We start from the raw sequence: 114,236 nt of genomic DNA, 5'->3' as shown, positions 1-114,236 counted from the left end.
GGTGCGGATATTCGCCCAGCCACGGCGCAGACCCTCCAGCGCGATGCCGTCGGCGGGCGGATTGAACGAAGGGGCCAGATAGGTCTCCAGACAGTGGGAGAGCGCGTCCATCCCCGTCGCCGCCGTCAGCATGGGCGGCAGGCTGAGCGTCAGCGCCGGATCGACGATGGCCGCCTTCGGCACCAGATACGGGGAGAGGAGCCCGACCTTGCGGTGATCGTCCAGAATGATGATCGCGCCGCGCCCGACCTCGCTGCCGGTGCCGGCGGTGGTCGGGATGGCGATGGTCGGCCAGGTGCGGGCGGTGATCTTCTCCGCGCCACCCTCGATCGCGGCATAGGTCTTCAGCGGGCCGTCATGTGCCGCCATCACCGCCACCGCCTTGGCGAGGTCGAGCGCCGAGCCGCCGCCGATGGCGACGATCCCGTCCGCCTCGGCTTCCTTGAACAGCGCCGTCGCATCGCGCACGGCGGCTTCGTTCGGGTTGCCGGGAGTATCGTCGTAGACGCCGGCGGGCGCGGCGCCCAGGGCTTTCTCGACCAGATCGAGCATGCCAAGCGCACGCACGCCCTTGTCCGTCACCACGATGGGCCGTTTGATGCCCGCAAGGGCCACTTCATCCCTCAGCGTGTCGAGAAGCGCCGAATCCGAACTGGACCCGCGTGACGTAATTGATCAGACCCATGATTTCCCCCAGGGTATTTCAAAACGGCAGGCTCAAATCACGGAACGCTTACGCGATGCCTAAAATCGAGCGGTTGATGCGCAAATTATGGGCTATGAGAATTCTGTAAATCCGCTAAATGCTGATATTGGTATAACCAAAAGGAAACTCCATGCGCTCCCGCACGGCCCTTCCGCTGACGCGGCTGTCACTGCGCCAGATGCTGCTGCTGTCGGTTCTGGACGACAGCGGATCGCTGAAACGCGCCGCCGTCACCATCGGCATGAGCCAGCCGCGCGCGACGAAATCCTTGCAGGAAATCGAGGGGTTGATGGGCCACGCCCTGTTTCAGCGCACCAATCGCGGGCTCAATGCCACCCCGGCGGGCCTCTGCGCGATCCGCCATGCCAAGACGATCATGTCCCAGCTTGGTGCGCTGGACGAGGAACTGGGCCATCTGTCCGAGGGCGTGTTCGGGCGGCTGCGCGTCGGCACGATCATGGGCGCGGTGCCCTTCGTCAACGATGCGATCCAGCGCTTCCTGCAACGCTTTCCGCAGACCTCCTTCGAGATTCTGGAGGACACCAGCGCGGAACTGCTGCGACAGCTCGACAGGGGGCAGCTTGATCTGGTGATCGGGCGCAGCTCGGTCAGTTCCACGCCCGAAATCTACAATGTCACCGCTTTTCACGATGAACTTCTGGCCGTCGTAGCGAACCCGGCGCATCCGCTCGTCGGCCGCAAACGCGTCACCATCGCGGATTTCGGTGAATCGCGCTGGATCGTCTACACCGCCGGGATGCCGATGCGGCTGTCGCTCGAACAGGAATACCGTCAGGCGGGTCTCGCCTTCCCGCGCCGGCTGTTCGAGACGCGCTCGGCTTTCACCACCATGGCGCTGATCCAGGCGCATGCCGATGCGGTGGCGCTGCTGTCCAGCGACGTGGCGGCGTTCTTCGCGAATATCGGCCTCGCCCGCATCCTGCCGATGCGCCTGCGTTCGAAAAGCGAGGCTTACGAGGTCATCACCCGCCGCTCCGCCGAACCGACAGGCGAAGCGCGCCAGTTCATCGCGGAACTGGTCTCCGGCGAACTCTCCACCTGGCGCGGGCCGGTCGGGTTGCCCGCCGATACCGATCCGTAAACATTGGTCGCCGCGACCGCATGGAAATCGGCGAGCAGCTTTTCCGATGCCGTCGCGAGCAGGGACACGTCATTGCCGAGCGCGGCGAAGGCACCGAGTTCAGCGTAGCGCTTGCTCAGGGCACTGGCGGCTTTTCCATGCGACTGGATGCGGTCGATCGCCTTCTCGATTGTCGCCTGTTTCTCGGGGCAGCCGGACTCGGCGATATGGTCCATGTCTGCGGCCCGATCCGCCGGGCCGATGAAGATTCACGCCCTCCGTCGCGGCAATCTCGTCAAGCGCAGCGATGCCCCTGACGGTTTCCACCTGAAGCGGTAGGCCGATCTGTTCATTCGCCGTCTGGAAATGCCGCGGTGTGCGGTTGAACTGCGCGGCCCGGGCAAGGTGACGCAACCTGCCTATCTGGTCGCGCTGTTCGGGGCGGTGACGGGTTGCAGCATCATGATCCTTGTGAGGCCGCAACGCCGATCTCGATGACCCGCACCATACCCACGGCCTTCCTGCATGTGCTGGGATGTTCCTGTCGTCTTTCGTGAGCGGCAGCCTGATAACCCGTTTCGGGGTGCCGAAGGCGTGATGCGGCGCGCCACCGAAGTGCTGCTCAGCCGGACCGGCCCCGGCTTTGCCTCTTGTGCACGCACGTTGATCCTTTTCGGGGTTGAGTGGGCCTTCCTTTACATCGGCGCGACCAGCCTGCTGACCGCACCCCGGCCGAGAAATCCCGCGCACAGGCCACCGATGATCTGCCCTCGTCCTTTGGGGCAAGCGGATTGCTGTCGGCGTTTGGCTGGCTGATGCTTTGCGCGGCATTGGCGATCCTCTGGCTGGGATGGCGGCAGGCCAGAGCGTTCTCCCCGCCGCCAATCTGTTGATCAACTGGCATGTTTTCTTGCACAGGCATAGAAAGGGGCATTCTCCCCGATCACCCTGCACCATGCCCGTCACACTGTCTTCCCTTTCCGATCTGCGCACCCTTGGCTTCGACGAGGTGATCGACGTGCGAACGCCGTCGGAATATGCGCAGGATCATCTGCCTGGAGCGATCAACCTGCCGGTGCTGGATGATAGCGAACGCGCCCGTGTCGGCATGATCTATAAACAGGTCTCGCCCTTCGACGCGCGCAAGATCGGCGCGGCGCTGGTCGCGCGTAATGCCGCCCGTCATATCGAGCAATCACTGATGGACCGACCAGGCGGTTGGCACCCGCTGATCTATTGCTGGCGTGGTGGCCAGCGGTCGGGGTCTTTTGCCACAATCCTCGGCCAGATCGGCTGGCGGGTCGAAACCATTGCCGGGGGCTATAAGGCGTGGCGGCGGCTGGTGATCGAGGCACTGCACAATCGCCCCTTCCCCGCCCCGGTGGTGCTGCTGGATGGCAATACCGGCACCGCCAAGACAGAGCTTCTGAAGCTGTTGGCCGGGATGGGTGTGCAGGTGCTTGATCTTGAGGGGCTGGCCAATCATCGCGGCTCGCTGTTTGGAGCGACCGGCCCTCAGCCTGCGCAAACCGGGTTCGAGGGGCGGCTGGCCGATCTGATCGAAAGGCTTGATCCAGCCAGGCCGGTGGTGATCGAGGCCGAAAGCTCGATGATCGGGCGGCTGAAACTGCCCGGCCGGCTCTGGCGCGCAATGCAGGCCGCGCCTCGCATCGAAATACATGCCAGCCGGGACGAACGGGCGCGTTATCTGACCCGCGCCTATGCCGACATGATCGCTGATCCCGCACGTCTGGCGGCAACGGTAGACCGGCTCCGCCCCTATCAACCCGCGCGGCGCATCGAAGGCTGGCATGGCATGATTGCTGCCGGTTCCTTTGCCGAGCTAGCCGGCGAACTGATGGAATGGCATTACGATCCCGGCTATGCCCGCAGCCGCGCCCGGATCGGCGCGCAGATCACGGCGATGACTGCCGCATCACTGACGCCCGATGCCCTGCCGGATCTGGCGGCCCGCATCGCCCTTGATGTCGCCGCTTTGGGAAAGAACCCCGTCTGACCTCGCTGGGCCATGGTGGCTGTGGCTGCCCGGTGTGCTGGAAGACATCCTGCGCGGTGCCATGCCTGAACTGCGGGTCGGGGAGGCCTCAGATGATGCCGCCGTCCGGCTCTTGAACGACCGGCAGGCCGTGGTGGCGACCACCGATTTTTTCATGCCGGTGGCAGATGATCCACGCGATTTCGGGCGGATTGCCGCGACCAATGCGATTTCCGATGGCGCAAGAAGCTGCTGGAAAAGCACCCTGACCTGATGCCGATGCCCGCGCCGGAGATTCCGGCCCCGATGGCGGCCGTGGACATTGGCCGGATTGAACTGCTGATTGGCGATGCCACGATCCGGGTGGGTTCGAAGATCGGGGAAGCGGCGCTGCCCCCCCCCGCCGCATGTCGGTGACCCCGGCCGCCAGCCAGATCCGCGCCTTGCTCGGCACCGGGATCATGCCATCAGGCCCAGGACCAGACCCGGAGCCGCCGACGGCGCCGTTGGGCCCTCCACCACAACCCGCCGCCCGTCCGACAGCGTGATGTCGAGCCGCTGTGCAAGAATGGAAACGCCCGCCGGGCCGTGCGTCTCAGGTCCCGGCTCTGGCTCGGCGGTCGAGCCGACGATCTCGACCGGCAGAAAGAGTGTGCCATCTCCGGAAGCGTCGGGCGCATCAACTTCAGCCGGGGTGAAACGCGGATCACGCAGCCATGTAAAGATCAGTTCGAGTTCATCGCATAACGGCGCGCAACCTGCGCCACGGACACACCGGGCGCTCGTGTCTGCCGGCAGATCGAGCGTTTCTAGAACGGCTTCCTCCGCCCCTTCCTGTCCGCCATCAAGCGCTTCAAGATGTCCATAAGCGATCATGGGCATTATCGACAGAAAACACCCAGCGTCAGAGCATGTACAACGGATGGATACACTATAGAGAACAAGAATATTCTGGAATTGCGGCGAGCCGCGCACGATTGCTCATTTATGAAACAGAGCCCACTGCAATCATAAATTCACCATGTTTTTGCAGATGCTTCTCAGCGCAGACATATTTTACCATCGGGCGGAATGCATGTAGCCCATGCCCGTTCGTGGCGCAACTGAGCCATATCAGGATCCAAGGTGATCGTTGGGCAGTACTGGGTAGAAGTTCATCCAGTGATTAGATGAACAGATTTGAAATGGATTCTGATTGCTGTTTGGAGTTTCTGAAAAGTTCCTCGATGATATATTTGTTGATTGTGCGATGGGTCAGCAACTTTTTCTGGGTCATCTGAATGATTGGCGGATTTTCAGGCGAGCGGAGAGTGATCACATTCTTCGAATGCCTGCGGCAGGTTGGCAGTAAACCCTGTTGAGGTTTCGATGGCGCGAAGATTTATGGGAGTCTGAATTTATATATTGTCCTTCAAAGGGATGTAGGGTGTTTTTATCTTCGCTCATCGGGGTTATGTTTCTGCGTCTGCATTGTGGGCGGCGATAGAGCTCAGGAACGTCAGGACACCACTGGTTTTCCCGGCGCCGCCTTTCGGAGAATAGAAGGAAACGATCATTGGCTCCTCAGTGTTTTGCGCTTGTGAGGTCTGTTCCTCATTATCGCCTATTGTGCATCAGATCCATAGGAAATATATTTTCACGTAATTACCAGGCGTTTGATTTCTCGTGAAGCTTTTCGGAGCGTCGTCATTGACCGGTGCTATCTGGAACAAAATTTTTGAATAAATCTGGATTGTCGTTATGCTCTTCCGTAAAGTATGGCACTTCATGGCACAGTGCCACACTTTGCCACTTGATCCTGGGTGGTGAGCTTGCGCCGAGAGGCGGGGCGCTTCCGGGGGTAGGTGATCAGATGCCGTGTGCTCCGATGCTGGCGCCAGCCGCGAGCGATGGCCTAGAGGGTTCGCGATCTCGCCCTGATCGCCCTCTGCGTCATCACCCACATCGACGTGGAAGACCTACATTCACCCTCGGACGGCGGAGTAACGGCTCGGTCCCACCTGAAACATGTCGCCGGAGCCACGGAACGGGCCGCAGAGTACTCATCTTCGGTTTTTAGGGGGGTAGCGCGCAACAAAGGTGGCGCATGAGCGGCGTTCTCCGCGGCTCGTGCGGCATAGCGGTCGTGGGGGGTGCCCGGCGGAGGCGCCTTCCGGCTGACAGCTCGCCGTCCTGGCCGGGTTTGGAGGTGGCGTTTCGGGGTGTCGATCGTGCCGGGTCTGACCCTACCGAAAATCGGCGAAAAGCAAAGCGAAATCCGGGGGTGTCAAACGCCTTTGTGTCAAAACAGGGGGGCCAAACGCCTCTACATGTTGGGTTTGCCAAGGGGGTCCCAACCTAAGCGTTTTTTCGGGGGTTCAAACCTAACCAGAGGACAGGGTTTGGCCCCCTCGATTTTCACCATATGTTCTCTACATTGAAAGACGTAGCTTTCCACGGCTTTTTCGCTTGAATGAGGGCCGTGGAAATTCGTCTGCGGACGGTCTTCTGGCGCGGCACGATCAAGCGGTTGAAGGCGCAACTGGCCGAGGGCGAGGAGGCATGATGAAGAGTATTTTTTGAGGGGTGGGAGCGAGACGTCAGCCCCCGTTTCAATGTCGAAAACACATATTGAAACGGGGCAGGAGAGGCCGTTCCGGGGCGCAAATCCGTCTCCGTAGAGAACACACAACGACGATCTTCTATGTCTTCTTTCCACATTGACAAGGCCATTTCGTCGGCCAGATCGCGGGAAGAACGGGCCTTCTCCGTGGAAGATTTTTTTGGAAAAGAGACCGGCGGCATGGTCCCTTCAGACCTGCTGAATCCTGATAAGGAAGGTCTTGAAATCGTCACTTCGGCGGAATTGATGGAGGCAAAACCGGTAATGCATTGAGCGGGATCTGGATGCGTTCCGGCGCAAGGAATATCTCCTCAAGTTCGATAAACTCGTCGTGGAATTCATACGGAGTTGCGCCCTCCGGATGGGGCCTCTATCGGTATCAAGAGTCTATAACCATCTTGGTCGCGGGGATCGGCGCGCTGTGGATGGGGTGTGGTGGTGCTCTTTGGATGGCTGAAGCTCGGGATTGATGAAATACTCCGCTCTTTTCCTGTCGCCTTACAGCCCCATCTGAACGCGATCAAGATGGCCCTCACAAAACTCAAAGCCTTTATTCGAGGAGCTGTCGCGCGAAATTCCGAATATCTATGGTGAGCGGTCGGAGATGTCTGCGACCTCTTCACAGAGCACGGATGCTACAACTTCTTCCGAGGCGCAAATATGAAGCCAATTAAACGAAAAACACTATAAATCCGATCCGCCAGAAGCCGGGACTGAACATCTAGGTTTGCACAGGCCTCGGTTGCACGCGGGTTCTCGCCCGAGTCCAGTTCAATCCCTCGAAGAGCGCTTCGAATTGCGATCAAGTGAGGAAAATCGCGCATCGCAGACCTGAGGTCAAGAAAGACCTGCGCCTTCGATGCGTTTTCAAACCAGTACCCGCCCAGTTCCATCCAGACGATAATTTTTAAAAGATCTGCGCGCTTGGCCCGAAAAATAGCTCCGAAAAACGGATCGAGATCGAATTCCGCTTGCACGATGGCGGCCAAACCATCTGTTCTCTTGCGAAAGTTCACGCCGGATAGCGGGCAGAACGGCCAGCCAGCGTCGTGCATTCTCGGGGTGGTTGAAGCTCGGCCCCTTTCGGGGAAAGCGCAGCGCTGTCTCGACCCAGTGGTCCCGCAGGGGCGCTGGCTGATCGAGCAGCGCGCGAATGATCCCCCGGGCCAGATCCCGCTCCGCGGCACGCCGTGGTGGATCGAACCTGGACCGGCCTGCGGTATCGCGTGGCAGCATCCCGGTGATTGCGTCGATTTCCGCGCGGCTCACCCGGAATTCATCCGCAATGGCGCTGCGCGGGGCCCCCTGTCACCCCTTGAGGCAGAGACAGCGGGGCCGGTGGCGTGGCTGGCGGCCCTCTGGCTTCCCTGAGCTAATGAATGGCAAGGCGCCGCAAAACCGCAGAACGCAGGTTTTCCAAAGCGATCGGGCCGGTTTCGGGGGGCAATGTCGCCGCATTGAGGCCGAGGATACGGGCAGCCTCAGGCCGCGCGCGGATATCGCGATCCGCCCGGACATGCAGGCCGAGGGCAAGATCGCACAGATGCAGATAGGAAACGCATGTCGTCTCCGGATGGGCATGTCCGGCCAGTCGCGCGATCTGCGGCAAGGTCCGCCGGCTGTCGTTTCCGGTGACGATGCTGCGCAGCCGCTTCTGCCGGTTCGCGGGCCAGCCGGTGACGACCTCGATGACGTCCGCGCTGCCGGGCGGCGCAAGCGTCGTGAGCGCGAGATTGGAGAGCGCCGCATGGCGCAAGTCATGCGAGGTCAGCCCGGTGGTTTCGCCGAGCGCCGCAGCGAAGTCCCGGCGCTCGAAAGGCGGATCGAACAGGGTTTCGCCCGCGGCAAGGCCCGTGGCAAGGAAGGCGCCGTCCGGATCGTGCCTGCGAAACCCGCGTTGCGCGCGCACCGGCGCCAGTTCATGGCGCCGTGCCAGCAGGGCAAGGGGAACCTTGCGACGTCCGGCGTCGGTCTTGAGGCCCTTGAACCGCGCGTTCTTTGGCGTGGCCTGCACGCTTGGCGTCGGCCATGCCGGGCTGATCGCCAAGGTGGCAATCCCGACCGCGCTGCCCTCGATCTTCGTGGGGCTGTTCGTGGCGCTCGGCTCGGCCTTCTCGGCGCTGATGGTGGCCGAACTGGTGGGATGAAGGAAGGCGGCGCCTTCGACATCCGCGCAACTGCGGCGAGCTGACCGCCGGGGGCCTGCGGGGTTCGTGGAGCCGCGCGTTCGGAAGGAAGACCGAAAATCCCCTCCCGCATGGAGGAATTCGCGGGTTTCTTCTCTCGGCAGAAGAAATCGAACGACTTCGTTCCCTTGCTGTCGAGGGCGGCGACGGCTAAAAATCTATCAGATATGTGTATGAATGGAAGCCCGCCGTGACCGTCCTCTCGACCACCGCCCTGTTCCCGGCAACACCGGTCAATGATCCGCTGCGGAGCGAGCTGTTCCGCCTGGCCTGGCGGGGCTTTGGCGCATCGGTGGCGCTTCTGGCGACGGAGGAGGGAGGCGCGCGCCACGCGATGTTGGCCACCGCCGTCACGTCGGTCTCGATGGAGCCACCGCTTCTTCTGGTCTGCGTGACCCGCAGCGCGGGCGCGCATGACGCTTTCCTGCGGCGGGGCGCGTTCACGCTCGGCATTCTGGGCGCGAAATCAGCGCATATTGCCAGGACGAGCGACCACGCCCGGTTCGCGCAAGGGGACTGGCGCACCTTGGTTGCCGCCGATGGTGCGCTCCATGGTCTGCCGTGGCTGGCCGAGGCTCAGGCCACGTTGGTCTGTCGGCTGGAGGAGCGGCATGTCCACGGCACGCACAGCATTTTCGTGGCCCGGGTGGAGGACGCGACACCCGCCGATCTTTCGGACCCTCTGCTGTATTGCGAGGGCCGCTTTGGCCGGTTCGAAGCCTTCGACGCCTGACCTTTTCCGGAGTTCCCATGACGACCGATCCACAAGCCATCACCATCCCTGCCTTCTGGACGGCGCTCGGCGCCCGCGCCATCAGCGCGACCATCGTCACCACGTCTGGCGAGGGCGGCCCGCAGGGCTTCGTCGCGCTCTCGGCTACGCATTTCTCGGCCACGCCGCCGCTGGTTACCGTTTCGGTCAGCGCGACGACCTCTGCGCTCGCCGGTATCCGCGCCTCCGGAGTCTTCGCCGTCAACTTCCTCAGCCGGGAGGGCCGCGCGGTCTATGACCGTTTCGCCGCGAAGGACGCGCCCAAGGGCGCCGCCCGGTTCGAGGGGCTGGACTACGGCGCCCTTGCCACCGGCGCGCCGGTCTTTGCCGCCACCACCGGCGCACTGGACTGCCGGTTCGAGGAGGCGATCGAACGCGATGGCGCCACGCTGATCTTTGGCCGGATCGTCGATTTCATCCGCCATGAACAGGCCGAGCCGCTGATCCATTTCGCGGGCCGGCTGCAAGACTGACCCGATAGCCTTCCCTTTCATCCCGACAATCATGGAGAAGCCGATGTCCTCAACCCGTATCACCGCAGCAGAAGTGCCCGCCGACCTCACAGACGTCGATCTGCTGATCGACGTGCGTTCGGCCAAGGGCCGGGCGGAGAATGGCGAGCTTGCCTCCGCCGTGATCCTGCCCAAGGCGCAGGTAGAACCCATCTTCTCCGGCCCGCTGGCCCCGGTGTCGAAGGATGCGCGGATCGTCGTCTTCTGCGGTTCCGTCGCCGGTTCCGGCCCGGTGGTCGAGGTGCTGCAACGCCTGGGCTACCGCAACGCGGTGGATGTCGAGGGCGGCTACGCGGCGCTGAAGGAACGCGGCCTCGCCTGACGCCGCAGCCATACCCGGCGAGCGATCTGCACCGGGCAGTGCAACGCCTGCTCTCATTTCGCCTTTTTGCCGCAAGAGACGACAGCGTTCTTTTCCTTGCATGCTCCGATCGTGGTGATTGCCTGTTGCGTGGGTGCAAACCGACGACTGGAACATGGAGGCAGGCATGGCGGGCGCAGAACGCCCGGGATCAAGCTGTATCGTCACGACAGTCGCAGAGAGCGCGGTAACGCAGAGTAGACCGCGCGGCAGTCCGGTTTTCCCGCGGTATCGACAACAGTGGTTCCGGCTCTTGCCCCATGCGTGTCCTTCGGTCGGCCTTCCGGAACCGCAACGAACCTTCGCCGGGGTCAGCGAGACTGACCCCGGTCTTTCCCGGAACGGTGTGACTTCCATGGCCCAACGTGTCGAATACCTGTGGTATATTCCCAATCAGGTCCGGCCCGGCCACCGGGGCGAACCCGTGGCCAGCGATCACAACAGCCTCGCCATCCTGACCGAACAGGCCCGCGCGCTGGAGGAACACGGCTGGGCGGGCGCGCTGATCGGAACCGGCTGGGGTCGGCCCGACACCTTCACCCTGGCGACGGCGCTGGCCGCGCGGACGGAGCGGTTCGAGCCGCTGATCGCCATCCGGCCGGGTTACTGGCGCCCCGCGAACTTCGCCTCCGCCTCCGCGACGCTCGACCATCTCAGCGGCGGGCGGGTGCGGGTGAACATCGTCTCCGGCAAGGACGACCTCGCCGCCTATGGCGACAGCGAGGGCGATCAGGATGACCGCTATGCCCGCACGAAGCAATTCATGCAACTGGTCCGCCGGTTGTGGACGCAGGATGACGTCACCTTCCACGGTGCGCATTTCTCGGTTGAGCATTCCACTGTCCTGCCTCGGATCGCCACGCGGGAGGGGCGGGCGCATCCGCCGCTCTATTTCGGCGGAGCGCGTGGCGGCGGCGGAGGCCGATGTGCAGCTTTTCTGGGGCGAGCCGCTGGCCGATATCGCCGAGCGGATCGCCCGGTTGCAGCGCCTGTCGGCGGATCTGGACCGTGAACATGCGCCGCTGGAATTCGGCCTCAGGATCACCACGCTGGTGCGTGAAACCTCCGAAGAAGCCTGGCGCGATGCCGCGGCGCGGGTGGCCGAGATGGCGAAGACCGGTGGCGACGGATGGCATGATCACAAGCGGCAGACCGCCGTCGGTCAGCAGCGGCTCTATGATCTACAGGCGCGGGGCGATGTGCTGGACGACAACCTCTATACTGCGCCCGGCCGGGTGGGCGGTGGTGGCGCGGGTACGACCTGGCTGGTGGGGTCGGCGGAGGAAGTCGCGGCGTCGCTGCGGAAATACGCTGAGCTTGGCATCACCAGATTCGTGCTCTCCGACACACCCTATCTGCGGGAAATCCGCCGTCAGGGAGAGACGCTGCTGCCGCTGTTGTCCGGGCGGGGCAGGGTCGCCGAACCGACCGCCTGAAGCCCGTTCCATCTCCGCCGCGCCGCTTCGGTTCCGCCGGGGTGGCGTTTCGATTCGGCGAACCCTGCGCCTGATGTACTGCGCACGAGATGATCGTCCTCCCAAGGGGCCGGACGAGAGACGGATCGCTCTCATTATAATACATAAAGACCATGGATAATAATCGGTGGCTGGCTAATTTTGCCGCATCCGTCGGCTTGGATGCGATCCGGCCCCCCCCGTTCAAGACCCTTCAGGAGACTTCAATGCCACTCGACTATCGCCCCCTGGGCCGGACCGGCCTTTCCGTATCCTCCATCGCGCTTGGCACGATGACCTGGGGGGAGCAGAATACCGAAGCCGAAGGCCACGCGCAGTTGGACCGGGCGCTGGATTTCGGCATCAACCTTATCGACACGGCCGAGGGCTATTCGATCCCGCCCCGGCAGGAGACGCAGGGCTCGACCGAGCGGATCATCGGCAGTTGGCTCAGGGCGCGGGGCGGGCGGGACAGGATCGTGCTGGCCTCGAAGGTCGCCGGGCCGTCCGACCGGCTCTGGCTGCGGGCGGATGGCCAGCCGCCGCGGCTCGACGCGAAGAACATCAACGAGGCCATCGAGGGCTCGCTTCGACGGCTGGGGACGGATTATCTGGACCTCTATCAGTTGCACTGGCCCAACCGGCCGTTGTCGCTGTTCGGCGCGGCTGCCCATGCGCCGGTGAACGGCGGCGCGGATACGCCCGAAGTGCCGATCGAAGAGACGCTGGAAGCGCTGGATGGTCTGGTGAAATCGGGCAAGGTTCGCCATATCGGTCTGTCGAACGAAACCGCCTGGGGGCTGTCGCGCTTTCTGCACCTGTCCGAGACGCGGAACCTGCCCCGGGTCGCGAGCGTGCAGAACGCCTACAACCTGCTGAACCGCACCTATGAGGAAGCGCTGGCTGAATTCCACGCGCGCGAGGATGTCGGGCTGCTGGCTTATTCTCCGCTGGCGCAGGGCTTCCTGACCGGCAAATACCAGCGCGGCGCCCGGCCTGCGGGCACGCGGGTGGCGCTGTTCGACCGGGGCGCGCGCTATCAGAAGCCGGGGACCGAGGAGGCCATCGACGATTACCTCGCCGTCGCCCGGGATTTCGGGCTGGACCCGGCGCAGCTTGCCATCGCCTGGGTGAGGAGCCGCCCCTTCGTCACCGCGAACATCATCGGCGCGACCAGCCTCGACCAGCTTGAGGCCGATCTGGGCTCGGTCGATCTGGCCATCACGCCCGAGATCGAGGCGCGGATCGACGCCATCCACCAGATCCGGGGCAATCCCGCGCCCTGAGGCTCCCCTCGTCCGAAAGGAGGCCGCCATGGCCGGGACAGCCTTTCCCGGCGGCCATCACGAAGCCGCATGGCGCTATCCCGGCGGCTGGAGGACATCACCTAATTACACTGAGCTTGCGAAGAGGGCCGAGGCGGCGAAGCTCGACGCGATCTTCTTCGCCGATGGGCCGGTGCGGGCCGACAATACCGCCGTTCCGCCCGCATCAAGCTGGAGCCGCTGGCCGCCGTGGCGGCGTAACCGAACGGATCGACCTCATCGCCACCGCCTCGACGACCTATAACGAGCCCTACAACCTCACGCGGTTCTTTCCCCCGATCGACCATATCAGCCGGAGCCACGCGGGCTGGAACATCGTCACCACCTTGGCCGCCAGTGCAGCGGCGCATTTCGGGCTGGATCCCCACCGGTTCATGCCGAACGCTATGAACGCGCGCATGAATTCCTCGACGTGGTGACGAAGCTGTGGGACAGTTGGGAGGACGGCGCGCTGATCGCCGAAGCGGACAGCGGCATCTTTGCCGATGATACGCGCATCCATCCGGTGAACCATGCCGGTCGCCACTTTCGGGTGCAGGGCGCGCGCAACCATTCGCGCAGCCCGCAGGGGCGGTCGGTCTATGTGCAGGCGGGCTCGTCCGAGGACGGGCGGCATTTCGCGGCACTGCATGCCGCGATCTTCGCCGCGCATCAGATACAGGCCAGCGCGCAGGACTTCTATGCCGACATCAACGCGCGCCCGGGGCGTGGGAGCGATATCAAGGTTCTGCCCGGCATCAGCCCCTTTATCGCGGGGACGGAAGCTGAGGCAAAGCGGCTGGAGGAAGAGGTGGATGCAGTCGGCCTTTTCGCTTGCGCAGTTGCAGTGGATGATCGGGCGCGACCTTGACGCACCCTTTCCCGCGCGGCCTCATCGACCCGGCCGGGCCGCAGGGCGGGGCCAGCCGCTCCCCGAAAGCCTCTACAGCCGCCCCGCCGCTTTGCGTTCTGCCTGAGCCTGTCCCGTTCCCCCTTGCGGGGGCTGCTTCCAGAAGCCCCGCTATCGCCCTGCCGAAAGGATGACCACCCGCCCGCCGCCACCGATGCCGCCGCCTGGCGCGCGCTATGCGGAGGAGCCGCGGGGCGACCTGCCATGGAACCCGGTGCTGGCCTCGATCCTCGGCCATCGCTCGGTCAGGGCCTTCCTGCCCGATCCTGTGGGCGAGGAGGAGCTTGCCCAGGTGATCGCCGCCGCGTCCTCGGCGCCCAGTTCCGCGAACCTTCAGGCGTGGAGCGTCGTCGCGGTGATGGAGCCGGGGGCGAAGCCGCGCCTTGGCCAGACCGCCGTCCTGCATCGGGAGCGTTATGGGGTGGTGGAGGAACCCCGGGCCGTCGCGCCGTTTCCGTCTGGGGCAGGGGCTTGCCTCCGAGGGTTGGAGCGATCTGGTGACCGCGCGACACGCCACGGTCGCGGCGCTGAAGGGGCGCGGCAGGCTCTGGAACGGCTGGGCTTTCCTCAGAAGTAGGAGCACCCTCAGGAGGCGGCGCGGAAGGTGCTGGCGTTCAGGTAACGCTCGCCGCTGTCGGGCAGCAGGGCCACGATGGTCTTGCCCGCGAAGTCCGGTCGCCGCGCAAGTTCCGTCGCGGCGAAGAGGATGGCCCCGGCCGAGGTTCCGGCCAGAATCCCCTCCTCCCGCGCGAGCTGCCGGGCGGTGGCCGCCGCCTCAACCGGATCAAGCGGGACGATCTCATCCACGATGTCGCGGGCGAAGTTCGCGGGAAGCTGCTCGGGCAGGGCCTCGGTCACATGATGCACACCGTCGATTTCAGGCGGATGGGGGTTGTCCTCGCTGGGCAGGCTCGCGAAGGCGGGTTCGGCGATGGCGAGATGCACGGAAGGATTCCGCTCCTTCAGATAACGGCCAACGCCTGAGATCGTGCCGCCCGTGCCGACACCGGCCACGAAGGCATCCACCACGCCGCCTGTCGCCTCCCAGATTTCCGGGCCGGTGGTGCGGTAATGGACCTCGGGGTTGGCGGGATTGGCAAGCTGGTCGGTAAAGACGGCATCGGGGTTTTCCTCGCGGATGCGGGCGGTGATCTTTTCCAGCGCCTCGGGGTCGAGGAAGAACGCATTGTCCACCTTCACCACCTCGGCCCCGTAATGCTCCAGCAGGCGGAACTTGTCGGGGCTGATATTGTCGCTGGCGTAGATCTTGACCCGATAGCCCCGCGCAGCGCCGATGGCGGCCAGCGCGATGCCGGTGTTGCCGCTGGTCACATCGACCAGCGTGGCGCCGGGGGTGAGAAGGCCGCGTTCCTCGGCATCCTGCACCAGCGCCCAGGCAAGACGGTCCTTCACGCTGCCAGCGGGGTTCAGGTATTCGATCTTCACCAGGATGCGGGCACCGAGGCCGTGATTGCGCCGGTAGTTGTGCAGTTCGACCAAGGGCGTGTCGCCGATCAGGTCGGTCAGGCTGTTATGAATGCGGGCCATGGAATATCCTGTGAATTACTGTGCGGCGATGGCCGGTTGCAGGAGCGGCAGAATCTCGGGATGCGGCGCGGAGGGGGCCGCCGAGATCGGCTCGCCAAGATAACGCTCGCCGCTGTCGGCAAGGACGGTGACGATCAGCTTTCCGGCATTCTCGGGCCGCCGGGCGACCTGCGTTGCCGCCCAGATCGCCGATCCTGCGGAAAGGCCGACGTTCAGCCCCTCGGTCCGCAGCAGGTCGCGGGCCGCGGCGCGGGCGGGGGCGGTATCCACCTCCAGCGCCTCGTCCGCCACGGTCGTGTCATAGGTGCCGGGCAGCAGTTCGGCGGGGATGTCCGACACCCGGTGGACGCCCTCGATCTGGTCCACATAGGGGTTGTCCTCGGTCGGCAGGGATGTATGCGCGGGCTCGACGATGGTCACCCGCACGCCGGGATTGCGGGATTTCAGATAGGCCCCCGCGCCGGAGATCGTGCCCCCGGTGCCGACCGCGCCGACGAGGATATCCACCGCGCCATCGGTATCGTTCCAGATCTCGGGGCCCGTCGTCTCGAAATGGACGCGGGGGTTGGCCGGGTTGCCGATCTGGTTGGCGAAATAGCCGTCCGGGTTCGCCGCCTGAATGAAGGCGAGGATCCGGTCCCGCGCGCCTTGTTCGACGAAGACCTCGCTGGGGATCTGGACGACCTCCGCCCCGAAATGGCGCAGCAGCGCGATCTTGTCGTGGCTGATGCAGTCGCGCGTGTAGAACTTGGACCGATAGCTCCGCGCTGCGGCGACGGCGGCCAGACCGATGCCGGTATTGCCGCTGGTCAGGTCATAGACCAGCCCGCCGGGTTTCAGCAGGCCCTGCCGCTCGCCCTCGCGGATCAGGGCCAGCGCGGTGCGGTCCTTGATGCTGCCGGCGGGATTGCGCGATTCGAGTTTCACCACGATGCGGGCGGAAAAGCCGTGCAGGGCGCGATATCGGTGAATCTCCAGAAGCGGAGTATTTCCGATCAATTCCAGAACGCTGTCTTTCAGGAGTGCCACACGTGAAATCCATCTGCTTCCGAGAGAATTGCGCCGCCAGTGGACGCGCTCTCAACCAGAGGGGATTTTCGTGCCACGGGGCGGGATGTGTCCATTCTGAATCTCTTCTGGATCCAGAATTTATTTTCCCCTTTCCGTGGGTGACGCAGAGAAACCGTTTCCCGCTTATTTCATTGGTCCTGGGATCGGTTCTTTGCCTTCAGGTAAGTATATAATATAAATAGATTATTGCATATCCGAAGAATAAAGCCACTGATTTCACGCAGGAAAGAGTGCGATCGTTCTATCGTTTTCGTTGAAAATCAATGCGTTGTCATGTCTCGTCGTGTTGAAGGATTTTTTGGCCCATGCTATCCGTTTCGTCATGAACCGGATTTCCAATCTTCATTGTGGGAATCCGACAACCATCGTGAAGCATGTCGGGGCGTCGATCTACTGATTGCGGGCATGATGAATCCTATGTCAGGAGAGAAAAAGGCAATGCCGGGACTGAATGAATATCTGGTGCAGAAGCGTGCCGCGCTGCTGAAGCGGCGCGAGGGGATTGACGCGGGAGAAGTCGGCATCCACCCGATCAGGACGCAGGCCCGCGCCGAAAGCCGCAGCGGTATCCGCCGGATTCGCATCCGTGATTTCCAGATCATCTCCGACAGCCCCCCGAGCTTCGCCGGCTATGACCTCGGGCCGGGCTCGCCGGAAATTCTGCTCGGTTCGCTTTCGAGCTGTCTCGTCCATACCTGGCTGATCCATGCCGCCGATCAACAGCTTCCGCTTGAGGATCTGGAGGTGGAGGTGAACGGCCAGATGGATGCCCGTGCCGGCCGTCCGGGGTTCGAGGATGTGCCCGTCCATCCCCATGAAATTTCCTATCGGGTGAAGATCACCTCCCCCGCAGACCGGGCCGCCGTTGCGGCGGTGGAGCAGGCCGTGCTGCGGTTCTGTCCGGTGCTCAACCTGCTCTCCCGCGCCACCGAGGTCCGGGGGGAGGTCGTCCTGACCCATCCCGCCGCCTGACCGCAATCATTCGAGAGGATACCATGTCCGACACGTCCCCAAAGACCATCACCAGCCGCCGCCGCCTTCTGGCACTTTCCGCCACTGCGCTTGGTGCTGGCGTTCTGGGCGGCTTCCGTTTCGCCCCGGCCATCGCCCAGACCAGCGCGCTGGCCAAGCCGACTCCGATCAAGATCGCCTGGAGTCAGACCGCCGTTTGCCACTCGCCCCTGTCGGTCGCCTTCGAGCGTGGCTTCTTCGAGCAATACAACCTCCAGGTGGAGCCGATCAGCTTCAGCGGCTCCACTGACCAGTTCCTTCAGGCCATCGCCACCGGCCATGCCGACGGTGGCATCGGCATGGCGCTGCGCTGGCTGAGGCCGCTGGAGCAGGGCTTCGACGTCGGCCTTGCCGTGGGCACGCATGGCGGCTGCATGCGGCTCCTGACCAACGACGCCTCCGGTGTGAAGGCGCTGACCGACCTCAAGGGCAGGAAGGTGGCCGTGTCGGATCAGGCGAGCCCGATCCGCAACTTCTTCGCCATCCGTCTGGCGGAGGCCGGCATCAATCCCGACAGCGAGGTGGAATGGGTCCAGTATCCGGCCGACCTCTTCGGCGAGGCGCTGGCCAAGGGCGAAGTGGCCGCTATCGCTGGCGACGATCCGCATGCCTGGCTTCAGCGGGAGAAGGACGGCCTGCTCGAAATCGGCACCAATCTCGATGACGAATATCTCAACACCACCTGCTGCGTGCTGGGGCTCAGGGGCGAGTTGATCCGCGAACAGCCCGATGTCGCGGCCGCGATCACCCGCGCGGTGGTCGAGGCTCAGGCATGGACCGCCGCCAATCCCGATGAATCGGCCCGCATCTTCGCACCCCATATCCCGGCCGGTATCCCGGCGGAGACGGTTTCCGCGATTCTGCGCGAACATACCCACAACCACCATTCGACGGGGGCGGCGCTGCGCAGCGATGTCGAACTCTGGCTGGGCAAGTTGCAGGGGATCGGCGTGATCCGCCCCGGCACGAATCTTCAGGCGTTTGCGGCAAAGGTGGTGCCCGATGTCCTCATCTGACCATCTCGCCGCCGACACTGCGGACGGAGGCATCTCCGTTCGGCAGGTGGTCGAAAGCGATGCGCGCGGCTGGCTCTGGGCCAGCGCGGCGCTTCTGGGCTGGGCCGCGCTGGCGGCCGTCAGCTATGGCTTGCCCGACAAGGTGCAGGGCTTCGCCGAGCCACTCTTCGCCCGGCAGACCTCCATCGGCTTCGCCCTCTGGGCGCTGGCGCTGATCCTCGTGGCGGGCCTCTCGCTCTTTCGTCCGCGGGTGCGTCGGCGGTTCCTGCGGTTCGCGCCCTGGCTGACGGTGCTTGCGTTTGTCTTTATCGTCTGGGAGGTCGTGACGGCCAAGACCGGCTTCCTGCCGGTGCCCTTCTTCATGCCGCCGAATTCTCTGGTCGAGGTCTATGCGCTGGACCATGAACGGCTGCTGGACAGCCTGCTGAACTCCATGCGCCTGCTGGCCTGGGGCTTTTTCATCGGCGCGGCGACGGGATTCCTCACCGGCGTCTCCATCGGCTGGTCGCAGTCGCTGGGCTACTGGGTGCATCCGGTGCTGCGGTTCCTCGGTCCGGTGCCCTCCACGGCGCTGATGCCGATTTCCTTCTATTTCTTCCCCTCCAGCTTCTCGGCCGCCGTCTTCCTGATCGCACTGGCGACATGGTTCCCGGTCACGGTCCTGTCCTGGTCCGGTGTGGCTGGCGTGGACAAGGCCTATTACGACGTGGCCCGCACCCTGGGCGCAAGCCAGCGCGCGCTGATCCTGCGCGTCGCCGTGCCGGCCGCACTGCCGCATGTCTTCGTCGGGCTCTTCATGGGGCTTTCGGCCTCCTTCTCGGTGCTGGTCGCGGCGGAGATGATGGGCGTGAAATCCGGCCTCGGCTGGTATCTGCAATGGGCGCAGGGCTGGGCTGCCTATAACAACATGTATGGCGCGCTGATCGTGATGGCGCTGGTTTTCTCGGGTCTCATCACGCTGCTGTTTGCGGTGCGTGACAGGCTGCTGGCCTGGCAGAAGGGGGTCGTGAAATGGTAAACGTGGCAGCAAGGCAGCCCGTCGCCGGGGCGGCGCTGAACATCAACAGGGTGAGCCATGGCTTCGACCTCGAAAGCGGCCGCCTGAAGGTGCTGGAGGATGTGTCCCTCACCGTCGCACCAGGGGAGTTCGTGGCCTTCCTCGGCCCCTCGGGCTGCGGCAAGTCCACGCTGCTGCGGCTGGTCGCAGGGCTGGAGGTGCCGGACAGCGGCCGGATCAGCGCCGACGGCGCAGAGATCCGCAAGCCCGACCCTTCCCGCGTTGTCGTCTTTCAGGATCCGACGCTTTATCCGTGGCGCACGGTGCGGCAGAACGTGGAACTGGGTCTTCAACTCCGCAGGCTTCTGAAGTCGGAGCGGCACCGCGTCGATGCCGCGCTGAGGAAGGTGGGGCTTGAGGAATTCGCCGATGTCTTCCCGCATCAGCTTTCGGGTGGCATGGCGCAGCGGGCCTCGCTGGCGCGCGCGCTGGTGAACGACCCGGAGATCCTGATCCTCGATGAGCCTCTGGGCAAGCTCGACAGCCTGACCCGGATCGCCATGCAGACGGAGCTGATCGACCTCTGGCGGGAGCGGGGCTTCACCGCGCTCTTGGTCACGCATGATGTCGAGGAGGCGTTTTTCCTTGCACAGCGCGTCGTGGTCTTCTCCCCCCGTCCGGCGCGGGTGCTGCGTGAATATCGCAACGATTTACCCTATCCTCGCCGCAGGGGCGATCCCGCGCTGGCCGAATTCCGCCGCGCCGCGCTGGCGGATCTGGGGCTGGATGCTTCCTGGTAACTATGGAGAAGACGATGAAACTGCTCTCCCTCGCTCTTTCGGGCTTCCTACTGCTGGCTGCCGGCATGCCTGTGGCCGCTCATGGCCACCTCGACAGCGCCGAGCCGGCCGAGGGTGCGACTCTCGCCGTTGCGCCGGATGCGATCACGCTTGGCTTCACCGAGGCGCTGGAGCCTGCGCTGAGCACGATCACCGTGACCGATGCCGCCGGTGCGGTGATCCAGACCGGTGCGCCTGAGGTCGAGGACGGGCGCATCCTGCGCGTGACGCTGCCCGCCCTGCCGCCCGGTGTCTACAAGGTGGACTGGAAGGTGACCTCCGTCGATACCCACAGCACCAGCGGCAGCTACGGCTTCACCGTCAAGTGACCCCCGAAGACTGGATCACGGGTGGATTGCGCGGCCTTCACATGGCCGCGCTTTCGCTCTCTGCGGGGGGTCTGCTGGTGTCCCTTCTGGCGGGGCGGAGGGTTGGTCCCGGTGCGCGGTCGTTTCTCGCGGGGGGCGTGCTGACCGGGGTTCTCTGGCTGGTCTGGCAGGGGGGCGTGATGACGGGGCAGGGGTTCCCGCAGGCGCAGTGGCTCCTGCTGACCGGCACGGGCTTCGGCAGGGCGATGGCGGCGCGGATCGGGCTTCTCCTCCTCGCGCTGGCGCTCGGGCGGTGGGGGCTCCTGCCGCTTCTGGCCGCGATCGGGTTGCAACCATTGCTTGGCCATGGCGCGGCGGCGGAATGGCCTGTCGCGCTCTCCGGGGCTTCCCACGCGCTCGCTGGCGCGCTTTGGGTTGGGGCGTTGCCCTGGCTGTGGCTGCTGGTGCGAAGCCAACCCGAGGTGGCGCGGCGGTTCAGCCCGCTCGGCATCCTGCTGGTGCTGGTTCTTGGCGGCGGGATCGCGGGGCAATGGTCGCTCATCGGCGGGCTGCCGGGGCTGTTCGGCACGACCCACGGCCATCTGCTGCTGGCCAAGGCCGCACTGCTGACGGTCATGCTGGCCTGCGCCGGGCTGAACGGGCTTTGGTTCGCGCCTGATGGCCAGACCGGGGCGCTACGCCGCAGCATCGGGGTGGAGATGCTGGCCGGCGGGCTGGTGCTGTTCCTCGCCGCGCTGGCGGCGACGCAGGTGCCGGGGGCGCATGGCACGGTGGTCTGGCCTTTCGAGTGGCGGCCTGTGCCGGGGCTCTGGCAGGACGATTTCCTGCGCGGGCGGCTCCTGCGGATGGCGGTGCCGGTCGGCCTTGCCGGGGCGCTGATCCTCGTGGCGCTGTCGGTGCTGCGCTACTCTCGGATCCTCGCGTCGGTGCTGGTGCTGGTCGCCGCCGGGTTGCTCTGGCGGATGCCCGTCTATCCAGCCGCGCCCTTCCTGCGGCCCGCCGTCCCGACCACCTTCCAGATGGCCGACACCCGGCGCAATACGGTTTCGCTGATTGCGGGGCAGGGGGTGTTCGCCCGCGACTGCGCCGATTGCCACGGGCCGGAGGGCGGGGGCGCCGGGCCGCGCGCCACCGGCGATCCGGTCTGGCCACCCGACCTGACCGCGCCGTGGTTTCTGAACACGCCTGACGGCGAGTGGTTCTGGCACATCCGCCACGGCATGACCACGCCGGAGGGGCTGCCCTCCATGCCGGGAAACCCCGCGCTTTCGGATGCCGAGATCTGGCAGGTGGTCGATTTCCTGCGTGCCAATGCCAGCGCACGGAGCCTCGATGCCGCCGGGCGCTGGCTGATCCCGCCGATGGCGCCCGTGATCCGGTTGCGTTGCGAAGGCCGTGCGGCCATCGACCTCTCCCGCCCCGGCGGAAGGCCCGTCTACTGGGGGCCGCTGCCGCCCGGGGAGCATGCGCCGGACGGCACCATTCATCTCGACCCTGCTCTTTGCGGGACGCAGGACGAGGCAGGCGCGCGCGCCGCCATTGCCCTTCTGACCGCGGGTCGGGCAGACGGGCGCGCGGGGCTTCTGGTCGATCCCTCCGGCCATCTGCGCCGGATCTGGGACACTATGCCGGATAGCGGAGCCCTTGCCAGCGCCGTGACGGACGCTCTGGCCAATCCCGTCGCCACGATGCGAGCCCATCACTGAACGTCATTCCCTGAACAGAAAAGGCCGAAGATGACCGATATCACCACCCCCGGAAGCAACACCCGGCTTTGCCATGTCGGCCATGATCCGCTGGCCTGGCACGGCTTCGTCAATCCGCCGGTCGTGCGGGGTTCGACCGTGTTCTTCCCGGATGCGGAGACCCTGCGCACGGACAACCAGAAATACACCTACGGCACCCATGGCACCCCCACCACCGACGCGCTCTGCGAGGCGATCGACAGGCTGGAGGGCGCGGCGGGGACGGTTCTGGTGCCCTCCGGTCTGGCCGCCGTGACGCTGCCGCTCCTGACCTTCCTCTCGGCGGGCGATCACGTCCTCATCACCGATTCCGTCTACGGCCCGACCCGGCGCTTCGCCAATGACGTGCTGGTGCGGATGGGAATTGCGGTCGAATATTACGATCCCCGCATCGGCGGGGGGATCGCGGCGCTGTTCCGCGAGGAAACCCGCGTCGTCTTCATGGAGAGCCCCGGCTCGAACACGTTCGAGGTGCAGGACGTGCCCGCCATCGCCGCCGCGGCGAAGGCGCGCGGCATCGTCACCATGATCGACAACTGCTGGGCCACGCCGCTTTTCTTCCGCCCGCTGGATCACGGCGTGGACATCGTGATCCATGCGGCGACGAAGTATTTCGGCGGCCATTCCGACGTGCTGATGGGCACGATCTCCGCCAATGAGGCCACATGGAAGCGGCTCTATCGGGGGCATATGGTCTTCGGCCTCTGCGTGAGTTCCGATGACGCCTGGCTCGTCCTGCGCGGTCTGCGGACCATGGGGCGGCGGCTGGAGGTCCAGCAGGCCACCACGCTTGAAATCGCGCGCTGGCTGGCCGGGCGGGCGGAGGTGGCGCAGGTGTTTCACCCGGCGCTGGAGAGCGATCCGGGCCACGCGCTCTGGCGGCGGGACTTCAGCGGGTCGAGCAGCCTCTTCTCCTTCGCGCTGCGCCCGGGGTTCGATCCGGCCCGGTTCCTGAACGCGCTGCGGATCTTCGCCATGGGCTATTCCTACGGCGGATTCGAAAGCCTCGCCGTGCAGGTGAACCTCCGGGACCGGGTATTCCGACGACCGGAGTTCGACCAGCCGATCATCCGGCTCCAGATCGGGCTTGAGGATGTGGGCGACCTGATCGTCGATCTGGATCAGGCGCTCGCCGCCGCCGGTGACCTCTGAGCCAAGACCAGAAGCAGCCGGAGAGGCCATAACGGCCCTCATTCTCCGGCGGAAGGAGAAGGGGGAATATCCTCTCTCCTTCCGCCGAAGCAAGACCGGAACGCTCCCGTACCTGCCCGACCCCTTCCCGTCACGATGGGTATGGCTTTGATTTGCGGAAGAAAGGGGATGTGGTCGCGGCCTCGAAGGCGGAAGATCATGCCATCGTGGACATCCGCTCGGCTGATGAATTCACCGGCAAGATGATCGCGCCCGAAGGCTCCAAGGAAACCGCCGTGCGCGCGGGCCATGTCACCGGCGCCGTCAACGTGCCCTGGAGCAAGGCGGTGCAGGAGGACGGGCGCGTCAAATTCCCCGAGGAACTGAAGGCGCTCTATGCCGAAGCCGGTCATCACCTATTGCCGCATCGGCGAGCGGTCCAGCCATACCTGGTTCGCCCTGTCGAAGATCCTCGGCTATGATGTGCGCAACTATGACGGTTCCTGGACGGAATATGGCAATGCCGTCGGCGTGCCGGTGAGCAACCTCGCCGGGACGGTCTGGACAGGCCAGTAACCACGGCCCCATTCACCAGACCCGCGACCGGGTTTCCCCAGCCGGATCGCTTTGCGCATCCCGAAGGCCCGTCAGACCTCTCCCTAACCGCCCGCCCCGTGCCGGGCGATGGTTCACCGCCCTTGCCGGGCTGATCGTGCTGGCCCTGTTCGTGCCGGATCGCGAAGGGCTGGGCTGGTTGCTCCCGGTGTCGCTGGGGCTGGGGGGCGGCCTTCGGGCTGGTGTTGCAGCACTCCCGCTTCTGCATCTGGCGCGACTGGCTGGTGTGGCGCGATCCGCGCGGGCTGATCGCCATTCTGGTGGCGCTGGCCGTGGGCAGCATCGGCTATGCCCTGGTTTTCGGCGCCTGGCTGCCGAACCCGGCGAGCGGGCGTCTGCCGCCCGCTGCCCATGTCGGCCCGGTTTCCGCGATGCTGGCCGCCGGAGCTGGGCATGGCGATCAGCGTCTCCTGTGTTTCCGCCCATCTCTACCGGCTGGGGGAGGGAGCCTTCGGCTCGCTGGTGGTGCCGGGTGGCTTCGTGTTGGGCTTTCTGTCCTGGAACATACTCTATCTTCTGGACCTCTACCGCGCGGGGGTGATCTGGCTGCCGGGGAGCCTTGGCTATGGCGGCAGGCTGGCGGTTCTCGGCGCGCTGGCGCTTGTCCTGCTGCGGCATCCCTTCCTGTCCGAGGTCCCTGCGAGCCACTGGCGCACGGCTGTGCTTCATCGTCGCTGGCCACCGGTTCTGGCCGACTGGATCGCAGTCCTGGCCTATTTTCGGGTCGGCCCGCTCGGCGTCACGGCGGAGCGTGGTTCTCTCGCCAGCACGGCCGGCTGGCTGCCCGCCACGCTGCACGGATTCACCGGCTGCGCCACGGTGGTGAAAAAGGCGCGCCTCTCCCGCAACGGGGTCTTCGTTCTGGGCATGGTGCTGGCAGCGGCACCTTCCGCCACGTTGTCGGGCGACTGGTCGGCGCAATGGCGGTGCGGGCGGGATCTGCCGCGCCTGTGCGGCGGCGGCCGGGGGGTGGGTTTCGCTCGGTTGCACGGTGGGCGTGCTGCTTTCCGGCATCATGGCCGGGGCGGCGGCGGGCTGGGTTTTCGCGGGCTTCTGCCTGTTGGGCGCCTGGGCGGGGTGGTGGCTGCGCGTTGAGTCTGCTGCCGGGCCCGGAAAGGGGGGAGATGAAACCGGTCGGGCCGGGTGCGGAGCAGGGGACGGGATTGCCGTTGTCCGGGCGAATACGGAAACTCTCTCTATTCACAAGCTGTTAGCAATTGGATCCGCTCTCCCTGCTTCGAGGATCGCCGATGCTCTGCTCTCATGATGGCTTCACGCCGCTGCCGATCGGCGAAACCGCGCCCCGTAGAGGAAGCCGCTTTCTGGCGGCGGTCGTGCTTGCCGGGCTGGGGCTCGGCGTCCTTGCCGGCGCGGCGGGGGCGGAAACACTCCGCTGGTCGCGCAGCGCCGATGCGCTGACGCTGGACCCGCATGCGCAGAACGATGGCGTCAGCCATACGATCCTGCGCCAGATCTATGAAACGCTGGTCAGCCGCGATGCGTCGGGGACGCTGGAACCCCTGCTGGCGACGGAATGGTTCGTCAAGGAGGGCGATCCGAACATCTGGGTGTTCAAAATCCGGGAGGGCGTGAAATTCCACGACGGCGCCGATCTGACCGCCGAGGATGTGGTGTTTTCCCTGAACCGCGTGCGTTCGGAACTCTCCAAGCTGCGCCAGCTCCATGCTGATGTGGAGGGGGTGACGGCCGTGGACGACCATACGGTCGAGGTGCGTCTGCGCGGGCCGAACCTGATCTATCCGAACAACCTGACCGGCAGCTATATTCTCGACAAGGGCTGGGCCGAGGCGAATAACGTGGTCGAGGTGCAGGATTATGCCGCCGGCAAGGACAATCATGCCGTGCGCAACACCAACGGCACCGGCCCCTATGTGCTGAAGGGCCGCGAGGTGGGCGTGCGCACCACCCTGACGTTCAACCCCGCTTACTGGGCGGAAGAAAAGCCGCAGGTGACGGAGGTGCAGTTCCTGCCGATCTCCGACAATGCGACGCGGGTGGCGGCGCTGCTCTCCGGCGAGGTCGATTTCGTGCATGACGTGCCGGTGCAGGACATCCAGCGGTTGCAGAACGCACCCGGCGTGACGGTCCTCACCGGGCCGGAGAACCGCAACATCTTCCTCGGCTACCGGCTGGACGATGCGCCGCTGAAATCCTCGAACGTCACCGACCGCAATCCCTTCGCCGATCCGAAGGTGCGGGAGGCCGTGCATCTGGCGGTGGACCGCGATGCGATCGTGAAGGTCGTCCTGCGCGGCAATGGCACGCCGACCGGCGTTGCGGTGCCGCCCTTCGTCAACGGCTGGACGCAGGAGCTGAGCGCCTATGAGCCCCAGGACATCGCCCGGGCGAAGGACCTGCTGGCCGAAGCAGGCTATCCCGACGGGTTCACCGTCACGCTCGACACGCCGAACAACCGCTACCTGAACGATGAGGCGGTGAGCCAGGCCATCGTCGGCTTCCTCGGCCAGATCGGGATCAAGGCCACGCTGGCCTCCCGCCCCTATGCGCAGCATTCGCCGCTGATCGTCAATGCGCAGACGGACCTCTACCTTTTCGGCTGGGGCGTGCCAACCTTCGACAGCGCCTATAATTTCAACGACCTCTGGCATAGGCGCGAAGGGCGTTACGGCGCGTTCAACCCCTCGGGCTATGCGAACCCGGCGCTGGACGCGAAGATCGAGGGTCTGGGCACCGAGACCGATCCCGAGAAGCGCAACGCCGCCATCGCCGAAATCTGGGATGTGGTGAAGGGTGAGCGTCTGGTGCTGCCGCTGCACGACCAGTCTATCGCCTGGGCGCTGCGCGACGGGTTCGAGGCGGATATCCGCGCCGACAACTCGCCCCGGGCCTTCGATTTCCGCGTCTCGCGCTGACCCGCGCCCCGGTCCACGCAATCCGGATCCCCGATGTTCGACTTCATCCTGCGCCGTCTGCTGCAATCCGTGATCGTCATGCTGACGGTCTCGCTGGTGGCTTTCGTCATCTTCACCTATGTCGGCGACCCGCTGGAATCGCTGACCAGCGAGGAAACCCGGCTCGAAGAGCGCGAGGCGATGCGTGAGCGGCTCGGCCTCGATGAGCCCGCGCATGTCCAGTTCGCCCGTTACGTCGCCCGGGTCGCGCAGGGCGATTTCGGCATTTCCTACCGCTATCAGCAGCCGGTGACGCGGCTCATCCTGGAGCGGCTGCCCGCGACGCTGGAGCTTGCCTTCGCCTCGGCGCTGATCGCGCTGGCGGGGGGCGTGCTGCTCGGGGTCTGGGCTGCGCTGAAGCCGCGCTCCATCGGGGCGCATGTCGTTCTCGTGCTGTCGCTGGTGGGGGTGTCGCTGCCGACCTTCGTGATCGGCATCGGGCTGATCTACGTCTTCGCGGTCCGGCTTGGCTGGTTTCCCTCCTTCGGCCGGGGCGAGACGGTGCAGATCGGCGGCTGGAAGACCGGGCTCCTGACGGCCAGCGGCTGGCGTTCGCTGGTGCTGCCGGCCATCACGCTCTCCCTCTTTCAGCTCACGATGATCATGCGGCTGGTGCGGGCGGAGATGCTGGAGGTGCTGCGGCAGGATTTCATCTGCTTCGCCCGGGCGCGGGGGCTGAGCCAGCGCACGATCTGGTTCGGCCATGCGCTGAAGAACACGCTGGTGCCGGTCATCACCATCACCGGGCTGCAACTCGGCTCCGTCATCGCCTTCGCCATCGTGACGGAGAGCGTGTTCCAGTGGCCCGGGGTCGGTTCGCTCTTCATCCAGTCGGTGCAGGGCGTCGATATTCCGGTGATGGCGGCCTATCTGGTCTTCGTGGCCTTCGTCTTCGTCGCGATCAATCTGATCGTCGATCTGCTGTATTTCGCCGTCGATCCGCGTCTGCGCGCAGGGCGGCCGGGCCGGAGCCTCTGACATGTCCCATCCTTCTGTTGCGGGCAGCCCGCCCGGCACCCACCTGTGGCGCGCGCTCACCCGGTCGCCGGTGGCTTTGGCCGCCGCTTCCATGGCGGGCCTCGCGGTGCTGGCCGCGCTCATAGGGCCCCTGCTTTCGCCCTACGATCCGTTCAACCCGGCCACGCTGAACCTGCTCGACGGCTTCACCCCGCCTCTGGGCGAGGGGATGTCGGGCAACCGCTTCCTGCTCGGTTCGGATGCGCAGGGGCGCGACATGCTGACCACCATCCTGATCGGCAGCCGGCTTTCCCTTCTGGTGGCGCTGGCGGCGACGCTGTTCTCGCTGACGGTCGGGGTCTCGCTCGGGCTGGCGGCGGGCTATCTCGGCGGCTGGATCGACGCGGCGATCATGCGGCTGGCCGATATTCAGCTCACTTTCCCGGGCATTCTGATCGCGCTTCTGGTCTTCGGCGTGGCGCAGAGGCTGATCCCGACGCTGGACGATCCGATCCGCCGCCCGCCCGCACCGGAGGCCGCCGCGCTGGTCGAGGTGGAGGGGCTCAGGCGCAGCTTCGCCGCCGGGCCGCGCGGCCTGCTGCGCCGGAGGGAGGGGGAGCGGCGGCTGGCGGTGGACGACGTTTCCTTCACCATCCCGCGCGGCCAGACCTACGGTCTGGTGGGCGAATCCGGCTCCGGCAAATCCACCATCGCGCGGTTGATCGCCGGGCTGATGCCGACCGAGGCGGGCGAGGTGCGGATCGACGGTCAGCCTGTCGGTGCGCGCGGACGCCGGACCGGCCGGATCCAGATGATCTTTCAGGATCCGATGTCGAGCCTCAACCCCCGCCTGACCGTGCGCGACATCGTGGCCGAGCCGATCCGCACCCTTGGCCTTGCCGGAACCGCCGGTGAGGTGACGGAGCAGGTCGCGGAGCTGCTGCGCCGCGTCCGGCTGGAACCCGGGGCGATGCACCGCTACCCGCACCAGTTCTCCGGCGGCCAGCGGCAGCGCATCGCCATTGCCCGCGCGCTTTCCAGCCGCCCGGAGTTCATCATCTGCGACGAGCCGACATCGGCGCTCAACGTCTCCGTTCAGGCGCAGGTGCTGGAACTGATGGCCGGCTTGCAGCAGGATTTCGGCCTGACCTACCTGCTTATCAGCCACAACCTCGCCGTCGTGCGGCAGATGGCCGACCGGGTAGGGGTGCTGAGCCGGGGCCGTCTGGTAGAGGAGGGACCGACCCGCGCCGTCTTCGACGCTCCGCAGGCGGAATACACCCGGGCGCTGCTGGCGGCGGTGCCCCGGATTCCGCGTGGCGCGGGAGCCGCCGCGTGACGGCCGCGCTCTGGCAGAACCGCAATTACCGAATAGTGGTCTCGGCCACGGCCTTCGCTGGCTTTTCCAACGGCGTCTTCGCGATGGCGCTGCCCTGGCTGGCCACGCTGATGACGCGCGATCCGGTGGCCATCGGCCTCGTCGCGGCCTCGGTGAAACTGCCGTGGCTGCTGTTTTCCCTGCCCGCCGGAGTGATCACCGACAGGGTGGACCGGCGGCTTCTGGTCGCCCGGGCCGATCTGCTGCGGGCGGTGCTTTCGCTCGCCATCATGGCCATGGCGCTGAACTTCACCGGTGGCGGGGCGATCTGGCTCCTGTGCCTGATCGGCATGGTCTTCGGCGTGGCCGAGGTGCTGCGGGAGAATGCCGCACTGACGCTGGTGCCCTCCATCGTCCAGTCCCGCGATCTGGAGCGCGCCAATGGCACGATGTGGAGCGTCAGCCAGATCTCCGGCCAGTTCATCGGTCCCCCGGCGGCCGGGTTGCTGATCGGCTTGGGCGTGGCGGTGCCGTTCGGGTTGGATACGCTGACCTTCGCGCTGGCGGGGGTGCTGGCCTGGGCCATGGTGCTACCCCCGCGCGAGGCCCCGGCGCGGCAGCGTTTCCTCCCGGCGTTGCGGGAGGGGATCGGCTGGCTCTGGCGCGAGCCCGGCCTGTTCCGGCTGGCGGCGGCGGTCGGGGTCTACAATTTCTTCTTCATGGCGAATACCACGGTTCTGGTCCTCTATTCGCAAGAGGTTCTGGGGCTCTCCGCTGGCGGACATGGCCTGCTGCTCACCGCCGCGGCGACGGGCGGGGTGCTGGGGGCCTGGTATGGCGTCACGGTGCAGAGGTGGCTGGGCCTGCATCGCACGATGGTGCTGTCGCTCTGCGTCACCGCGCTGGTCTATGCGCTGATCGGCGCCACCGGGTCGATCTGGATCGCCGGCCCGGCCCTCGCCTTCGAGATGTTCTGCCGTCTGGTCTGGAGCGTGGTGACCGTCTCCTGGCGGCAACGGCAGACGCCGGATGTGCTGCTGGGGCGGATCAACAGCCTCTATCGCTTTCTGGCCTGGGGGCCGATGCCGCCGGGGGCGCTGTTCGGCGGCTGGCTGGTGGCGGTGAGCGGCGGCTGGATGGAGCGCGGGGCGGCTCTGCACATGCCCTGGCTGGTGGGCGCGGCGGCGATCACCGGGCTGGCGCTCTACTGCCAGCGGGCGCTGCGGCTGAGATGAGGCAAAGAACATGCCTGCGGAGCGGCACGAAGGATGGCCGGGGGCGCGTGCTAGGCCACGCTGCGGGGGTGGTGCCGGATCTGGCCGAACTGGTGTGCGCATGGCATCACCATTTCCGTGGTGGCGGTGCGGGAACGCCCCGACGGCGGGTGGGATCTGACTCTGCGGCTTGGCGCGTCCGAAACCGGGGCGGCGCTGCTGTTGGCCGCGCTGCGTTTGGCGGGCGTCATCGGCGCGGGCGGGCTTGGCCATCTGGCCTATCTCGAAGGCTTCAGCGCAACAACCGGCAGGTGACCTTTCTCATCCAGTTCACAGGGGACCGGCTGACCCGGTTCCTCGACAAACGCTGAAAACCGAAAGGGAGCATCATGCTGAAACGGGCGCTCCGCGCGGCGGGCCTGCTGGCACTGGCTGCCCCGGCCTTGGCCGATACCAAACTGCGCGTGGGGGCCAGCCCGGTGCCGCATGCGGAGATTCTGGAACAGGCGAACCGCTTCTGAAAGAGAGGGGGATCGACCTCGAAGTGGTGGTGTTTCAGGACTACATCCTGCCCAACACCACCTTGGCCGGTAAGGAAATCGACGCCAACTATTTCCAGCACGTTCCTTACCTGAACTCGGTGCTGGAACAGAACGCGGGCGATCCGGCCTATGACCTCGTGAATGCAGGCGACATCCATGTGGAACCCATCGGCATCTGTTCCAAACGCTGGAAATCGCTTTCGGACCTGCCGCAGGACGGCAAGGTGATCCTGCGCGATTCCGTAGCGGAGGAGGAGCGCATCCTCGCCATCTTCCAGCGTGAGGGCGTGGTGAAGCTGAAGGAAGGCGTGGATCCCGTTGCGGTGACGATCAACGCCAACTACGCGCTTGGGCGGGGCTCGATCCGGTGAAGGATCCGATCGCGGTCGAAAGTGCGGCGAATAACCCCTACGCCAATATCATCACCGTCCGTCGCGGCGACGAGGAGCGGCCGGAAATCAAGACGCTGGTCGAAGTGCTGCAATCGGATGCGATCCGCAGCTTCATCCTCGATACCTACAAGGGCGCGGTGATCCCGGTCGAGCGCTAACCGGACCTTGGCGCGAATGTGGGGCCGGGGCAGAGACGCTCCGGCCCTCGTTCGTGTGGCATCGCCCGCCGCGCTCCGGCCATGTCCGATATGTGGCGGAACGCCATCCGCGCGGATCGGTACCAAAATGGGCATTACCCGGCGAGCCCGCTCCGGCGGCTCGGGGGAGAAACTTCTCGTTCCGTCAGCCGCAAGAGAAGGCCATGCTCGCTTGCGCAGAAACTACAGAATGGCCGCGAAGGATAAACTCCGGCAGGTTCTTGGCAAATCGGGCAGGCGGTTCTGCCGGGCCAGCAAACAGGACGTTTTTCCATGTCTCTTCGCCACCTCCTCCTCACGGGCCTTCTCACCGCCGCGGGTCTGCCCGCCTCCGCCGACGCGCTGCGGATCGGCTGGCAGCAGATCGTCGAGCCCGCCCGTGTGGCACAGGCCGACGGGGCTTATGAGGCCGCCATCGGCGAGGTGGAGTGGAAGCTCTTTGGCGGCGGCGCGGATGTGATCGCGGCCATCGCGGCGGGGGCCATCGACATCGGCTATGTCGGCTCCTCCCCGCTGACCGCCGCTGCCTCTCAGGGCCTGCCGATCCAGACCATCTACGTCGTCGGCAATATCGCCGAGGCCGAGGCGCTGGCCGTCAAGGGCATCCAGACGCCGGAGGATCTGAAGGGCAAGAAGATCGCCACCCCCTTCGTTTCCACCGCGCATTATTCGCTGCTCACCGCGCTGAAACACTGGAACATCCCGGCGGGGCAGGTGCAGCTTCTGAACCTCCGCCCGCAGGAGATCGCCGCCGCCTGGGAACGGGGGGACATCGACGGCGCCTATATCTGGGATCCGGTGTTGAACCAGATCAGGACCAGCGGCGGCACGGTGCTGGCCGACAGCGCGGACGTGGCCGACTGGGGTGGTGCGACCTTCGACGCGTGGATCGTGCGCAAGGATTTCGCGGAGACGCACCCCGATCTGGTCACCGCCTTCGTGAAGGTCACCGGAGCGGCGACGGATGCCTATCTGGCCGATCCCGAAAGCTGGGGCGCAGATTCCCCGCAGGCGAAGCAGATAGCGGAGCTGACCGGCGCACCGGCGGCGGATGTGCCGGGACTGCTGAAAGGCTACCACTTCGCCGGGCTGAAGGATCAGACCACGCCCGCCTTCCTGGGCGGTGAGACGGCGCAGGCCATCGCCGCCACGGCGCGGTTTCTGGAAACGCAGGGCTCCGCCAAAGCGCTGGACGATTACGCGCCCTATGTGAACCCCGCCTTCGCCGCAGCAGCGCAGCAATAAGGGACCGGGATTCCCGCCAGGCAATGTCAGTGCTCAGCTTGTCCCATGTCACGCTCACCTATGAGCGGGCCGCGATGCCCGTTCTGGAAGATGTCTCGCTCGGCCTCGCGCGGGGGGAGTTCGTCTCCATCATCGGCCGGTCCGGGTCGGGGAAGACGTCACTGCTGAACCTCGCCGCCGGTTTCGTCATGCCCACCTCCGGCCGCGTCACCATCGACGGCCGCCCGGTAAAGGGGCCGGGGCCGGAGCGCGCGGTGGTCTTTCAGGACGACGCGCTCTACCCATGGCGGACGGTGGAGGAGAACGTGGCCCTGCCGCTGAAGCTGCGCGGAACGCCGCCAGCGGCGCGGCGGGAACAGGCGCGGCGGATGCTCCATGCCGTCGGGCTCGACGGGCACGGGGCGAAGCCTATCTGGGAGCTTTCCGGCGGCCAGCGGCAGCGGGTCGGCATCGCGCGGGCGCTGGCGGCGGAGCCGGAGTTCCTGCTGATGGACGAACCGCTCGGTGCGCTGGACGCGATGACGCGGGACCAGATGCACGAACTGCTGCTGACCCTCTGGCACAGCAGCCATGCCGGTGCGCTGCTCATCACCCACAGCGTGGAGGAGGCGCTTTTCCTCTCCACCTCCGTCATCGTGCTGGCCCCCGCGCCGGGGCGGATCGCGCATCGGGAACATTTCGACTTCGGGCGGCGGTTCCTGGCCGGCGAAGACCCGCGCCGGCTGAAATCGGACCCCGCCTTCATTGCGGCGCGGGAAAGGCTCGTCGCCGCAATCCATGAAAGGGAGCCGCAATGACGGATGTCCTGCCCGCTCCCTCCCGCCCTCGGCGCGAAGGGCGCGGCCTGCCATGGCCCGCGATCCTCGGCGCGGGCACCATCGGCGCGCTCCTTCTGCTCTGGACGGCGGCTTCGGCCTTCGGCTGGGTCTCCCCGGTCTTCCTGCCCTCGCCCGCGCGGGTCTGGGCCGCGCTGGTCCGGGCGGCGAATGACGGCTATGCCAATGCGCTCCTCTGGGAACATGTCGCGGCCAGCCTCTGGCGCGTGCTGGCGGCGCTTTTCCTCACCATCCTCATCGGCGTGCCGATCGGCCTCGTGATCGCGACCTCCCGCATCGGGCGCGGCATCCTCGATCCGGTGATCGAGTTCATCCGGCCGCTGCCGCCGCTGGCCTATCTGCCGCTCATCATCATCTGGTGCGGGATCGGGGAGCCGTCGAAGATCCTCGTGATCGGCATCGCCATGTTCGCGCCCATCGTGATTTCTACCGCCTCCGGCGTCCGTGCGGCCAGTGAAAGCCAGATCCGGGCCGCGCTCTCCTTCGGTGCCACGCGCTGGCAGATGGTGCGGGAGGTGCTGCTGCCTGCGGCACTCCCCTCCATCTTCACCGGCATCCGCATCGCGCTCGGCGCGGGCTGGACGACGCTGGTCGCGGCCGAGCTCGTCGCCGCCACGCGGGGCATCGGCTACATGATCCAGTCGGCGGCGCAGTTTCTGGTCACCGATATGGTGATCGCCGGGATTCTGGTGATCTCCGCGCTGGCCACCGTCTCCGAACTCATCCTCCGCCGGGCGGAGCGCCGCCTTCTGCCCTGGGTCGGAAAATCCTGAATGCCTTGAAAGAAAGACCGGTGACCAATCCCGGAATATTCCGCTTTCCGCCTACCCCCGGCACGAACAATTACGACTGCGCACCGACCATCCCCAACCTGTAGGAAATCGCCATCCTTGCGGACTGGCTGGGCTACGATGGGCTGCTGATCCCCACCGGCGCGCAATGCCCTGATCCGTGGGGCATCCGCCCATATGCGCTAACTTAAGGGGTAGACGTGCCGCATCTGTCCGTGTTTCGTCGGGCATATGAGCCGACACCTGCCCGCTTCACGCATCTGGAATTCACCGACGTCCACGGTGGCGAAAGCTTTTCACGCATCGCCTCTGCGCAGACGACATCCCATGCGTTCGGGGCATTGTCGCGGTGGAGGCTGCATAGCCTGCGATCCTCTCTGCGATATTGACGGCGACGAAAACCTCCGGGCGTTTCTCCACCGTCATGCGGCATATCTGCGATCCGCCGAGACGGCGCAAAAGTCAGGCAGCCGTCGCCAGAAACCCCACAAGCCCTCAGAGTCCGTTTGAAAACTCAGGGGTGTGTGCTCCTCCTGAGGATGGGCGCGCTCATGGTGAGCGTAGATCATGGTCTCGGAGACGTCGAGGCGGCGGTATCAGCTCATCCAGCCGAAGGTTCGCTCAGTCACCCAGCGGCGCGGCAGGATCTGGAAGCCGGGGGCGTCGCTACGGCGGACGATTTCCAGAACGAAATCAAGGAAGGACGCCTTGTCGAGCATCTGCCGCCGGTCATAGGCGCCGTCGGCGAACAGATGCTTTCCCCAGGGTCAGCGCTCGCGTAGCGCGGCGAGGATCGCCTGCGCCCCGGCGCTGTCGGGGGTGTCGGCCGTGCCCAACCCCACCATCAGCAGGCGGTCGTCGGTGTTGGCCGCGATGTGGCGCTTGGCTAGCCGACGGTATGCTTCGCGCCGTCGAAGCCGCGACTGCCATGGGCGGCGGGGGCCTTGACCGTCCGGCTGTCGAGCCTCGCTGCGGATGGCGCCGCGCGGCCCACCCGTGCGCGGTCGACCATTAGCTTGATGTCGTGGATCGTGCGGAAGAGCAGCAGCCGGACAAAGCGGCGGAACCACCAGTAGACCGTCTGCCAGGGCGGGAAGTGGACGGGCAGCATCCGACACTCACACCCGGATCGCACCATGTACCTGATTGCGTTGAGGATTTCCCGGAGGTCCACGACACGCCTACGGCGGCGCAACCTTCGCCCCCTCCGCATCCGTCCGGTCGCTCGGGCACCGCTTCGTCGTCTGCTCGATCCGGACCCTCTGCCCGTGGCTTTCTGCTGTCCACATGAAAAGCATGAAGCACGAACCGGCGCGGCTCTCGACAATTTTCAAACAGCCTCTGAGAGATGACCGCGCTCCCGGACATCCGCGAACAGGCCGCTGCCGCCGCGATTGGCCTCGTCGCCGGGGTGTGAGGTGACGTCCCCGGCGCCCTCCTCTGCTGAGATGCCCCGGAAGGCATCCGTCAGGGGCGGAAGGGCAGGAACTGAGCGAGGATCTTGCGCAGGGCAAGGGTGTTTCGCGACCGTCGGGACGCCGGGAAAGACCCCGGCCCCGGTTGGACGAAGACCGGATCGTGGACACCGGCGGGGATCATGGCAGGCTCCTGCGCCGTTCGGCGGCGGCCTCGGCCAGCATCTCGTCCCGAAGCGCGGGGCCTTGCGGCCAGGGGCCGAAGCCGCTGGCCGGGTTCACATGTCCGGCGTGGCCGAGGTCCACCAGCCGCGCGCCCCAGATGTGGGCGAGGTGGCGGGCGCGGTCGAAATCCATCCAGGGGTCGTCGCGGCTCGCCGCCACCGTCACCGGGATCGGCAGCGGCACCTCCGGCAGCGGCCCGAAGGCTGCCGTGCGCGGCGAACGGGAGGGCTCCGCCACGGCCACCAGCAGCGCGCCGGAGGCCCGGAGCTGTGGCCAGCGCGTGAGCACCCGCAGGATCAGCGCCGCGCCAAGGCTGTGCCCGACCAGAAACGCGCCGGGATGGGTCAGCAGCGCGCTGCCCAGTTCCACCTCCCAGCGGTCGGGGTGAGGGTTGCTCCAGTCCGCCTGTTCCACCACCAGCGCGGTGGGGTCGCGCTGCGCCCACCAGTGCTGCCAGTGCGGCGCGGGGGAGGCGTCGATGCCCGGCACGATCAGGGTGCGGGGCGCCGGTGCCCGAAGAGTCGCTGGGCGCTTCTGCTCTCGGCCATGGAACATGGGCTGTCTCCCGGTTCGTTACGCGTACAATATCCCCTGGTTCAGTGATCTTTTCCATTTTCCATTCACCGGACCGGACGGAAGGCTGTTCTCTCTCACGCCATGCGGACAGAGGGTTTCTTGCGGACCATTGTGGAACGGCTGTCGCGCAGAGAATTCCGTGTCGGTCCGGATGCGCCTTCGGCACGGGGAATGCGGGCGGTGTCGGAGGGCAATGCTCCCCGTCCTTCCGGAACCTCGGCTGGCGGTCACTCGCCCGGGCAGCACCGGGCCTCGGCCGCCGGCCCGGCGATCAGCCTTGCGGTGAGTTCGGCGGCCTGGGCGCGGATGTCCACGATGGCCAGCGCCTCCCAGCTCGCTACGCGGGCGGCCGGGCCGATGGCATGAAGCGGTGCGGGCGATGTGCCAACGCGGGGGATCACCCGGCCATCGGCGCCGACCTCCAGCCCGATGCGCAAAGGGTCGATCCGGCCGAGGCCCGAGCGCAGCAGATCGCGCAGCAGCGGCGGTGCATGTCGTTCCGGGTCGCGCAGCAGGCCCCTTCCGTCAGAGATCTGCGCGACCTTCAGCACCGCTTCCGTCCCGCCGCGCAGGGCGAGCCGCACCCGGAAGCCAGCGCCATCCCTCTCCACCGAGGCCACTCGGCCGGTGAGCAGCCGGACCTGACCGGAGGCCAGCGCCGCCTCAAGCCGCCGGGAAACGGGCTGGGGGATACGGTGACGGTGGACCTCCCAGAACCGGCGGGCGTGGCGCAGGAAACGGGCGCGTGTCCCCTCTGGCACGCTCTGCCACCAGAGCGCCAGATGCACGCGCGCGCCGTCCACGATGTCGCGCCAGTCGCCGCCGCGCGCTTCGTGCCAGCGCACCTGCGCCCGCAGCCAGCCGAGCGCATAGCCCGCCCCCGCGCCAAGCGGCAGGTCCGCCCGGTCCAGCGCGATGGGGCGGGAGGGGGCGTTGACCCGGGGCAGCAGCCCGCGGCGCGACAGGATGACGATCTCGCCGCGATGGTCGGCGTCAAGGAGCCGCATCACCCGGTCCACCATGGTCAGCCCGGTGCCGAGGATCAGCACCCGTGCCTGCGGGTCTTCGGGCAGTGGGGCGTGCCAGGGATCGCTGGCCGGGTGATTTGCGGCAAGCGGATCGTGCGGAGTATTTCCGGGGAGGCTGGCGAATGGGTCGTCCGGCATTGTGCCTGCCCCCGCCAGCAGATGCCCCGTGGCCAGCACCGCATCATCGGCGAGGATCATCCGGCCATCCGCCAGCCCGGCCACGATCCCGCCCCTTCTGGTGGCGAGGCTCACGCATTCCTGCCGCTCCCACCGCAGCCTTTCGTCATCCACCAGCAGGCTTTCGAGGTAATCGGCATAGAGATGGCGCGGCACGAAGCCCTGCGGATCCGAGGGCAGGCCGTGCCCGGTCAACCAGTCCAGAAAATGATCCGGCCGGTCGGCGAAGGCGCTCATCGCGCCGGAGCGGGTGTTGAGCAGATGCGCGTCATGCGGCGTATCATAGGCGATGCCCTGACCCAGCCGCCCCCGCGGTTCGACCAGCGTGACGCGCAGGCCCGCCGCCCCTTCGCGCAGCAGATGCGCGGCAAGGATCACCCCGCTGGCCCCGCCGCCAATGATGAGAATGTGGCGAACGGTCATCGCGTGACCCGCCACAGGGACTGCCCATTGCATGTTCCCGGCGAAGTCGGCAGTGGCCGGGGCATGGCATTCCGCGGCCCCCTCGCATCATGCGAAACCAGTGCGGCAGGCTGCCGGTTCAGCCCGCCGTCCTGAGCCGCGCTTCCACCGCCTCCGCGCCGCCCATGATGCGCAGATCGGCCAGCGACTTGCGGTCCAGCACGGAGACGATGGCCTCGCGCACCTCCAGCATGGTCAGACGGACGGCGCAGGTTTCCTCGTCCCGGCAGTCCTGACAGCGCACATAGGCCGTGCGCGAGGCACAGGGGATCGGCGCCAGCGGCCCCTCCAGCACGCGCAGCACATGACCCACCATCACCTCGCCCGGCGGGCGCGCCAGCATATAACCGCCGTGGCGACCCTTTTTCGTGGCGACGAAGCCCGCGTTGCGCAGATCGCCCAGAATCGTGTCGAGGAACTTCTTCGACATCCCCTCGGCCTCCGCGATCTCCCCCGACTGGGCCAGTTCCCCCTCCGCCTGCCCGGCAAGGTTGATGAGCGCCTTCAGCCCGTATTTTCCCTTCATCGTCAGCATGCGCCACCCCGGTTCGGCACCTGTTCATCCACTCGACATCTAGACGATTGCCCGGCGCGGGGCGAGAGAAAATCACGCGACCGTGCATCGGCGCAGGGAGGGGCGTAGCAGGCGCGAAGGCGGGAATGAGCACGGATGTGCAGGCGTGCGTGAAAGTAGGCATGGGCGCTCCGGCTGTGACGGCGGGGGTCACGGTGGCAGTCTACTGCCCGCCCTCGCCGGGCTGAATTCCATGCTTGCCGTGTGAACAGTGATCCTTTTCTCCGGAGGGGACGCGGAAAAGGGAGATCCCGCTGCGGGGCACGGATCGGTTCGTGGGGCCGCCTCAAGGCCGGTCTTCAGGACGACGGTTTCCGGCTCTGACCCCGCCGAGGCCCATGGCGGCAGCGGAGACGGGCCGCTCCAGTCGGCTTACCCGGACCGTTTCGGCACCAAGCCAGAGCGATGCGCAAGGTGTCCGGGTTTCATGACACTATACTTAACTGATTATAAAAGAAAAATTCTAACACCTCGCGATTCGGAACCGCCTTCCCGGGCTGAAGTCACCTGCTGTCAGAACAGACGGGAAGAAAAATCCCCCTCCCGATGGTGCGGCAAAGAGAGGCGTCATCCACGGGCTGAAGTGAAAACGAAAGGTGCCGGAAGTTTACTACATAAAATTGATAGACTAACCTTTGTTTATAGGGAAATCACCGTCGAGCACCGCCATGAGCTATCGCCTGAGCCTTCTGGACAAGAGCCCCACACACCCCGAGGCCGATGCGCTGGCCGCCACCGTCGCGCTGGCCGAGGCGGCCGACCGGCTGGGCTATCACCGCTACTGGCTGGCGGAGCATCACGGCTTCGACGCGCTTTCCAGCGCCGCGCCGGAGCTTCTGGTGGCCCACCTGCTGGCCCGCACGCGGGCCCTGCGCATCGGCACCGGCGGCATCCTGCTTCAGCATTACAGTCCCTACAAGGTGGCGGAGATCGCCGCGGTCCTGAGCCATCTCGGGCGGGGGCGGGTGGATATCGGCATCGGCAAGGCGCCGGGCGGGCTGCCGGGCAGCACCCGCGCGCTGCAATCCGAACGCGCCGCGCCGCGCGATTTTGAAACGAAGCTTGCCGAACTCGACGCCTGGCTGAAAGGCCGGGGCGAGGGGGCGGCGCTGCGCCCTGAACCGGCGGAAGGGCTGGAGCTCTTCCTGCTCGGCGCGAGCCCGGGCAGTGCCCGCACGGCCGCCGCGCTCGGCTGGGGTTTTGTCCATGCCGGGCATCACGACGGCGATGCGGAGGGGATCGGCCGCACGCTTGCCTCCGCAGGGCCCGCACTGCTCGCCGTCACCGCCTTTGCCGCGCCGACCCGGGCGGAGGCGGAGGAAGCGGTGGCCGATCTGCGCGTCTTCCGGCTGGAACTGCCGGACGGACAGGCGGTGAACCTCTCCTCCGCCGCTGCCGCCGAAGAATACGCCGCTCAGGCCGGGGCGCACGACTACACGATCCTTGAGCGCCGCCCCCGCATCGTCGCCGGTACGGCGGAGGACATCCATGAGGAACTGGCCGCGCTTCACCGGGACCATGGTCTGACGGAATTCGTCCTCGACATTCCGGTGGCCGATCCCGCGCGGCGGCTTCGCTCCATCGACCTCATCGCCCGCGCACGTCAGCGCCGGGCCGCCTGAAAGGAACCGATCATGTCCAACATCACCTTCGGGATCATGCTGAACGGCGCAGGCGGGCACATGAACGCCTGGAAACACCCCTCCGGCCCGGCGGATGCCAGCGTCAACCTCGACTTCCTGGCCCAGACCGCGCGCAAGGCGGAAGACGCCGGTGTGGCCTTCGCCTTCGTGGCCGACGGGCTCTATATCAACGAAAAGTCGATCCCGCATTTCCTCAACCGCTTCGAGCCGCTGACGCTGCTCTCTGCGCTCGCGCGGGAGACGCGCAAGATCGGCCTCGCGGGCACGGTTTCCACCTCCTATTCGGACCCGTTCACGGTGGCGCGGCAGTTCGCCTCGCTCGACCTCATTTCCGGCGGGCGCGCGGGCTGGAACGTGGTGACGACGCCGCTGGAGGGGACCGCGCTCAACTACTCCCGCCGGCATCCGGACCATGAGCTGCGCTATGAGATCGCCGATGAGTATCTGGAGGTGACGCAGGGGCTCTGGGATAGCTGGGACGAGGACGCCATCCTGCGCGACCGCGAGACGGGGCGCTTCTTCGACCCGGAGAAGCTGCATACGCTGAACCACAAGGGCCGCTTCTTCCAGGTGGCGGGGCCGCTCAACGTGCCGCGCTCGAAACAGGGGCAGCCGGTGATCTTTCAGGCGGGGTCTTCCGATGCCGGGATCGGGCTGGCGGGCAAATATGCCGATGCCGTCTTCACCCATTCCCCGAACCTTGAGGAGACGCGCGCCTTCACCACGCGGGTGAAGGATGCGGCCCAGGCGCATGGCCGCGCGCGGGATGACGTAAAGGTCTTCCCCGGCATCTCCCCCATCGTCGGGCGCACGCGGGAAGAGGCGGAGGCGAAATACCGCGCCATCCGCGACCTCATCACCATCGAGGAGGCGCTGGCCTATCTCGGTCGCTACTTCGACCATCACGACTTCACGCAATACGATCTCGACGCGCCCTTCCCGGACCTGGGCGAGATCGGGCGGAACTCCTTCCGCTCCACCACCGACCGGATCAAACGCGTAGCGAAGGACGAGGGCCAGACGCTGCGCGAAGCTGCGCTGGCTGCCGCCACGCCGCGCCCGAACTTCATCGGCACTGGCCCTGAGGTGGCGGAAGAGATCGTCCGCTGGATCGACGCGGGGGCGGCGGACGGGTTCATCCTCGGCTTCTCCGTCATTGCCGAGGGGCTGGAGGATTTCATCACGCTGGTCATCCCGGAGCTGGAGGCGCGCGGCCGCTATTCCCGCGAACTGACGGGCGAGACCCTGCGCGACCACCTCAACCTGCCGTTCCGGGAAAGCCGTTACCGCGCCGGTCTCGTCCCGCGCGCCGAAGCCAGCTGAGGATAATGTCATGACCATTGCCGACGCCATCGCGGTTCCCCAGGGCACCGCGCAGGACAGGATTGCCGAGACCATCGGCGAATTCATCGCGCTCCGGCAGGAGTTGCACCACCATCCCGAACTGGCCTTTCGGGAACAGCGCACAGCCACCCGGATCGCCGCCCTGCTGGAAGGTTGGGGCTACAATATCACCCGTCTGGCGGGCACCGGCGTGATCGGCACGCTTCGCAACGGCCCGGGGCGGGCCCTCGCCATCCGCGCCGATATCGACGCATTGCCGATTCACGAAGCGACGGGCCTGCCCTTCGCCTCCAACGTGCCGGGGGTCATGCACGCCTGCGGCCATGACGGGCATACGGCGATCCTTCTTGCTGCCGCGCGCTATCTGGCCGAAACGCGGCGGTTTCACGGCTCGCTGCATGTCATCTTTCAGCCTGCGGAGGAGGTGGGGCAGGGGGCCCGCCGACTGATCTCCGAGGGGCTCTTCGACCTTTTCCCGGTCGATGCGATATTCGGGCTGCACAACTGGCCGGGGGTGGAGGCGGGACGCTTCGGTTTCATCTCCGGTCCGGCGATGGCCGCCATCGACCGGGTGGATTTCCGCGTCCGGGGTAAGGGCGGCCATGGTGCCGCCCCGCATGAGGCGGTGGATCCGGTGGTGGCCGCCGCGCAGGCGATCACCGCGCTGCAATCGGTGGTCTCGCGCAATGTGAATCCGCTGGAGGCGGCGGTGGTCACGGTGGGCTCGATCCACGGCGGCACCGCCTCCAACGTCATTCCCGACAGCGTGGATATGCAACTCACGCTGCGCTCGTTTTCCTCCCCCACGCGGGAGGTGCTCGCGCGCCGGGTGCCCGCGCTTCTTTCCGGCATCGTCGAGGCTCTGGGAGCCGAAGCAGTGGTCGATTTCCGTCCGGGCTTCCCGCCGGTGGTGAACCATGCCGCCGAGGTGTCCTTCGCGCGAGACGTCGCCCGCGCCGCGCTTGGCGAGGATGCGGTGCTGCCCGCCCTTGCCCCCCGCACGGCCAGCGAGGATTTTGCCTGGTATCTGGCCGAACGACCGGGCGCCTTCCTCTTTCTGGGCAACGGCGAGGGCGCGCCGCTCCATTCCCCCGAATACCGTTTCAACGACGCGATCATCCTGCCCGGCGCCACCCTGTGGGCCGAACTGGCCGAGCGTTTTCTGACCCATCCCGGAGCCAACCAATGACACATGCCGCGACTCTCGCCGCCGATCCGGGGCAGGGCGATTTCACCCTGCGCTCCTCGCCGCTTGCGCCCGAGGCGCAGCCGCTGATCGAGGATCTGATCCGAGAATACGATGCCCGCTACGGCACGACCTTCGATCCCGCCGGTGCGCGGGCCGAGGTCTTCCGCTACCCGCCCGAGGCTTTCGCGCCGCCCTCCGGGGATTTCCTGCTGATCCGGCGGGCGGGTGAGACGATCGCCGGCGGCGCCTTCATGCGCTACGACGACGACACGGCGGAGCTGAAACGCATCTGGACGCGGGGCGATCTGCGCAAACAGGGTCTGGCCCGGCGCATCGTCGTCGCGCTGGAGGAAAGCGCCGCCGCTCTGGGCTATACCCGGCTCTATCTCACCACCGGCTATCTCCAGCCGGAGGCGGAAGGGCTTTATGTCTCGCTGGGCTACCGGCGGCTTTTCGATCCGGCCATCGACCGCGCGCTTTACCGCACGCTGCCCTTCGAGAAGCATATCGGCGCGAAGGCCGGTCAGCCCGGCACCACGCCCCTGAAGGAACCCGCCGCCACACCCGAGGAAGCCACCGAGCGGGTCCGCGCAGCCAAGGCCGAACACGCGGCCAAGATCGCCGCATTCGTCAGAAACGAGGCGGCGGAATGACCCTGCGCCTGAGCCGTTTCCGCCTCTCGGCCTCCGCCCGCCGGGTGCCTGCTGCATCCACGGCGCCGGTCGCGTCCCTGCATCGCGTGGCCGTTGCTTCGCCGACCCTGGTCCGGGAGGTGCGGCCATGACATCCACCGATTTCCCCTCCACCGCCCCGCCCCGCCCGCAGAGCCGCTTCCACGGCCTGCGCATCGTTCCGGCGAAGAACCACGGCCGCACCTTCGGCACCATCGCCGGGGCCATCGTGCTGGTCGCGGTGCTGAACTCCGTGCTGGGCAATCCCCGCTGGGGCTGGCCGGTCTTCGCTGAATGGTTCTTCTCGGAGCCGGTGCTGGTGGGCCTCGGGCGGACGCTGCTGCTGACGCTTCTCGGCTCGATCTTCGGCTTCGCGCTCGGTACCGTGCTGGCGCTGGCGCGGGTGTCTTCCTCGCCTTTGCTGGTGGCGGTGGCCTGGGGGTTCATCTGGCTCTTCCGCTCGATCCCGCTGATCGTGCTGCTGCTTTTGCTGAACAACCTCGGCTATCTCTATGAAACCGTGTCGCTCGGCGTGCCCTTCACCTCCATCACCTTCTGGAGCCACCCGACCACGCAGTTCCTGACCCCCTTCGCCGCCGCGGTGATCGGGCTCACGCTGAACCTCGGCGCCTTCTCGGCCGAGGCGATCCGGGGCGGCATCCTCTCGGTGGATCAGGGCCAGCACGAGGCGGCGGCCGCGCTTGGTCTCCCGACGGGGTTGCAGGCGCGCCGCATCGTGCTGCCGCAGGCGATGCGGGCCTTCCTGCCCACGGCCTTCAACGAGGTGATCGGCCTCGCCAAGGGCACCTCCATGGTCTATGTCCTTGCGATCCCGGAGCTTTTCTACACGGTCCAGATCATCTACCGCCGCAACCTCGAAGTTATCCCGCTCCTGATGGTGGCGACGGTCTGGTATCTGGTCATCCTTTCCGCCCTTTCCGTCGTCCAGTATTTCGTGGAGCGGCACTTCGCCCGGGGAGCGCTTCGGAATCCGCCTCCGAACCTTTACCGGCTGGCGCTGGAACGGGTGGGGCTGCTCAGCCCGGTCAGCCATGAGCCGGTGCGGGCTCAGGCGCCGGTGCTACCCGTCCACGGAAGCTGGGCCGAGGCGCTGCCGAAAGGGGGTGAGGTCTCGGTCGAGCAGGTCTCCAAGAGCTATGGCGCGAACAAGGTGCTGGACGGCGTGACGCTGACCTTCCCCTCCGGCTCCGTCACCGCGATCCTCGGGCAGTCGGGTTCCGGCAAATCGACGCTCCTGCGCTCCGTCAACCATCTGGAGCGGGTGGACGAGGGCTTCATCGCCATCGACGGCGAGCTGATCGGCTACCGGCGCGAGGGCGACACGCTCTACGAACTGAAGGAGAAGGACATCCTCACCCGCCGCGCCGATGTCGGCATGGTGTTCCAGAGCTTCAACCTCTTCCCGCATCTGACCGTTCTGGAAAACATCACTGCGGCGCCGGTGGCGGTGCGCGGCCTGCCGAAGCGGGAGGCCGAGCGTCTGGCGCGCGACCTTCTGGCCCGCGTCGGGCTGGGGGACAAGGCGGACGCCTATCCCCGCCAGCTTTCGGGCGGGCAGCAGCAGCGCGTGGCCATCGCCCGCACGCTGGCGCTGAAGCCGAAGGTGCTGCTCTTCGACGAACCCACCTCTGCGCTCGACCCCGAACTGGTGGGCGAGGTGCTGGCGGTGATCCGGGAACTCGCCCGCTCCGGCGTCACGCTCATCATCGTCACGCATGAGATGGGCTTCGCGCGCGAGGTGGCGGATACGGTCGTCTTCATGGACCGGGGCCGGGTGATCGAGGCTGGCCCGCCCGCGCAGATCTTCGCCAACCCGCGCCATCCTCGTACGGCGGAGTTCCTGGGCCGCGCGCTCTGAACCCCGTCCCGGCCCCGCCCGCAGAAGCGGGGCCTTTTCCGCCCCTCCCTCCTCCCCGTTGCGGGAGGGGCGGCCCCTTTACCCCCGACTTCCCGAAAGGACCGGACCCATGACCTGCAATCCCTTCCGTGGCGCCTTGCTAGCCGCCGCCCTTCTCCTCGGGCCTGCCGCCTTTGCCGCCGAACCCGGGGTGGACCTTTCACCCGAACAGCCGGGCCGCATCCGGGCCGAGAAGGTGCAGGCCGCCATCGACCTGCTGCCCGCGGATACCAAATGGGTGAACCCGGGCAAGTTCACCGTCGCCTCGGTGCCGAACCGGCTGCCCTTCGCCGTCTATGCCACGGACACGAAGACACCCGTCGGCGGCGAGCCCGACATCGCGCAACTGGTGGCCGACAGCCTCGGGCTGGAGCTGGAGCTCGTCCCCGTCGCCTGGGCGGACTGGCCGCTTGGCGTCACCTCCGGCAAATACGACGCGGCGATCCACAACATCACCGTGACGGAGGAACGCAAGGAGAAGTTCGACTTCGCCACCTACCGCACCGACCTCATTGGCTGGTATGTCGCGAAGGACAGCCCGATCCAGAAGATCGAAAAGGCGGAGGACATCGCCGGGCTGAAGGTCTCCGTCGTGGCGGGGACCAACCAGGAACAGATCCTGCTGCGCTGGATCGAGGAAAACAAGGCCAAGGGCCTGGCCGATACCGAAATCCTCTATTTCGATGACGAGGCGGTGGAGGATCTGGCGCTGGCCTCCGGGCGGCTGGATGCCTATCTTGGCCCCAACGCCACCTCCGCCTTCAAGGCCGCGCGCGAGGGCAAGCGGCGCAATGTCGGCACGCTGTCCGGCGGTTGGCCGGAAACGGCGGAGATCGCGGTGACGCTGAAGAAGGGCTCCGGCCTTGCTCCGGCCATCGCTGCCGCGCTGAACGCCCAGATCGCTAATGGCAATTACGGCAAGGCGCTGGACCGCTGGAACCTCTCCGCCGAGGCGATCACCGAAAGCCGGGTGAACCCGCCGGGCCTGCCGAAGTAACGCCCTCTCCGCCGGAGGCTCCCCGGCCTCCGGCTCCTTTCCCGGAGCCCTGCCATGACTTTCCCGCTTCCCGCCCGCCGTCTCGTGCTCTCCCTTCTGACGGGCCTCGCCCTGATCGCTGCCGCCAACTCGGTGCTGGCCGTCGATGTGTTCGACCTCGCCCCGGACAGGCCGGACCTCATCCGCACGGCGAGGAACCCGGCCGCCATCGCGAAGATCCCGGCGGGCTACGCCTTCGCCAATCCCGGCTTCTTCACCATCGCCAATACCGCGAGCGGCGGGCCGCCGCTCTCCACCTATGCCAATGACGCGAAGACTGTCGTCGGCGCGGATCCGGACATCGCCCGGCTGATCGCCGACGCGCTCGGGCTGGAACTGAAGACGGTTGTCGTGGCATGGGCGGACTGGCCGCTTGGGCTCACCTCGGGCAAATACGATGCCGTCATCTCCAATGTCGGCGTGACGGAGGAGCGCAAGGAGAAGTTCGATTTCTCCACCTACCGGCAGGGACTGCACGGGTTCTTCACGCTGAAGGACCGGGGCATCGAGAGGATCGCGGAGCCAAAGGATATCGCCGGGCTGCGCATCATCGTCGGCGCCGGCACCAATCAGGAGCGCATCCTGCTGGACTGGGACAGGCTGAACCGCGAGGCCGGGCTGGCGCCGGTGGAACTCCAGTATTTCGACGATGAGGCGACGCGGCTCATTGCCCTGCGGTCGGGGCGGGCGGATGTGATCGTCCAGCCGCATGCCCAGCTCGTCTATATCGCCGCGCGGGATGGCGACATTCGCCGCGTGGGCACGCTCTCCGCCGGCTGGCCGGAACGCTCGGATGTCGCGGTGACCACGCGCAGGGGCTCGGGCCTCGCCGAGGCCGTGACGGAGGCGCTGAATGGCGCCATCGCGGATGGCAGCTATGCCCGCGTGCTGGAACGCTGGCAACTGACGGAGGAAGCGCTGCCGGAAAGCCAAACCAACCCGCCGGGCCTGCCGAAATACTGACGCTGGGGGCCGCCGCGCATGGAATCCATCCTCGGCACCTCCCGAAGGAACAGACCGATGACCGACGTTATAGGGGAAACCTCCTCAGATTCTCCCGAGGGCCGTCTTCGAGGGGCTGGCCGTGGAATACGACCGCAGCTACCGCTCTGACCACCGGGTTCCGTCAGCCGGAGGCGGTCGCGCTCTATCGCCGCCACGCTGTTCGACCCTTCCGTCGATCCGGCGTTCTACCGCTCGCTCCCCTTCGAGAAGGCCCTTGCCGAAGGGTTGCCGCCGTGACCGCAATCAAGGCCGTGCAGTCCGAGCGGATCTTTGCCCGCCACCCGCAACAGAAGGAAACCGCATGACCGCGCCTTTCCGTGGCATCCGCCACCTCGCCTTCCTGATCCCCGGTTCCTTCGCGCCCGACGCCCCCGCCGCGGGGCTTGAGGAAACGCTGCGCGTTTTCACCTATGCCGAGGAACTGGGCTATGACAGCGCATGGGTCCGGCAGCGGCATCTGGAAAGCGGGGTCTCCTCGGCTGCGGTCTTCCTCGCCGCCGCCTCGCAGCGCACCTCCCGCATCGGGTTGGGTAGCGCGGTGATCCAGCTTGACTATGAAAACCCGTTCCGGCTGGCCGAGGATCTGGCGCTGGCCGATACGCTGTCCGGCGGGCGGCTGAACGTGGGCGTCAGCACCGGCACCGCACCCTTCGCCGAGGTTCTGGGCGAGATGTTCGTGCCGCCCCCGCCCGGCGGGCGCTATGTTCAGGCGGAGCGGCTGCGGCGGGCGCTTTCCGGCCTGCCGCTGGTGCCGGAGGCGATCGCTGGCAATGCGGCGGGCAAACAGGTGCCGCGCGTCCAGCCGCATTCGCCGGGGCTTCTCGGGCGGCTCTGGTATGGCGCGGGCTCTGGTTCCTCGGCCGAATGGGCGGCGCAGGCGGGGTTCAACCTGCTGACCGGCAATATCCTCTCCGGCGAGACGACGGGTGATTTCCTGACCGCGCAGCTTCGCCTCGTGCGGCTCTTCCGCGCCGGATGGCGGGGGGAGGCGCCGGCGCGCGTGGCGGTCGGCCGGGTGATCCTGCCCACGGATGGCGCCAGCGCGGAAACGGCGGCGCGTTACCGCGCCTTCGCGGCCTCGCGCGATGAACGCACCCGGGCCCCCGCCGCGACCCCGCGCCGCACGCTCTACCTGCCAGACCTGGTGGGCCCGGTGGAGGAGATCGCACAGCGCCTGCGCGCGGATCCCGTGCTGGCGGAGGCCGAGGAGCTTCGTCTGGAACTGCCCTATGAATTCGGAGGCGACGACTACCGCCAGATTCTGCGTGATGGCCTGCGGCTGCGCGCATTGCTGGCGGCGCCCGCTCTGGCGGAGGCGTGACGCACGAGCTATCGCATCGGAATTCTGGACAAGCCCCCCGCGACAACGGCGAACCCGCCAAGCGCGTGCTGGCGCGGATGCGGGAACTAACGTGGGCTACAGCCGCTTCTGGGTGGCGGAGCCCCGTGCAATGGCAGGCCAGCCGGTCCGAGGCCTGCGTTCGTCTCGGCGCGGAGCTGGCCGAGGTGGTCTATACATCGCAGCAGGCGGTGGGTTTCGTCACCCGTTTGCGGGCGCTGGCGCGCGGCGGACCGCCATGCTTGCGCGCGTTCCACTCGCCTTCTGCCCCGGCCCCTGCGCCCCCCGATATCCGGGGCTTGCACGCCAGCACTCGCCCCGGCCACGAGATTTCTGCGTGGGTCGTGGCTCACGCGATAGCTTCGACACGAGTTGCCGGTACCCACCTTCGCGACGATTCGCGCTGACATCCGGTTTCACCATCGAAGGTGTTCTGCCGAAGGGGCTGTGCAGAGGTAGATTTTCCATGCCTCAGGGGCGCGACAGTTGCGCTGTTGTCTTTTCCGCGGTGCCCTCCGGAAGGGCTGGACCGTCATCGGACACGGATTCAGGATGGCGCTGTCACCCGGTTCCGGGCGGTCGGAACGGCCCCCGCAGCAGATCAGGAGGGATCGGCCATGAACGCATATACTGACAACTTTGGCACGAAGAAATGTGGTGGACTGGCTGCGGACATTATCGGACAGGTGACGCCTGCCGAGGCGTGGGATCTGGCCTCGCGCGGGGTTGCGGCACTGCTTGATGTCCGCACCATCGAAGAGCGCGCCTTTGTCGGGCGCGTGCCCGGATCCCTGCATGTTGCCTGGGCGACCGGCACCGCGATGAACCGTAATCCGCATTTCGTCCGGCAGGTGGCGGCGCTGCTGGCGAAGGACACGCAGATCCTGTTGTTGTGCCGCAGCGGCAAGCGGTCCGCACATGCGGCAGAGGCGCTGCGCAAGGCAGGGTTCACCCGCGTCTTCAATGTCCTCGAAGGCTTCGAGGGGGAAAAGGACGCCACGGGCCAGCGCGGCAAGGCCGATGGCTGGCGGTTCCACGGCCTGCCCTGGGAACAGGATTGAGCCTCCGGAATGGCCCGGGCCTGGCGGTGCAAACGAGATCATATCGAATGAATTCTGAAACCTACCCCCACGCCGTCCCGGCCCCTGCGCTCGATGCCGGGAGGCTGGACGCCATCGTGCAGGAACTGGCTTCGCTGCGCCGTCAGTGGCGCGACAGGCACCACCGCATTCAGGAACCCGGTGCGCGCGAATTGCCCGCACCCGAGCGGGTCGGCCAGATCGTCGAGGCGCTGCGCGGTGCCCTGTTCCCGATGCGTCTTGGCCCCGCCGACCTGCGGCAGGAGAACGAGAACCGTTATATCGCGCTGACGCTTGATTCCGCGCTGAGCGAGCTGGTCTCGCAGGTGCGGCTGGAACTGGCCTGGGCCGTCCGTCATGCGCCTGCGGACGCACCGCCGCCTGCGATGGCCGAAGACCTCGTTGCCCAATTCGCGGCCGGGTTGCCGGAAATCCGGCGGCTGCTCGATACCGATGTGACGGCGGCCTTTCGGGCCGATCCGGCCGCGCGCAGCGTGGACGAGGTGCTGCTGTGCTATCCCGGCATCCATGCGCTGATCAATCACCGCATCGCGCACCGGCTGCACCGGCTCGGCCTGCCGCTGATCGCGCGGCTTGTGTCCGAACATGCGCATGGGACCACCGGCATCGACATCCATCCGGGCGCGACGATCGGCGAGGAATTCTTCATCGACCACGGCACCGGCGTCGTGATCGGGGCGACGGCGATCATCGGTGACAGGGTGCAGTTGTTTCAGGCCGTCACGCTGGGGGCCAAGAGCTTTCCTGTCGATCAGGAGGGGCAGGCGCTCAAGGGTCTGCCCCGGCATCCGATCATCGAGGATGACGTGGTGATCTACTCCGGCGCGACCGTTCTGGGCCGCGTGACCATCGGGCGCGGCTCGGTCCTCGGCGGCAGTGTCTGGGTGACCGAAGACGTGCCGCCCCATTCCCTCGTTTCACAGGCGCGCGTGCGCTCTGCGGATCAACCGGCGGAGCGAAGGACCGCCTGAGCCGCCGCGTCCCGCGGCCTTCCCCAATCCACCCCCAAACTGTCGGAACACGATACATGACAGACATGACTCCCCAGGCCGCGCTCGGCGATACCGCCGCCCGGCAGCTTGCCAATGCGACCAAGACGGCGCCCATCCTGCCGACGATCAGCCCGCGCTGGCTGGTCCACCTGCTGCAATGGGTGCCGGTAGAGGCCGGTATCTACCGGCTCAACACGGTCAGCAATGCCGATCAGGTGCAGGTCGCCTGCACGGCGCGCGAAGACGAATCCGCGCTGCCGCAGACCTTCGTCGATTATGACGAAACGCCGCGGGAATACTTCCTGAATGGCGTTTCGACCATCGTCGATGTCCACACGCGGATTTCCGATCTTTATTCCAGCCCCTTCGATCAGGTGAAGGAACAACTGCGTCTGGCGATCGAGACGATCAAGGAAACCCAGGAAGGCCAGTTGATTAACAATCCCGATTACGGGTTGCTCGCCAATGTCCATCCCGATCAGGTGCTGTTCCCGCTGACCGGGGCACCGACGCCCGACGATCTCGATCTGCTGATCGCGAAGGTGTGGAAAGAGCCCGCCTTCTTCCTGACCCATCCGGATGCCATCGCGGCCTTCGGTCGCGAGGCGACGCGCCGCGGCGTACCGCCGCCGACGGTATCGCTGTTCGGCTCGCAGTTCCTCACCTGGCGCGGGCTGCCGCTGATCCCTTCGGACAAGGTGCCGGTGGTGGATGGCAAGACCAAGATCCTGCTTTTGCGCGTGGGCGACAAGCGGCAGGGCGTCGTCGGCCTGTATCAGCCCGGCCTTGCGGGAGAACAGAGCCCCGGCCTGTCGGTGCGCTTCATGGGGATCAACCGGGCGGCCATCGCCTCTTATCTGATCAGCCTCTATTGCAGCCTGGTGGTGCAGTCGCCCGATGCGCTGGCGGTCCTGGACGAAGTGGAGATCGGAAAGTTCCATGACTATGCCGACACCTACAAGTAACCCGGTCCCGGCTCTGCCGGATGCCGTTCCGCCCGCCGGGTTTCCGGATGTCGGCACGCTGACGCAACTGGCGTCGCAGTTCTTTGCAGCCCTGCCGGGAACGGCCGGGCAACCGGGCGGTGGTTTCCCGGCAAATCCGGTGCCGCGCGATCCTACGCCCGCGGGCTTCTCCCCCGGTCCGCTGGCCAACGGACCGGCGTTGCCCGGCAGTCTTGCGCCCGGGGCCAATATCGTGCCGACCACGCCGCAGGATCTGGCGGCGGGCCTCGCCTCGGGTCCGGCGCTGGTGCCGAAATCGGCTGCGGTGAACGGTGTGCCGGATCACGCGACCATCGTGCCGCCCGCAATCAACGGGCGCTTCGGCGGCCACGCGCTTGGCGTGCCGCAGGTCAGCCCGCGCGCGCATCCGGCGACCACGGCCCCGTTCTACTTCCTCGACGATGCGGCGGATCACACGCCGCGCACGTCCGCCGATACCGTCCCGAAAGAGGATCTGCTCAGTGCGCAGAGTTTCGGCCTGCCGGGGGCGGCCGATCTGAAGGCGCTGCTGTCCCCTGCGGCTGCGCCCTCTGCGGGGGCCCCCGAAGGCGCCTATTATTTCGCGGCCCCGAAGCAGACCGAGGCGCCACACCGCAACACCGGGCATCCCGCCTTCGACGTTCATGCCGTGCGCCGCGATTTCCCGATCCTTCAGGAACGGGTGAATGGCCGCCCGCTCGTCTGGTTCGACAATGCCGCGACCACCCACAAACCGCGTCAGGTGATCGAGCGGCTCTCTTATTTCTACGAACACGAGAACTCGAACATCCACCGCGCGGCGCACGAACTTGCCGCCCGCGCGACGGATGCCTATGAAAAGGCGCGCGAAACTGTGCGTCGTTTTATTGGTGCGCCGTCGGCGGACGAAGTGATTTTCGTGCGTGGCACGACTGAAGGCATCAACCTGATCGCCAGCACATGGGGGGCAAAGAATATCGGCGAGGGGGACGAGATCATCGTCTCGCATCTGGAACATCACGCCAATATCGTGCCCTGGCAGCAACTCGCCCTGAAGACCGGCGCGAAGATCAAGGTGATCCCCGTCGATGACGATGGTCAGGTCATCTTGTCGGAATACCAGCGTCTGCTGGGGCCGAGGGTAAAGCTGGTCTCGGTCACGCAGGTGTCGAACGCACTTGGCACTGTGGTTCCGGTGAAGGAGATCGTCGCGCTTGCCCATCGCAATGGTTCGCTTGCGCTGGTGGATGGCGCGCAGTCGGTCAGCCACATGCGGGTGAACGTTCAGGATCTTGGCGCGGATTTCCTTGTATTTTCCGGCCACAAGATTTTTGGCCCGACCGGGATCGGCGCCGTCTGGGGGCGCAGGGAACTGCTTGAGGACATGCCCCCTTGGCAGGGTGGCGGCAACATGATCGCCGATGTCACCTTCGAGCGTACCCTGTTTCAGCCGCCGCCAAATAAATTCGAGGCGGGCACAGGTAATATCGCCGATGCCGTGGGGCTTGGCGCTGCGCTGGAATATGTCGAACATTGGGGCATCGAGAATATCGGCCGCTATGAACACGGGCTTCTCGACTATGCGACCACGCATCTGCGCCCGATCAAGGGCGTCCGCATCGTCGGCACCGCCCGGGAAAAGGCAAGTGTGCTATCTTTCGTACTCGATGGATATTCGACCGACGAAGTGGGACGCGCGCTGAATGCCGAGGGCATCGCGGTGCGCACCGGGCACCATTGTGCCCAGCCGATCCTGCGACGTATGGGAGTGGAGACGACGGTGCGCCCCTCGCTCGCCTTCTATAACACCTGCGAAGAGGTGGACCGTTTCATTGCGGTGATCCGTCGCCTGGCGCGCAGATGACCGTCGTCGCCTGACGCAGCGCCATGGCGGAGGGTTTCCGCCTGAGCGCGCTCTGGTCCGGGGCGCCGACAGGATCGTGCACGCCACCCCCGGCGGCATGGGCGGTGGCCCCGTGCACCCTCGCAAGCGGTCGGCCTGAAGGTTGCGGATACCCCGTTTCCTGCAAAGAGACCTTCCGCGCTTCACATCCAGTCATCCAGCGCGGCGGTTCTTTCCATAACCGGCCAGATATCCGGATGCCGAGGGGGTGTGATTTCGCGCAACCATGTGATACTTTGTCGCTATTCACCTGATGAAAACCGGAAATGGAGTCGGCTAGAATATAGGCTAGCATGATGCTTCGCGTTGAAGGCGAGACGATCGGGCTATTCGAGCCATTGATGATTTCGGAAGGCTCCCCGGATCGGGCATCTCTAAATGACCTAGTGTTCCGAGTTTGACATATACTATCGGTTTCCCCTGATATCATTGAGGGCGTCTCGCCTCGCCGCTGCCGCGCCCCGGGCAGCAGCACCGCCCGGGCGAGCAACAGTCCCCGGCCCCAGAGCCGCCAGCCATCAGCCCGAGCAGCGCGATGACCAACAATCGCCAGGCCGGTCGGCAGTTGCGGGCGATGGGGTTCTTCCGGCTGTCGGTCGGGTTCGGGGATCCGGCGGGCCTGACCGAGGATCTGGCAGCCGTCGTGACGCGTAAACCGACCGGACGCCATGGGGCAGGGCGATGGCTATCTGATGCGGGATCACTCCGTCGCTTGCCCGGTCCGCTCCCGCCAGCCGATGATCAGATCGCCGATCCCGGTCGACAGGATGATCGCCAGGCCCGCGATCACGGTCGTGCCGATGACAACGGGAAAGTCCCCGGTGAGCGCGGCGGAGAGCGCCAGTCGCCCCAACCCGTCAATGCCGAAAATGGTTTCCGTCACGATCGCGCCGCCCAGCAGTGTCCCGATCTCCAGCGCGCCGAGCGTCATCACGGGGTTGAGCGCTGCACTCAGGGCATGGTCGAACCAGATCCGGCGCTCGCGCAGACCCTTGGCGCGGGCGGTGCGAATATAGTCCTGCGTCGCGACGTCCAGAACCGCGCCGCGCACCACGCGCTGAAACATGCCAACCTCGGCAAGCGCCAGCGCGAACCATGGCAGAGCGAGGTGACGGGCCCATTCAAGGGGGTTTTCGCGCAGAGGAACATAGCCCGACGATGGAAAGATCGGCCAGCCGGCCTCGGTCAGCTGGTAGAAGAACACATAGGATAACAGGATGCCGGACAGCAGCACGGGCACCGACATGGTAATACAGGCGAGCGCGCCGCTCAGGCGATCCTGCCAGCGCCCTTGATGCCGCGCGGCCCAGACTCCGCAAAGGATCGAAAGCGCCAGCCAGATCACCGCAGCCCCGGCAACAAGCGACAGCGTTGCGGGAATCCGCTCGATGATCAGGTCGGTCACGGGGGCCTGCCTGCGGAAGGAATAGCCAAGCCCCGGCGGCCAGTTGAACAGCCCCATCGGCGCCCCCTGCACAGCCGGCCCGCGATAGAGGTAGTACCACAGCTGAAGATACCATGGATCGTCGAGCCGCAATGCCCGGGTGATCGCGTCGATACTCTCCTGCGTCGCATTGAGTGGGGCCAGCATCGCTGCCGGGTTCCGATAGGCCAGACGGGTCAGCGCAAAGCACGCTATCAGCAGGATGAGCAGCGCGGTGACTCCCTGCGCAACGATCCGCAAAAGCCGGGAAAGCATCGTCATCTCCGTTCCGCCGGGTCGAGCAGGCTGCGCAGCCCCGCCGCGAGCAGGTTGGCACCGAGGACGGCCAGAAACAGCGCGAGCCCCGGCCCGATCAGCAGCCAGGGCTGGGTCTGGTAAAGGCCGGACCGCTGCGCCTCGGCGATCATGTTGCCCAGACTGGGCACGGGCGCGGCGATGCCGACGCCAAGAAACGACAGGGTTGCCTCCGCGACGATATTGGCGGGTAGCTGAACGGCCCAGAATACCACCAGCTTTGGCGCGAGGATCGGCAGGATCTCGCGTTGCAGGATTTCCCGCGGCGTTGCGCCGGATACCTGCGCCGCCTCGACGAGCGGCCCATCACGCAGCACTCGTACGATCCCGCGCACCAGCCGCGCGAACCAGATCCATGCAAATAATGCGATCACGACGATGACGAGGGCTTCGGGGCGCAGGGTCGGAGTGCCATCGGCGCCGCGGTTCAGGGTGGCGAGAGCCAGTGCCGTCAGGATGAAGGGGAATGCCAGAACCACATCCATGAAGCGGCCGAGCAGCCGATCCGTCCAGCCCCGCGACCAGCCCGCGCAAATCCCGATGAAGGTTCCGAGCAACAGCGCCAGCGTCGTCGCCGGAATGCCGATCAAGAGCGAAGCCCGCGTGCCATAGAGCACCCGCACCAGCACATCGCGGCCGAACCCGTCCGTGCCAAGCCAGAATTCCCTGCCCGGGCCGACAGGTAGCCCCATCACGTCAAGGCCGGTGGTGCGGAACTGTTGTATTGGATTGTGCCCGATCATCGCCGCCACAAGAGGAGCCGCCAGTCCGGCAAGCAGGACGCCCCCGCCCAAGACAGCACCCCAGAACAGGGCCGGATTGCGGCGGGCGCGGCCGAGGAATGCTCGGCGAAGGGCAAGATCAGGCATGCAGAACCTCCACCTGCGCCCGCAACTGCTGCCCCGGGATCGCATCCAAAAGCGCGCGGGTATATTCATGCGCAGGGGTCGCAAAAACGCGCGCAACCGGCCCCTGTTCCACCAGTCGGCCTTTGCACAGAACCGCCACGCGGTCGCAATACCGCGCGACAGCCCCAAGGTCATGCGTGATCAGCAGGAGCGACAATCCGGTGTCACGCCGCAACCGCGCCAGAAGGTCCAGAACCTCCACCTGCGTCGTGATGTCGAGCGCGGAAACCGGCTCGTCAGCGACGATCAGCTTTGGACCCGGGGCGATGGCGCGCGCGATAGCAACACGTTGCCGCTGTCCGCCGGACAGTTGCCCGGGCAGGCGATGGGCCATCTCCGGCGGCAGGCTGACGGCTTCGAGAAGCTCCGCGACGCGCAGGGGCGAGCCGAACCGGCGCAGCGGTTCCTCCAGAATTGCACCGATCCGGCGATGCGGGTTGAGGCTGGCGTAGGGGTCTTGAAACACGACCTGAATGTTGCGCCGTTGCTGGCGCCCGAACGGAACGCTTAGCGGCGTACCGTCGAACCGCAGCACGCCTCCATCGGCCTGGTCGAGCCCGGCGACGATCCGGCCGAGAGTCGTCTTGCCAGAGCCGCTCTCGCCGACCAGAGCAACGATCTCGCCGGTGCCGACCTGAAGATGAACGCCCTCCAGCACCGTTTGCGCGCCGAAACGGCGCTGAATGTTTTCCGCCCGCAGCAGTGCGGGGCGGGATGGCGCGGCCACAGCCCCCGGCGCGGCATGGGCCAGACTGGCCGCACCGAGCAATCGACGCGAATAGGGATGCGCAGGATTCCGCATAAGGGCACCCGTCGCCCCCTGTTCGACGATCCGGCCCGCCTGCATCACCGCGATCCGATCGGCGATGTCAGACACCACGGCCAGATCGTGACTGACGAACAGAACGGACAATCCGCGCCGCCGCTGTAGATCCCGCAGCAATGCGAGGATCTGCGCCTGAACGGTTACGTCGAGCGCCGTCGTCGGCTCGTCGGCAATCAGCAGCACCGGCTCTAACGCGAGCGCCATCGCAATCATCACCCGTTGCCGCATTCCGCCGGAAAACTGCCGGGGAAGGTCGTGCATCCGCCGTTCGGGATCGCGGATGCCGACATCCCGCAGCAAGGCTGTTACGCGGTCCCGGAGCGTGCGACGCGACAGGCGCCGCTGATGCGCGCAAATGGCCTCGGCGATCTGGGTGAAAATCGTCTTGTAGGGGTGCAGATTGCTTTGCGGGTCTTGAAAGACATAGCCGATCCGCGCCCCACGGATCGCCCGGAGATCTTCGGCAGGGCGCTCCAACAGGTTGCGCCCTTCGAAAACCACCTCCCCCGTCACCCGGGCGCCGCGTGGCGCGATTCCGGTCGCGGCAAGCAGGGACAGGCTTTTTCCTGATCCGGATTCCCCGACGAGCGCGAGGGTTTCCCCTTGTCCAAGGTCGAAAGAGATCCGATCAACGAGCACCTGTCCGCTGATTTCGACGGACAGGTTGCGAATGTCGAGCACTGTCGTCATCGGGCTTTAAGGGCAAGATTGGTGATATCCGCCTGCACCGCAAGGGATGACCAGGTCCAGTTCGTCACACGATCGGAGGTCAGGGCGATCTTGCGTTTCTCAATCAGGGGAATCCACGCCAGATCGGTCGATACGAGTTGATCCGCCTTGGTCCAGATCGGGCCGGGATGATCGGATGCGAAAGCTTCTGCCGCCAACCTGTTCAGTTCGGAATTGGAATAGCAGATTGAGAACATGTTCCCGGTGCCGCAAGGCGAGGCGTCCGAATTCAGCCAACCGCCCAGCAGCATCCGCGTGCTCGGCCCCTGCCAGTCCGGTGCAAACTGGCTGCCGAGCGAAATGTCCCAGCGGCTCGTCGGATCCTGAATATAGGCATACCATTGCGTCGGCGGGATCGGGATCAGATTGAGCGTGATCCCCGCCCTGGCCACATCCTCCTTCACCGTCAGGGCAATTGCCTCGAATTGCGCCGTGCTGCGATAGGGCGCGTCGAAAGCTATGCCGTTCGGATATCCGGCCTCCGCCAACAGGGCCTTGGCCTTTTCCGGATTGCCCTGGAAATCCGGCGTCGGGTAGGGGTCGAACGCCTCATACCCCAGGATGGTCGAGGTGATAATCTGTGTCAGCGGCGTGGCCGCGATCGGTCCACCCTGAGTCTGCACGATATTGGCACGATTGACCGCATAGGTCAGTGCCTGCCGGACGCGGATGTCGCGCAAGGCTGTCGCCCCGGGCGAAGTGGCCTCCGGTCGGGCGTTGAAGGTGATGAAATTTGCGGCGCCGGAGTTTGAAGCGTGAAGGTTCGGATCCTTCGCCTTGAGATATTTCGCGATGGTGGCGCGCGGCGGCACCTCCAGATACAGCGAGAGATCTGCTTCGCCGGTCGCGATCTTTTGCACAATGGTGTCTTCGTTATTGGCGGTAAAATCGACGGTGATACTGTCGGCATAAGCACCGCGCACGGGATCCAGTGCCGGGTCGAAATGTGGGGAGCGTTTCAGCACCAACTCCTGCCCCTGTGCGTATTTTTCCACATAATAGGGCCCGCTCGATGGGAAATTCTTGCGAAACTCCAATGAATCCGGGAAGTATTTACTGCTGACCTCTTCGGGCAATGGAGTCACGAAATTCATCGACAGGATACTGAGGAAGTCATAATTCTTCGTGTCAGACGTCAAGACAAGTGTATAATCATCCGGAGCGGAAACTCCAACGATATTGTTGGCGTCGATAAAATCCTTGACGCTTTTCAGGTCTCCGGGAGATACCTTGGAAAAGGCTTCGCAATATTCCCTGAATCCGGAAAATGCCAGATTGAAATAGTTGATTGCGGCGACCTGTTTGTTGGGGTCGCAAAATCGCTTGATCGCATAAACGAAATCCCCTGCCTTGATTTCGCGATCCGTCGGCCCGGAATATTTCACACCCTTTCGCAGGTGAAATGTGTAGGTCTTTCCGTCAGGCGAAACATCCCACGAGGTCGCCAGATCCGGAACCAGGGCAGTATCGTCCTTGATTTCGGAGGGCGCGCCTTTGTAGGTGACCAGTTGCCTGGTAACGGCACGCAATATCTCCCATGAATCCGTGCTGTAGCCCGAGATCGGATCAAACGCATCCAGATCCGCATTCAGCGAGGCGATCCGCAGATCGCCGCCGCGAGGGATCGTCTCGGCCATAACAGGCATGACAGAAACGGTCGTGACCGATGCGATTGCAGTAAGATATGCGGAAAAGGCCAAGATTCAGCTCCAACTCTCAAAAGTCATCCTTCATGATAAGGAGAAGGCAGGATATTGCAATTGGATGAACCTTTCCATTTTGACCACTCAGATGGAATATCCTGATGGTCAAATGAACGGCTTTAGAAGGAGATTCCGGCGTGGGGTTTTGCTCCGACAGTAAACATTTTTTCGAGCCTTCGGCCGATATCCTCTGTGTGAACACGGATTCTGCCGACCTGTCGAAAATCGGAAACAGACACCGCGCCGAATGCGAGGGAAGCGAAATATGCTATGGAAATCTCGGCTTCTGGCGCTGCTGTGGTTTTCTCTGATCTTCTGCCGATCCGCCAGATCCCGTCGTTTTCTGGAAATATCGAATCTCGAATGGCCAAAGTGGCCTCTTGCTCGAACGGTAGCGCATCCAGAAGCCGGCGCAGATCCAGAATGCGGAGCCAGCTCTCATCCCGCCATTCGGAAATGGAAACAGCGCGCGGATTGTCCAGCAACAGGCCGAGCGGGTCGTCGACGGGACGAGACGGAAATACCGAACGATGCAGGATATCCTGGCTGAACAGGTGGCCGATCAACGCCCGCCATGCCTCGGCATCATGTGCAACCAGATCGTCGATGATGACACTGCGGTTCGAGGCCGTGAACCAGTTGGCGACGGGCTCGACATGGAAACGCAGCAGGCCGCGTTCCTCTCCGGGCGCCCCGAACACCACGGCGTGATGGGGCGTTGTCGCGTGGCGCAGCCGGAATTCCTGTACCGCCCACCATCCGTCCCAGCGTTGCAGCTGCGCCGGACGCGACGCCGGAGCCCGCGTGACAATCGCGCGAAACAGCGCAAAATCGTCCGGGGATACCCGGCGGGCTATTGCTGATGGCAGAAGCAGACGCGCAGCCTTCAGATCCAGTTCCTGCCTGACGGACCATGATCCGACCCCATACCCATATCGGCCGTAGATCCGTGCATCCGAGGCGCGCAGACCGGCAACGACATAGCCATCCCGGAGTGCGGCGCGCAGTTGATGAACGATCATCCGCCGCGCGATGCCGCGACGGGTCGCCTCGGGCGCGACGCCGACATGCGTCACACCCAGATGCCGGACCCAGTTGCCCCCCGGAACGGCGATTTCCGAGCCATACCCGTTCACGGCTGCAATGAGATTGTCGCCATCATAGGCGCCGTAACCAACCCCCTCGGCCAGAAATCGCGTTGCGAAACCCGGCTCAAGGGCGTCGAAATCCGGCAGGCCGAGCATCGCCGAACGAAAGAGAGAAAAACCCTCCGCCTTCTGCTCGGCCGTCCGCAAAGGCCGGATGTCCAGATCGGAAACCATGATCATTTTCTGGCTTTGGGCGGCTCGGTATAGACGCGGGGCTTCGGCCAGGTCTGGCTCAGCCGGGCCTGGCCGATCTCGCGCGCCCGATAGGAAACCGGGTCATGTACGGTATGCGTCCGGGCGTTACGCCAGAAGTGGTCAAGACCCCATTTGTTCGCCGTCGAGCGGCCACCGGTGACCTCGAAGATTTTCCCCGTCACCTCAAGGACAACATCATTCGCCACCACTTTCGCCTGATCCACCAGCACGGCAAGGCGCCCCCAGTCCTCCGCGCTCAGATCGGCCCCCGCAAACAGGGCGCGCTGAAATGTTTCGGTCGCGCGGTCGGCAAGGGCAATTCCGCCTTCCACATGAGCGGACAGGCGGCCAAGGATCGCCAGATTGTAGGGATCATCGAGCGCCGAAGCGACGCCGGACTCCGGCCAGGGACGGCCCTCGTTGCGGGTGTAGGCCTCCGCTGCCTTCAGTGCACCTTCCGCGATCCCAAGGTAGAAATGCGCGAAGATGATCTGGCTGAACAGCGGTCGCAGGCCATCACGTTGCGCCACGTCGCCGGGCCAGCTGTCCAGACCGGACAGCCGCTCTTGGGCGAGCAGTTCGACATGATCGAACGTCACCGACCCGGATGCGGTCAGCCTTTGGCCAAGATTGTCCCAATCGTCGCCGAAGCTGATCCCGGCACGATCGGTGGGGATCTGATAATGCACCCGCTGGCCGTCATGCCACAGGCTGACGGTGATGATCTGCGAAATCGCCGTGCCGGTTGCAAAGGTGCGTCGGCCGGAGATGAAGCGCCGCGAACCCTCGGTCTCGATTTCGGACCACTGGTCGCGGGGATTGGACACGCCCCCCTGAAACCAGCCATCCTGCGCGACATGGCGGATCGTTTCGGCCCATTGCGTCTCGGTGCCCAGAATCCAGGTCCAGACGCCGTTCGAATAATGGTAGGCGATGAGCTGCCCGATGGAACCGTCCGCCTCGGCGATGATCCGCACGATCTCCATCGCCTGAAGCAGGCTCGCCCCCGCACCGCCCAGTGAGCGCGGCGCGGCGAGCCCCAGCAGCCCAGCCTTGCGCAAGAGGTCGATTTCCGCATGCGGGTCCGCATTGGCGCGATCACGGGCCACGATGGTTCGCGCAAGGTCTCGTGCCACGTCGCGCGCACGGGCCTTCCAGGTCGCGAACTCTGCCTCCGGGATGCCTGCATACAGGTCGGCATCAGGGCGGATCGGCGGATCAAGAGACATGGTGATTTCCTTGTTCAGGGATGGGACGGCGCGGCGAGGACGCCACGCGCGCGCAGACGTGCAGCCGCGCCTTCGCCAAAGTGCCAGGCCTCCTCCAGGTGCGGCTGGCCGGACAGGATGAAATGGTCGAAGCCGATGCGGTGGTAGGTTTCGATCAGATCGGCCACCTGATCATGGCTGCCGACCAGGGCCGTGCCTGCCCCGCCCCGCACCAGCCCATACCCCGACCAGAGCCCGGGGTGGATCTCCAGTTCGCGTGCATGGGTCGGAAGATCGGCCCGCCCGGCATGCAGGGCGGACATCTGGCTCTGCGCCACGGATTCGGATTTTCCCAGAAGATCCCGCGCATTGCGCACCGCCTCCGGCGTGAGCCATGACAGCAGGCGATCCGCCACAGCCCAGGCCTCCTCCTCGGTGTCGCGCGAAATCACATGCAGCCTGATTCCGAAACGCAACGCCCGGGCCCCCGCAAGCGCGCGCAATCGGGCAATCCGTTCGGCCTCGACCGCGGGGGGCTGGCCCCAGGTCAGATAGACATCGGCCTGCGCTGCGGCAACCGCCTCGGCCGCCGGGCTTGCTCCGCCAAAGAAGATCGGTGGCAGCCCGTGAGGGGCGCTGTCGATCCGCGCCGCCCGGATGTCGAAATGCTGTCCGGCGTAGCTGAACTCCTGCCCGGAGGTCACACCACGCAGAATTTCCAGAAACTCCCCGGTGCGGGCATAGCGCGCGTCATGGTCGAGGTGATCGCCGAACCGCGCCTGTTCGAACCGGTCGCCGCCGGTGACGACGTTCAGCAGCAACCGCCCGCCACTGATGCGCTGGAACGTCGCCGCTTGATGCGCGACCAGCGTCGGCGAGATCAGGCCCGGACGGAAGGCGACGAGGAATTTCAGCCGCCCCGTTTCGCGGCTCAGCGCGGCGGTGGTGATCCAGGCGTCTTCGCACCAGGTTCCGGTCGGGGTCAGGACGGCCTCGAACCCCTGCGCCTCGGCCGCGCGGGCCACTTCGCCCAGATAGGAAAGCGTGGGCGCCCGATAGCCACCGGAATAGCCGACGAGATGACTGTCATTGCCAGAACCTGTCAGACCGCGACTGTCGCCGTTGGTCGGCAGATACCAATGCAGGTGGATGCCGCTCATGCCGAAACCCTCTGATCGCGCACCGATGGGCCAGCGCGCAGGGCCCGGAAGGCAGCGCCGGGGTGGTCTTCGGCCAGATGGTCGGCGCCCAGAAGCCGCCCGCGCAGGGTGCGCCCGACACCTTCTTCGGTGAGCCGTCCGCGCGCGCGCAATTCGGGGATGACGAAGCGGATGAAATCCTCGAACGACCCGGGGCTGACGGCATAGGCGACGTTGAACCCGTCGACGCCGGCTTCTTCCGCCAGCGTCTCAAGCTGATCCGCGATCTGCGCGCCGGTCCCGACGAGTTTCGGATGGATGCCGCCGATGCCGATATATTCGGCGATGTCACGCACCGTCCAACGTCGCCCGGCATCTTTCGCGGTCAGGCCGCGCAGGGCGGACCGCCCGGCATTGGTTTCGATATATTCGAGCGGCTGGTCGAGATCGTATTGTGCCCAGTCGACTCCGGTCCAGGCCGAAAACAGCGCCAGTGCCGCCTCGACCGAGGTATGGCCGAGATAATCGTCGTATTTCGCCCGGGCTTCGGCTTCGGTCGCGCCCGGTATGGCGACGATCGCTGTGATGAACCTGATCCCGTCCGGCCGCCGTCCGTGGGCCACCGCCCGCGCCCGAATATCCTCGACTGAGGCACGGATCTGCGCCGGGTTGGTGCCGCCCAGAAAGACGACTTCCGCATTGCGCGCGGCGAATTCGCGCCCGCGCGGCGAGGTGCCTGCCTGAAAGATCAGCGGCGTGCGCTGCGGCGACGGGGCGCTGAGATGGGCGTCCGGCACCGTGAAGAAGCGCCCCGCATGGTTGATCGGATGGACCTTCCCCGGATCGGTGTAGAGCCCGGCCGCGCGATCCCGGATCAGCGCGCCATCTTCCCAAGACCCTTCCCAGAGTTTGTAGCACACCTCCATGAATTCCTGTGCACGATCATAGCGTGTATCATGGTCGATCTGTTGGCCAAGGCCCAGGTTCCGCGCTGCGGATTCGAGAACCGAGGTCACGACATTCCACGCCACGCGCCCCTTGCTCAGGTGGTCGAGCGTCGAGAATTTGCGTGCAAGCGCATAGGGTTGTTCATAGGTCGTCGAGACCGTCACCCCAAAGCCGAGGCGTTTCGTCACCCCGGCCATCGCGGCGACAAGTACCGTCGGATCGTTCAGCGGCTGTTGCGCGGCGGTGCGCAGCGCGGCATCCGGCGTGCCGCCGAACACATCGAGCGGCCCGAGAGCATCGGCGATGAACAGATTGTCGAACCCGCCTTCGTCGAGCAGCCGCGCGAGCCCCGTCCAATAGGACAGTTTCGTATACTCATGCGAACGATCCGACGGGTGACGCCAGACCCCGGCCGAGACATGCCCCGGAACGGTCATGGCAAAGCCATTGAGGATAAGAGGTTTTTTCGTCATGGTCGCCTCAGCGGTAATAGTCGGGGGTCGGAAAACGGTCGTTCAGCGCCCAGTCTCCGACTTCGAGCAGCTTGTAATGGATCGGGTCATGCAGCGTGTGGGTCCGGACGTTGCGCCAGAACCGGTCGAAGCCGAAACGGCGCGTCGCTGAGCGCGCGCCCATCAACTCGAAGATCTGCGAGGTGACCTCCAGCGCGGCTTCATGCGCGGTGATCTTCGCCTGATAGGCCAGGATGGCAACCTCTCCGCGACCGTCTTCGGTCAGTGCAGGCCCCTGTGCCTCGGTCCGGTCGGCCAGACGGCCCGCCGCATCCGCCAGGGCCTCGGCGGCCGCCAGACGTGCGGACAAGCGCCCGAAACGCTCGATGATCAGCGGGTCATCCCCGGCGCGATCGTAACCGGATGTCACCCAGGGCCGGCCATGTGCCCCGATATAGTCACGCGCCGCCCGCAGGGCATCTTTCGCCGTCCCCACATATAGTTCCGCAAAGGCGATATGCAGGATCGGAACGTGAACGGTGATATGGGGCGGATGACGCCGGTCTTCCGGATACCAGCCGACAAGATCATCCCGACCGACGCGCACATTCTCCAGCTTTGCCGAGCCGCTGACCGTCTGGCGCTGGCCGATCGCGTCCCAATCTCCGCCGAAGCTCAGGCCGGGCGCCGGATTGTCAACGATGAACTGGCCCAGCCAGCCCGACACGTCGACAGCATCGACCGTCGTGCCGGGTGCAAAACGCACCCAGACCTGCAAGGTATCGGCCACTGCCGCGCCCGAGGTGAAGGGTTTCGCGCCGGTGATCTCGAAGCCGTCACCGTCGTTTCGCGCCGCAAGCAGGGGCGGATAGGCCGCCTGCGCGATGCCAGCATGAAACCAGCCGCGGTTCAGGAAGCCATCCAGCCGCTTGTCCCGCAGCGCCGTGTTGCTGCCATCGAGCCCGATCCGGGTTCCGAACAGGTGATAGGACAGGATCTGCGCGACGGAGGTATCCGCCTCTGCGATGCGCCGGATCACGCGCAGGATTTCTGATGGCGTTGCGCCGCCACCGCCGAACCGCTCCGGGATCGCGATGGTCAGCAGCCCTGCGCGGCGCAGCAGGTCGATTTCCGCAACCGGATCGGCACCGGCAGCATCGCGGGCAACGGCAGTTTTTTCCAGTTTCGCTACGACAGCATCCGCCTGGGCAAGCCAGTTTTCCAGCCGGTCGGAGTAGCGTTGAACCATCAGATCTTTCATCTCAGACACTTTCCTTGATCTTCGCGCGGGCAAGCCGGTGGGACGGGTGATCCGGCGCGGGCAGCGGCCCGGTGCTGGTAATCCGCTCGCGCAGCGTGGCGCCCGCGTCCGGGCGGATCCGGCCCAGGGCGCGCAGTTCGGGGATGACATGGGTGATGAAATCCGCCCAGCTTCCGGGGCTGATGACATGGAGAACATTGAACCCGTCGAGGCCCGTCGCTGCGGCCCAGGCGTCCAGTTCGCGCGCCACCCGCGCGCCCGATCCAACGAACAGCCGCGAGCGCCCGAACCCCGAGGCCGGCGCCAGCGCATCGCGCAGGGTCCAGTCCCGCCCGGTTTCCTCGCGCGAGAACATGCCTAGCAGACCCTGGCTCGACTGCGTGTCGAGGTAACGGATCGGCGTTTCCGGCCCGTAAGCCGAAAAGTCGATATTGGTCGAGGCCGCATAGTGGATCACCGCCGCATCGAAATCGAAATGGCTTTGATAATCGGCAAGTTTCGCTTCGGCCTCGGCATCGGTCTGCGCCGTCACCACCACGATCGAGGTGATCGCCTGCACCGCGTTCCGGGCACGCCCCTCGGCTTCGGCCAGATCGCGCAGGCGGGTGATGTTGCGCCGGAGCGCCGCGTCATCCGCCCCCACGACAAAGACTGCCTCGGCATGGCGCGCCGCGAAGGCCGTGCCCCGGGGCGATCCGCCAGCCTGCATCAGAACCGGCACGCGCTGCGGGCTGGGCTCGCTGATGAAGGGGCCGGGCACCGTGAAGAAGCGCCCGCTGTGATCAATCGGATGCACCTTCTCGGGGTCGGTGAACAGACCGTCGGGATGCGCGGGGCTGCCCTTGTCGCGCAGCACGGCGTCGTCTTCCCAGGATGCCAGCCACAGTTTGTAGACGACCTCCATGAACTCGTCCGCCCGCTCATACCGGGTGTCGTGGTCGAGTTGGGTGCCGAGGCCGAGATTGCGCGCCGCACTTTCCAGTTGCGAGGTGACCACGTTCCAGCCGATCCGCCCCTCCGTGGCGTGATCGAGCGTGGTGAACTTCCGTGCCAGCAGCCAGGGATGTTCGTAGGTGGTCGAAACCGTGACGGTGATACCCAGGCGTTCCGTCACCGCAGCAATCCCGGAGGCGATCAGCAGCGGGTCCGTCAGTGGCGATTGCACCCCATGCGCCAGCGAGGCGGCGGCATTGCCGCCATAGGTATCCAGCAGGCCGAGCGCATCCGCGATGAACAGGTTGTCAAAACCCGATCCGTCCAGAAGCCGGCCGATCTCCTGCCAGTAGTCAAGATCGGTGTGGCGGTGGTGCTGATCTTCGGGATGGCGCCACAGGCCATAGGAAACATGGTTGACGGCGTTCATGGTGAAAGCGTTGAGCAGGAAAGGCGCGCGCGGGGCGGAGTCCGTCATGATGTTTTCTCGGGTCACAGGAAGGGGATCGGGTGCGCGTCCTGTCGGCAACAGATTGCCGGTAGTCGCGGGCTGCGCCTTTCAGGTCGGCGCAATGCCGGTCTGCCAATACCCGGGCGGATAGGTACCGTTGACCGCGAAATCACCGATGAGGCGCTCTTTGAAGATCAGTGGGTTGTGGTTCGCGAGCGTGCGCGCATTGCGCCAGAACCGGTCGAACGCCAGACCGCGCGCGGTGGAGGAGGCGCCAAGCGCGCTGAATCCCTCTGTCGTCGCGGCCAGAACCAGTTCCGCGATCACGACCTGGGCTTCATAGATCTCGATCTCGACGCGGCCCAGATCCGGGCTCGCCCCGGCATGGAGCGCCGCCGTCGCGGTGTCCAGCGTGGCCGAAGCGGCTGCGGCAAGACGGCTTGCCGATGCCGCCCTGGCGGTGATTTTCCCGACCAGTTGCAGCACCTGCGGGTCTTCGGCCGCACGCGGCGCGGTGCCCAGTGTCGTTGTGCGCCGCCGTCCTGCGACGTGCCGGGCGAGTTCTCCTGCGGCGGCGCGGCCGATCCCGGCAAGCGTGGCAAGGTGATATTGCTGATAGAACGCCGTGGTCGTCGGCGGGCGCGTCTCCAGTTCGCGGATGTCTTCGGCCTCCACCGGAACCTGTGCGAAGACCGTCGTGCCGGAGGCGGTCAGCCGCTGGCCGAAACCGTCCCAGTCGTCCTGCACCGTCACGCCCGGGTCCGCCACCCGCACGGTGGCCAGAACGCGCGGGGCGCCGTCCGCCGGAGGCTCTTCGCCCAGCCGAAGCGGTCGCACGGCACCGACATCGACCCAATCGGCAAACAGGGTGCCGGTGGTATAATATTTTTCGCCCTCCAGAACCCAGCCTTGCGGCGTTTCGAAAATCCGGGTCGAAAAGGCGCCGAGTGCGGCTTCCCCTGTTTCGGTAAAGGCGGGCGCAATGATCTCTCCGCCGCCGATCCGGCTGAGCCACTTGTCCCGCCACGGCGAGGCGGGCGCGGCAAGAACGATTTCGCCGAAACCGAAATGGCCGCGCAGGATCTGCGACAGGTTGGAATCGGCCTCCGCCAGATCCTCGACCAGGGCGAACAGGATGCGCAGATCCGCGCCGAAACCGCCAAAGGCGACCGGCGCACGCAGCCGGGTGAAGCCGGCCGCACGCAGGGCTGCCACCGCGTCATGCGGCAGGATGCGGCCGATGTCGCGTTGCGCGGCACCGGCACCGATCTGGGCGAAGACCGGCGCAAACCGCGCGCGCAATTCGGTCAGGCGATTTTCATGGGGAGGGGCAGATTGCTGGGTCATGGTCATCTCTCGGAGGGTCAGGCGGTGGCGCGCAGGCGCGGTTCGAGCGGCAGCACACTTTCGATCAGCCGCTGCGTCGATGGATGATGTTCGCCACGGAAAATGTCTGTGGCGTCGAAGGTTTCCAAAAGACGCCCCTGGTCCATCACGCCGACGCGATCACAGAAGAACTCGATCACCGGCAGGTTGTGGCCGATCATCAGATAGGTCAGGTTCCGCTTTTCGCGCAGGTCGAGCAGCAGGTTCAGAATGTCGGCCTGAACCGAAACATCGAGCGCCGAGGTCGGTTCGTCGAGCACGACGAATTCCGGGTTCACCGCCAGGGCACGGGCAATGCCGATGCGCTGCCGTTGCCCGCCGGAAAACTCGTGCGGGAACCGGTGCATCAGCCCGGCGGACAGGCCGACGCTTTCAAGCGCGCTTTCGGCAAGCTCCACGGCCTCCCGCGCGCCTCGGGCAAGGCCCAGACGCAGGGGCGCCGCCGTCAACTGCTGGCCGATCGTCCGGCGCGGATTGAGTGTTGCGGTGCTGTCCTGAAACACGAACTGGAAGCGGCGGCGGAAACGGTGCAGGAGCGCTTCGTCGCCGGTGATCGTTTCGCCGTCGAACACCACCTCGCCGCGCGTGGCCGGGATCAGCTGCGCCAGCAGACGCGCGAGGGTGGACTTGCCAGAGCCGCTTTCGCCGATCAGGCCGAAGATTTCGCCCCGCCGGATGTCGAACGAAACGTCCTGCACGGCGGCCACGCCACCGCTGCCCGGGAAAACCTTGCCAAGCCCGCGCGCCCTGAGCAACGTCTCCGACGGCGCCTTGGGCACGGGCGCCGCGACCTTTGCCGCATCAAGCCCCAGCCGCCGGCTGCTGTCGGCATCGCGCAGATGCAGGCCGATGCGCGGCACCGCGGCAATCAAATGCCGGGTGTAGTCATGCGCCGGCGCACCCAGGATTTGCGCGGCACTTCCCGTCTCGACAATTTGGCCACGCCGCATCACGGCCACCCGGTCCGCCATGTAGGAGACGACGCCGAAATCATGCGTAATCATCAGGATTGCCGTGCCGAAGCGCGTGTTGATCTCGCGCAGAAGGTCAAGGATCTGCTTCTGAATCGTGGCGTCCAGCGCGGTCGTAGGTTCATCCGCGATCAGCAGTTTTGGCCCCGACAGGATGGCCAGCGCGATCATCACACGTTGCCGCATGCCCCCCGAAAGCTCATGCGGGAAGGCCCGCATCACCCGTTCCGGCGCGCGGATTCCCACCCGCCGCAGCCATTCGAGCGCGACACCGGGCGCTTCGCGCCGCGACGCGGTGTTGTGAAAGGTCAGGACATCGGCAAGCTGCCGGCCGATGCGGAAGTTCGGGTCGAGCGATGTCAACGGGTTCTGGAAGATCATCCCGATGCCGGAGCCGCGCACGCGGTTCAGCGCCTTTCCCGGCAGCCCGACGATCTCCTGCCCGTCGAACAGGATCTGACCACCCACCCGCGCGCCGCGCGGCAGCAGGCCCATGATCGCCGCGGCGGTGACACTCTTGCCCGAGCCGCTTTCACCGACCAGCGCCAGGATCTCGCCCGGGGCGATGTCGAGCGCGATGCCACCGACGGCTTCAGCCGTGTCGAAGCCGACCTTCAGGTCACGGATGGAGAGAACGCTCATCGGTCAGCCCCTCGGATCCAGCGCATCGCGCAATCCGTCGCCGAGCCAGTTGAAGGACATTGCGACCAGCACGATCAGCGCGGCGGGAACGGTTGCGGCATGGGGCGTCCCGGTGACCAGAACCTTCGCCCCTTCCGATGCCATCCGGCCCCAGTCGGCGGCGGGCGGCTGTGCCCCAAGGCCGATGAAGCTGAGCGAGGCGGCGAAGACGATCATTCCGCCGATGAGTGTTGTCGCATAGACGACAAGCGGGGTGAGCACATTGGGAAGGATCTCGCGCAGCAGGATTTCGCGCCTGCTGGCACCAAGGGCCCGCGCGGCCTCGACATATTCCTTGTCGCGCTCGGCGCGCACGTCGGCATAGACCACGCGGGTCAGGTAGGGCGTCGCCGAAAACACGATCGTGGCGGCAACGGCGCCGATGCCCGGGCCGAAGGCGGTGGCGAAGCCGATCGCGAACAGGATCATCGGGAAGGCGAACAGGATATCCACCCCACGCATGATGACAGGCACGGCCCAGCCCCGGCTGAATCCGGCCAGCAGGCCAAGGCCGAGCGCCAGCACAGCCGCCAGAGCCACCGGCAGGGCGGATGCGATCAGTGACGACCGTCCGCCCCAGATCAGGCGGCTGAGAATGTCACGCCCCTGCGTGTCTCCGCCAAGGAGGTAGTCCGGGCTGCCGGGTGGCGCGAGACGCATCGCCGGGTCGGCGGCCTCCGGGGACAAAGGCGCGACTAGGGGCGCGAAGACCGCCAGAAGCGTCACAAGCGCCAGAAACAGAAGGCTCGCCACCGCCAGCCGATTGCGGAAGAAGCGCCGGGCGATGGTGCGCAACCGCGCACCGGCAAGGCTGCGGCTGTCAAGGGCCAGATCCGGGGAACTGATATCGGTCATGTCGGACTCCTCCTGCATCATGCGTTCGCCCGAAGGCGGGGGTTGAGCAGGTCGAGGATGATGTCTGTCACGAGATTGATGATGAGGTAGCAGCCTGTCACCAGCATCACCCCCGCCATCACCACGGGATAGTCACGGCCCGCCGCCGCGGCGTAGAGCAGGGTGCCGATGCCGGGCCAGTTGAACACGGCTTCGATGAAGACCACGCCGCTCATCAGGTAGCCGATCTGCAACCCGGTCATGTTGACGATCGGCGCGGCAAGGCTGCGCAGCAGATGACGCCCGATCAGCTGCGCCGGACCGAACCCCTGTGAGCGATAGGTGCGGATATGGTCCGACGCCATGATTTCGATCGTCGAAGCCCGGATCAGCCGGGCCAGCACCAGCATCGAGACGAAGGCCGCCGAAATCGCGGGCAGGATCAGATGCCGTGCGGCATCGACCCAACCCTGATCGCCCCGCATGTCATACATGCCCGAGGTAGGCAGCCAGCGCAGCTTCACCCCGAACACCCAGATCAGCAGCAGGCCGAGGAAGAACACAGGCAGGTTATGCGCCAGCTGCACCACCGCCATCGTGCCGCGGTCCAGCACCCCGCCGCGGCGCAGCCCGGCAACGATGCCGATCAGCACCCCGAACACCGAGCAGATCAGTACCGCGGCGCCGGTGAGCAGCAGCGTGTTGAGGAATGCGGGCCCGATCAGGTCGAACACCGGCACCCGCCGGACCAGCGAATAGCCCCAGTTGAGCTGGAACAGCTGCTTGAGCCAGGCAAAATACTGCACCACGATCGACTGATCGAGGCCGTACTCCTGCCGGATCTTGTCGATCGCCTCCTGGCTGAGGATGCCCGCCAGCGAATTGGTGATCGGATCGCCCGGCGCCACATGAACCGCGGCAAACACGAGCACCGAAATCACCAGAAACACCGGCACGGCCTGCAACAACCGGGAGAGGATCGCCCGCGTCATTTCTCGATCCAGACCGGGCTGAGGTCATAGAAGTTCTGCTGCGGAACATTGAACCCGCGCACCTGCGGGGCCGTCGTGTAATAGCGGGTGAAGGTCGCCAGCGGGATCGCCCCCACCTGATGCGCAAATTCCGCATTCGCCGCCTTCCAGAGCTTCAGCGCCTCGGTCCGGTCCGTCGCATCGGCCGCCGCCTGGATCGCGGGCGCCAGCTTGTCGCCGACGAAGGCCTCGCCGCCGCCACGCGAAACGATGTAAAGGTCATAGACGATCTTCAGCCAATAGGGCGTCACGAAGCCCCATTCCATCGCATAGGCCGCGATGTCAGGCGTCAGCTTGCCCAGATTGGCAGTGTAGACCAGCCATTCCTGCGACACCAGTTCCGCCTTGATGCCCACGGCGGCAAGGTCGCGCTGCACCCATTCCAGAACCTGCTGGTTGGCTTCGTCGGTGATCAGCGTGAACTTGATCTCGCCTTCCTTGTAGCCGGCTTCGGCAATCAGGCGGCGCGAGGCTTCGGGATCATAGGCGTAATCCTTCTGCGCCGGATCATAGGCATCATTGCCGACGTTCAGGATGTTATAGGCCGGGTCCGCATGGCCGCGCAGGATGACCTTCGCCAACTCCGCGCGGTTGATGGCCTGAATGATCGCCTGCCGGATCTCGCGTTTCGCCGCGAATTCGTTACGGAAGTTCCATTCGAGAAACAGCAGGCTCGCGCCCGGGCTTTGCAGAACCTGATAGCCTTCGGCCTCCAGCCCCTCAACGGCGTCGACAGGCGTGCGGGTCAGGATGTCGATCTCGCCAGACCGCAGCGCTGCCAGCCGGGTGTTGTCGTCCTGAATCGGGCGGAAGACGATCCGGTCCGACAGCGGCGCCTTGCCCCAGTAGTCCGGGTTGCGTTCGAGGACGGTCTTTTCCCCATGCACCCGTTCTACGAAGCGATAGGGGCCGGTGCCCGTGGGATGGGCCGCCAGATCGTCCTGCCCCCAGGTCTGAAGCGCCTTCGGAGAGAAGATGCCGGACACGAAATTGCCCTGCGGCAGCAGACGCAGGAATTCCAGGAACGGCCGGCTGAAGACGTATTGGACGGTATGGCTGTCGAGAACCCTGACCTCCGTCAGATCGCCGTAGACCCGCGTCATCGTCGCCTGCGAACGGGCGTCGAAATATTCGAAAGTGTCATCGGTGAACCGGCGCACGTTGAAGCGCACCGCCTCGGCATCGAAATCGGTGCCGTCGTGGAAATTCACGCCCTTGCGCAGGTGGAAAGTGAAGGTCTTCGCGTCCGGAGAGATTTCCCAGCTTTCGGCCAGCGCCGGTACGAGAGGCGGCGGGCCGTCCTCTGCCGGGGTGCTCAGATCCTCGGCCACGAGCGATTCATAGATATGCTTGTCGAGGCGGTAGGTTTCATAGGAATACTGTCGGTTCGGGTCGAAGAAGGTGGGTTCCTGATACTGGCCGACGATCAGGGTGCCGCCGGAAACCGGCGCGCCTTTGGGCGCCACGGTCGAGCTGGAAGCCGCGCGCGCCGCCGCCGGGGCGAACAGCGCAAGCGCCGATGCCCCCAGAAGGAATGAACGCCGGCCGAAAGCAAAATACGGTGTCATGGTCTGTTTTCCGATCAGTCAGGAAAGGCCCGGGGAGGGTGTTGGCAGGACGGAAGTGGCGCGTCACGACACCGCCTCTTCCCGCGGTGTTTGGTCCGCCGCCCAGGGGCGCAGGCGCCGCGCGGGATGGCTGTCGTCAAGTACGGCACGCCCGCCCAGCTTTTCGCGCAACGTCCCTTCGGCATAGTCGGATTGGATCAGGCCGCGCGACCGCAGGACCGGCACAACACCGTCAACGAATTCCTCGAACCAGTCGGGCGTGACCACCGGCACGAGGTTGAACCCGTCGATTCCGGCCTCGACCCAGCGGGCGATTTCATCGGCGATCTGCTCGGGCGTTCCGACGACCGGCTTGTTGAGACGCTTCTGGACGACATCGCCAAAGGTCGCATTGCGGTCCGGCGCTGCGTCTATCAGCGCCTTCAATCCGCCCTGGGTATATTCGCTGTGAACATCCTTCAGCGGAGTCGCGGGGTCGATCTTCGACAGGTCAAAGCCGATACTGCCGGAAGCATGAGCGAAATAGCTTTCCTCCAGCCGCCATTCCAGAAACTCGCGATGGCGCGCCTGCGCTTCGGCCTCGGTCGATCCGATGATCGGATGAATCATCGTCAGATATTTCAGGTCTCCGACCTTGCGACCGCCGCGGACCACCCGCCCGTTCAGATCGGCGATGTCGGCGCGCAGGGCTTCGGGTGTAACGGCGGGCAGAAAGGTGACCTCCGCATGTCGCGCGGCAAAGTCACGCCCGGCACGGGAGGCTCCGGCCTGGAACAGAACCGGCGTGCGCTGTGGCGAAGGTTGCGGCAGATGCGGGCCGGCAACGCTGTAGCGCGGACCTTTATGATTGATGGCATGAATATGGGCCGGATCGGCATAGATCCCCGCCGCCGTATCGGTGACGACGGCACCGTCTTCCCAACTCGCCTCCCAGAGTTTGTAGACGACCTCGGCATATTCCCCGGCCCAGGCATAGCGGTCGTCATGCAGCGGCAGATGATCCAACCCGAAATTGCGCGCCGCATTGTCCAAGTAGGAGGTGACGATGTTCCAGCCCACACGCCCATCGGTCAGGTGATCAAGCGTGGACATCTTGCGCGCGAAGTTGAACGGATGCTCCTGAATGATCGACGAGGTTACAACGAAGCCCAGATTCCGGGTCGCATAGCCAAGCGCGGAAATCAGGCTCGCGGGATCGTTCGACGGGAACTGCATCCCCTCGCGGGCGACCGTCTCCCATCCGCCACGCCAGGTGTCGTAGACGCCCACCGTATCGGCAAAGAAGATCGTGTCGAGCTTGCCCCGCTCGGCGATCCGCGCCAGCCGGACCCAGGGCTCAAGCCGAGAAAAATTCCGCTGGTCCTGTGCTTCGGGTCGGCGCCACTGCCCATGGCTCTGATGGGACAGGGTGACATGCGTGAACGCGTTATAGATGATTTTCTTTTGTGATGTCGGCATGTTCGCGAGCCCTGCTGTTTGCAGGGACCATAGCCCTTAAATGACGACAAAATACATAGATAATTAACTTCGTCTTTTCCCGCCATGCGCATGCAATTTTTCATCTCGGCCCGGAAAAAGGGTATCGGATACTGCAAGGGTGACAGATCAACATATATCCAAATGTTCGGGACAACCTAACCGCCCGGCAGGCCTTACCATCTGCGCGCCTATGACAGCTCGACCGGCAAGGAGCTTTGGAAAGGGCGCCTGCCCGTCGGATCGCAAGCCGGGCCGATCACCTGCAACTCCCCGGAAACCGGCGAACAGTTCGTGCCGATCACCGCCGGCGGCGCGCGGAACTCGTCCGAGCGGGGGGATTATGTGATGGCGTTCAAGCTGCGGCGATGACTCGTCCCGAGTGGGCGGGCGGCGCTTCGCGGGAAATGAGCGCCGCTGCATGGCTTGCGCCAGGACACGGGTTCTCGTCCGATGCGACAGTATCTTTGCGCGGTCAGGCAAAACCAGAGTGCGCCCTTGCCTTGAATTCAAACGATCTGCCCGCTCGAACGGGCATTTCGGATGCCTGATGGCCGGGTTGGTGCGGGCGTTGGCATGACGGCTGTACCTGACCCCGTTTCGCAGTCACTCAGGATAACGTCCAGGCAGCTATCGGCCAGACACGCCGCGGTGCCGAAGCGCGTCGACGATAACCTTGAAGGCAGGCAGGTTCTGGCGGCGGCTGGGATAGTAAAGGAAATAGCCGTCGAAATAAGGTGACCAATCTTCAAGAACTTGCGCGAGACGACCGGCAGCGATGCGCTGTTCCACGATGCTTTCCGGGACATAGGTGATCCCGTAGCCGCTCTCCGCAGCATTAACCATGGCATAGGAATCGCTGAAGGTCAGCTGGCCGTTTACCCGGACGCGTAGGGCCTTCCCGTCCTTCTCGAACTCCCACGAATAGACACCACCGGCGCTGTCGTGGCGGATGTTGATGCAGCTGTGCCGGAGGAGGTCTTGGGGATGATCCGGCACGCCGTGCGCCCTGAGATAATCGGGAGACGCGACGGCCACCAAGCGAAAATCCGGCCCGATCCGAACCGCGACCATATCCTTCTCGACGCTCTCGCCAAGCCGGACACCCGCATCAAAGCCTTCCTCGACGATATTGCGAAAGCGACCGTCCACGCACAACTCGACGCTGATGTCGGGATAGTCCTTCAGCACCGGCTTCAGCTTCGGCCAGACGACGCTTTCGAGCGCGTGATCCGCCAGCGTCAGGCGGATCGACCCAGAAGGCTTGTCACGAAAGGCCATCAGCGCCGCGATTTCGTCCTCGATCTCGGCCATGCGCGGGGTGATCGTCTTCAAGAGTTTTTCGCCGGCGGGGGTCGTCGAAACGCTCCGGGTCGTGCGCGTGAGGAGACGGATGCCCATGCTCGTCTCCAACTGCTTGATCGCATAGCTCAGGGTGGATTGCACAACACCGATCCGGGCCGCCGCCTTGGTGAAGCTGCGCTCCTCAGCGACAATCCTGAACCATGTCAGGTGATTGAAGTCGGTTTTCTCCATGTGTCCTCGCAGTGCTTCCCTGACGGGTCCACATTAATCGACCTGTTCGATAGGTCCAATCAAATTAAGGCGGGTAATCGGAGAGGCTGAGAGCGGCTATATCATTGTGAAAACCTGACATATCGGAGCAAGAGGACATGGTTTCCTCCGTAGAAGATAGCGGCAGCAGACTTGCCGCCTGGGGTGCCGTCCTGTCGATGGCGCTTTGCGTGGCGATGCTGATCGCGTCCGAGTTCATGCCGGTCAGCCTGCTGACCCCGATGGCGGCGGGGCTGGGGGCGACGGAGGGCCAGACCGGGCAGGCGATCTCGATCAGCGGGTTGTTCGCGGTGCTGGCCAGTCTGCTCATCACCACCGCCGCCGGGACGCTGAACCGCAAAGGGGTGCTGGTAATCCTGACGGCATTCATGCTGATGTCACTGGTGCTCGTCGCGGCGGCGCCGAACTTTACCGTCCTGATGATCGGGCGGGCGCTGCTCGGTATCTGCATCGGCGGTTTCTGGGCGCTGGCGACTGCCGTCATCATGCGGCTGGTGCCGGCCGAGGACGTGCCCAAGGCGCTGGCGCTGATGTATGGGGGGCAGGCCATCGCCGCCGCCTTCGCCGCGCCGATCGGCAGCTATCTGGGCGGCTTCTTCGGCTGGCGCGCGGTGTTCTGGGCGTTGACACCCATCGTTGCCGTCAACCTCGTCTGGCACCTGGTCGCGCTGCCGTCGATGCCCGCGCGCACAAGGCAGGACTTCCGCGCGCTGTTCGACCTGCTGAAGCGGCCCTATTTCCGGCGCGGGCTGATCGCCTGCATGCTGTCCTGGGGCTCGGCCTTCAGCATGTTCACCTATCTGCGCCCGTTTCTGGAGCAGGTGACGGGGGTAGATGTGACCACGCTTTCGGCGCTGCTGCTTCTGCTTGGCTGCGCGGGCTTCATCGGCACCTGGGCGGCGGGCCGCTTCATCAAGGGCAATGCCGCGCCGTTCCTGAAGCTGCCGGCGCTGGTGATGGGTGGTGCTACGGTCGGGCTTCTGGCCCTAGGCCATTCCGTGATCGCCACGGGTCTGTTCATGGCGATCTGGGGCGCGATGAACACCATGTTCTCGGTGATCTGGATGACATGGATGTCGCAGAACGCCGACGATGCGCCCGAGGCCGGCGGCAGCCTGATGGTGGCGGCGATCCAGGCCTCGATCCTGCTGGGTGCTGTACTGGGCGGGCTGCTGCTGGATGGTCTCTCGATTCAGGCCACCTTTATCGGCAGCATCGTTCTCGCCATTGCCGCCATCGCCCTGATCCGGGACGGCAAGCATATGCTGAAATCTGCGTAACCGTAGCGCAGACGGAGGTTCGAAATGGCGCACCAGGTCGAGTGATCCGTCATATCCTGCCGGCAGTGGTTGCCACCGGCAGGGTTCACTGAGGAAACCCCCGTCCTTAACAAAAGGAAGTTCCAATGCAGATCTATCGTTCCGGGCAGACGCCCTCGCGCCCCGGTCCTGCCGACTGGTTCACCGGCCGGGTGCGCATCGACGCGCTCTTCAATCCCTCTGCCCCCGACCGGGTGCAGGGCGCCCATGTCACCTTCGAGCCGGGCGCCCGCACCGCATGGCACACCCATCCGCTCGGCCAGACGCTGATTGTGACCTCCGGCCTCGGCCGGGTGCAGCGCGAGGGCGGCGCCGTCGAGGAGATCCGCCCCGGCGATGTGGTGTGGTTCGAGCCGGGCGAGAAACACTGGCACGGCGCCTCGCCCGAGGTCGCCATGACCCATATCGCGCTTCAGGAGGTTCAGGACGGCAAGGTCGTTGACTGGCTGGAGCATGTTACCGACGCCGAATACGACGCCTGACCCCCTTCCGGATCTGGCTGAATTGCAGACGGCGTTCACAACAGGAGCAAGCATCATGGACTACACCCATCTTGGCCGCACCGGCCTGCGGGTCAGCCGCATCACACTCGGGGCGATGAATTTCGGCGAACTGACCGACGAGGCGACCAGCTTCACCATCATGGATACGGCGCTGGACGCCGGTATCAACTTCTTCGACACCGCCGATGTCTATGGCGGGCCGCAATCGCCGGATATGGCGAAGGGCTATGGCACCTCCGAGGAGATCATCGGCGACTGGCTGGCGCAGGACGCCTCCCGGCGCGACAAGATCGTGCTGGCCACCAAGGTCTATCAACCGATGGAGACCGGGCCGAACGACAAATACCTCTCCGCCTATCACATCCGCCGCGCCTGCGAGACCAGCCTGAAACGGCTGAAAACCGACCACATCGACCTCTACCAGATGCACCATATCGACCGGGCGACGCCCTGGGAAGAAATCTGGCAGGCGATGGAGCAGCTGATCCGCGAGGACAAGATCACCTATGTCGGGTCGTCGAACTTCGCCGGATGGGACATCGCCACGGCGCAGATGTCGGCCAACGCACGCCACATGCTGGGGCTGGCCTCGGAACAGAGCCTCTACAACCTGACCGCGCGGACCATCGAGCTGGAGGTAATCCCGGCGTTGCGCCATTTCGGCATCGGCCTGATCCCCTGGAGCCCGATCGGCATGGGCCTTCTGGGCGGCGTGCTGGGCAAGATCACCGAAGGCCGCCGGGCGACGCCGGGGCTGCAAGCGCGGATCGCGGCCCTGCGCCCGCAGCTTGAGGCCTGGGAGGCGCTCTGCGCCGAGATCGGCGAGACGCCGGCCAATGTGGCGCTGGCCTGGCTGCTGCACAATCCGGCCGTCACTTCGGTCATCAGCGGTCCCCGCACGGTCGAGCAGTTGCAGCAGAACCTGAAAGCGCCTTCGATCTCGCTGTCCGGCGAGGTACTGGCCAAGCTCGATGAAATCTGGCCGGGCCCGGGCGGCGAAGCACCTCAAGCCTACGCCTGGTAAGGCAACGCCACTCTCGCCGGAGGGCGCCGCCAAAGCGCCTTCCGGCTTTTCGCTGCCCGGAACCGGTGGCGGCGCGCTGCCTCACTCTTCGTCCATCTTCAATATGCGCGCCGAACCGCGCAGGCGGTCGGCGCCTCGATCACCACCCGCTCGCGCGGCAGATGGTCCGGGAACGGCTTGCGGGTGGGGCGGCGGCGCTCGAACGTGAGACTACCGCCTTCGGGGCCGTCATCTCGGCCTTGGCCCGGTCATCGGCAATGTCGGTCTCGATGTCCTTCAAGCTGCATCTCGAATTGTTCAATCAGCCGGGCATGACGTTCGGCGCTGTGGTCATACTGCTCACGCCGGAGACTGGCGATCTGGAGTTGCAGGTGCCGGATCATGTCTTCGGAGGCCGAGACAATTGCCTGAACCTGGGTCAACTCCCCTTTGGCGGCGACCAAGGCACCCTCCGCAGCAGATGCACGGGCCTCTGCCGTGGGCCAAGGGCGGCGCGCAGGACAGCGATCTCCGAAGGGGTGTCTGACATACTGAAAACCTACCATATCGTCGTCTTTATGCCAATAAAACAAGGGGATTGGAGCGTATCACCCCCATGATGCCGCCGCTGCGTCCGAGCCGCGGATTGCGCCAGTCGATCCCTTCAAGAAGATTGCCGAGTTGCGCTGCGGAGACCGGAACTGTCGAGCCACTTTGGTTCGACTTTCTAGACGAACTTCCCGCCTGCAGCCGCTTTAGATACAGCGACATGCCGATCCCGTAATGCCAAGGCGGTTGATCAGATCGCCTCGTTCACCATCGGGCTTGAACCGATGGCGCCGCGATGGCTCACTCCCGGAAGCAGAAGATCTCACCACCGTGCGGATCGCGGCCGAGCCCCTGCTGGACCTTCAACGCCAGGCTGTTCATCCCGCAGCGCATGTCCGTCACACCGCCCGCGATCCAGACCTTCACCCCGGCAGGAAACGCGATCATCGCGGGTCCAGCACGGCCAGCAGCGCCGCCAGAGGCGAAGGGGCCAGCGAAGCAGGGATCGTCATGCCACGCCCGTTCGTCAGCGTGATGTCGATCCGGCAGGCATCATCGGCCTCCCGCGAAAGCCGGTCCTCAGGTGCAGGCAGGGCGTTCTCCATCACCAGAGGCACGAAACCTCCACCCATATCCGGCGCACCAAGCGCCCCGCTGCGATACGCGCGCGGCCAGATCGAAAGCAGCGACCGCGAAATCCCATACCGCCGGGCCGTTGCGGAACCCTGCCGGTAGCTGCGCAGGCTCTCTTCGACGATCCGGACCGACCAGTGCCGACGACGGCCAGCCTCATCGGCGGCGAAGATCTCGATGGGTGAAACAACTGAAACGCATGCCATAAGGCAATGCCTTACGACCATTTGCTCAGTCAGAGCAGACGGCCCTCACCGCAGGCATACGGCTGGAATGCGTCGGGATGCCGCAGACGACCATTCGCATCCCGGCCGCTGTTCACGCTCTTGGTGAAGCCGACATCGTGCGGATTGTGGCGCTGGTAAGTAAACTCGGTCGTATCCTGTCGCAGCAGGATCGGGCCATCGCTCGCCGCATAGCGCGCCTTCGTCGCCCCGAAATGGCCGCTCAATATCTCGCCCTCCTCGACCCGGTGGTTGGAAAAGAACCGATAGGCTGCCTTCGTGCTCGCCCAATCCTGACATGCCAGCGGGATTGTCCCACCCATTCGGTCGCTCAGGCAGCGAAGAAGTTCGCCAAACCGAAGGCGCAAACGGGCGTCCTTGAACGCTCCCACATCCACTTCCTTCCCCGACCAATGACAGCAATCGGGCCGCGAACCCCCACCTCGAGCCGACATACCGCACCTCATCAACGATCCTGGCGCTCCGAACAGAATCGTAACCGATTCTTGCGATTTAAGAATTTCCTTTCGAGAACGCTTGGTAGATTCAAACACTTGTGGGTAATCGCAAGCTTCGCCGGAGGAACGCAGTAATCCTCATTGCTAGCTGTGATTGGAGAGGAATGAAACGGATGGATCACTACGCGCATACTGGCAATCGGGAGGATCGAAGTGACTGGCAATTGCTGGAGCATCACCTGGAAAACACGGCGTCACTGGCTGCGGAACGCGCGATGCCCCTCGGGTTGCGGGCTGCGGCTCATCTGGCCGGGCTCTTCCATGACTTCGGCAAGTATGATCCGGCCTTCGATCGCGTCCTTTGCGGCGAGAAGGTCCGGGTGGATCACTCTACGGCTGGTGCGGCGCTGCTTTGCGCCCAAGCGCCCGGCGGGCTGCGCCCCTGCGCCGAGGTGATCGGCTATGCCATTTTAGGCCATCATGCGGGGCTGCCCGACCGTCGGAATGCGGACAGCAGCATGGAACGTCGGCTCGATGCGTTCAAGAACCCCATCACACCGGAAATCTGGGACGCGCCCCGACCCGATTTTCGTCCCGTAGCCAAGGAGCTGGCAGGGCGGACGCGTTTTGAACCTGAAGTTCGAGGTTTCGATCTGTCTGTCGCCGCGCGCATGGTGTTTTCCTGCCTCGTCGATGCGGATTTCCGCGACACAGAAGCATTTTATGCCAAACTGGATGGACGGAAACCGGACCGTGATTGGTCGGCCTTGGCCGATCTGTTGCCAACGTGGTCGCGCAGCTTCGATGCTCTTATGGCGAAGTTCGACCGCAGCGGCCCGATCAACCGCCTGCGCGCCGACATTCTGACTCATGTCCGCCAGGGCGCCGCAATGACACCCGGCCTTTTCACCCTGACCGTACCGACCGGTGGCGGCAAGACGCTGGCCTCACTCGGGTTCGCGCTGGACCATGCGGCGCACCACGGGCATCGCAGGATCATCTACGCGATTCCATACACATCCATTATTGATCAGACAGCCGCCATTTTCTGCGATCTTTTCGGCGGCGATGTGCTCGAACATCACTCGGCCATCGACGAGGAAAGAACCGGCCTGCAAGGCAAGGACAAGCTGCGCCTCGCCATGGAGGACTGGGCCGCTCCGCTGGTGGTCACGACCAATGTGCAGCTTTTTGAAAGCCTGTTTGCCGCGCGTCCGTCACGCTGCCGCAAGCTGCATAACATCGCCGGTTCGGTGATCGTGCTGGACGAGGCGCAATGCCTGCCGCGCAAGCTGCTGATGCCCGCCTTGCGGATGATCGACACGCTTTGCACGCATTACGGCTGCTCGGTGGTGCTATGCACGGCGACGCAACCCGCGTTCGACAGCCGCCGGTTGAAGCTGGGTCTGCCGTTGAAGGACCGCGAGCTGGCCCCCGATTCAGAGCGGCTTGCGCATGACCTGCGCCGCGCCCGGATCGTGCAGGGCGGTGAGATGGACGATGCCGCGCTGATCGAAGCCCTGCGCGATACGCCGCAGGGCATGGTCATCGTCAATAGCCGCGCCCATGCCCTGGAACTGTTCAATTCCGCCAAGGCCGCGGGGCTGGACGGGCTGGTCCATCTGACCACGCGCCAATATCCAGTGCATCGGCGGGCGATCATCGCCGATATTCGCACCCGCCTGAAATCCGGCAAGCCCTGCCGGCTGATCGCCACCAGCCTGATCGAGGCGGGCGTTGATCTGTCCTTCCCCAAAGGCTGGCGCGCCGAGGCGGGTCTGGACAGTTGCGTGCAGGCAGCGGGTCGGATCAACCGCAATGGCGAATGGCCGGTCGAGGACAGCACGCTGACGGTGTTCTCCGCCCCCGGCCGCTCGATGCCGGCGGAGGTGAAATCGCTGGCGGACACGATGCGCAGCGTCGCAGGGCGGCATGACGACCTGCTGGCGCCCACCGCAATCCGCGACTGGTTCGAGCATGTCTACTGGAAGGCCGGCCCCGACCGGCTGGGGCAGAAGATGGTCGACCGGATGGTCCTCGGCAGCAGCGGAACGGACTTCCCCTTCCGCACGATGGCCGCAGAGTTCCGCATGATCGAGACGACCATGGTTCCGGTCATCATTCCCGGTGATGCCGAAGCGGAGGGGGCAGTCCGTCAGCTTGCTTTCGAGAATATCCCTTCGGGCAAACTGGCGCGGGCCTTGCAGGTCTATACCGTGCAGGTGCCCGCTAAGGCGCGCGATCTGCTGATCCGAAATGGCCATGCCCGCTTTCACGAGGCCAGCCTGCGCGGCGATCAGTTCTGTGTGCTGGACACGAAGTCGCTCTATCATCCCGAGACGGGGCTGTGGTGGGAGCATGCGGACTATCTGTCGGAAGAGGCGTGGCTGCTTTAATAATTTAAATCCTCATTCTCAGAAGTATTGACTTCACTCTCTTTGCGCCCTATTTCCGCATAGAGGGTCAACATGAGGGCTGCACCATGGACTGCAAGCCTCCGAAGTTTCTGCGGTATATTGAGCTTGTGCTCGAATGCGTCGCGCTGGCCCTGAGGCTGGCCTTACGGTTCTTGAGTTGAGCCACCAACGTCGCCCCCCCTCGCGGGGGCGTGGATCGAAACCGACCGGGGCGTCAGCGTGGTCTGCCAGCGGCGCGTCGCCCCTTCACGGGGGCGTGGATAGAAACTGAGATTGAGGTTTTGTTGGTATTGACGCTCGCCCTAGCTGCGAGCGTCAAAGCTCCTGCCAGCGCAAAAATTCACTTGCCAATCTACCTATAGTCGATAGCCTCGACAAAAATTCGACGAGGGCCAATGTCTTACGGTATCCGCCTGCACGTTTGGGGCCAGCACGGGTTGTTCACGCGACCGGAGTTGAAAGTCGAGCGTGTATCCTATGACGTGATGACCCCCTCCGCCGCACGCGGCATCCTGGAAGCGATTCACTGGAAGCCCGCGATCCGCTGGGTCATCGACCGCATCCATGTGCTGGAGCCGATCCGCTTCCAGTCCATCCGCCGTAACGAGGTCGGCCACAAGGCCCCCGCCGGCAAGATCAGGCAGGCGATAAATCGCGGCGATCTGGAGGGGTTGCAGCTTCTGGTCGATGAGGATCGCCAGCAGCGCGCCTCGACCGTGCTGGTCAAACCTGCCTATGTGATCGAGGCGCATTTCGAGATGACGGGAAAGGCCGGTCCTGATGACAATGAGGGCAAGCATCTCGACATATTCAACCGCCGCGCCGCCCGGGGGCAGTGCTTTCATCAGCCCTGCCTTGGCACCCGAGAATTCACTGCGCATTTCGACCTGATCCCGCCGGATGCGCCCTTGCCCGCCCGCAACCCCGAGGCAGAAACCACCGATCTCGGCTTCGGCACCCCGCGCGATCTGGGCTTCATGCTATGGGACATTGACCACGCCCGCCCCGGCCGACCGTCGCTGTTCTTCCGCGCTGCCTTGCGCGACGGCGTGCTGGAGGTGCCGCAACCCGGCAGCCCGGAGGTGAAGGGATGAGCATGCTCGCCTCGCTGGTCCGCGCCTATGACCGCCTGCCCGATACGCCGCCCTTTGGCTTTTCAAAAGAGAAGATCGGCTTTTGTGTGCTGCTGAACGCTGACGGATCGGTTGCCAGTGTCGAGGATCTGCGCGGCGACGACAGGAAACGGAGCCCCCGGATGCTGCTGGTGCCGCGGGCGGTGAAGCGGACCGCTGGCATCGCGCCGAACTTCCTGTGGGACAAATCGGCCTATGTCTTGGGCGTGACCGCTGGCGAGGGCAAGCGGACGGCGGAGGAACATGCCGCCTTTCGCGCCCGTCATGCGGAATGGCTGGCGGGAACGGACGACCCGGGCCTGCTTGTCTTGCTGCGCTTTCTGGAAGGCTGGAACCCGGACAGTTTTGGGTTACCGCTCTGGCCCGAGGATTTGCGCGATCAGAACATCGTCTTTGCATTGGCCGATGAGTATCTCGATGGCTATATCCATGACCGCCCCGCTGCGCGCGAGTTGTGGCGGCGCATCGGGGCAGAAGGCGCGTCGGACCCGCAGACCTGTCTGGTAACGGGGGATGCCGGTCCGGTGGCCCGGCTGCATCCCTCGATCAAAGGGGTGTGGGGTGCGCAGTCTTCGGGCGCGAGTCTGGTGTCCTTCAACCTCGACGCCTTCACATCCTACGGTCACGATCAGGGTGACAATGCCCCGGTGTCCGAGGCGGCAGCCTTTGCCTACGGCACGGTGCTGAACCGCTATCTCGACAAAGACAGCGGCCATCGCATCCAGATCGGCGACGCCTCGACGGTGTTCTGGGCCGATTGCAGCGACATGAAGCTGGCGGAGGAGGCGGAACTCTGGTCGGCGCTGATGCTGGGGGACCGCAGCAAGGCAGGCGCGGACGAAAAGATTGTCGAGGGACAGATCGAAAGCAAGCTCCTGGCGATGCGCACCGGAAAATCCTTGCGCGAAATCGAGCCGCGTCTCGCGGAGGGTGTGCGTATCTTTTTTTTGGGCCTTTCTCCCAACGCAGCACGGCTCTCCGTGCGTTTCTATTGGGAGGGGGATTTCGGCACTCTGGCCGATCACTATGCCGCCTATTTGCGCGATGTTGCGATGGAGCCCGCGCCTGAGCGGCCTATCTTCTCGATCCGGGCCGCGACGCTGCGCACCGCACCGGCTGAAATCCGCAACGGCCAGTTGCGATATGACGGTGAGCGGGTATCACCGCTGCTCTCGGGTGAACTCTTGCGGGCGATCATCACCGGGGCGCGCTTCCCTCGGGCTCTTCTGGGCCTGCTGGTTTTGCGTGTGCGCAGCGATCATGTGCTCGACCGCATCCGCATTTCACTGATCAAGGGCCTCATCCTGCGCGACATGCGGCTGGACGGCCGGCTGCCGAAGAACGCCGATGGCCTCGACAATAAGGATTATCTGATGCGACCTGATCCCGACGATCCGAACCCCGCCCGCCGCCTCGGTCGTCTATTCGCGCTGATCGAGCGCGCGCAGCTTGCCGCACTCGGCGACGGGATCAATGCGACGGTCAAGGACAAGTTTCTGAGCGCCGCCGCCGCAACCCCGGGTCGGGTGTTTCCGAACCTGCTGATGAATGCCGAAAACCACCACTTGAAACGGTTGCGGAATGGCCATTCCGACGCCGACTGGATCAAGGATGCGCTGCATGCCAAACGTGTTGCCGCCGGGCTGGGGCGCGATATCGGCCAACTCTGGGCTAGTCTGTCCGAAGCCGCGCCAATGCAGCATTCTGCTGAGGAGCAGGGCTTGTTTCTGGTGGGTTATTATCAGGAACGCTATGCGAAACGCGGTGATGCCACATCGAACGACGAACCCGACCCAGCCGATAACGATACCGAGGAGTAAGGGCAAATGACGCCGATCACCAACCGCTATGATTTTGTCTTTCTCTTTGACATCAAGAACGGAAATCCGAACGGAGACCCAGACAACGGAAATATGCCCCGGATCGACAATGACACGCAGAAGGGCCTGGTCACCGATGTTGCTATCAAGCGCAAGGTCCGCAACTATGTTGAACTGAAGCACGAGGGCGCGCCGCCCTACCGAATTTATATGCGGGAAAAGGCGATTCTGAACAATACGCATGGAGAGGCTTATGCGGCACTAGGCATGAAGCCAGATGCGAAGAAGCTGCCAAAGGAGGAGGGGCGTAACATTACCCGTTGGATGTGCGACAATTTCTTCGATATACGCAGCTTCGGCGCGGTGATGACCACCGAGGTCAATGCGGGACAGGTTCGGGGACCGGTGCAGTTTGGTTTCTCGGAGTCGGTGGAGCCGATTCGAGCTGAGGAGATCACCATCACCCGCTCCTCCGTCACCAATGAAAAGGATGCCGCGAAAGAGCGAACGATGGGTCGCAAATATATCGTTCCCTATGGTCTCTATCGTTGCCACGGATTCATCTCGGCCAGCCTCGCAGGCGATCAGACCAAGGGGACCGGCTTTTCCCAAGAGGATTTGGACCTGCTGTTCGAGGCATTGTGCAACATGTTCGAGCATGATCGTTCGGCCGCTCGAATGGAAATGAACACCCAGAAGCTGATCGTCTTCCGGCACGATAGCGCCCTCGGCAACGCCCCCGCGCATAAGTTGTTCGACCGTGTTCAGATCGGCCGCAACGTGGATGGCGAATTCCGCGCGTTGGACGACAAGGGCCTCGGCAACTTGCCACCGGCTCGGAGGTTCGCGGATTATATCGTGCGCCTAGACGACGCGAACCTCCCGGAGGGTGTTACCGTGCTTTATCCCTGTGAGCAGTAGGCATGGCGAGCGCCGAAGAGCCCATCCCCCTCTCGGCGCTGCAACATGCGGTCTATTGCCTGCGTCAAGCCGCGCTGATCCATCTGGAACGGCTCTGGGCCGAGAACCGTTTTACCGCTGAGGGCGACGTCCTGCATGCCGTCGCCGACAAGGGTGGCCAACGCAAGGCGCGCGGGCTGCGGCGGGTCATGGCGCTGCCGCTGGCCTGCCACCGACTGAACCTTACCGGCACGGCGGATCTGGTCGAGTTCATTCCCGGCCCGGATGGGGAGACCGCCTTTCCCATCGAATACAAGCGCGGCAAGCCCAAGCTGCACCGTGCCGATGAGGTACAGCTTTGCGCGCAGGCGCTGTGCCTTGAGGAGATGACCGGCCACCCGGTACCGGAAGGCGCGCTGTTCTATGCCCAGACCAGGCGCCGCCTCGCCGTGCCTTTCGATGCCGACCTCCGGGCATTGACCGAAACCACCGCCACCGAACTGGCCTCAGTGCTGACCAGTCGCCGGACACCGCCGCCGACACCGCATCGCGGCCGCTGCCGGGCCTGCTCGCTGCTGGACCTGTGCCGGCCCGACGTGGTTTCGCGTCCCGTGCGGCAATGGCGCGACCGAATGCTGGCGAGTGCGCTGGAATGAAGAAGCTGCTGAACACCGTCTATGTCACCACCGAGGGTACCGCGCTGAAGAAGGACGGCGAGAACCTGGTGGCCGAAATCGAAGGCGCCGAGAAGGCCCGTGTGCCGCTGCACATGCTGGCTTCTGTCGTGGCCTTCGGGCCGATCCTGCTGACACCCGCGCTCATCGGCATCTGCGCCGAACGCGGCATCACGGTCGTGCTGCTGGATCGTGCCGGGCGGTTTCTGGCCCGGGTCGAGGGGCCCGTTTCGGGCAACGTCCTGCTGCGGCGTGCGCAATATCGGATTGCCGATGACGCGGTGGATGTGGTGCGCGGCATCGTCATGGGCAAGATCGCCAACCAGCGCGCGGTGATACGGCGTGCCCTGCGCGACTATGGCAGCGAGATGGCGGCGGAAGCGCGCGATGCGCTGGAGCGAGCGACAGATCGCGTGGCGATGATCCTCCGCCGTGTGCAGCTTTCCGATGACAGTGTGGACCTGCTGCGCGGCTCCGAAGGCGAGGCCGCAACGCTGTATTTCGGCGTTTTTGACCACATGATCCGTTCGCCGGACGCCGATTTGCGCTGGACGGGCCGCTCACGCCGTCCGCCTCTCGATCCGATGAACGCGCTGCTGTCCTTTCTTTACACCTTACTGACGCATGATTGCCGCGCGGCCTGCGAGGCTGTCGGGCTGGACCCTGCCGTCGGCTTCCTGCACCGCGACCGTCCGGGCCGGCCCAGTCTGGCGCTGGATCTGATGGAGGAGCTTCGTGCCCCGCTGGCCGATCGTCTTGCCTTGTCCCTGGTCAACCGCCGCCAGCTGCGGGCCGGCGATTTTCGCCGCATGGATGGCGGCGCCGTGCTGCTGAGCGATGACGCCCGCCGCACCGTCCTGACCGCCTGGCAGGAGCGCAAGAAGGAGGAGCGCCTGCACCCTTTCTTGCAGGAAAAGGTGCCTTTCGGCTTGGTGCCCTACCTTCAGGCGCAGATGCTGGCCCGCCATTTACGCGGCGACCTGGACGCCTATCCGCCTTGGTTCTGGAGTTGAGATGCTGGTCCTGGTCACTTATGATGTGAATACGCTGGACACGGGCGGCAAAAAGCGTTTGCGCCAGGTTGCCCGAGCGTGCGAGGATTACGGTCAGCGGGTGCAGTTCTCGGTCTTCGAGATCGAGGTGGACCCGGCGCAATGGACCCGGCTGAAGGCGCGCTTGGAAGGGATTATCCGCCCCGAGGTCGACAGCCTGCGCTATTACTACCTGGGCTCGAACTGGTCGCGCCGGGTCGAGCATGTCGGTGCAAAATCCGCGATGGATCTTAACGGCCCGCTGATTCTATAGTTTTCTTGTCCCTGCGAACATGAAGCGTGCCGACTTTTGCGCCGAGGTTCGCATCGGGGCGGCTTTTTGAAATTGTTGGATTTTATTTTTTACCACTGCCCGTCCGGCTGGCTAGGGCGATCAGCATCGCCTCTTTCGCACTCGCAAGGAGGATTGCACTACGAAAACAGGGCGCTATAGGAGGGGGCGTCGCCCCTTCACGGGGGCGTGGATCGAAACCCGCATCATGACATTGGCGTTGATCCCTACGCCTTGTCGCCCCTTCACGGGGGCGTGGATCGAAACGCATTATGCGCCGAATGGGGCGAGAACTGCGAACCTGTCGCCCCTTCACGGGGGCGTGGATCGAAACCGACAATGGTGCGTCGTGGTCGTCAAATAAAGGTGTCGCCCCTTCACGGGGGCGTGGATCGAAACATCAGCTTGCAGGAACAGGTTGCGCAGCGGCAGGTCGCCCCTTCACGGGGGCGTGGATCGAAACAGATCGTCATCTGGACACGCGGCACGGGGGCGGAGTCGCCCCTTCACGGGGGCGTGGATCGAAACTTTCGGTCGAGGTCGAGGACCGGCAGAAGGACCGGTCGCCCCTTCACGGGGGCGTGGATCGAAACGAGATCGGCCTAGGTTCTGTCCAGCGGCCTTCGGGTCGCCCCTTCACGGGGGCGTGGATCGAAACGGTTCGATCGGGCGGCGGAGGGCATCCGGCGGGCGGTCGCCCCTTCACGGGGGCGTGGATCGAAACCAACCCCTGCGCGAAGCTGAAGATGGCCGTGCGTCGCCCCTTCACGGGGGCGTGGATCGAAACGCGGCGGGCGTGACGATCACCGGTACAGCGGCACCGTCGCCCCTTCACGGGGGCGTGGATCGAAACGGGATGTTGATCGGGCTGCCGTCGGGCTCCCGGTGGTCGCCCCCTCGCGGGGGAGTGGATCGAAACCCGGTCCATCGGCTTCTGGTGTATCACCAATTGGAGGGAGCATCGAAACTGACTCGCTCCAGCGCGCAAATCAGCCCTTGCGCGGCGGCACATCTGCCGACCCGCATTTGTCCAACAGCTGTGGCGCGAAGGCGGGAAGCGCGAAGTTCTCAAATATCGTAGCAGTTCCCGCCTTCGCTATCTCCCCACATCGGCAGGTTGAGCGGAAAGGTGTCTGACGGCATCGCGGCACCGATCCGCAGCGAAACCGGGAAAGCGGTCCTCCAAGTAGTACGCGGCGGCGGTATGCGCTCGCCCGGTCCTGAGCGTCGGAAAACCCTCTTACGTCGGCACAGCGTGATTGATACCGCAACTGGCGAAAGCTATTGTCGGTGCTGGTGGCCGAGGGGCGGCTGAATTCGAAGGGGCGGGCCACGGCCTCTCTTGCGGAAACCGGTCGCGGGCTGGCCACCGTGTTGATCTTCCTGCTGGCGTCGCAGGCAGAGCTTCGCAAACAGCTGGACCGCACGTGAGATGCGGAGTGGGCCATCGACGGCGCATCGGGGCGCGATCGCGGGCGACAGCTTCTTGAAACCCTCGCCTTGTCCCGAAACGGAAATCCTGAAGTGCCTCGGGGCTCTATTCCGGACGGAACGCAACAAATACGTCTCCGTTCAATAGGAGCTTGCGCCCAGGTAGAGACTTCGAAAAATGCAAGCATAGCTTCGCGCGCCTCCACGGTATGGTCTTTCGAGTGCCTACAATAAACGCGTGTTTTGAAACCTTTGTGAACGCCGTAATCTTCCATGATTTCCTCATGGAATGGCCCCAGATCATCACTCGCACTCCAGCTTGTCCAAAGACCATTGGCGGAATGTGCAGAAACGACCAGACGGCGCTCCAATTCCGTCTTGTCCAGATCAGAGTAAACAAAATACTCTATCGCCATTTTAGTTCTCCAATTGTCCCGTCAGGACGCACGATCAAGACCTCACCCAAACCTTCGATAGGCCAATCGGCAAACTGCCGTCGAAGGGTTTCTTCGTTTGCACCGCTATCTTGCAGGCCAATCACGATATTTGAAGCTTGGCCATCTTCCACTTCCTCCTTCACTCTTTCCCAGATTCTTCTGACATTTTCTGTCGACGGCGCATAGTGATCATAAACCTCGCCATTGATCAGGTAATCAGGGTTTTTGGGCCCCGCCACCACCGGATTTTGCAGGACATCAAAGCCGCTGCCAGCGAGAAGTTGAGCGGATTCGTTCTCTCGCTGGATGGACCGTCGTGTCGCCTCGTCATCACGGGGACCAATCGGCGTTGGTTCGCCGGGGCGTGCTTCGACAATGTTCGGCCCCGCTTCATCCGGGATCGGCGTGGAAATGACGTTGCCGGTCGGGTCTTCGGCGGCTGGCGATCCGGTGTGGTTGGGCAGGCCAAGCACCTCCGCCGGGTAGGTCTCCAGGGAAAGACACCTGTTGGATCGATCGGAATGAGGGTCAGATCACACCGGAAAGCCCTGCGGCACCAATCCAGCGAACGGACGATCGGTGTTTGAGTCAAATCACCCGAGAACTGGCGTCAATCGTATGACTATCGGTATTCATGATCTCGGGCGGGCCGAAGCGGTGGATCGCCTCGTTCAGCGCCTCGACGCAGAAGTCGGCTTCGAACGTGTTCGAGATGCGCCAGGCCAGCACCTTGCGGGTAAACCAGTCCAGGACGGCGACCAAGCAGAGTGAGCCATCGCGGCGCCCTTGCTGTTGTGGCTGGCTCGCGCTCCCGGCATGGCACTGTGCCACATTGGGTGCTGCCAACTGAACTCATGAAGGGAGCCATCCATGAAGGAGATTACCACGGTCGGGCTCGATCTGGCCAAGAACGTGTTCCAAGTGCATGCCGTTGATGCCGCCGGAAGGGTCGCCATCAGGCGACAGGTCCGGCGGGCGCAGATGCTGCTGTTCTTCTCGCGTCTCGCCCCGTGCCTGATCGGCATGGAAGCCTGTGCCGGAGCGCATTACTGGGCGCGCGAGCTGGCGAAGTTCGGTCATGAGGTGCGGCTGATCCCGCCGTCATACGTCAAACCTTCGTCAAGCGGGAAAAGACCGATGGTGAGGAGGACCGTGGCTGCGGTGCAGCCGCGTAAGCCGACGAACGACGCCGAGGCGATCTGCACCGCCGTTCTGCAACCGACGATGCGCTTCGTGCCGGTCAAGACCGAGGTCCAGCAGGCCGTGCTGATGAGCCACCGGCACGGGATTTCCTCGTCCGGCAACTGACCCAGCTTGCGAATGCGATCCGCGCCCATCTTGGGGAATTCGGTTTGGTCGTGCCGAAGGGCATCCACAACATGAACCGCCCCGTCGCCCAGGCGGAGGCGGCGGATCTGCCGCCCGAGGCGCGCATGCCGCTCGATCTGCTGGTCGGGCAATTCGCCGACACGAAGGTGCGCATCGACGCCATCACCACCGACCTGCGCCGTGCCGCCGAGGCGGATGAGACCGCTCGGCGGCTGCAAACGATGCCGGGCCTCGGCCCGATCACGGCCAGTGTCCTTGCTGCCATGCTGCCGGACATGTCGGCCTTCCGCTCGGCCCGCGACCTGTCGGTCTGGCTTGGTCTGACGCCGAAGCCGCATTCCAGTGGTGGCAAGGAGCGGCTGGGGGCGATCTCGAAGATGGGCAAGCTACATTCGGCGGCTGCTCTACCTTGGCGCCATGGGGGTGATTTCCACCCGCAAACGGACTGATCCGGGCGAGGACTGGCTGGGGTGCATGCTTGGGAAAAACCGCTGAAACTCGTCGCCATCGCGCTGGCCAACCGCATGGCGCGTCAGATCTGGGCGATGCTGAGAACCGGCGAGGCCTGGCGAATGGTGTGAGGGCACGAATTCCGGGCCGGTGGCGGCCTGACCGAAATGGCGAGGGCAAAGTGAGATGATGGCAAGCTGACGGACAAGAGATTGGGACACCCCGTTTGAACCGGAGCGCTTTCAAGCGCGTGCCATTGACAGGGACCCAAGCCTCATGCGGACGTTCATCAGGGCGCGCGGGAAAACCGCAATCGAGACGCCGAGTACAGGACCGCACCCGACCAGTTGCTAAAGATCACAAAGCCTCTTGCCACGCGGGAGCCATCCATACAAGGTTCGAGCCCAAAGCCGAACGGGGCGGCGCATCGGCAGGCAGGTGATGTCGGCGCACGAGACCTGGTTGGGCCGATCGACCCACAGCCCACCCAGCAGGTCTTGTGCCCCTTGGCGGGCTTGCTGTTGTTGGGCATCTGGTCGATCGGCATCAGGCGCATGGGCCGCATGAGCCGTCGGATGCGCTTGACGTTAACGGCATGGCCTTCGTTCTCCAGGTGCCGGGTCCTCTGCTGCACGCCGTAAAAGGGCGTCTCCAGAAACTGCTTGTCGATCAGCAGCATGAGGTCGAGATTCACCTCGGTCTCGCCCTTCGGCGTGTAATAGAACGAAGATCGCGAGATCGACAGCAGGCGGGACTGCGCCCTCACCGACAGCACAGGATGGTCGCGTTCGATCATCTTGCGCCTCACTTCCCGGCCCAGGGCTTGCGCTTTCGCGACATCGGAGCAGGGACCGTGGCCCTCGTGGGGCCGCGTAAGCCCTGCGAAGGATCGTTGGCGACGGCCAGTTCCCCGATCAAGGACCGGACCGTCTCCTCATCGACCTCGGCCTTCGTCTTCCCGCCGCGCTCGAAGATGTCCGATGCCTCCTCAAGCAGCGCCTTCTTCCACTGGGGGGCATCGTCGGATGCACGCCGTACTCGGCGGCCAGCTCCGACACGGTGCGCTCGCCCTTCACAACTTCCAGCGCCACGCGAGCTTTGAAGCCCGCGCCGTTTCGAATGTTCTGATCTCCTCGTGCCTGGAGACCAGCAGACGGCAGAACTGTCCGATTGTCGGGGGGATCAGAAATAAAACCTCATGCAGGGATCACGATGTGAAGCTTCTCTTTTTTATCGAGCTTGCAATGGCGTGAATTTTTTAACCATGCTGTAGGGTTGAGAAAAATCCGTCTCCGACATCGGAACCATGGAATTTACTCATTCATCCCGATCTTCTGGAAGTTGTTCGAGCGGGAATGAACCGGGTTCTTCTTTTCGGCGACTTCGCCGTGCTTGATTGCAAGGGTGATAAGGGAACAGCGGCGGAACCTGAAGGACACTCCCGAGGATACGCCGCGCACGCTGGATGGCTGGGCGCCTGCTGGAACAGGAGCCGACTGCGGCTATCCGTGAAACGTCAGGCTGCGGGCGACAGGCCGAAATCCTCTGGCGACAGCATCACATCCGCAAGCGTATAACGGTCCATCGTTGCCATGAAGGCCTGCAACGCCTCGGCAAGGATGCCGGTCAACCGGCACCGCCCGATGATCCTGCAAGCGGAAACCTCTGTCGCATCGGCGGAAAAACAGCCAACAAGGGCAAAGTCAGGTTCGGTCACACGCAGCACATCGCCCAAACGGATATCGCTCGCCGGACGTGCCAGGGTCAGACCGCCGTAACGCCCGCGAACCGACCGGAGAAAGCCCGCCTGAGTCAGTTGACTGGCTACCTTCATCAGATGTGCGCGAGAGATCCCATATAGATTGGCCGCTTCCTCAATGGTGATCAGCCGGTCGTCGCAAGCCCCGGCATACATGAGGATCCGCAGCGCATAATCCGAGAAATTCGTCAATCGCATTGGCTTACCCTCGACGGATCGTTGCGGTCGGGTCAGGGCCCACGACGAGAGATAGCCGCGTCGCCCCTTACAATCAACCCGCCGACGCGACCCGGATATGGGTCAGTAAAGTTCCCGGTGCAGCCGCCCCGTCCGCAGCATCTCGGCACAAGCACCTTCTCTGATCCCGTCCAGAGCCTGTGTGACGGCCTGTTCCAGATGCTGTTTGTTGCCGCAGACATAGACATGCGCGCCCTGATCCAGCAAATTGCGCATCTGTCCGGCATGTCCGGCGATGGCATCCTGCACATAATATTTCACCGGCCCGTCGCGGGAAAACGCCGGTAGCAGATGCGTCAGGATTCCGTCTTCGCTCAGACGGGACAATTCATCCCGATATAGGAAATCCCGCTCGCTGGTCTTTTCGCCAAAGACCAGACAGGTGTTGCGCCGACGGCCGCTGCGCGTTTCCCGCAATAGCCCCATCAACGGCGCGATGCCCGTGCCCGTGCCGATCAGGATCATCGGGGCCGAAGAATCATCGGGCAGATGGAAATTCGGGTTCGATCGGCAGTAGACGCGGATATGACTGGCGTCACCGATCAGACAGCGGGTGGCCGTGCCATGTCGCAGGCGGTCCCCGCGTTGATAGATGACTTCGCGAACGCAGAGATCCAGTTCGTCGCCCCCCGCGGATGCGATGGAATAAGCGCGGGGCAGACAGGCGGGCAGAACCTCAGCCAGCGCAGCAGGCGGAACCGCGTGAGGCGTGCAGAAATCAACGAGAATGTCCAGAAGATCAGCACCCGGAAGATAGTCGGCCAGATCCTTCTTCCGGCTGATGCGCAGCATATCCCGAAGATGTTCATTGCCCGAAAGCCGGGCCAGTTCGCGCAGGACACTCTTGCCGATCTGGCGCAATTCCCGGTCTCGCAGCAAATCCGCCACTGCGGGATCGCCATACCACCCCGCGATGGCGTTCAGAAGATCGGGATCGTTTTCCGCGATCACATAGAGCGTATCCCCGGCCCGATAGGCCATGCCGCTGCCCGCGATATTCATACGGATATGCCATGCCCCGGGTGTATCGCGGTTGAGTTGCCGCCGTTCCAGAACGGGCGCATTGAACGCGGCCTTGTCGTCATAAGCAACGACCTGAAGGCGAAGCTCCCGCCCCGCCTGCACCTCCCCGCTGAGAACCTTCAGAAGCACCTGTTTCCACGGATCGAAAAAGGCCGCAAAATTGGTATCCGCATCAACGCGGGTGATTGCCTCTGTCGCACCACGCTCCTTCAGCGCCGCATCCAGCGCTTTGGTGAATCCGCAAAAGCGCGGATAGGCCGTGTCGCCCAGGCCGAAAATCGCGTAGCGAAGATGCGAAAGATCGCCGGTGCGTTGTAGGCGGGTCATGAAGTCTTCGGCGTTGGGGGGTGGATCGCCATCGCCGAAGGAGCTTGAGATGATCACCAGCAGATCCCGTTTATCCAAATCTTCATGCCTGATGTCATTCAGCGCACGGACATCCAACACCAGAGATTGCAGCGCAGGTTCCGCGCCAAGCCGTTCCGCCAGAGATCTGGCGTTTCCCGACTCGGACCCGTAACCGATGATGACGCGATCGGCGATGGTGTTCATGGGACTTATTTCGCGTAATATTCGTCGAAGACTTCCTTGGACAACTCAACGTCGTCGAAGTTCTCCATCAGATCGTTGATGACGCGGCGAATGCTGATGTAACTTTCGATATTGCCAGCATCATCGCGCAGTGGCTGCACCGTGGTATCGACAACATAGACGCCGCCGCCCTTTCCGACATTGGGGAAGATGCCGGTCCAGATATTGCCCGCCTTGATGGTGTCCCACATGTCTTTGTAGGTCGCCTTCGGCACCGCAGGATGGCGCACGAGACTATGCGGCTGGCCGATCAGTTCCTCGCGCGTATAGCCCGTCAGTTTGCAGAACAGATCATTGGCATAGGTGATGTTGCCCTGAAGATCGGTGGTGGAAATCACCGCGACATTTTCAAGGGCGGCCAGCAATCTCGCGGAATCGAGGGAAGTGCTCATGATGGGTCTTTCGTTTCTGAAGAAGAAGCCGTCGCTGTGACGCTGACAGCCGCGAAAACAGAATGAACTTAACGGCTTGCAACCATTCATTCTAAATACATCTTATCGCATGATTTTTGTGCGAACAAGCGGGGCGAAGGTCGATTCCGGGCGGAACGACTGTGGTTCTTTGACGCAGCGACGGCGGGCCCGCCCTCGGTCGCACGGTCGGCGGCACAACATGCGTTTGCTCCGCGCGTGCCTGACGCCCGTGCCACGATCCACGGCCTGATCAAGAACATCGTCGCCACACCGGCCCGGGCTTGCGGTCGCCGCGGTAGAGGTCGTTGTAGTCGGCATAGGCATCGGCCTGCCGGATCGCCTCGCCAGTTCTCCATAAATCGCCAGCCTCCCTCAATGCTGGCTCCCTATGAATCACCCAAAACCGCTCCCGTGAATCCGGAGATTATTGCATCAATAAAAATCTGCTAAAGTAGTCCTAGATCGACCCGGTCAATCTGGAAACCCGGGCGCGGGAGCGCAGTTCTGTCGGACGGAGGTGATGGAATTCCCGGAACCAGCGCGAGAAATGCGAGGTCGAGGCGAAGCCCGCGGCGATCGCGATGTCGATCACCGGCTGTTCGGTATAGAGCAGCAATTCGCGGGCATGATCGACCCGCAGGGAAATATAGTAGCGCGAGGGGTTCATCCCGAGATGGACCTGAAACTGCCGTTCCAGCTGCCGTGAACTCAGCCCCGCGCGGTCGGCCAGTTCCTCGATCCGCAGCGGCGTTTCCATATGGATCTGCATCAGCCGGATCACCTTCTGCACCGGAAGCGGCAGCGCGCCGATCTGTTGCAGCCGCCCGCCCTGCTGGTTCTCGGCGGATTCGCGGATCCGTTCGTGGTGGAACTGATTGGCGACGGAACGCGCCAGATCCGGGCCATAGCGTTCGGAGATGATCCGCAGCATCATGTCCATCGCCGCCGTGCCGCCCGAACAGGTCAGCCGGTTGCGGTCGATCTCGAACAGCGTGCCGGTGGCGATCACATCGGGGAAGTCTTCCTCGAAGGCGATGCGGTTTTCCCAGTGGATGGTGCAGCGGTAACCGTCGAGCAGCCCGGCGCGCGCGAGCAGATAGCTTGCCGTGGAGAGCGCGCCGATCGCGATGCCGCGATGGGCCGCACGCCGCAGCGCCTGAAGATAGGGCTTCTCGCGTGCCGGGCTGACGCGCACGCCGCCGCAGACGAACATCGCCTGCGCCGTTTCCAGCACCGCATCGAGCGGCCGCGCCGGAAAGGGGATGCCATTCGATGCCAGCACCGGCGCGCCGTCGAGGCTGCACAGATCCCAGCGGAACGCCTCGCGCCCCAGCAGCCGGTTGGCCGAGCGCAGCGGTTCCGTTGCCGAGGCGAGGCTCATCATCGACATGTCGTCGATCAGCAGAAAGATGAAGCGCAGGGGTTCGGCGGCGTTTTCGAACAGCATCGGGATCACCAGATCGGGCAGGGCATCCTGCGCCGGGGGCCGCCGGGGCTCAAGCCCCCGGAAGCCAGCCCTGCAATTCGGCCCAGTCGGGTTCGAGGGCGCTGAACCGGTCGAGGCGCAGGCTGGAGAGATCGGCAAAGTCGCAATGCTCCTGTGTGACCAGTTGCATCAGCGCCCGCCCGCTGGCCGGCGAAAGCCCGAAGCCCACGCCCGACATCGTGCCCACCGTCAGGTTCCGCCATGGCGCCGGACGGTCAAGCACCGGGCGCCCGTCCGGGGTGTTCTCGATCAGCCCGGCCCAACTGCGGATCACCCGCGCATGGGCCGCCCCGGGCAGCAGCTGCGCCACCCGCCGCGCGATATGGCCCGCTAGCGGCGTCGCGGGGCGGGCGGGCTGGTTCTCCGCATCCACCCATTCATGCGGGCCGCCGCCATAGGCGAGATTGCCGCGCAGCGTCTGCCGCCCGTAAAGCCCGTTGCCGTCGACCCCGCCAAGGGGCATCAGCGGCAGCGGCTCGGTCACGATCATCTCTGCGCGCGCCGTGCGCATCGGGATCCGCACCCCCAGCTTCGCCGCCAGCCGCGCCGTCTGCGGCCCGCCAGCGATCAGCACATGGTCGCAGCCAAAGAGGCCGCGGTCCGTTTCAACTGCGGCAATCCGGTCCGCCTGGGTGCGAAAGCCGGTGACGGTGACATGCTGGCGTACCCGTCCGCCGTGATCGCGGATCGCCCAGGCAAAGGCCTGCACCGTGCGATGCGGATTGGCGTGGCCGCCGAAGTGGTAATAATGCCCCCGATAGGCGGTCTCGCCCGCAAGAGGGACCATCTCGCGCAGGGTCTGAGCATCCAGTTCGTCCACCGCAAAGCCCTGATGCCGGGCATTCGCCACCGCTCGGCTGTAAAGCGCGTATTGCTCCGGCGACAGCGCGATGCGGATCCGGTTCGGGCGGAATTCGGTCGGATAGCCAAGCAGGTCGTCGAGCATCGGCCAGAGCCGCTGTTCCTCGGCGAAAAGCGGGCTGTGGTGGTGCGAACAGCCGCCGCCGTTGCGCCCCGATGCCTCCCATCCGACCAGCCCGCGTTCCAGCACCAGCACATCGACCCCCGCCCGCGCCAGCCAGAAGCCCGCGCTGAGCCCGGTCACCCCGCCGCCGACGATCACCACAGCGGCGCCGCGGTCTTTCCCAAGGTCATTCGCTGACATGAGCCCTCTCCGTCGCAAGCGCGGCGACCGTGTATTTCTCCTCGACCTCCCAGAACGGCACCCATTGCCGGGGCATGCCGAACCAGGAATCCCATTGCGCGGCAATCGCCGGATCTTCGGCCCCGGGGGCGAGGGTGCTGAGTGCCACCGGCCGCACCGGGCTGCGATAACCTGCCAGCGGCACCGCCCCGAGGTCGAGCCGCTCCGCGATCGCCAGAAGCGCCTGGATCTGTTCGCGGCAGCGCCGACCCTGACAGGGGCCCATCCCGGCGCGGGTCAGCCGCTTGATCTGGTCGGGCTGGGGCGGGCCGTCGCCGAGGATCTCGGTCAGGCTGCGCGGGGCGGGGCAGGGGGGTACGGCCAGATAGCGCGGCGGACGGACCTCAAGGATTTCGCGCGCGGTGACCTCCTCGCATTGGCAGATCTGCACGTCGGACAGTGCCTCAATCACGGCGGCGCGGACCCATTCTTTGCGATAGGCGCCGATATCCGGCCCGGGCGGCGGGGCGGGCCAGGGTTCCGGCGCTGTCCCGAGCGCCGCCTCCGCCGCGATCCGGCCTTCCGCCGCCGCGATCCCGGGATCGGCCGATTTCGCGCCCCAGATCCCGCAGCAATCGCCCGCCACGCGGATCCCCGGCAGGCTGGTTTCCCCTGACGTGCCGGTCTGCGGCACGAAGCCGCCCCGCGCCGCTGAAAAGACACAGCGCGCTCCCGCCGCCTGCACCAGGTCGATCATCGGCACCGCGCCGATGCCGAGCAGGATCGTGTCGCAGGCGATCTCCCGGTCGCGCAGGCGCAGGCCGGTGACCCCGTGGATGTCGGCGCGCACCCCGCGCGGGGCCTGCGCGCACAGCACCGGAACCCCCGCCGCTACGACACGGCCAAGCAGCGCCGCACTGCCCACCGGTTGCTCCGCCTGCTCGATCACCGCCGCCACCGCGACCCCGGCTTCCAGCAGGCCGAGCACCGCCAGCAGGGCCTCGTCCGCCGTGCCGAGCATGACCGCGACCCGCCCGTCGAACGCGCCGTAATCACGCGCCAGCGCGAGCGCCGCCCCCGCGCCCATGACACCCGGCTGCTCCCATCCTGGGAAGGCGAGCCCCATGTCGCGCCGCCCCGTGGCGATGATCGCCTGCTCGAACCGCACGAGGGTGCTGCCGTTGTCCGGGTCCACCAGCCCGGCAACCCTGCCCGGCATCCAGCCGAGATTGGCCTGATTGGCGAACAGGCCCCAGCAGGCGGTGCCCAGCCGCAGATCGACCCCCTCGTCGAACAGTTCGGTCAGCGCGGGGCGCGCGGTCAGGATCTGTTCGGTCATCGCGGTGCGGTTGCGGGTGGCGCCACCCATCCGCATCCCCCAAAGCTGCGGCAGGCTTTCGGCCATCACCTCGAACGGCACCGGTGCCTCATCGACCAGCAGGACACGGGCGCCGCCCTGCCGCGCGCGCCGCGCCGCCGCAATGCCCGCCGGGCCCGCCCCCACGATCAGGATCTCGGTCTCCTCGGAGATGTCGAGAGACTTGCCGGCAACGGAGCGCGGATCTGCGGTCATTCTCTGGTTCCTCATGTTTCCGGTCGCGGGACGGCCTGCGTCGATCCTCCGGGAACAACCCGGGGGAAGGACAGCCTTAATCCGACCGCAGGCAACAGGAATTCGACGCCGATTCAGGGCCGGAGAATCGAGGCGTGACAGGGAAAGACCTGAATTGACGTTCGGAAACCCGTCGCCGGGAGGGGGGGCGGCATAAATGGTCATTTGTTTTCCGTTATAAAACAATATATTGCGTTCTCCGGCATGCTGACAGGGGTGCCCATCCCCGCATGCCACCGCCGCCTGTCCGCGAATCCGGTTCCTCGGCAACGTGTCGGATTCCTTTTCATCGGCGTCGGAATTCCTGATCCTCGTGCGGGCCATGCCGTGCATCAATGGGGAGGCAGGCCGCTCCCCCCAGCCACGGTTCACCCGAACGCCGAAGGACCAGATGGACACGCTCCTTTCCGCATATCGTTTCGCACTCGACAACCTGCCGCAGATCCTGGCGCGGACGGCGGAGCATGTTGAACTGGTGGGGGCGGCGGTGCTGATCGCGATCGCGACGGGCGTGCCGATCGGGATCGCGATCACACAGAGCCGGGTCGCCGCGGATCGGGTGCTCTATGTCGCTTCGGTGATCATGACGATCCCCTCGATCGCCTTCTTCGGCCTGCTGATCCCGGTGCTGTCACCGATCGGGCAGGGGATCGGCTACCTTCCCGCCCTGATCGCGCTGGTGTTCTATTCGCAGCTACCGATCATCCGCAACACCTATACCGCGATCAAGAACATTGACCCGGCGTTGCAGGAGGCCGCGCGCGGCATGGGCATGACCGCGTTCCAGCGGCTGCTCCAGGTTGAACTGCCGATCGCGGTGCCGGTGATCCTGAACGGCGTGCGCAATGCCGTCGTGCTGACGATCGGAATTGCCGCGATCGCGACCTATATCGGCGCGGGCGGGCTCGGCACCTTCATCTCGCGCGGGATTTCACAGACCGACAGCCGCCAGCTCATCACCGGCGCCGTCGCAGTCAGCCTGCTCGCCATCGTGGCTGATCTCGTGCTGCTGCTGATGCAGCGCCTCCTCACGTCGCCGGGCCTGCGCAGCCGCTGAATATGGGAATGTCGTCATGATCCGACTAGAAAATGTCACCAAGAGCTTCGAGAACTACCTCGCGGTGGACAATGTGAGCTTCGAGGTGCCCGAGGGCGAACTCTGCGTCCTGCTCGGACCCTCGGGCTGCGGCAAGACGACGACGATGCGGATGGTGAACCGGCTGATCGAACGCACCTCGGGACGGATCCTGATCGACGGGCGCGACATCCACGAGATCGACCCGGTTCGGCTGCGCCGCTCCATCGGCTATGTAATCCAGCAGATCGGGCTGTTTCCCAACAAGACCGTCGAGGACAATATCTGCACCGTCCCCGACCTCCTTGGCACCGACCGCAAGGCATCGCGGCGCCGGGCATGGGAACTGTTGGAAATGGTCAACCTCGACCCGAATGTCTTCGCCCGGCGCTATCCGAAACAGCTTTCCGGCGGGCAGCAGCAGCGGGTCGGCGTGATCCGGGCGCTGGCCGCCGATCCGCCGGTGCTGCTGATGGACGAACCCTTCGGCGCGATCGACCCGATCAACCGCGCAGTGATCCAGGACGAGTTCCTGAAGCTGCAATCCACGCTGCGCAAGACGGTGATCTTCGTCAGCCACGACATCGACGAGGCGGTGAAGATGGCCTCGCGGATCGCGATCTTCCGCGCCGGCAAGCTGGTGCAATACGATACGCCGGACAACATCCTCGCTCATCCCGCCGATGAGTTCGTGGCCGATTTTGTCGGCGCGGATCGGACGCTGAAGCGGCTTCAGATCGTCCGCGTGCATCAGGCGATGCAGCCCGATCCGCCCCGTGTCACCGCCGAAACCCCGGTCGGGGAGGCGCTTGCCCTGATGCAGCAGCACGGCCATCGGCAGATCGTCATGGTCGGGCCGCGCGGGCGGGCGCGGGGTATCGTTTCTCTTGCCCAGATTCGTGACGCGCGCGGCACCGTGGGCGAGCATTACGAACGCATTCCCTGCCTGATCAACGTCGATGACACCCTGCGCAATGCCGTCTCCGAGATGTTCAGCAAGGATCAGACCTGGCTCGTCTGCGTGGACGATGACGGGATGTATGCCGGTTACCTGACGCAGCGGGGCATCACCCATCTGCTCGGCGAAACCTACAGGGGGGCCTGAGATGGCGGCGCCGGTCTCCTGGCTTACAGCGATGCTGCTGCGCTTCGGGCGGCTGGCGAGCTATGCGCTCGTCTTCGCGCTCGGGCTCTGGGCGCAGGCGAGTGGCACGCTCTCCTCCATGCTGCAATATTCGGACGATATTCGCTATCTGACGCTCCAGCACCTCGAACTGACGGCGATCTCGGGCGGCATCGCCATCGTGCTGGGCGTCGGCATCGGCATCGTGCTGGCGCGCCGGTCGCTTGGAATCTTCGGGCCGGTTCTTGCGCAGATCGTCAATCTGGGCACCACGATCCCGACGCTGGCGATCCTCGCGCTGGCGATGACGGTGCTGGGCCTCGGCACGCCACCGGCGGTGTTCGGGTTGACGGCGCTGACGCTGTTGCCGGTGGTGCTGAACACCACGGCCGGGCTGCGCAGCGTTCCCGAGGCGCTGCGCGACGCGGCGCGCGGCATGGGCATGACACCGGTGCAGATCCTCGTGAAGGTCGAACTGCCCTATGCGTTGTTCGTGATCCTTGCCGGGGTGCGCACGGCGCTGGCGATCAATATCGGCACGGTGCCGCTCGCGTTCCTGATCGGCGGCGGCGGCCTTGGCGAATTGATCTTCACCGGTATCGACCTGATGGATCCGGGCCTGCTTCTCGCCGGCGCGATCCCGACCGCCCTGCTCGCCATCGCCGTCGATGCGCTCGGCGCGCAGGCACAATACTGGCTGGTGCCGAAGGGCATCAACCCGCTGCGCTGACCCTCCGGGCAACGATCCGGGGGCTTTCCCCAACCAACAGTGGAGACCATAATATGACCAACCGGCTCAGGACATTCGTGACCGGAACGCTGCTCGCCCTCGGGCTGGCGCTGCCCGCTTCTGCCGCGCCGATCGTCGTCGGCGGCAAGAACTATACCGAACAGCAGCTGATATCCGAGATGACGACGCAATTGCTGAAGGCAAAGGGCTTCGATGTCGACAAGCGCGCCGGCATGGGCACCGCGCCGCTGCGCCAGGCGCAGGAAAGCGGGCAGGTCGATCTGTACTGGGAATATACCGGCACCTCGCTGATCACCTTCAACAAGATCGCCGACAAGCTCGATGCCGGGGCGACCTATGAGAAGGTCCGCACCCTCGACGCCGCCAAGGGGCTGGTCTGGCTCGCGCCGTCGAAGGTCAACAGCACCTATGCCCTTGCGATGCGCAAGGCCGATGCGGCAGCGAAGGGCATCGCCACGATTTCCGATCTGGCGGGCAAGGTCAGCGGCGGCGAAAAGCTGAAATTCGGCAGCAACGCCGAATTCTACGCCCGCCCGGACGGGCTGAAGCCGCTCGAAGCCGCCTATGGGTTCAGCTTCGGGCGCGAGGCGGTCGTTCGCATGGACACCGGCCTCGTCTATCAGGCACTGAAGGACGGGCAGGTCGATGTCGGCCTCGTCTTCGCGACGGATGGCCGGATCCCGGCCTTCGATTTCGTCGTGCTGACGGATGACAAGGGCTATTTCCCGAATTACGCGATGACGCCGGTGATCCGGAAGTCGACGCTCGACGCCCATCCGGCGCTGGCAGCGATCCTCGACGACCTGTCGGGGCGGCTTGATGACACGGTGATGATGGGGCTGAATTCCCGGGTCGATGTCGGCAAGGAGCCGATCGAGCAGGTCGCCGCCGATTTTCTTAAGGCGCAGGGCCTCGTGGACTGACATGTCCGTCCTGACCGTCGCCGCCGCGCAGATCCGCTGTATCCCCGGCGATGTGACGGCGAACTTGCGCCTGCACCTTGACGCGATCGCCGCCGCGCGCGGCATCGGCGCCGGGGTGCTGCTGTTTCCTGAGCTTTCGCTGACCGATTACCTCGCCCGGCCCGATACGGCGCGGCTCGGGCGTCCGGTCGATGCACCTGAGGTCCGTGCCATCGCCGCGGCCGCCGGGCCGATGCGGGTGTCGTTCGGGATGATCGAGGCGGCGCCCGCGGGCATGTTCAACACGCAGATTTTGGTTGGCGGCGGCGTCTGCCATGTCCACCGCAAGCTCTACCTGCCGCACTATGGCAACCTCGCCGAGGCGGATCATTACACGCCGGGCCGCCACCTGACCCTTGCCCCGGGCCGCCTTGCGACGCTGATCTGTGCCGACAGCTGGAACCCGGCGCTGGTCTGGCTGACGGCGCGGCGGGCGCCCGATCTGCTGTTGCAGCCGATCGCCTCGGCGCGGGGCGCGGTGGGGCAGGGGTTCGACAATCCCGGCGGATGGGAGTTGAACCTGCGCCATATTGCGATGATCTGGGGCCTGCCGATCGTGATGTGCAACCATTGCGGCACCCGGGGCGGGCTGGATTTCTGGGGCGGTTCGCGCATCCTTGATGCCTTCGGGCAGGAATGCGCCCGGGCGGGTGCGGGCGAGGCGCTGATCCATGCCCGGATCGACCTGACACAGGCACAGCGCGCTCGGGCGCGCCTGCCCACTGCGCGCGATGCCGACCCCGCTCTGATCGCCCAACTGATGCGGGAGGCAGGGCTTTCGGGCGGGGAATAAAACGCTGATCCCGCCGTTCCCTGCGCGGATGGCGGGGTGTCGGCTACAGCGAAACCGCGATGTCCGAGGCCGCCCGCGTCGAACAGGCGAGGACATAGCCCTGTGCCGCTTCCTCGGGCGAGAGGCCGCCGTTCGGGGTGGTCTCGAACTGTCCTGCGGTCAGCCGCACCATGCAGGTGCCGCACATCCCTTCGCCGCAGCCGCAGGGGATGATGACGCCCTGCCGCAGGCTGGCCTGAAGGATACTCTCATCGGCGCGGACACCAATCTCGCGCCCGGCGATAGTCATGCGGAATTCCGCGCTGCCCGGGGCGACCACGGGGGTTTGCGGCGGCGGGGCGCCGAAGCTCTCGGTGTGGAACCGCGCGCGGTCGCCGCCTTCCGCCGCATGGATCAGCCGGATCGCGGTCATGAACCCTGCGGGGCCGCAGCAGAACACCTGCCGCCGACCGAAATCGGGCACCATGGCGGCGACGCCCGCTCGGCTCGGCCGTCCGGTCAGCCCGAACCAACCCGGTTCCGGACGGCTGAGCGCAACGACGACCCGCAGGCCGGACATCCGGCGTTGCCAATCGGCAAGATCATGGGGGAACAGCACTTCGTCCCGGCTGCGGGCGAAATGGAGCCAGACTACATCTGCGCCGGGATCATCCTGCGCAAGACTGGCGAGCATGGCGCGCATCGGCGTCGCCCCCGACCCGCCCGAGACCAGCGCAAGCCCGCCCTCCTGGCGCAGGGCCAGCGTGAAGCGCCCGCGCGGGGCGCGTGCCTCGATCCGCTGGCCGACGGCGAAATGGTCGTGCAGCCAGCGGGTCGCGCCGCCGGGGGCCTGGGCCTTGATCGTGAGCTCCAGCGTGCCCTCCGGTCCGGCGCCCGAAATGGTGAAGCTGCGCCACACCGGCCCGGCGGGCAGCGGCACCCGCAGCGCCAGCGCCTGCCCGGCCTCGAAGGGCACCGGTTCGGCGGGCCGCAGGCAGAAGGTCCGGATCGTCGGCGTTTCCTGCCGCAGGGCAACGCAAAGCAGCTCCATCACGCTCACTCCGCCGCGAGCCGGGCGCGCGGCCCGCCGATGAAATCCGCCATCTTGCCCGCATACCAGTCGGCGAAATTGGTCAGCATGAATTCCGAGGGCGCATAGGGGCCGGGGCGATAGGCTTTCGACAGGATGCCGCGGTGGTTGTTCTCGGCGAGGATGCGGTCCTCGTCATTGGTCGCGATCCAGACCTCGGTCAGGCGGCGCACGTCGTAATCGACCCCTTCCACCGCGTCCTCATGCACCAGCCATGTCGTCTTGACGGCGGTGCGGTTCGCGCTGAGCGGCAGGACGCGGAAATGGATGATGTGGTCGGACAGGAAATGGTTCCAGTTCCCCGGCACGCGGAACATCCGCACCGATCCCAGATCCGGCTCGGTGAAATCCGCCAGCAGCTTGTTGCAGGCGAGCGCGCCATCCATCGTGAAGGACAGGCAGCCGTCGTTGAACGGCAGGCGGATGCAGCGGAATTCGGTGCCGCCATCGGCGGGACGGTGTGGCAGGCCGAGCCGATCCCACCGCGCGGTGGACCGGTCCATCAGGCCCTGGAACTGCCGCTTTACCAGCGGATCGTCGGGCAGCGCGAATTCGACCAGCGTGACCAGAAGCTCGGGGTGGTTCCCGGCACAATGATAGCATTCGCGGTTGTTCTCGATCACCAGCTTCCAGTTCGCCTCCTCGATGATGGTCGCGGAAAAGGCGACCTTGGTGCGGTCTGGCATATGCGGCGCGATATAGGGCGCGACGGCCTCTTTGAACCGGTCGAGCGGGGGCGGTTCATCGGCGAGGCAGATATAGACCATGCCGCAGTTCACCTCGACATGCACCGGGGCGAGCGACGAGGACGCGCGGTCGAAATCGGCGGGCATCTGGCGCGCGTTGATCAGCCGGCCGTCGAGCTCGTAGACCCATTGGTGATAGGGGCAGACGAGGCGGTTGGCGTGGCCGTGCTCCTTCAGGCAGATCTTCGATCCGCGATGGCGGCAGGTGTTGTGGAAGGCTGCGACCTCGCCGTCGCGATTGCGCAGCACCACGACCGGGTTCGACCCGACCTGAAGCGTCGTGTAGTCGCCCGGTTTCGGGATTTCGGCGACGGAGCAGGCGAAGAGCCATTCGGTCTCGAAGATCGCCTCCAGATCGGCCTGGAAGATGGCGTCGTCGACGTAGAAATCCCGGGGCAGGGAATAGCCGGGACGGCGTTCGTCCAGCAAGGCCCTGATGCGTTGGTTCAACATCCGATCGCTCCCGTTGTGGCTATGCGCCATCGTGCCGCGCCCGGGGTGGCGGGCGGACAGGCGTTGCGACATCCGGCATCATGTTTTCGACGTCGGGCATGGCGGGAACATGGCCCTGGCTGGCGGATTGCTGACGGTTGGCGCAGGGCAGGGGCGCTACGATCGGTCCTCCGAACAGCCGTGAGGGGCAACAGGACGATGGATTTGCATGTATTCGTGACCCGAACCGGTTGGGGGGATCTGCCGGGGCCGGTGCAGGCGATGGCGCGGCGCTGTCTGCTCGACCTGCTCGGCACCGCGGCGGCGGGGCGCGGGACGCCGCTCTCGCGGATCATCTGCATCCATGCGATACGGATGTTCGGCGCCTCCGGGCCGGATTTTGCCGCCCGCATCCTGTTCGATGGGCGCCGCGCGAGCCTTGCCGGGGCCGCGCTGGCCGGGGGCATGACCATCGACAGTTTCGATGCCCATGACGGCCATGTCCTGACCAAGGGCCATGCCGGGGTGGCAATCCTGCCCGGGCTGCTCGCGCTGTCCGATGGGCCGGGGGCGGCGATGAGCGGGGCCGAATTCCTGACCGCGCTGGTCATCGGCTACGAGGTCGCGCTGCGGGCCGGGATCGCGCAGCATCGGACCTGCTGCGATTACCATACCTCGGGGGCGTGGAATGCGCTTGGCGTCGCGGCGGTGGCGGCGCGGGTGCTGGGACTGGATGCCGGGCACCTGGCCGAGGCGCTCGGCATCGCTGAATACCACGGCCCGCGCAGCCAGATGATGCGCTGCATCGACCACCCGACGATGCTCAAGGACGGTTCGGGCTGGGGCGCGATGACCGGGATCAGCGCCGCCTTCCTCGCGGCGGACGGGTTCACCGGGGCACCGTCGCTGGTGTGCGACGTGCCGGATCTCTGGGCCGATCTCGGGGCGCGCTGGCGGATCATGGAACTGTATTTCAAACCCTACCCGGTCTGTCGCTGGGCGCAGCCCGCAGTCGAGGCGGGGCTGTCGCTGATCCGCGCGCACCGGCCCGCACCGGAACGGATCGCCCGGATCGAGGTCGAGACTTTTGAGGCCGCCGTGCGCCTCGATCAGGTCCGGCCTGCGACGACCGAGCAGGCGCAATACAGCCTGCCCTTCCCGCTGGCGGTGGCGACGGTGCATGGCGCCCTGCCGCCCTCGGCCATCATCGGCGCGGGGCTCGAAGATCCGGCGGTGCAGGAGATGAGCGCCCGTGTCGTGTTGCGCAAGGATCCGGAGATCGACCGGAAATTCCCGGCGGAGCGTTTCGCGCGCGTGACCTATGTGCTGGACGACGGGACGCGGCTGACCAGCGCGGTGCTGCCCGCGCGCGGCGATGCGGAACGGCCACTCGACGATACGGAGATCCGGAGCAAGTTCCGCGCGCTGATGCAGGGCAACGCCCGCGGCGCGGCGATCGAGGCGGCGGTCGATACGCTCGACGCCCGGCCCGATACAGCCGAATTACGCGATCTGGTGCTGACCGGGGCGTGACGCCTCGCGGGCTTTCGGGGTCCGCCCGCAGGTCTGATAGAAGGCGCGGCGGAAATTCGGCTGGCTGGAATACCCCGTCGCAAAACCGATCTGGCCGATCAGGGGCCGGGCCTGCCGCAGGAAGAGCGGACGGGCCCGCCCGCGGCGGACAGGAAACGGATGTCGTAAAGCGGCCTGCCCGACATCTGGTTGGCGGCGCGCAGCGGATCAACGGCCGATGCCCCAGACATCAGCGCGAAATTCCCCACGACGATGATGCCGAATTTTTCCACCCTGTCCGCCGCGCACCCCCCCAAGGAAAGTACTCCCTCGATTCAGCGGAGAATGTATTTTTTCGTTGTATCTCAGTGCTATGCGCCCCCGAGCCCGCTTCCGCAGGATAGCCGCGTGGGGCAGGGGGGATGGCGCTGTCGGGGGGCGACATCGAAGGGTGCGGTGTCCCGTCGGGCCGGAAGCGGATCGTGTTCTTCGCTCTTGCGCGATCCTTCGGGGTTCGGCCGCCCCCGTTCCTATCTTTCCGTGCCGACGATGGCGAACCATGCGCCCTGCGGATCCTGCGCCACGGCGATCCAGGCGGGGCCGGGCACCTCCATCGGGCCGTGGTGGACGGTGCCCCCAGCCGTCCTGATGTCCTCGATCACGTTGGTCACGGCGCCGTCGACGCCGAAATAGGGCAGCCACACGGGCATCGGCGCGTCGCCAAGCCCCATCATCGCACCGATGTCGACGCCGTTGCGCCGGAAGAGCTGGTACGTCCCCATCTTGCCCATGTCCATGGCCTCGCCTCTGGTCCAGCCGAAGAGGCCGGCGTAGAAGGCGAAGGCGGCCTCCGGATCGGTGGACATCAGCTCGTTCCAGTTGCCGTGGCCGGGCTTCTTCTGGTTGAAGGCGCCCTCTCCTGCCTCGGCCTCGCTCATCTGGCTCATGTCGGGTTGCAGAAGGCCGAAGACCGCGCCCTGGGGATCGGCGACCACTGCGTAGCGGCCGGTTCCGGGGATGTCCTCGGGCGCCTTGCGGACCTCACCGCCCGCCGCCGCGATGTCGGCCATGGCCCTGCCGAAGGCGGGCCGGGCGATGGCGCGGGCCACATAGCCGGAGAGCGCCGGATGGTCGCCCAGCTGGCCTTCGGTCTCAACGAGGCGCAGCACATCGGCCATGATGATGTCGGCGACGCTGAAATCGCCGGCGATCCAGCCGCGATCCGCCATCAGCGGCTCCAGCGCGTCCAGCCGGGTCAGTGAGGTCCGGCGGGCATGCTCGACCACTTCGGCCGGTGGCGGCGGGCCGAAGAATTCCGGCATGCGTCCGGCCAGCACCATGTCCATCCACGCGGCGCTGGCAAACTCGATGATGTTGAGCGCGGCGATCAGCCATTGCGTCACCTCGGCGCGGCGGCCCTCCGGCAGGAGCGGGGTTCCCTCGGCCAGATGCAGCACGATCGCGCCGCTTTCGAACAGCGTCAGATCCCCGTCGCGGATCGCGGGAACCTGCCCGAAGGGCTGGAGCGGTCGCTCTTCGGGCTCATGGGGACCGTCGCTACCTCATAGGGGCGCCCGATCTCCGCAAGCGTCCAGCGCACGCGCAGATCGCGCACGAAGCCGCGGGGAAAGGCGGGAACCCAGTCGAGGGTGTAGAGGGTGACGCTCATCGGCCACTGTCCGAATCGAAGACCGGCTCGAACCCGCCCCACATCATGCGGCTGCCGTCGAAGGGCATCTCGGGGAATTCCTGCCCAGCCATCTCGGCCTCCATCGCCTTGCTGGCGGCGTCGCAGGTGGCCCTGTCCGGCCATGCTGTCCAACTGAACACCGGGACCTCGCCCTCCTCGGCCTTGCTGGCGCAGTAGAAGTCCGTCTGCCTGCCGCGCGGCACGTCCACCCCCCAGGCCTCGACAATGCCGAGGCAGCCCTTGGGCCGGAACCCGGTCTCCCATGCCTCGCGGGCCATGCCGACATAGGCATCCTTGTTCCGTTCGGGCACGGCCAGAGCGAAGCCCTGGAAATAGCCCGCGCCCCGGTCGGTCCCGCCCTCGAAGACCGGGGCGAACCCGCCGAAGATCATGCGGCTGCCGTCGAAGGGCATCTCCATCGCCGCCATGGCCGGGTCGTCGCGCATTCCCTGCCATGCGGCGTCGGAGGTCGCCTTGTCCGGCCATTCGGTCCAGGAGAAGACGACGGCCTCATCCTCCCGCGCGTTCACCGCGCCCCAGAGATCGTTGATCTTGCCGCGGGGCACATCGACGCCCCAAGTCTCGACCATGCGGGTCGCGCCGTACTTGCGGCACAGCGGCCATGCGGCTCGCAGATGGCTGATGTAGTCCTCCCTGTTCGCAACGGGCACGGCGGTGATGTAGCCGGTGAAATAGGTCATCGTCTTGTCTCCTCCCGAGGTGCTTTCGATTCGTAGCATGCGCCTTGAAGTATCAAAAAACAACTTATAGTATCAAAATATGAGTAATTCCGGCGAAACCTCGCGCATCCGCTATGATGAAGGCTGCCTCGGCGCGCATGCGCTCAACCTGATCGGCGACCGATGGGCGCTTCTGGTGGTGCGGGAACTGATGTTCGCGCCCAAGCGTTTTCAGATGCTGCGCGCCGGCATGCCGGGCATCACCGCGAGCGTGCTGAACGGTCGGCTGGCGCAACTGCGGGAGGCGGGCGTGGTGCTGCATGACGAGCGGCTCGGCGTCTATTCCCTGACCGGGGCGGGGCACGGCCTGCTGCCGGTGCTGGAGGCCCTGTGCCGTTGGGCGCTGACCGTGCCGGGGCACGATCCGTCGCGCTTCATCAGCCCCTCGGCGCTGATGATCTCGATGGGCGTGAACCTGATGCGCGAGCGGGCCGCAGGACGCGAGGCGCTGGCGGGCTTCAACTTCGGCAAGGAGGCGTTCGAAATGCGGCTGGCGGATGGCCGCCTGACGACTACGGCCGTCGCGCGGCCCGACGCGCCCTTCGTTCTGACGGGAAGCGGCAATGCGATGGCGGTGGCGGTCTACGGCACGGCGCCGCTGGCGCTCCTGATCGACAAGGGGTTCATCGGAGCCAGCGGAGATGTTTCGGCCGCACAGGCTTTCATCGACCTGTTCCGGCTGGAACCCCAGCCCTGATCGCCTCGGCCGAGGGGCCTCCCACCCGGAACGGGGGTCGCGGTCCGTCCGTTGTCATCTCCGCCGCTGTTGACGAACCCGCCGGGGTCACGTCGCAGCCTGATCCGCCTTGCCCGGATTTCCACGCCTTTCCGCAGCGGCCTGGGCGGAGCGCGGGGGATGGGTTTTGTGACGCATGGTGAAGGGCGCTATTGGCCGCCGTGCATTTCGCGGTACGTTCCGGGCGAGATGCCGAAGCGTTGCTGGAACAGGCGTGGGAGCCTTGCGGTCGGGAGCAGACCCGACATGCGCGGCAACCCGCTTCAAGGGCAGGCCGCGCGACAGCAGCATGCGGGCGGCGTCCAGCCGCAGGGTCTCGACGAACTGGCCGGTGGCGGCGATGATCTTCGCGGATGAGACCAGCCTGCCGACCCTTGCGCCCGGCACCGGTGCAACGAAGACGGCCTG

105 protein-coding genes, 9 pseudogenes and 1 CRISPR repeat array (1 of these 115 running past the window's edge) are annotated in these 114,236 nt (G+C 65.2%); of the genes and pseudogenes, 67 read left to right on the top strand and 47 right to left on the bottom strand.

Annotated elements, in window-relative coordinates:
* A protein-coding gene (locus tag QM789_RS05020) for an iron-containing alcohol dehydrogenase (protein ID WP_420350870.1) crosses the window boundary here: on the bottom strand, nt 1-615 show its 5' portion. Its footprint begins 453 nt before the window's first position; 615 of the gene's 1,068 nt are visible here — the first part of the coding sequence; the start codon lies at nt 613-615; its stop codon lies beyond the left edge, outside the window.
* Between the two features lie 221 nt (nt 616-836).
* Here QM789_RS05020 and QM789_RS05015 point away from each other — a divergent pair, with 221 nt between their 5' ends.
* The 4 genes and pseudogenes from QM789_RS05015 to QM789_RS05000 form a co-directional block, all read left to right on the top strand.
* Nucleotides 837-1,808 carry a LysR family transcriptional regulator gene (locus QM789_RS05015; protein ID WP_420350869.1) on the top strand — a complete coding sequence of 324 codons (972 nt, stop codon included), beginning with the start codon at nt 837-839 and terminating at the stop codon, nt 1,806-1,808.
* A 20-nt stretch (nt 1,809-1,828) separates the two neighbouring features.
* Nucleotides 1,829-2,104 (top strand): hypothetical protein, encoded by a 276-nt coding sequence (locus tag QM789_RS05010; protein ID WP_420350868.1) that lies wholly within the window; start codon nt 1,829-1,831, stop codon nt 2,102-2,104.
* A gap of 638 nt (nt 2,105-2,742) precedes the next feature.
* Nucleotides 2,743-3,804 carry a tRNA 2-selenouridine(34) synthase MnmH gene (mnmH, locus tag QM789_RS05005; protein ID WP_420350867.1) on the top strand — a complete coding sequence of 354 codons (1,062 nt, stop codon included), beginning with the start codon at nt 2,743-2,745 and terminating at the stop codon, nt 3,802-3,804.
* A gap of 28 nt (nt 3,805-3,832) precedes the next feature.
* Nucleotides 3,833-4,021: pseudogene (locus QM789_RS05000) on the top strand (AIR synthase related protein); the annotation flags it as partial.
* 221 nt (nt 4,022-4,242) lie between these two features.
* Here the strand turns inward: QM789_RS05000 and QM789_RS04995 are convergent.
* Entirely contained in the window at nt 4,243-4,659 is a 417-nt protein-coding gene (locus QM789_RS04995) for a hypothetical protein (protein WP_420350866.1), read from the bottom strand.
* Nucleotides 4,660-6,466: 1,807 nt separating this feature from the next.
* Here QM789_RS04995 and QM789_RS04990 point away from each other — a divergent pair.
* Nucleotides 6,467-6,658 carry a hypothetical protein gene (locus QM789_RS04990; RefSeq protein ID WP_420350865.1) on the top strand — a complete coding sequence of 64 codons (192 nt, stop codon included), beginning with the start codon at nt 6,467-6,469 and terminating at the stop codon, nt 6,656-6,658.
* Nucleotides 6,659-7,020: 362 nt separating this feature from the next.
* On the opposite strand, the gene tnpB (QM789_RS04985) is transcribed toward QM789_RS04990, so the two are convergent.
* A complete protein-coding gene (gene tnpB / locus QM789_RS04985; RefSeq protein WP_420350864.1) occupies nt 7,021-7,440 on the bottom strand; it encodes an IS66 family insertion sequence element accessory protein TnpB in 420 nt (139 codons plus the stop codon).
* 317 nt (nt 7,441-7,757) lie between these two features.
* Complete coding sequence (locus tag QM789_RS04980) at nt 7,758-8,399, bottom strand: hypothetical protein (protein WP_420350863.1); 642 nt, start codon at nt 8,397-8,399, stop codon at nt 7,758-7,760.
* Between QM789_RS04980 and QM789_RS04975 the strand changes: the two genes are divergently transcribed.
* The 9 genes and pseudogenes from QM789_RS04975 to QM789_RS04935 all read left to right on the top strand — a co-directional run bounded on the left by QM789_RS04975 (nt 8,389) and on the right by QM789_RS04935 (nt 14,461).
* Nucleotides 8,389-8,532 (top strand): ABC transporter permease subunit, encoded by a 144-nt coding sequence (locus QM789_RS04975; RefSeq protein ID WP_420350862.1) that lies wholly within the window; start codon nt 8,389-8,391, stop codon nt 8,530-8,532. The two genes, QM789_RS04980 and QM789_RS04975, sit on opposite strands and share 11 nt — an antisense overlap.
* Before the next feature lie 229 nt (nt 8,533-8,761).
* Complete coding sequence (locus tag QM789_RS04970) at nt 8,762-9,304, top strand: flavin reductase family protein (RefSeq protein ID WP_420350861.1); 543 nt, start codon at nt 8,762-8,764, stop codon at nt 9,302-9,304.
* A gap of 17 nt (nt 9,305-9,321) precedes the next feature.
* Complete coding sequence (locus QM789_RS04965; RefSeq protein WP_420350860.1) at nt 9,322-9,816, top strand: flavin reductase family protein; 495 nt, start codon at nt 9,322-9,324, stop codon at nt 9,814-9,816.
* A gap of 43 nt (nt 9,817-9,859) precedes the next feature.
* Nucleotides 9,860-10,177 carry a rhodanese-like domain-containing protein gene (locus tag QM789_RS04960; protein WP_420350859.1) on the top strand — a complete coding sequence of 106 codons (318 nt, stop codon included), beginning with the start codon at nt 9,860-9,862 and terminating at the stop codon, nt 10,175-10,177.
* A 154-nt stretch (nt 10,178-10,331) separates the two neighbouring features.
* Nucleotides 10,332-11,652 (top strand): annotated as a pseudogene (locus QM789_RS04955) (LLM class flavin-dependent oxidoreductase).
* A 245-nt stretch (nt 11,653-11,897) separates the two neighbouring features.
* Entirely contained in the window at nt 11,898-12,956 is a 1,059-nt protein-coding gene (locus QM789_RS04950; protein WP_420350858.1) for an aldo/keto reductase, read from the top strand.
* Nucleotides 12,957-12,984: 28 nt separating this feature from the next.
* On the top strand, nt 12,985-13,239 hold the full coding sequence (locus tag QM789_RS04945; RefSeq protein ID WP_420350857.1) for a hypothetical protein: 255 nt from the start codon (nt 12,985-12,987) through the stop codon (nt 13,237-13,239).
* A 63-nt stretch (nt 13,240-13,302) separates the two neighbouring features.
* The gene (locus tag QM789_RS04940; RefSeq protein ID WP_420351148.1) at nt 13,303-13,845 is read left to right on the top strand and encodes an LLM class flavin-dependent oxidoreductase; all 543 of its coding nucleotides are present in this window, start codon (nt 13,303-13,305) and stop codon (nt 13,843-13,845) included.
* 193 nt (nt 13,846-14,038) lie between these two features.
* Nucleotides 14,039-14,461 carry a nitroreductase family protein gene (locus QM789_RS04935; protein WP_420350856.1) on the top strand — a complete coding sequence of 141 codons (423 nt, stop codon included), beginning with the start codon at nt 14,039-14,041 and terminating at the stop codon, nt 14,459-14,461.
* Nucleotides 14,462-14,469: 8 nt separating this feature from the next.
* Here the strand turns inward: QM789_RS04935 and QM789_RS04930 are convergent, their stop codons facing one another.
* Both QM789_RS04930 and QM789_RS04925 read right to left on the bottom strand, forming a co-directional pair.
* The gene (locus tag QM789_RS04930; protein WP_420350855.1) at nt 14,470-15,432 is read right to left on the bottom strand and encodes a PLP-dependent cysteine synthase family protein; all 963 of its coding nucleotides are present in this window, start codon (nt 15,430-15,432) and stop codon (nt 14,470-14,472) included.
* A gap of 15 nt (nt 15,433-15,447) precedes the next feature.
* The gene (locus QM789_RS04925) at nt 15,448-16,461 is read right to left on the bottom strand and encodes a PLP-dependent cysteine synthase family protein (protein ID WP_420350854.1); all 1,014 of its coding nucleotides are present in this window, start codon (nt 16,459-16,461) and stop codon (nt 15,448-15,450) included.
* A 480-nt stretch (nt 16,462-16,941) separates the two neighbouring features.
* Here QM789_RS04925 and QM789_RS04920 point away from each other — a divergent pair, with 480 nt between their 5' ends.
* The 20 genes from QM789_RS04920 (at nt 16,942) to QM789_RS04825 (ending at nt 34,593) form a co-directional block, all read left to right on the top strand.
* The gene (locus QM789_RS04920; RefSeq protein ID WP_420350853.1) at nt 16,942-17,475 is read left to right on the top strand and encodes an OsmC family protein; all 534 of its coding nucleotides are present in this window, start codon (nt 16,942-16,944) and stop codon (nt 17,473-17,475) included.
* Nucleotides 17,476-17,498: 23 nt separating this feature from the next.
* Nucleotides 17,499-18,530 (top strand): ABC transporter substrate-binding protein, encoded by a 1,032-nt coding sequence (locus QM789_RS04915; RefSeq protein WP_420350852.1) that lies wholly within the window; start codon nt 17,499-17,501, stop codon nt 18,528-18,530.
* Complete coding sequence (locus QM789_RS04910) at nt 18,517-19,548, top strand: ABC transporter permease (RefSeq protein WP_420350851.1); 1,032 nt, start codon at nt 18,517-18,519, stop codon at nt 19,546-19,548. The genes QM789_RS04915 and QM789_RS04910 overlap by 14 nt, the downstream gene beginning before the upstream one ends.
* Nucleotides 19,542-20,327, top strand: coding sequence for an ABC transporter ATP-binding protein (locus QM789_RS04905; protein ID WP_420350850.1), 786 nt, complete (start codon nt 19,542-19,544; stop codon nt 20,325-20,327). The genes QM789_RS04910 and QM789_RS04905 overlap by 7 nt, the downstream gene beginning before the upstream one ends.
* A 65-nt stretch (nt 20,328-20,392) precedes the next feature.
* Complete coding sequence (locus tag QM789_RS04900) at nt 20,393-20,695, top strand: copper resistance CopC family protein (RefSeq protein ID WP_420350849.1); 303 nt, start codon at nt 20,393-20,395, stop codon at nt 20,693-20,695.
* Nucleotides 20,696-20,736: 41 nt separating this feature from the next.
* Complete coding sequence (locus QM789_RS04895) at nt 20,737-22,401, top strand: CopD family protein (protein WP_420350848.1); 1,665 nt, start codon at nt 20,737-20,739, stop codon at nt 22,399-22,401.
* A gap of 30 nt (nt 22,402-22,431) precedes the next feature.
* Nucleotides 22,432-23,592, top strand: coding sequence for a cystathionine beta-lyase (gene metC, locus QM789_RS04890; protein ID WP_420350847.1), 1,161 nt, complete (start codon nt 22,432-22,434; stop codon nt 23,590-23,592).
* Between the two features lie 375 nt (nt 23,593-23,967).
* Complete coding sequence (locus QM789_RS04885; protein ID WP_420350846.1) at nt 23,968-24,147, top strand: sulfurtransferase; 180 nt, start codon at nt 23,968-23,970, stop codon at nt 24,145-24,147.
* Between the two features lie 432 nt (nt 24,148-24,579).
* Nucleotides 24,580-25,281, top strand: a complete 702-nt coding sequence (locus QM789_RS04880) for a YeeE/YedE thiosulfate transporter family protein (protein ID WP_420350845.1) — start codon at nt 24,580-24,582, stop codon at nt 25,279-25,281.
* Between the two features lie 155 nt (nt 25,282-25,436).
* On the top strand, nt 25,437-27,080 hold the full coding sequence (locus tag QM789_RS04875) for an ABC transporter substrate-binding protein (RefSeq protein WP_420350844.1): 1,644 nt from the start codon (nt 25,437-25,439) through the stop codon (nt 27,078-27,080).
* A 33-nt stretch (nt 27,081-27,113) separates the two neighbouring features.
* On the top strand, nt 27,114-28,097 hold the full coding sequence (locus QM789_RS04870) for an ABC transporter permease (protein WP_420350843.1): 984 nt from the start codon (nt 27,114-27,116) through the stop codon (nt 28,095-28,097).
* Nucleotide 28,098: 1 nt separating this feature from the next.
* Entirely contained in the window at nt 28,099-29,415 is a 1,317-nt protein-coding gene (locus QM789_RS04865) for an ATP-binding cassette domain-containing protein (protein ID WP_420350842.1), read from the top strand.
* Nucleotides 29,412-30,629: an MFS transporter gene (locus tag QM789_RS04860; RefSeq protein WP_420350841.1), complete on the top strand. Its 1,218-nt coding sequence runs from the start codon at nt 29,412-29,414 to the stop codon at nt 30,627-30,629. The genes QM789_RS04865 and QM789_RS04860 overlap by 4 nt, the downstream gene beginning before the upstream one ends.
* A gap of 126 nt (nt 30,630-30,755) precedes the next feature.
* Nucleotides 30,756-30,923, top strand: coding sequence for a hypothetical protein (locus tag QM789_RS04855; RefSeq protein WP_420350840.1), 168 nt, complete (start codon nt 30,756-30,758; stop codon nt 30,921-30,923).
* Between the two features lie 74 nt (nt 30,924-30,997).
* Nucleotides 30,998-31,129, top strand: a complete 132-nt coding sequence (locus tag QM789_RS04850; RefSeq protein ID WP_420350839.1) for a hypothetical protein — start codon at nt 30,998-31,000, stop codon at nt 31,127-31,129.
* 29 nt (nt 31,130-31,158) lie between these two features.
* Complete coding sequence (locus QM789_RS04845) at nt 31,159-31,521, top strand: MetQ/NlpA family ABC transporter substrate-binding protein (RefSeq protein ID WP_420350838.1); 363 nt, start codon at nt 31,159-31,161, stop codon at nt 31,519-31,521.
* Nucleotides 31,518-31,700, top strand: a complete 183-nt coding sequence (locus QM789_RS04840; protein WP_420350837.1) for a MetQ/NlpA family ABC transporter substrate-binding protein — start codon at nt 31,518-31,520, stop codon at nt 31,698-31,700. The genes QM789_RS04845 and QM789_RS04840 overlap by 4 nt, the downstream gene beginning before the upstream one ends.
* Before the next feature lie 312 nt (nt 31,701-32,012).
* Nucleotides 32,013-32,984, top strand: a complete 972-nt coding sequence (gene tauA / locus QM789_RS04835; RefSeq protein ID WP_420350836.1) for a taurine ABC transporter substrate-binding protein — start codon at nt 32,013-32,015, stop codon at nt 32,982-32,984.
* Nucleotides 32,985-33,007: 23 nt separating this feature from the next.
* Nucleotides 33,008-33,781 carry a taurine ABC transporter ATP-binding protein gene (locus tag QM789_RS04830; protein ID WP_420350835.1) on the top strand — a complete coding sequence of 258 codons (774 nt, stop codon included), beginning with the start codon at nt 33,008-33,010 and terminating at the stop codon, nt 33,779-33,781.
* Nucleotides 33,778-34,593 carry an ABC transporter permease subunit gene (locus QM789_RS04825; RefSeq protein ID WP_420350834.1) on the top strand — a complete coding sequence of 272 codons (816 nt, stop codon included), beginning with the start codon at nt 33,778-33,780 and terminating at the stop codon, nt 34,591-34,593. Before QM789_RS04830 ends, QM789_RS04825 begins: the two co-directional genes overlap by 4 nt.
* 532 nt (nt 34,594-35,125) lie before the next feature.
* Here QM789_RS04825 and QM789_RS04820 read toward each other — a convergent pair.
* The 5 genes and pseudogenes from QM789_RS04820 to QM789_RS04800 all read right to left on the bottom strand — a co-directional run bounded on the left by QM789_RS04820 (nt 35,126) and on the right by QM789_RS04800 (nt 39,029).
* Nucleotides 35,126-35,900: pseudogene (locus QM789_RS04820) on the bottom strand (IS5 family transposase).
* A gap of 178 nt (nt 35,901-36,078) precedes the next feature.
* A complete protein-coding gene (locus QM789_RS04815) occupies nt 36,079-36,210 on the bottom strand; it encodes a hypothetical protein (RefSeq protein ID WP_420350833.1) in 132 nt (43 codons plus the stop codon).
* Entirely contained in the window at nt 36,207-36,806 is a 600-nt protein-coding gene (locus QM789_RS04810) for an RBBP9/YdeN family alpha/beta hydrolase (protein ID WP_420350832.1), read from the bottom strand. The genes QM789_RS04815 and QM789_RS04810 overlap by 4 nt, the downstream gene beginning before the upstream one ends.
* A gap of 248 nt (nt 36,807-37,054) precedes the next feature.
* Nucleotides 37,055-38,455: an FAD/NAD(P)-binding protein gene (locus QM789_RS04805; protein WP_420350831.1), complete on the bottom strand. Its 1,401-nt coding sequence runs from the start codon at nt 38,453-38,455 to the stop codon at nt 37,055-37,057.
* A gap of 118 nt (nt 38,456-38,573) precedes the next feature.
* Entirely contained in the window at nt 38,574-39,029 is a 456-nt protein-coding gene (locus QM789_RS04800) for an RrF2 family transcriptional regulator (protein WP_420350830.1), read from the bottom strand.
* Between the two features lie 707 nt (nt 39,030-39,736).
* Here QM789_RS04800 and QM789_RS04795 point away from each other — a divergent pair.
* From QM789_RS04795 to QM789_RS04735, 13 genes and pseudogenes are all read left to right on the top strand, one after another.
* Nucleotides 39,737-40,690 (top strand): MsnO8 family LLM class oxidoreductase, encoded by a 954-nt coding sequence (locus QM789_RS04795; protein WP_420350829.1) that lies wholly within the window; start codon nt 39,737-39,739, stop codon nt 40,688-40,690.
* 12 nt (nt 40,691-40,702) lie between these two features.
* On the top strand, nt 40,703-42,034 hold the full coding sequence (locus QM789_RS04790) for an LLM class flavin-dependent oxidoreductase (protein ID WP_420350828.1): 1,332 nt from the start codon (nt 40,703-40,705) through the stop codon (nt 42,032-42,034).
* A gap of 10 nt (nt 42,035-42,044) precedes the next feature.
* A complete protein-coding gene (locus QM789_RS04785) occupies nt 42,045-43,244 on the top strand; it encodes a M20 aminoacylase family protein (RefSeq protein WP_420350827.1) in 1,200 nt (399 codons plus the stop codon).
* Nucleotides 43,241-43,897 (top strand): GNAT family N-acetyltransferase, encoded by a 657-nt coding sequence (locus QM789_RS04780; RefSeq protein WP_420350826.1) that lies wholly within the window; start codon nt 43,241-43,243, stop codon nt 43,895-43,897. The genes QM789_RS04785 and QM789_RS04780 overlap by 4 nt, the downstream gene beginning before the upstream one ends.
* A gap of 127 nt (nt 43,898-44,024) precedes the next feature.
* Nucleotides 44,025-44,864 (top strand): annotated as a pseudogene (locus tag QM789_RS04775) (amino acid ABC transporter permease); the annotation flags it as partial.
* 162 nt (nt 44,865-45,026) lie between these two features.
* On the top strand, nt 45,027-45,794 hold the full coding sequence (locus QM789_RS04770) for an amino acid ABC transporter ATP-binding protein (protein ID WP_420351147.1): 768 nt from the start codon (nt 45,027-45,029) through the stop codon (nt 45,792-45,794).
* Between the two features lie 109 nt (nt 45,795-45,903).
* Nucleotides 45,904-46,830, top strand: a complete 927-nt coding sequence (locus QM789_RS04765) for an ABC transporter substrate-binding protein (RefSeq protein WP_420350825.1) — start codon at nt 45,904-45,906, stop codon at nt 46,828-46,830.
* 54 nt (nt 46,831-46,884) lie between these two features.
* Complete coding sequence (locus QM789_RS04760; protein WP_420350824.1) at nt 46,885-47,832, top strand: ABC transporter substrate-binding protein; 948 nt, start codon at nt 46,885-46,887, stop codon at nt 47,830-47,832.
* Between the two features lie 343 nt (nt 47,833-48,175).
* Nucleotides 48,176-49,195, top strand: coding sequence for an LLM class flavin-dependent oxidoreductase (locus tag QM789_RS04755; RefSeq protein ID WP_420350823.1), 1,020 nt, complete (start codon nt 48,176-48,178; stop codon nt 49,193-49,195).
* 635 nt (nt 49,196-49,830) lie between these two features.
* On the top strand, nt 49,831-50,274 hold the full coding sequence (locus QM789_RS04750; protein ID WP_420350822.1) for a rhodanese-like domain-containing protein: 444 nt from the start codon (nt 49,831-49,833) through the stop codon (nt 50,272-50,274).
* Nucleotides 50,275-50,321: 47 nt separating this feature from the next.
* Entirely contained in the window at nt 50,322-51,284 is a 963-nt protein-coding gene (gene epsC, locus QM789_RS04745) for a serine O-acetyltransferase EpsC (protein WP_420350821.1), read from the top strand.
* 56 nt (nt 51,285-51,340) lie between these two features.
* Nucleotides 51,341-52,270, top strand: coding sequence for a family 2A encapsulin nanocompartment shell protein (locus QM789_RS04740; protein ID WP_420350820.1), 930 nt, complete (start codon nt 51,341-51,343; stop codon nt 52,268-52,270).
* Nucleotides 52,245-54,131 carry a family 2A encapsulin nanocompartment cargo protein cysteine desulfurase gene (locus tag QM789_RS04735; protein ID WP_420350819.1) on the top strand — a complete coding sequence of 629 codons (1,887 nt, stop codon included), beginning with the start codon at nt 52,245-52,247 and terminating at the stop codon, nt 54,129-54,131. Before QM789_RS04740 ends, QM789_RS04735 begins: the two co-directional genes overlap by 26 nt.
* 739 nt (nt 54,132-54,870) lie before the next feature.
* On the opposite strand, the gene QM789_RS04730 is transcribed toward QM789_RS04735, so the two are convergent.
* The 16 genes from QM789_RS04730 to QM789_RS04655 form a co-directional block, all read right to left on the bottom strand.
* Entirely contained in the window at nt 54,871-55,875 is a 1,005-nt protein-coding gene (locus tag QM789_RS04730; protein ID WP_420350818.1) for an ABC transporter permease, read from the bottom strand.
* Nucleotides 55,872-56,777: an ABC transporter permease gene (locus QM789_RS04725; RefSeq protein ID WP_420350817.1), complete on the bottom strand. Its 906-nt coding sequence runs from the start codon at nt 56,775-56,777 to the stop codon at nt 55,872-55,874. The genes QM789_RS04730 and QM789_RS04725 overlap by 4 nt, the downstream gene beginning before the upstream one ends.
* Nucleotides 56,770-58,332: a dipeptide ABC transporter ATP-binding protein gene (locus QM789_RS04720; RefSeq protein WP_420350816.1), complete on the bottom strand. Its 1,563-nt coding sequence runs from the start codon at nt 58,330-58,332 to the stop codon at nt 56,770-56,772. Before QM789_RS04720 ends, QM789_RS04725 begins: the two co-directional genes overlap by 8 nt.
* On the bottom strand, nt 58,329-60,071 hold the full coding sequence (locus QM789_RS04715) for an ABC transporter substrate-binding protein (protein WP_420350815.1): 1,743 nt from the start codon (nt 60,069-60,071) through the stop codon (nt 58,329-58,331). The genes QM789_RS04720 and QM789_RS04715 overlap by 4 nt, the downstream gene beginning before the upstream one ends.
* 122 nt (nt 60,072-60,193) lie before the next feature.
* Nucleotides 60,194-61,396, bottom strand: coding sequence for a GNAT family N-acetyltransferase (locus QM789_RS04710; protein ID WP_420350814.1), 1,203 nt, complete (start codon nt 61,394-61,396; stop codon nt 60,194-60,196).
* 2 nt (nt 61,397-61,398) lie between these two features.
* Complete coding sequence (locus QM789_RS04705; RefSeq protein ID WP_420350813.1) at nt 61,399-62,646, bottom strand: acyl-CoA dehydrogenase family protein; 1,248 nt, start codon at nt 62,644-62,646, stop codon at nt 61,399-61,401.
* A 14-nt stretch (nt 62,647-62,660) separates the two neighbouring features.
* Entirely contained in the window at nt 62,661-63,785 is a 1,125-nt protein-coding gene (locus QM789_RS04700; protein ID WP_420350812.1) for an LLM class flavin-dependent oxidoreductase, read from the bottom strand.
* Nucleotides 63,782-65,185 carry an LLM class flavin-dependent oxidoreductase gene (locus tag QM789_RS04695; RefSeq protein WP_420350811.1) on the bottom strand — a complete coding sequence of 468 codons (1,404 nt, stop codon included), beginning with the start codon at nt 65,183-65,185 and terminating at the stop codon, nt 63,782-63,784. The genes QM789_RS04700 and QM789_RS04695 overlap by 4 nt, the downstream gene beginning before the upstream one ends.
* 7 nt (nt 65,186-65,192) lie before the next feature.
* A complete protein-coding gene (locus QM789_RS04690) occupies nt 65,193-66,425 on the bottom strand; it encodes an acyl-CoA dehydrogenase family protein (RefSeq protein ID WP_420350810.1) in 1,233 nt (410 codons plus the stop codon).
* Between the two features lies 1 nt (nt 66,426).
* On the bottom strand, nt 66,427-67,836 hold the full coding sequence (locus QM789_RS04685) for an NtaA/DmoA family FMN-dependent monooxygenase (RefSeq protein ID WP_420350809.1): 1,410 nt from the start codon (nt 67,834-67,836) through the stop codon (nt 66,427-66,429).
* Between the two features lie 81 nt (nt 67,837-67,917).
* The gene (locus tag QM789_RS04680; RefSeq protein ID WP_420350808.1) at nt 67,918-69,156 is read right to left on the bottom strand and encodes an acyl-CoA dehydrogenase family protein; all 1,239 of its coding nucleotides are present in this window, start codon (nt 69,154-69,156) and stop codon (nt 67,918-67,920) included.
* A 17-nt stretch (nt 69,157-69,173) separates the two neighbouring features.
* The gene (locus QM789_RS04675) at nt 69,174-70,808 is read right to left on the bottom strand and encodes a dipeptide ABC transporter ATP-binding protein (protein WP_420350807.1); all 1,635 of its coding nucleotides are present in this window, start codon (nt 70,806-70,808) and stop codon (nt 69,174-69,176) included.
* 3 nt (nt 70,809-70,811) lie between these two features.
* Entirely contained in the window at nt 70,812-71,702 is an 891-nt protein-coding gene (locus tag QM789_RS04670) for an ABC transporter permease (protein WP_420350806.1), read from the bottom strand.
* 17 nt (nt 71,703-71,719) lie between these two features.
* Nucleotides 71,720-72,673 (bottom strand): ABC transporter permease, encoded by a 954-nt coding sequence (locus tag QM789_RS04665; protein ID WP_420350805.1) that lies wholly within the window; start codon nt 72,671-72,673, stop codon nt 71,720-71,722.
* Entirely contained in the window at nt 72,670-74,280 is a 1,611-nt protein-coding gene (locus QM789_RS04660) for an ABC transporter substrate-binding protein (protein WP_420350804.1), read from the bottom strand. The genes QM789_RS04665 and QM789_RS04660 overlap by 4 nt, the downstream gene beginning before the upstream one ends.
* Before the next feature lie 63 nt (nt 74,281-74,343).
* The gene (locus QM789_RS04655; protein ID WP_420350803.1) at nt 74,344-75,738 is read right to left on the bottom strand and encodes an LLM class flavin-dependent oxidoreductase; all 1,395 of its coding nucleotides are present in this window, start codon (nt 75,736-75,738) and stop codon (nt 74,344-74,346) included.
* 201 nt (nt 75,739-75,939) lie between these two features.
* Between QM789_RS04655 and QM789_RS04650 the strand changes: the two genes are divergently transcribed.
* Nucleotides 75,940-76,128: a hypothetical protein gene (locus QM789_RS04650; RefSeq protein WP_420351146.1), complete on the top strand. Its 189-nt coding sequence runs from the start codon at nt 75,940-75,942 to the stop codon at nt 76,126-76,128.
* 258 nt (nt 76,129-76,386) lie between these two features.
* On the opposite strand, the gene QM789_RS04645 is transcribed toward QM789_RS04650, so the two are convergent.
* On the bottom strand, nt 76,387-77,292 hold the full coding sequence (locus QM789_RS04645; RefSeq protein WP_420350802.1) for a LysR family transcriptional regulator: 906 nt from the start codon (nt 77,290-77,292) through the stop codon (nt 76,387-76,389).
* Between the two features lie 137 nt (nt 77,293-77,429).
* Between QM789_RS04645 and QM789_RS04640 the strand changes: the two genes are divergently transcribed.
* From QM789_RS04640 to QM789_RS04630, 3 genes are all read left to right on the top strand, one after another.
* Nucleotides 77,430-78,611, top strand: coding sequence for an MFS transporter (locus tag QM789_RS04640; RefSeq protein WP_420350801.1), 1,182 nt, complete (start codon nt 77,430-77,432; stop codon nt 78,609-78,611).
* Nucleotides 78,612-78,736: 125 nt separating this feature from the next.
* Nucleotides 78,737-79,132, top strand: coding sequence for a (R)-mandelonitrile lyase (locus QM789_RS04635; protein ID WP_420350800.1), 396 nt, complete (start codon nt 78,737-78,739; stop codon nt 79,130-79,132).
* A 55-nt stretch (nt 79,133-79,187) separates the two neighbouring features.
* Nucleotides 79,188-80,177 (top strand): aldo/keto reductase, encoded by a 990-nt coding sequence (locus QM789_RS04630; protein WP_420350799.1) that lies wholly within the window; start codon nt 79,188-79,190, stop codon nt 80,175-80,177.
* 84 nt (nt 80,178-80,261) lie between these two features.
* On the opposite strand, the pseudogene QM789_RS04625 reads toward QM789_RS04630, so the two are convergent.
* The 4 genes and pseudogenes from QM789_RS04625 to QM789_RS04610 all read right to left on the bottom strand — a co-directional run.
* Nucleotides 80,262-80,706 (bottom strand): annotated as a pseudogene (locus QM789_RS04625) (transposase domain-containing protein); the annotation flags it as partial.
* A gap of 26 nt (nt 80,707-80,732) precedes the next feature.
* A pseudogene (tnpB, locus tag QM789_RS04620) lies at nt 80,733-81,152 on the bottom strand (IS66 family insertion sequence element accessory protein TnpB).
* Nucleotides 81,149-81,544 carry a transposase gene (locus QM789_RS04615; protein ID WP_420350798.1) on the bottom strand — a complete coding sequence of 132 codons (396 nt, stop codon included), beginning with the start codon at nt 81,542-81,544 and terminating at the stop codon, nt 81,149-81,151. The pseudogene tnpB (QM789_RS04620) and the gene QM789_RS04615 overlap by 4 nt, the downstream one beginning before the upstream one ends.
* Nucleotides 81,545-81,573: 29 nt before the next feature.
* Nucleotides 81,574-82,017 carry an IS4 family transposase DNA-binding protein gene (locus QM789_RS04610; protein WP_420350797.1) on the bottom strand — a complete coding sequence of 148 codons (444 nt, stop codon included), beginning with the start codon at nt 82,015-82,017 and terminating at the stop codon, nt 81,574-81,576.
* Nucleotides 82,018-82,118: 101 nt separating this feature from the next.
* On the opposite strand from QM789_RS04610, the gene QM789_RS04605 reads away from it, so the two are divergent.
* The 8 genes from QM789_RS04605 to QM789_RS04570 all read left to right on the top strand — a co-directional run bounded on the left by QM789_RS04605 (nt 82,119) and on the right by QM789_RS04570 (nt 91,718).
* Nucleotides 82,119-84,416, top strand: a complete 2,298-nt coding sequence (locus QM789_RS04605) for a CRISPR-associated endonuclease Cas3'' (protein ID WP_420350796.1) — start codon at nt 82,119-82,121, stop codon at nt 84,414-84,416.
* Nucleotides 84,417-84,832: 416 nt separating this feature from the next.
* Nucleotides 84,833-85,531 (top strand): type I-C CRISPR-associated protein Cas5c, encoded by a 699-nt coding sequence (gene cas5c, locus QM789_RS04600; protein WP_420350795.1) that lies wholly within the window; start codon nt 84,833-84,835, stop codon nt 85,529-85,531.
* The gene (gene cas8c, locus QM789_RS04595; RefSeq protein ID WP_420350794.1) at nt 85,528-87,390 is read left to right on the top strand and encodes a type I-C CRISPR-associated protein Cas8c/Csd1; all 1,863 of its coding nucleotides are present in this window, start codon (nt 85,528-85,530) and stop codon (nt 87,388-87,390) included. The genes cas5c and cas8c overlap by 4 nt, the downstream gene beginning before the upstream one ends.
* A 6-nt stretch (nt 87,391-87,396) precedes the next feature.
* The gene (gene cas7c, locus QM789_RS04590) at nt 87,397-88,311 is read left to right on the top strand and encodes a type I-C CRISPR-associated protein Cas7/Csd2 (protein ID WP_420350793.1); all 915 of its coding nucleotides are present in this window, start codon (nt 87,397-87,399) and stop codon (nt 88,309-88,311) included.
* Between the two features lie 2 nt (nt 88,312-88,313).
* Nucleotides 88,314-88,946 (top strand): CRISPR-associated protein Cas4, encoded by a 633-nt coding sequence (gene cas4 / locus QM789_RS04585; RefSeq protein WP_420350792.1) that lies wholly within the window; start codon nt 88,314-88,316, stop codon nt 88,944-88,946.
* The gene (cas1c, locus tag QM789_RS04580; RefSeq protein WP_420350791.1) at nt 88,943-89,977 is read left to right on the top strand and encodes a type I-C CRISPR-associated endonuclease Cas1c; all 1,035 of its coding nucleotides are present in this window, start codon (nt 88,943-88,945) and stop codon (nt 89,975-89,977) included. Before cas4 ends, cas1c begins: the two co-directional genes overlap by 4 nt.
* Before the next feature lies 1 nt (nt 89,978).
* Complete coding sequence (gene cas2, locus QM789_RS04575) at nt 89,979-90,269, top strand: CRISPR-associated endonuclease Cas2 (protein WP_420350790.1); 291 nt, start codon at nt 89,979-89,981, stop codon at nt 90,267-90,269.
* A gap of 188 nt (nt 90,270-90,457) precedes the next feature.
* Nucleotides 90,458-91,206: a CRISPR direct-repeat array (repeat unit 31 nt; unit sequence GTCGCCCCTTCACGGGGGCGTGGATCGAAAC).
* Between the two features lie 365 nt (nt 91,207-91,571).
* Nucleotides 91,572-91,718: a hypothetical protein gene (locus QM789_RS04570; protein WP_420350789.1), complete on the top strand. Its 147-nt coding sequence runs from the start codon at nt 91,572-91,574 to the stop codon at nt 91,716-91,718.
* A gap of 406 nt (nt 91,719-92,124) precedes the next feature.
* On the opposite strand, the gene QM789_RS04565 is transcribed toward QM789_RS04570, so the two are convergent.
* Entirely contained in the window at nt 92,125-92,628 is a 504-nt protein-coding gene (locus QM789_RS04565) for a hypothetical protein (protein WP_420350788.1), read from the bottom strand.
* A 151-nt stretch (nt 92,629-92,779) separates the two neighbouring features.
* A pseudogene (locus QM789_RS04560) lies at nt 92,780-92,929 on the bottom strand (DDE-type integrase/transposase/recombinase); the annotation flags it as partial.
* 96 nt (nt 92,930-93,025) lie between these two features.
* Here QM789_RS04560 and QM789_RS04555 point away from each other — a divergent pair.
* Nucleotides 93,026-94,065, top strand: a pseudogene (locus QM789_RS04555) (IS110 family transposase).
* Nucleotides 94,066-94,223: 158 nt separating this feature from the next.
* Here the strand turns inward: QM789_RS04555 and QM789_RS04550 are convergent.
* The 7 genes from QM789_RS04550 to QM789_RS04520 all read right to left on the bottom strand — a co-directional run bounded on the left by QM789_RS04550 (nt 94,224) and on the right by QM789_RS04520 (nt 102,160).
* Nucleotides 94,224-94,730: an IS3 family transposase gene (locus QM789_RS04550; protein ID WP_420350787.1), complete on the bottom strand. Its 507-nt coding sequence runs from the start codon at nt 94,728-94,730 to the stop codon at nt 94,224-94,226.
* 720 nt (nt 94,731-95,450) lie between these two features.
* Entirely contained in the window at nt 95,451-95,849 is a 399-nt protein-coding gene (locus QM789_RS04545) for an RrF2 family transcriptional regulator (protein ID WP_420350786.1), read from the bottom strand.
* A gap of 144 nt (nt 95,850-95,993) precedes the next feature.
* A complete protein-coding gene (locus QM789_RS04540) occupies nt 95,994-97,505 on the bottom strand; it encodes a flavodoxin domain-containing protein (protein ID WP_420350785.1) in 1,512 nt (503 codons plus the stop codon).
* A gap of 5 nt (nt 97,506-97,510) precedes the next feature.
* Nucleotides 97,511-97,936, bottom strand: a complete 426-nt coding sequence (locus tag QM789_RS04535; RefSeq protein ID WP_420350784.1) for a PAS domain-containing protein — start codon at nt 97,934-97,936, stop codon at nt 97,511-97,513.
* A 478-nt stretch (nt 97,937-98,414) separates the two neighbouring features.
* The gene (locus QM789_RS04530) at nt 98,415-99,404 is read right to left on the bottom strand and encodes a GlxA family transcriptional regulator (RefSeq protein ID WP_420350783.1); all 990 of its coding nucleotides are present in this window, start codon (nt 99,402-99,404) and stop codon (nt 98,415-98,417) included.
* Nucleotides 99,405-99,453: 49 nt separating this feature from the next.
* Entirely contained in the window at nt 99,454-100,608 is a 1,155-nt protein-coding gene (locus QM789_RS04525) for an NAD(P)/FAD-dependent oxidoreductase (protein WP_420350782.1), read from the bottom strand.
* Nucleotides 100,595-102,160: an FAD-dependent oxidoreductase gene (locus tag QM789_RS04520; RefSeq protein WP_420350781.1), complete on the bottom strand. Its 1,566-nt coding sequence runs from the start codon at nt 102,158-102,160 to the stop codon at nt 100,595-100,597. Before QM789_RS04520 ends, QM789_RS04525 begins: the two co-directional genes overlap by 14 nt.
* Before the next feature lie 430 nt (nt 102,161-102,590).
* Here QM789_RS04520 and QM789_RS04515 point away from each other — a divergent pair, with 430 nt between their 5' ends.
* The 5 genes from QM789_RS04515 to QM789_RS04495 are packed head-to-tail and all read left to right on the top strand — an operon-like array spanning nt 102,591 to nt 106,903.
* Complete coding sequence (locus QM789_RS04515) at nt 102,591-103,256, top strand: ABC transporter permease (protein ID WP_420350780.1); 666 nt, start codon at nt 102,591-102,593, stop codon at nt 103,254-103,256.
* A gap of 16 nt (nt 103,257-103,272) precedes the next feature.
* Entirely contained in the window at nt 103,273-104,379 is a 1,107-nt protein-coding gene (locus tag QM789_RS04510; protein ID WP_420350779.1) for an ABC transporter ATP-binding protein, read from the top strand.
* Nucleotide 104,380: 1 nt separating this feature from the next.
* Nucleotides 104,381-105,127, top strand: a complete 747-nt coding sequence (locus tag QM789_RS04505; protein WP_420350778.1) for an ABC transporter permease — start codon at nt 104,381-104,383, stop codon at nt 105,125-105,127.
* Nucleotides 105,128-105,180: 53 nt separating this feature from the next.
* Nucleotides 105,181-106,071, top strand: a complete 891-nt coding sequence (locus tag QM789_RS04500) for a glycine betaine ABC transporter substrate-binding protein (RefSeq protein ID WP_420350777.1) — start codon at nt 105,181-105,183, stop codon at nt 106,069-106,071.
* Nucleotide 106,072: 1 nt separating this feature from the next.
* Nucleotides 106,073-106,903 (top strand): nitrilase-related carbon-nitrogen hydrolase, encoded by an 831-nt coding sequence (locus QM789_RS04495; protein ID WP_420350776.1) that lies wholly within the window; start codon nt 106,073-106,075, stop codon nt 106,901-106,903.
* Between the two features lie 43 nt (nt 106,904-106,946).
* On the opposite strand, the gene QM789_RS04490 is transcribed toward QM789_RS04495, so the two are convergent.
* Entirely contained in the window at nt 106,947-107,933 is a 987-nt protein-coding gene (locus QM789_RS04490) for a flavin reductase family protein (RefSeq protein WP_420350775.1), read from the bottom strand.
* Between the two features lie 5 nt (nt 107,934-107,938).
* Nucleotides 107,939-109,171, bottom strand: a complete 1,233-nt coding sequence (locus QM789_RS04485; RefSeq protein WP_420350774.1) for an aromatic ring-hydroxylating oxygenase subunit alpha — start codon at nt 109,169-109,171, stop codon at nt 107,939-107,941.
* Between the two features lie 216 nt (nt 109,172-109,387).
* Here QM789_RS04485 and QM789_RS04480 point away from each other — a divergent pair, with 216 nt between their 5' ends.
* A complete protein-coding gene (locus QM789_RS04480; RefSeq protein ID WP_420350773.1) occupies nt 109,388-110,683 on the top strand; it encodes an MmgE/PrpD family protein in 1,296 nt (431 codons plus the stop codon).
* Nucleotides 110,684-110,781: 98 nt separating this feature from the next.
* On the opposite strand, the gene QM789_RS04475 is transcribed toward QM789_RS04480, so the two are convergent.
* The 3 genes from QM789_RS04475 to QM789_RS04465 all read right to left on the bottom strand — a co-directional run bounded on the left by QM789_RS04475 (nt 110,782) and on the right by QM789_RS04465 (nt 113,053).
* Entirely contained in the window at nt 110,782-110,955 is a 174-nt protein-coding gene (locus tag QM789_RS04475) for a hypothetical protein (RefSeq protein WP_420350772.1), read from the bottom strand.
* A gap of 237 nt (nt 110,956-111,192) precedes the next feature.
* Nucleotides 111,193-112,119 (bottom strand): glutathione binding-like protein, encoded by a 927-nt coding sequence (locus QM789_RS04470; RefSeq protein WP_420350771.1) that lies wholly within the window; start codon nt 112,117-112,119, stop codon nt 111,193-111,195.
* A gap of 208 nt (nt 112,120-112,327) precedes the next feature.
* The gene (locus QM789_RS04465) at nt 112,328-113,053 is read right to left on the bottom strand and encodes a DUF1428 domain-containing protein (RefSeq protein ID WP_420350770.1); all 726 of its coding nucleotides are present in this window, start codon (nt 113,051-113,053) and stop codon (nt 112,328-112,330) included.
* Between the two features lie 79 nt (nt 113,054-113,132).
* Between QM789_RS04465 and QM789_RS04460 the strand changes: the two genes are divergently transcribed.
* Entirely contained in the window at nt 113,133-113,789 is a 657-nt protein-coding gene (locus tag QM789_RS04460) for a winged helix-turn-helix transcriptional regulator (RefSeq protein WP_420350769.1), read from the top strand.
* 87 nt (nt 113,790-113,876) lie between these two features.
* Here the strand turns inward: QM789_RS04460 and QM789_RS04455 are convergent.
* Nucleotides 113,877-114,236 (bottom strand): annotated as a pseudogene (locus tag QM789_RS04455) (hypothetical protein); the annotation flags it as partial.

This window comes from Paenirhodobacter sp. (assembly GCF_047600745.1).
GTDB lineage: Bacteria > Pseudomonadota > Alphaproteobacteria > Rhodobacterales > Rhodobacteraceae > Rhodobacter.
Note: the sequence above shows the minus strand (reverse complement) of the source record. Positions and strands in the feature narration are given on the sequence as shown.

Bases quoted from the DNA above. Each gene is read 5' to 3' on its own strand.
- QM789_RS05015 (WP_420350869.1), top strand. From the start codon at position 837: ATGCGCTCCCGCACGGCCCTTCCGCTGACGCGGCTGTCACTGCGCCAG.
- QM789_RS05010 (WP_420350868.1), top strand. From the start codon at position 1,829: ATGGAAATCGGCGAGCAGCTTTTCCGATGCCGTCGCGAGCAGGGACAC.
- mnmH (WP_420350867.1), top strand. From the start codon at position 2,743: ATGCCCGTCACACTGTCTTCCCTTTCCGATCTGCGCACCCTTGGCTTC.
- QM789_RS04995 (WP_420350866.1), bottom strand. From the start codon at position 4,659: ATGATCGCTTATGGACATCTTGAAGCGCTTGATGGCGGACAGGAAGGG.
- QM789_RS04990 (WP_420350865.1), top strand. From the start codon at position 6,467: ATGTCTTCTTTCCACATTGACAAGGCCATTTCGTCGGCCAGATCGCGG.
- tnpB (WP_420350864.1), bottom strand. From the start codon at position 7,440: ATGCACGACGCTGGCTGGCCGTTCTGCCCGCTATCCGGCGTGAACTTT.
- QM789_RS04965 (WP_420350860.1), top strand. From the start codon at position 9,322: ATGACGACCGATCCACAAGCCATCACCATCCCTGCCTTCTGGACGGCG.
- QM789_RS04960 (WP_420350859.1), top strand. From the start codon at position 9,860: ATGTCCTCAACCCGTATCACCGCAGCAGAAGTGCCCGCCGACCTCACA.
- QM789_RS04950 (WP_420350858.1), top strand. From the start codon at position 11,898: ATGCCACTCGACTATCGCCCCCTGGGCCGGACCGGCCTTTCCGTATCC.
- QM789_RS04945 (WP_420350857.1), top strand. From the start codon at position 12,985: ATGGCCGGGACAGCCTTTCCCGGCGGCCATCACGAAGCCGCATGGCGC.
- QM789_RS04935 (WP_420350856.1), top strand. From the start codon at position 14,039: ATGCCGCCGCCTGGCGCGCGCTATGCGGAGGAGCCGCGGGGCGACCTG.
- QM789_RS04930 (WP_420350855.1), bottom strand. From the start codon at position 15,432: ATGGCCCGCATTCATAACAGCCTGACCGACCTGATCGGCGACACGCCC.
- QM789_RS04920 (WP_420350853.1), top strand. From the start codon at position 16,942: ATGCCGGGACTGAATGAATATCTGGTGCAGAAGCGTGCCGCGCTGCTG.
- QM789_RS04915 (WP_420350852.1), top strand. From the start codon at position 17,499: ATGTCCGACACGTCCCCAAAGACCATCACCAGCCGCCGCCGCCTTCTG.
- QM789_RS04910 (WP_420350851.1), top strand. From the start codon at position 18,517: ATGTCCTCATCTGACCATCTCGCCGCCGACACTGCGGACGGAGGCATC.
- QM789_RS04905 (WP_420350850.1), top strand. From the start codon at position 19,542: ATGGTAAACGTGGCAGCAAGGCAGCCCGTCGCCGGGGCGGCGCTGAAC.
- QM789_RS04900 (WP_420350849.1), top strand. From the start codon at position 20,393: ATGCCTGTGGCCGCTCATGGCCACCTCGACAGCGCCGAGCCGGCCGAG.
- QM789_RS04895 (WP_420350848.1), top strand. From the start codon at position 20,737: ATGGCCGCGCTTTCGCTCTCTGCGGGGGGTCTGCTGGTGTCCCTTCTG.
- metC (WP_420350847.1), top strand. From the start codon at position 22,432: ATGACCGATATCACCACCCCCGGAAGCAACACCCGGCTTTGCCATGTC.
- QM789_RS04885 (WP_420350846.1), top strand. From the start codon at position 23,968: ATGCCGAAGCCGGTCATCACCTATTGCCGCATCGGCGAGCGGTCCAGC.
- QM789_RS04880 (WP_420350845.1), top strand. From the start codon at position 24,580: ATGGCGATCAGCGTCTCCTGTGTTTCCGCCCATCTCTACCGGCTGGGG.
- QM789_RS04875 (WP_420350844.1), top strand. From the start codon at position 25,437: ATGCTCTGCTCTCATGATGGCTTCACGCCGCTGCCGATCGGCGAAACC.
- QM789_RS04870 (WP_420350843.1), top strand. From the start codon at position 27,114: ATGTTCGACTTCATCCTGCGCCGTCTGCTGCAATCCGTGATCGTCATG.
- QM789_RS04865 (WP_420350842.1), top strand. From the start codon at position 28,099: ATGTCCCATCCTTCTGTTGCGGGCAGCCCGCCCGGCACCCACCTGTGG.
- QM789_RS04850 (WP_420350839.1), top strand. From the start codon at position 30,998: ATGCTGAAACGGGCGCTCCGCGCGGCGGGCCTGCTGGCACTGGCTGCC.
- tauA (WP_420350836.1), top strand. From the start codon at position 32,013: ATGTCTCTTCGCCACCTCCTCCTCACGGGCCTTCTCACCGCCGCGGGT.
- QM789_RS04830 (WP_420350835.1), top strand. From the start codon at position 33,008: ATGTCAGTGCTCAGCTTGTCCCATGTCACGCTCACCTATGAGCGGGCC.
- QM789_RS04825 (WP_420350834.1), top strand. From the start codon at position 33,778: ATGACGGATGTCCTGCCCGCTCCCTCCCGCCCTCGGCGCGAAGGGCGC.
- QM789_RS04815 (WP_420350833.1), bottom strand. From the start codon at position 36,210: ATGATCCCCGCCGGTGTCCACGATCCGGTCTTCGTCCAACCGGGGCCG.
- QM789_RS04810 (WP_420350832.1), bottom strand. From the start codon at position 36,806: ATGTTCCATGGCCGAGAGCAGAAGCGCCCAGCGACTCTTCGGGCACCG.
- QM789_RS04805 (WP_420350831.1), bottom strand. From the start codon at position 38,455: ATGACCGTTCGCCACATTCTCATCATTGGCGGCGGGGCCAGCGGGGTG.
- QM789_RS04800 (WP_420350830.1), bottom strand. From the start codon at position 39,029: ATGCTGACGATGAAGGGAAAATACGGGCTGAAGGCGCTCATCAACCTT.
- QM789_RS04795 (WP_420350829.1), top strand. From the start codon at position 39,737: ATGAGCTATCGCCTGAGCCTTCTGGACAAGAGCCCCACACACCCCGAG.
- QM789_RS04790 (WP_420350828.1), top strand. From the start codon at position 40,703: ATGTCCAACATCACCTTCGGGATCATGCTGAACGGCGCAGGCGGGCAC.
- QM789_RS04785 (WP_420350827.1), top strand. From the start codon at position 42,045: ATGACCATTGCCGACGCCATCGCGGTTCCCCAGGGCACCGCGCAGGAC.
- QM789_RS04780 (WP_420350826.1), top strand. From the start codon at position 43,241: ATGACACATGCCGCGACTCTCGCCGCCGATCCGGGGCAGGGCGATTTC.
- QM789_RS04765 (WP_420350825.1), top strand. From the start codon at position 45,904: ATGACCTGCAATCCCTTCCGTGGCGCCTTGCTAGCCGCCGCCCTTCTC.
- QM789_RS04760 (WP_420350824.1), top strand. From the start codon at position 46,885: ATGACTTTCCCGCTTCCCGCCCGCCGTCTCGTGCTCTCCCTTCTGACG.
- QM789_RS04755 (WP_420350823.1), top strand. From the start codon at position 48,176: ATGACCGCGCCTTTCCGTGGCATCCGCCACCTCGCCTTCCTGATCCCC.
- QM789_RS04750 (WP_420350822.1), top strand. From the start codon at position 49,831: ATGAACGCATATACTGACAACTTTGGCACGAAGAAATGTGGTGGACTG.
- epsC (WP_420350821.1), top strand. From the start codon at position 50,322: ATGAATTCTGAAACCTACCCCCACGCCGTCCCGGCCCCTGCGCTCGAT.
- QM789_RS04740 (WP_420350820.1), top strand. From the start codon at position 51,341: ATGACAGACATGACTCCCCAGGCCGCGCTCGGCGATACCGCCGCCCGG.
- QM789_RS04735 (WP_420350819.1), top strand. From the start codon at position 52,245: ATGACTATGCCGACACCTACAAGTAACCCGGTCCCGGCTCTGCCGGAT.
- QM789_RS04730 (WP_420350818.1), bottom strand. From the start codon at position 55,875: ATGACGATGCTTTCCCGGCTTTTGCGGATCGTTGCGCAGGGAGTCACC.
- QM789_RS04725 (WP_420350817.1), bottom strand. From the start codon at position 56,777: ATGCCTGATCTTGCCCTTCGCCGAGCATTCCTCGGCCGCGCCCGCCGC.
- QM789_RS04720 (WP_420350816.1), bottom strand. From the start codon at position 58,332: ATGACGACAGTGCTCGACATTCGCAACCTGTCCGTCGAAATCAGCGGA.
- QM789_RS04710 (WP_420350814.1), bottom strand. From the start codon at position 61,396: ATGGTTTCCGATCTGGACATCCGGCCTTTGCGGACGGCCGAGCAGAAG.
- QM789_RS04705 (WP_420350813.1), bottom strand. From the start codon at position 62,646: ATGTCTCTTGATCCGCCGATCCGCCCTGATGCCGACCTGTATGCAGGC.
- QM789_RS04700 (WP_420350812.1), bottom strand. From the start codon at position 63,785: ATGAGCGGCATCCACCTGCATTGGTATCTGCCGACCAACGGCGACAGT.
- QM789_RS04695 (WP_420350811.1), bottom strand. From the start codon at position 65,185: ATGACGAAAAAACCTCTTATCCTCAATGGCTTTGCCATGACCGTTCCG.
- QM789_RS04690 (WP_420350810.1), bottom strand. From the start codon at position 66,425: ATGAAAGATCTGATGGTTCAACGCTACTCCGACCGGCTGGAAAACTGG.
- QM789_RS04685 (WP_420350809.1), bottom strand. From the start codon at position 67,836: ATGACGGACTCCGCCCCGCGCGCGCCTTTCCTGCTCAACGCTTTCACC.
- QM789_RS04680 (WP_420350808.1), bottom strand. From the start codon at position 69,156: ATGACCCAGCAATCTGCCCCTCCCCATGAAAATCGCCTGACCGAATTG.
- QM789_RS04675 (WP_420350807.1), bottom strand. From the start codon at position 70,808: ATGAGCGTTCTCTCCATCCGTGACCTGAAGGTCGGCTTCGACACGGCT.
- QM789_RS04670 (WP_420350806.1), bottom strand. From the start codon at position 71,702: ATGACCGATATCAGTTCCCCGGATCTGGCCCTTGACAGCCGCAGCCTT.
- QM789_RS04665 (WP_420350805.1), bottom strand. From the start codon at position 72,673: ATGACGCGGGCGATCCTCTCCCGGTTGTTGCAGGCCGTGCCGGTGTTT.
- QM789_RS04660 (WP_420350804.1), bottom strand. From the start codon at position 74,280: ATGACACCGTATTTTGCTTTCGGCCGGCGTTCATTCCTTCTGGGGGCA.
- QM789_RS04655 (WP_420350803.1), bottom strand. From the start codon at position 75,738: ATGCCGACATCACAAAAGAAAATCATCTATAACGCGTTCACGCATGTC.
- QM789_RS04645 (WP_420350802.1), bottom strand. From the start codon at position 77,292: ATGGAGAAAACCGACTTCAATCACCTGACATGGTTCAGGATTGTCGCT.
- QM789_RS04640 (WP_420350801.1), top strand. From the start codon at position 77,430: ATGGTTTCCTCCGTAGAAGATAGCGGCAGCAGACTTGCCGCCTGGGGT.
- QM789_RS04635 (WP_420350800.1), top strand. From the start codon at position 78,737: ATGCAGATCTATCGTTCCGGGCAGACGCCCTCGCGCCCCGGTCCTGCC.
- QM789_RS04630 (WP_420350799.1), top strand. From the start codon at position 79,188: ATGGACTACACCCATCTTGGCCGCACCGGCCTGCGGGTCAGCCGCATC.
- QM789_RS04615 (WP_420350798.1), bottom strand. From the start codon at position 81,544: ATGGCATGCGTTTCAGTTGTTTCACCCATCGAGATCTTCGCCGCCGAT.
- QM789_RS04610 (WP_420350797.1), bottom strand. From the start codon at position 82,017: ATGTCGGCTCGAGGTGGGGGTTCGCGGCCCGATTGCTGTCATTGGTCG.
- cas5c (WP_420350795.1), top strand. From the start codon at position 84,833: ATGTCTTACGGTATCCGCCTGCACGTTTGGGGCCAGCACGGGTTGTTC.
- cas8c (WP_420350794.1), top strand. From the start codon at position 85,528: ATGAGCATGCTCGCCTCGCTGGTCCGCGCCTATGACCGCCTGCCCGAT.
- cas7c (WP_420350793.1), top strand. From the start codon at position 87,397: ATGACGCCGATCACCAACCGCTATGATTTTGTCTTTCTCTTTGACATC.
- cas4 (WP_420350792.1), top strand. From the start codon at position 88,314: ATGGCGAGCGCCGAAGAGCCCATCCCCCTCTCGGCGCTGCAACATGCG.
- cas1c (WP_420350791.1), top strand. From the start codon at position 88,943: ATGAAGAAGCTGCTGAACACCGTCTATGTCACCACCGAGGGTACCGCG.
- cas2 (WP_420350790.1), top strand. From the start codon at position 89,979: ATGCTGGTCCTGGTCACTTATGATGTGAATACGCTGGACACGGGCGGC.
- QM789_RS04550 (WP_420350787.1), bottom strand. From the start codon at position 94,730: ATGATCGAACGCGACCATCCTGTGCTGTCGGTGAGGGCGCAGTCCCGC.
- QM789_RS04545 (WP_420350786.1), bottom strand. From the start codon at position 95,849: ATGTATGCCGGGGCTTGCGACGACCGGCTGATCACCATTGAGGAAGCG.
- QM789_RS04540 (WP_420350785.1), bottom strand. From the start codon at position 97,505: ATGAACACCATCGCCGATCGCGTCATCATCGGTTACGGGTCCGAGTCG.
- QM789_RS04535 (WP_420350784.1), bottom strand. From the start codon at position 97,936: ATGAGCACTTCCCTCGATTCCGCGAGATTGCTGGCCGCCCTTGAAAAT.
- QM789_RS04530 (WP_420350783.1), bottom strand. From the start codon at position 99,404: ATGCTGTTCGAAAACGCCGCCGAACCCCTGCGCTTCATCTTTCTGCTG.
- QM789_RS04525 (WP_420350782.1), bottom strand. From the start codon at position 100,608: ATGTCAGCGAATGACCTTGGGAAAGACCGCGGCGCCGCTGTGGTGATC.
- QM789_RS04520 (WP_420350781.1), bottom strand. From the start codon at position 102,160: ATGACCGCAGATCCGCGCTCCGTTGCCGGCAAGTCTCTCGACATCTCC.
- QM789_RS04515 (WP_420350780.1), top strand. From the start codon at position 102,591: ATGGACACGCTCCTTTCCGCATATCGTTTCGCACTCGACAACCTGCCG.
- QM789_RS04510 (WP_420350779.1), top strand. From the start codon at position 103,273: ATGATCCGACTAGAAAATGTCACCAAGAGCTTCGAGAACTACCTCGCG.
- QM789_RS04505 (WP_420350778.1), top strand. From the start codon at position 104,381: ATGGCGGCGCCGGTCTCCTGGCTTACAGCGATGCTGCTGCGCTTCGGG.
- QM789_RS04500 (WP_420350777.1), top strand. From the start codon at position 105,181: ATGACCAACCGGCTCAGGACATTCGTGACCGGAACGCTGCTCGCCCTC.
- QM789_RS04495 (WP_420350776.1), top strand. From the start codon at position 106,073: ATGTCCGTCCTGACCGTCGCCGCCGCGCAGATCCGCTGTATCCCCGGC.
- QM789_RS04490 (WP_420350775.1), bottom strand. From the start codon at position 107,933: ATGGAGCTGCTTTGCGTTGCCCTGCGGCAGGAAACGCCGACGATCCGG.
- QM789_RS04485 (WP_420350774.1), bottom strand. From the start codon at position 109,171: ATGTTGAACCAACGCATCAGGGCCTTGCTGGACGAACGCCGTCCCGGC.
- QM789_RS04465 (WP_420350770.1), bottom strand. From the start codon at position 113,053: ATGACCTATTTCACCGGCTACATCACCGCCGTGCCCGTTGCGAACAGG.
- QM789_RS04460 (WP_420350769.1), top strand. From the start codon at position 113,133: ATGAGTAATTCCGGCGAAACCTCGCGCATCCGCTATGATGAAGGCTGC.